The sequence below is a fragment of the Mesorhizobium sp. BH1-1-4 genome, assembly GCF_020165665.1.
In the GTDB taxonomy this organism is placed as follows: domain Bacteria; phylum Pseudomonadota; class Alphaproteobacteria; order Rhizobiales; family Rhizobiaceae; genus Mesorhizobium.
The window spans coordinates 1-111,114 of sequence record NZ_JAIUIN010000019.1 but is presented as its reverse complement, the minus strand read 5'-3'; the positions used below and the strand labels follow the sequence as shown (position 1 = coordinate 111,114).

Genomic DNA, 111,114 nt, shown 5'->3' with positions numbered 1-111,114 from the left:
ACACCTCGCTGACCGAGGCCGCTCCCGCTTCCGCCGACATCAAGCGTTTCGACAATTACAATTCGGTGATCCAGGCCTTCATCTCCGGCCAGACCCAGTTGATGGTGGTCGGCAACGATGTCGGCGCCCAGGTGCTGGCCAAGCAGGACGCGCTGAAGCCGGAGCAGAAGTTCCAGCTTCTGACCTCGCCCTCGCATATCGGCCTCAACAAGAATGAGGATGCCCTCAAAAAAGCGGTCAACGACGCCATCGCCAAGATGCTCGCCGACGGCAAGCTGGATGAAAGCTCGAAGGCCTGGCTGAAGACGCCGCTCAACCCCGACAATCTCAAGGATTGAGTTGCCGTGGCCTTCGGCTGGCTCCCGGGTGCCGTGGGCGACATCGCGCATGGCGCCGCCACGACGATCCTCTTGATCGCCGTGACCACGCTGGCGGGAACGCTGCTCAGCATCCTGGGCGCCGCCGGACGGCGAAACGGCCCCGCGCTGCTGCGCCGGGCCATCGCCTGGTATGTCGAGGTGATGCGCAACACGCCGTTCCTGGTGCAGCTGTTCTTCATCTTCTTCGGCCTGCCGAGCCTCGGCATCAGGCTCGATCCGATCCTGGCCGCCATGCTGGCGATGACGCTCAACATGGCGGCCTACACGATCGAGATCGTCGGTGCCGGGCTCGACGCCGTGCCGCACGGACAGACGGAAGCGGCCCTGGCGCTCGGGCTGCGGCCGCGTCAGGTGTTCATTAAGATCGTGCTGCCGCAGGCGCTCAAGATCATCTATCCGGCGCTGACCAGTCAGATCGTCATCATGATGCTGGAGTCGGCCGTTGTGTCGCAGATTGCGGTGCGCGAGCTGACCTATGAGGCCGACATGCTGCAGGCGCGCACTTTTCGCTCGTTCGAGACCTATTTCGTCGTCACGCTGGTCTATCTCGCTTTGTCGATGGCCCTGCGCCGGCTGCTGGTGACAGGCGGGCGCCGCGCGCTCGGAGCTGGTGTGTCATGATCGAGTTCACGCTCTGGGACATCATACGCAACCTTCTGCTCGCGGCCCGCTGGACGGTGCTTTTGTCCCTGGCCGCCTTCATCGGCGGCGCGCTGGTCGGAATGGCGGTGCTGTTCTTCAGGATCTCTGAGAATAAATGGAGCCGGCGCCTTGCCTCCGGCTACATCGCTTTGTTCCAGGGAACGCCGCTGTTGATGCAGCTCTTCTTGATGTTCTTCGGCCTGCCGATGCTCGGCCTGCGCATCGAGCCCTGGACGGCCGCCGTGCTCGGCCTGACCTTCTTCGCCAGCGCCTATCTGGCCGAAATCTGGCGTTCGGGGGTCGACGCGCTGCCGCTTGGCCAGTGGGATGCCGGCGCCAGCCTTGGTCTGCACTACCTCCAGGAACTGCGGCTGATCATCCTGCCACAGGCGTTCGCGATCACCCGCGCGCCGACAGTCGGCTTCCTGGTGCAGCTGATCAAGTCGACAGCGCTGACCTCGATCATCGGCTTCGAGGAACTGGTTCGGACCTCGAACGCCATCAACAACGCCACCTTCGAGCCGTTCAAGGTCTATGGGCTGGTGGCGCTGATCTTCTTCCTCATGTGCTTCCCGCTGACCCAATATGCGCGCCGGCTCGAACAGCGCGCGGCGCGACACTGAGTCGAAGGATTGAAGGCGCGAATGGCTACTTTGCGCCGCATCCCGGTCATTCGGCGAGTTGCCAGCCTTCCAAAAAGCGGACGTTAGTTCGTCCATGACCATGCGCCCATATAAGCAGCCGCCCCTTACCTCAGGGAGCCAGGCCGTGCTTCCTCAAGTAGTCGGTGATCGTGAGGCGTGCCTGATTGCCAATCGAGTAGACAAATTCGGTGCCGCGGATCTGGGCTGGGTGCTTTCGGCAATCAGTTCGGAAAGCAGACCATCAGGGTCTGGCCCCGTTCCAGCCGTCCAGGGGGCGGCCGGTAAGAGCGCCCACTAACTTGGTCGTCAAAGCCGCGTTCGCCGATCTGCTCTCCGCATCGAGCGAGCTCCGATTCCCGCGACGCTCGTAACTCGTCTTGCCGTGCCCGCCCTTTATCCTCGACTGGCCTGGTGCTCTGGTGCCGCGCCGAGCCGGAGCACTATCCGGCGGACAAGGACGCCAGGGGCGGTCACAGCCCCAGTGCCGTAGCGACCCGTTCCTGGAAATACTGCACTCCCCGCTCATGCCGCCCCGAAAGCGGGCCGGAGCTATAGGCCCCGGCGGCATAGTTGCGATGCGTATCGGCGCAGATGGTGTAGTCCTCGCGTACGACGGCCAGAGTGCCTTGCACGAATTTTGCCCTGCTCTCGGATGCTTCCGCAGAGGTGTCGGCAAAGAAGAAATGGTAGTGCTGGTCTGTATGATGCGGTGAGGTTGGGTTGATCCGGCTAACGTTCATGCCGCCATCGAAAAGCGACAGCGTCCAGTTCGGCCACATCCAAAGCCATTTGCCGCGATAGAACAGACCGTCTTTCGGCGGTGCGGTCATCCGGACATAACCGGGATGGGCGGTGGTCTGGAAAGCTTCGAAGTCGATGGCAGCGTAGAACGAGGGGTGCGTGCCAGGGATGTGGTAGCCTTCGACGAAATTGTCGGTGTAGATCTTCCAGTTCGCCGCAAAGCTGACGGTGGCCTGATCGGTGGCGGCATAGGTCTCCAACGGCTCGTCCGCCAGTTCGGCGGGCAGAGAGCCAAGTTGATCCAGAAGACTTTCTTTCGGGTCGAGTGCCGCGAAGAGCAGCCCGCGCCATTCGGACAACTGCACCGTCTCCAGCGGCCAGTCCTCGGCGATGATCGCGGGATCCTTGCCATACCACGGGGCCTGCACCAGCCGTCCGGTGTCGGCAAAGGACCATTTGTGATAGGGACAAACGATCAGCCCACATTTGCCCGCGCCATCGGCCAGAAGTTTCGCCCCCCGGTGGCGGCAGACATTCTTGAACCCGCGCAAGGTCCCGTCCCGGCCCCGGATGGCGAAGACCGGCGTGCCGGCGATGTCGATGGCAAGGTATTGACCTGATGTCGCGACTGAGGCGACAGGCCCCATGAACTGCCAGGTGTGCGCGAAAATGCTGCCCCGTTCCTGCTGCCAGATGTCATCGCGGACATAAAGCGAAGGGTCCAGGTTCAGGTATTGCAGGGGCGGATTGTCGAGTGGCAGGTGGTCGGGCCGCAAAGTGTCTGGCGTCATAGGCTAACCTCGAGTTGCTGCCATCCTGTCGTAAGCGGGGCGACATCGCAAGGGATGGGCTCTGCTGCGCACAGCCTGTAAGCCGGTGTGCATTTTTCTTTAGCGCAGATTTGCTGGAATTGCGGTTCCAATTTCGCCGACCTGGTAGTCGACCGCGATCATCACGTCGGATGCCTTAACCTCAGCACAGGTTCCAGCCCGACTTCGAGCACAGTTCGTCGTCCGCTTGATGAGCGCCCGTATCAGTGTGGTGCGGTTCGCTCGCGAACCACGAGGATGGGGTCGTCAGCTGACGAGGCAAAGTTTGCCCGATGACTGTGAACTCGAACGGCAGCTTACCGACGAGCGCTTCCTAGAAGCAGACCGTCCGGATACGGCCCTATTGAGATGTCCCTGCCGCCGCACCGGCGACCCCCTTTGCCTTCAGCGCCCAAACGCCAGCGACGGGGCGATGCGGTCGCGGCGCAGCCAGCGCGCCAGAAGCAGCGCCGCCACCACCGCCAGCCCTGTCGACAGGCCGATCCAGATGCCGACGCCGTGGAAGCCGAAATGGAAGGCGAGGAGCACGCCGAGCGGCAGGCCGACGCCCCAATAGCCGATCGCGGCGTAGATCATCGGCACCTTGGTGTCGTGCAGGCCGCGCAGCATGCCGGCGGCAACCGCCTGCGCGCCGTCGAAGACCTGGAACAGGGCGGCGAACACCAGGAACGACACGGCAAGCGCGATCACCCTGGCATTGGCGGGATTGCCAAGGTCGATGAAGGCGCTGATCAGCAGATGCGGCCAAAGCACCATCACCAGGCCCATCAGCGCCATGAACGAGACGCTTATGACGAAGGCGGTCCAGCCGGCGCGCGACACGCCCTCGGGATTGCCGGCGCCATGTGCCAGCCCGACCCGCACCGTCACCGCCTGGTTGAGACCAAGCGGGACCATGAAGGAGATCGAGGCGATCTGGATGGCGATGGCGTGCGCGGCCAGCGAATCGGCGTCGATCAGGCCCATCAGCAGGGCCGCCGCGTTGAAGATCGTCACCTCGAAGGCAAGGATACCGGCGATAGGCAGGCCGAGCCGCAACAAGCCCTTGAAGCGCGGCCAGTCGGACCGCCAGAAGCGGCCGAACAGATGGTAGCGCCGGAACTTCTTCTCCCACATCACCACGACGGCCATGCCGACGAACATCAGCGTGCTGGACAGCGAGGTGGCAAGGCCGGAGCCGGCGATGCCCATGGCCGGAAAGCCGAGATTGCCGAACATGAACACCCAGTTGGCAAACACGTTGAAAGCCACGGCGACGAAGACGATGACCAGGGCCCAGCCGGGCCGCTCCAGCGCCGAGATGAACGATCGCAGCACGATGTAGCCGTAGAAGGGCAGTACCGCCCATTCGAGCCAGCGCAGATAGATGCCGGCCTGGTGCGCCAGCGCGGGCTCCTGGCCCATGGCCAGGAGGATGGCCTCGCCATGCCACAGCACGAGCCAGATAGGGATCGAGATCAGGATCGCCAACCACAGGCCCTGGCGCACGGTGCGGCGCAGGTCACGCACCGAATGGCGGCGGCGGCCAAGTTCGGTGGCGATCATCGGCGAGGTCGCCAGCATCAGCCCGAGGCCGAAGATCAGCGGCATGAAATAGAGGTTGGCGCCAAGCGCGCCGCTGGCCAGCGTGTCCGCCCCGAGCCGCCCCATCATCATGACGTCGGTGGCGGTCATCGCCGTCTGGCCGAGATTGGTCAGCACCATCGGCCAGGCCAGCGCCAGCGTCGCCCTGATTTCCTGACGCCAAAGATTTTCCGGCGCGCGGGCGCCGGCTTCGATCGCGGACATTGTTCCGTCTTTCAGAACACGGCGCATCGGGACCAGGCCCGGAAGCCGCACAGCAACGGCACAAAATGGCGCCGTTTGCGCCGTCTATTGAACGAGATGCGACATGAAGGCAAGAGAGGAGGCGCGGGAACAGATTGAGCCAGCGCCGTTGCCGGGAACCGCCGCCTCGTTCCCTTGCCGGCCCCGGACTGCTACGGATCAGATATCGGCAACCGGCGAATGTGGGAGGCAGGATGGCGTTCAGGCGCAGAAAGAACACGGCCGCGATCCCGCGCACGGCGCCTTCCTTCGAGCATATCGTCACCGAGGCGAGCGAGAGTTTCCTGTGGCGCCTGGATGACTATCCCTGGGAGCGCAATGTCTGGAATTTTCATCCGGAATACGAGATACACCTGCTCAGGAAATCCTCCGGCGTGGTGCTGGTCGGCGACCATATCGGCGAGTTTGGGCCGGGCTACCTTACCATCGTCGGTGGCGGCCTGCCGCATGACTGGGTCACCGCGGTGCAGCCGGGCGAGTTGATCGAGGGCCGCGACATCGTGCTGCAATTCGATCCCGAGCGGCTGCGCGGGTCGGCCGATATGCTGCCAGAACTGCGCGAACTGGAACCGTTCCTGGAACGGTCGCTGCGCGGCATGGTTTTTCACGGGCAGACGGCGCTCGACGGCGCCGAGCTAATGGAGCGGATGGGCGAGGTGCACGGGCTGACAAGATTTCGCCTGTTCCTCCAGCTTCTGGACCTTCTGGCCACGACCGACGAATACGCGCTCTTGTCATCGCCGGATTTTTCGCCGCTTCTCGATGCGGAGTCGCTCGATATCATCCAGCGCTCGCTGACCTATCTGTTCCAGCATTTCGCCGAGGACCTGAAGCTGCCGGACGTGGCCGAACTGGCCGGGATGAGCGAAAGTACATTCTCGCGCTTCTTCCAGAAGAACACCGGCAACTCGTTCAGCGACCACGTCGCCAAGCTCCGGCTCTGGCAGGCCTGCAAGCTGCTGGCCGACACCGACATCCCAATCACCGATATCTGCTTCCAGGTCGGCTACATGAACATTTCCAACTTCAACCGTGCCTTCATGCGCAAGCACAAGATGACGCCTTCGTCCTATCGCCGCCTGTCGCGGCAGAGGCTGATGCTGCGCGCATAAGCGCGCCCAAAATAATAATTGTTAGACAGATTCACCCAGTTTTTGCTGCGGCCTAGATTGGTAAGCGGCACCATAACCAGCGGGCTCGGGGCACGTTGGTTCAACGAATCGGGAAAAAGGCATCCCAACCAATTAGGCAAATGAAAATGATTGGCTCGTTTAAGACTGTAACTGCAAATATCAAAACGAGCGGCATTCGCACCTTAATGGCAAATGGAACAAATATGAAAGCAAGCAAAATGTAGTCGATAATTATCGAGAATAGCACCAATTCAAGATCGCCGATGGGCCCCGGACTCTCGTCAGGATCAAGATGGTAAAAGAATAAGCCCGGGTAATTATTGTCAACAAATTGTATAATCCTTGGTCCGACAAGCGCTGCAAACAATACGTAGGCAGCGTACAGAAAAGTGTAAAGCGCCAGTCGCTTCGGCCAACCGAACTCAGCAATTTTCGAACGAAGTCCAAGCGTCATAGTTCCCCTCGTCCCGTCCGCATAACTAGCGCCGACAAGGATAGCCCACCGCGAGCGCCGAATGTCGGCACCCGGCGCTCTCTTCAAGATCGGTCTCGAAAAAGGGTAACCTCAATTCTGTTCCCGGCATCGACCCTTGGCGACAGCATCGTGCTTTTCGCGATATCTCGAAAGCCCCTCCATTTCAAATATCAAAGGCTTAGGCGGGATTGATACTTGTGTGACGCAACCTGCTGGCGGTCGCGTCATTTTGCGCTGCACAATGCATAAAAGTACAGGTCTGGTGCAACGGGGCTTCTAGCTTGACCCGTCGCAACCCCGCATTTTGGCGATGGGTGGCATGTCGCTCGGGCGATGGTGAGGATCGCGAGACCCGAGGATTTGCGTTTCCTGCGACATATTCCTGGAGGAGAAAAGATCATGAAACCAGTTCGGCTCGCTGCCAGCCTTGGCGCAGCTTTCGTGCTTTCCGCTACCGTTTCAACCCTAGCCCTGGCGCAGGCGCCGGTCTGCTCGGCGCCGGTCAAGGTGCTGGCGCAGCCACGCGACGGCCTGACGCTTCTGGAGGACTCCAAGGCCGAGTTCGAGAAGCTCTCCGGCGCGAGCTTCAAGATCGATTATCTCAACGAGAACGACCGCCGCGCCAAGTCGCGCGCGGACGCGTCCACCGTCGGCAATTACAACGTCTATTATGTCGATGAAGCGAATGTGGCGCTGTTCGCCTCGTCGAAATGGATCGTGCCTCTGACCGATTATTATCCGGCTGACTATGACTATGCCGACTTCGATCCCGGCCGCCAGAAGGTCGCCACCTATGACGGCAAGGTCTGGTTCGCGCCGCTGACCGGCGGCGGCGACCTGATGGTCTACCGCAAGGATGTGCTGGAAGCCGCCGGCATCCAGCCGCCGAAAACGCTGGACGAACTGATCGCCGACGTGCCGAAGCTGACCAACGCCGACAAGGGCATGTACGGCATCGCGCTACGCGGCGCGCGCGGCTCGGGCGCCAATGTCTGGCGCTGGATGCCCTTCTTCAAGGCCTATGGCGGCAAATGGTTCGACGGCGACAAGCCGGCCTTCAACTCGGAAGCAGCCGTCAAGGCGACCGAGACCTATCTGAAGCTGTTCAAGGATTCGGCACCGGGAACGCAGACCGGCAGCTGGGACGAATCGACCGGCGCCTTCCTGTCGGGCCAGGTCGCCATCCTGGTCGAATCGACGCCGCTTTCGGGCATGGCTGTCGACCCGAAGACCTCTCAGGTGGTCGGCAAGATCGGCTTCCTGCCGCCGCCCTCGCCGCTTCCCGGCGGCGGTTACGGCCACGGCCTCGCCATCGCGGCAAAAGCCAATGCCGATGACGCTTCGAAGAAATGCGCCGGCCTGTTCATCGCCTGGGCAACATCGAAGGAAAACGAGAAGCGCCGGCTCGACGCTCACCAGTTCGGCGAGTTGAACCGCACCAGCATCCTGTCCAGCAAGGAATTCGCCGATATCTACGGCGCCGATCTCGGCCAGGCACTTGCCGAAACCGGCAAGGTGACGGCGGTGAACTTCTGGCAGGACCCGCGCTGGCCCGATCTCGGCGACCGCTGGGGCATCATCCTCGAAGAGCTGATCGCCGGCACACGCACCGACGTCAAGGGCAGCCTCAACGAGCTCGAGGCCTATGCCAATGAGTTGGTGAAGAAATAGGCCCCTCCCTCTTGCGGCGCACGGTCCACGGCATTCCCGGGAATGCCGGACCTGTGTGTCGCAGGAGGGCCTGCCTTCCCCCCGAGCGCGCGACGGTTCCTCCACGCCCGGACATTCGAGACACAGCAAGGCCTGAGACCAATGCCTCGACGTTCATCCCTGCCGGTCACCTTTGTCGTGCCGACGCTGGTCATTCTGCTGATCCTGTCGATGGTGCCGACGCTTTACGCGATCATCATCGCCTTGCAGAACCGCGAGCTGAGTTCAACGGCCTATTCCTGGGTCTGGTTCTCGAACTTTTTCGACCTGTTCTCCGACCGCCGCTTCCTCAACGCCGTCTGGGTGTCGGTGAAGTGGGAGGTGGTCACAGTCGTCGCGACGATGGCCGTCGCGATCGGGCTCGGCGTGCTGATGTTCGAGGTCGCGTCGCAGCGCCTGCGCAATGTCTACTGCCTGCTGTTCATCATCCCGGTGCTGCTGCCGCGCGTCTCGGCCGCCTTCGTGTGGAAATTCGCCTACCATCCGCTCTACGGCATCGCCACCTACCCCTACCGGCTGCTGACCGGCGGGCTGATCTTCGACCCGCTCTCCAAGCCTTCGACTGCCCTGTTCGCCGTCGCTTCGGTCGATGTCTGGCAGTGGGGCCTGTTCTTCGCCGTCATCGTGCTGAAGCTCCTGGAAACCCTGCCTCCGCAGCCGATCGAGGCGGCACGTCTCGACCACGCCAAACGCTGGCAGATCCACGCCTATGTCACCTTGCCGATGCTGAAGGCGCCGCTGGTCAGCCTGATGTTCGTCAAGATGATCGAGTCGCTGCGCTCCTTCGACCTGATCTATGTGATGACCCGCGGCGGGCCCGGCGTGGCGACCGAAACGCTCGACATGTATGCCTTCTCGCAAGGCTTCATCGAATCCGGCAAGGTCTCCTATGCCTCGGCCATGGCGGTGCTGATGATGATCGCCACCGTCATCACCTTCACCATGCTGTGGAAGCGGGTGCAGGCATGAAGCCCGGCCGCATCATCGCCAAGGCCGTCCTGGCCTTGGCCGGTTTTCTCGCCGTGTTCCCGCTGCTGTGGACGGCGCTGAACTCACTGAAGAACAGCGTCGACATCATCACCCGCGTGCCACGCCTGGCGTTTACGCCGACGCTTGCCAATATCAGCTACATCCTTGGCCGCGACAGCGTCATCACCGGCCTCTACAATTCGGTCGTCGCCTGCGGCTCGGCCGTGCTGATCGGCGTCGTGCTTGGCCTGCCGGCGGCTTACGCGGTGGCGCGCTATCCCAACCGCTGGGCCGGCGACATCCAGTTCTTCGTCCTGTCGCTGCGTTTCCTGCCGCCGGTGGCGGTGGCGATCCCGCTGATGGTGATCTGGCTGCAACTCGGTCTCTACGACACTTTGCCGGCTTTGATCGTCACCTACTCGCTGCTGACCATCTCAGTCATCATGTGGCTCGCGATCCCCGCTTTCCAGGCCGTGCCGAAGGAGGTCGAGGAAGCGGCCTTCGTCGACGGCTACGGCGCCTATTCGGTGTTCTGGCGCATCGCACTGCCGGTCGCGGCGCGCTCGCTGATCGGCGCGGTCGCCTTCAGCTTCGTGCTGGTCTGGAACGAGTTCCTGATCGCGCTGATGCTGTCCAGTTCCAACGCCAAGACCTTGCCGATCGTCGCCTCCGAACTCTCCCAGCAAGGCATGAACGTGCCGTGGGGCATTCTCAACGCGTCGGTCGTGCTCCTGTCGCTGCCGCCGCTGTTGTTCCTCGGCGTGCTCAGCGGCTTCCTGAATTCCGTTTTCCGTCAAAAAAAGAGTTGAAGTGAGGACGACCCGATGCGGGCTTTGGTACTTGAGAAAAAAGGCGAACTGTCGCTGCGCGAGATCGCGTTGCCGCTCGATGTCGGAGCCGACGACGTGAAGATCGCCATCCACACGGTCGGTGTCTGCGGCAGCGACGTGCACTATTACACGCATGGCGCCATCGGCAGCTATGTCGTGCGCGCGCCGATGGTGCTCGGCCACGAGGCCGCAGGCACGGTCGTCGAGGTCGGCGCCAATGTCAGGAGTCTGAAGGTCGGCGACCGCGTCTGCATGGAGCCTGGCGTGCCGAACCTGTCGTCGCGCGCGACAAAGCTCGGCATCTACAATGTCGATCCGGATGTCACTTTCTGGGCGACCCCGCCGGTACACGGCATTCTTGCGCCCTATGCCGTGCACCCGGCTGCTTTCACCTACAGGCTGCCGGACAATGTCTCCTTCGCTGAGGGCGCGATGGTCGAGCCCTTCGCCATCGGCATGCAGGCGGCAAGCCGCGCCCGCATCGTCCCGGGCGATGTCGCCGTCGTCGTCGGCTGCGGCCCTATCGGTATCATGATCGCGCTTGCCGCCCTTGCCGGCGGCTGTTCGAAAGTGCTGATCTCCGACTTTTCCGCGCCCAAACTGAAGATCGCCTCGCAATATGCCGGCATCGTGCCGGTCAATATCGGCGAGCAATCGCTGGCCGATGCCGTCGTCGCCGCGACCGGCAATTGGGGCGCCGACATCGTCTTCGAGGCGAGCGGCAGCCCCAAGGCGTTCACCAACCTGTTCGACATTGTGCGCCCCGGCGGCGCGGTGGTCCTGGTCGGGCTTCCGGTCGAGCCGGTAAGTCTGAACGTGCCGGCGGCGATCTCGAAGGAAGTGCGCATCGAAACAGTGTTCCGCTACGCCAACATCTTCGACCGCGCCCTGCAGCTCATCGCCTCCGGCAAGGTCGACCTCAAGCCGCTGATCACTGGCACCTACGCTTTCTCCGACAGCATCAAGGCCTTCGAACGGGCCGCCGAAGGCAACCCGCAGGACGTCAAGCTGCAAATCCTGCTGACCGACGAAAAGGGCTGACCATGTCCGCGATCCTTTGCTCCCATGTCGACAAGGCGTATGGCGCCACCACGGTGATCCGCGATCTCAACCTCTCGATCGAGGAACACGAATTCGTCGTCTTCCTCGGCCCGTCCGGCTGCGGTAAGTCGACCTTGCTGCGCATGCTGGCCGGGCTGGAGGACATCAGCGGCGGCGAGGTCTCGATAGGCGGCAAGGTGGTCAACGACCTCGATCCTGGCGATCGCGGCATCGCCATGGTGTTCCAGAACTACGCGCTCTATCCGCACATGACGATCTTCGACAACATCGCCTTCGGTTTGCGGCGGCAGAAAGTGCCGGCGCCCGAGATCGACAAGCGGGTCCGGGCGGTGGCGGCGACGCTGGGGCTCGACCCCTATCTCGGCCGCAAGCCGGCCGAGCTTTCCGGCGGCCAGCAGCAGCGCGTGGCGATCGCACGCGCCATGATCAAGACGCCCAAGGTTTTCCTGTTCGACGAGCCATTGTCCAATCTGGACGCCAAATTGCGCAACCATATGCGCGTCGAGATAGCGCGGCTGCATCAGTCGCTGAAGACGACCACTGTCTATGTCACGCACGATCAGTTGGAGGCGATGACGCTCGCCGACCGTATCGTGCTGCTCAAGGATGGCATCATCGAGCAGATCGGCTCACCGGCGGAAATCTACGGGCGGCCGGCCAATATTTTTCGTGGCCGGCTTCATCGGCACGCCGAACATGAATTTCATCGAGGTGACTGTCGCCCGAAGCGGGAACGGCTGGACGCTGACCGGCGCCGGAACGGCGCTGTCGATAGACGGGGCTGGTTTCCATCTCCAGCCGGGCGGTCGCGCCGTGCTGGGCATCCGGCCCCCGGACCTGAAGACAGCGAGTGACGGCGCCGCCGGCATATTGCAAGGCACCGCCGATCTCATCGAATTCCACGGCAATGATGCGCTGGTGACATTCGGCTCCGGCGGCAAGGAGATCAGCGCCCTGGTTCCGGCCCGCGAATGCCCGGTGCTGCGTGCCCCTGTGCGATATACGTTCGAGGAGGCAAGCATCCACCTGTTCGATGCCACATCGGGCGCATCCCTGCGCCAGCAATAGCGCGAAAGTCTAACGGATCGCGTCAAGCACCTGCCGCTGCCGATGCATTTCCAGGAAAATCCGGTAGTCGCGATCGAAGCGGGCGCCGGCGGCCGGGTTGGCGGCGCGTGTCTTGCCGCCCTGCTGCATGGCAAGGCAGGCGGCGTTGAGATCGGGGAAAAGCCCGGCGGCGGTCGCCGCCACCATGCCCGTGCCGAGCAGCACCGCCTCATCGGCCAGCGGCTCGACCACCGTGCAGCCGGTTGCGTCGGCATAGAGTTCCATCAACAGCGGGTTCTTGGTGTGGCCACCGGTGACATGCAGCGTGTCGATCAGATAGCCGTTCTCGTTCAGCGCCTCCAGCACGTGGCGCACGCCAAGCGCGATGCCGACGGCGGTGCGCCAGTAGAGCTTGCACAGGCTGTCGAAGGACGAATCCAGCGTCAGACCGCTGACCACGCCGACCGCGTGCGGATCGGCGAGCGGCGAGCGGTTGCCATGGAAATCCGGCAGCACGTGCAGCCTCGCGGCAAGGCTCTCGCCCTCTGCGGCGCGCAGTTCGGCGACGCGCGCGGCGATCCTGGCATGCATGGCGGCGTTCGGCTCTCCGCCGGCGCCATGCCAGCGGATGATGTGGTCGAGCAGCGCCCCGGTCGCCGACTGGCCACCCTCCGACAGCCACAGCTGCGGCAGCGCGGCGCCGTAATAGGGACCCCAGACCCCGGCGAAAGGCTGCGGATCCGGCGACATTGCCATGACGCAGCTCGATGTGCCGGCGATCAGCGCCAGATGGCGGCCGATATTCTCTTCGTCGCCAGCGAAGCCGCCGAGCACGCCAAGCGCTCCGGCATAGGCATCGATGACGCCGGCGCCGACGCGGCAGTTTTCGGTCAGGCCGAGTTCCGCCGCCGCCTGCGCCGTCAACGGGCCGATATCGGCGCCAACCGGGCTTGCTCTTTGGGGTAGACTGCCATGGTCAAAAAGATCGTCGAGGCCGACGAGATCGAAGAAGTCTCGCTGCCATGCGATTTCCTGGTGCGCCAGATAGGTCCATTTGGCGGTCAGCGTGCATTGCGAGCGCGCCAGCGAGCCGGTCGCCTGCCAGGTCAGGAAATCGGCAAGGTCGAATAGAGTGCCGGCCTGCGCCCACGTTCCCGGCAGGTTGCGTTTCAGCCACATCAGCTTCGGTGTCGCCATCTCGGGCGACATGACGCCGCCGATATAATTCAGCACCTCATGGCCGCTCGCCGTGCATTCGTCGGCCTCGGCGATAGCGCGATGGTCGAGCCAGACGATGGTGTCCCAGCGCTTGTCGCCGGTGGTCGAGACACTGAGCTGGCCGCCTTGGCTGTCACGCACGACCAGCGAACAGGTGGCATCGAAGGAGATGCCAGCAATATCTCCGGCGGCGACGCCGGCCTTTTCGCGTGCGGCGCGCACTGCGGCGCAGACGGCGGACCAGATATCGCGTGAATCATGCTCGGCATGATCGGGCTTTGGCTGGTTCATGGCGATCGGCCGCTCGGCGCGGCCAAGCAAGGTGCCACTGGTATCGAGAATGCCCGCGCGAGCGCTCCCGGTGCCGACATCGACCGCGCAGACAAACTGTTTCGTCAAGATGCTTTAACTCTCGCTCCCAGGCCTGCAATCAGATCGGGCAATTGCAGCATGTCAGCGAATATAAAGTCCGGTTCGGTCGACGCAAGCCGCGCTTTCAGTGCCGGGTTGCCGGCGTGGGCGCCACCGGTGAAGGCAAAGACGCGCATACCGGCCGCGCGCGCGGCCGCGACGCCGGCCGGACTGTCCTCGATGACCAGGCAATTGCGCGGATGCGCCCGCATACTGGCGGCGGCGTGGAGGAAAAGATCGGGCGCCGGCTTTCCCTTGGCCACCATGGCGGCGCTGAACAGATGCGGCTCCATCAGCGTGAGCAGGCCGGTGACGTCGAGCGCGTAGCGAATCCGTTCCAGCGTGCCGGAAGAGGCGACGCAGAACGGCAGGCCGAGCTTCGGCAGCATTTCCTTGACGCCGACGATCGGCATCAACTCCTCGCGGAACTTGCGCATGAGGTCGACGCGCATGGCGGTGAGATGCTGGTCACTGATCTCCAGGCCGAAGTCACGGCCGAGGATCTCGCGCACGCTCTTCATGCTCTTGCCGAGGAAATGCTCGTAAGCGGCGTCCTCGCTGAGACTGCCGCCGGCAAGTTCGATCATGCCGAGCAGCGCCGATACGGAAAGCGCCTCGCTGTCGACCAGCACGCCGTCACAGTCGAAGATGACCAGTTCAGGCGCCACGATGTCGACTGGCTCTCAGAGCTTGCCGGCGAGGTAGCGCATCAGCGTGGCGCGCGTGCCATTGGCCCACAACACGCTGAGCGCATGGCTGAAGGCCTCGACGAAGGCGGTGGCGCGGCCGACATCGCCATAGATGTCGTCCATGGCAAGCCAGGCCGCGGGCGCGTCCTTTGCCGCCTTGGCCGTCGCCTGCAGCCGGTCCCAGCTCGGATCGTTGGGTTCGATGACGGCGCCGCTGTCCGTCGTGCCGAAGCAGTAGCGGCACCACAGCGCCGATTCCAGCGCCAGACCGGCGACGCCTTTGCCCGCCTTCAGCCGGTCGGCGATGGTCGGGATGATGAATTTCGGTTGGCGGTTGGAACCATCGAGGCAGAGCCGGCGCACGGTGTCGCCGATCTTGGGGTTGGAGAAGCGCTTCTCGATGAGTTGGTAATAATCCTCGAGCACCGTGTCCGGCACCGGCGGCACGGTCGGGATGATCTCGTCATGCTCGAGCTTGTCGAGGAAACCGCGCACCAGCGGCTCCTGCATCGCCTCATGGACGAAGTGGATGTCCATCAGCCCGGCCGGATAGGCGATGGTGGCATGGCCGCCATTGAGGATGCGGATCTTCATCAGCTCGTAAGGGGCGACGTCTTTGACGAACTGCACGCCGACCTTTTCCAGCGGCGGGCGGCCGTCGGTGAAATGGTCTTCCAGCACCCATTGCCGGAACGGCTCGCAGAACACCGGCCAATTGTCCTCGAGGCCGAAATCGTCGGCGAGGATCTTGCGCTCGCGATCGCTGGTTGCCGGCGTGATGCGGTCGACCATGGCGTTTGGAAAGGCCACCTTCTCGCTGACCCAGTTCGCCAGATCCTCGTCGATCAGGCGGGCAAGGCCGATCACGCCATCCGACGTGACATGGCCGTTATGGGGGATGTTGTCGCAGGACATCACGGTGAATGGCACGATGCCGTCCTGGCGGCGGCGCACCAGCCCGGCCAGGATGATGCCGAACACAGTCTTTGGTGTCGCGCCCGGCTGCGCATCGGCGACGATGTCGGGATGGGTCGGGTTGAACACGCCGGAGGCCGGATCGATGAAGTAGCCGCCTTCGGTGATGGTCAGCGAAACGATCCTGATCGCCGGGTCGGCCAGCCGCTCGATGATGGCGGCGGCATCGCCCGGCATCAGGAAATCGATCATCGCGCCAGTGACGCGGGCGTTCATATGGCCTTCATCCTGCTCGACCACCGATGTCAGCCAGTCCTGCTCTTCGAGCTTGCCTCGACCGACCTTCTCGCCGTCGAATACGCCGGCGCCGACCAGCGCCCAATCATGGCCGATGCCCTGACCGAACAGATCGTCGAGATAGACGGCCTGATGCGAGCGGTGGAAATTGCCGACGCCGAAATGCACGATGCCGGCTTTCAGCGCCGACCGGTCATAGTTCGGACCCGCGACCTTGGACGGCAGCCTGGCGAGGTTCGAGGAAGAGAGTTTCACGGTCATCTGCTTTACCCTTTGGCCGATTTGCAGCCCGACTGTTTCGCCTCCTTCGGGAGGGCGAGGATGAGGGGCCGCACCTGATGTTCCAGCATGCGGCCCCTCACCCGCCCCCGCGGCGCCTTCTCCGGAGGAAAAAAGAGAAGCGCCTTCGCCCTCAACCCATCCTTTTCAACTCATCCATTGGCCGCCATCGACATTGTAGGTCTGGGCGACGATGTATTCGGCCTCGTCGCTGGCGAGGAACACGGCCATGCCGGCGAGATCTTGCGGCTTGCCCATGCGGCCATACGGCACGCCCTCGCCGACCAGCCGCTTCTTCTCGCCCTTCGGCCGGTTCTCGTATTTGGCGAACAGGGCGTCGACCTCGTCCCACATGTCGCTGTCGACGACGCCCGGCGCGATGCCGTTGACGTTGATACGGTGCTTGATCAGGTCGAGTCCGGCCGATTGGGTGAGCGAGATGACCGCGGCCTTGGTGGCGCAATAGACCGCGACCAGGGGTTCGCCGCGACGCCCGGCCTGGCTCGCCATGTTGATGATCCTGCCGCCCTTGCCCCGCGCGATCATCGAGCGGGCGGCGGCCTGCAGCATGAACAGCGTGCCGGCGACATTGACGGAAAACAGTTTTTCGTAGCTCGCCCGGGATATCTCCACGATCGGCGCCAGGTCGAACAGCGCGGCGTTGTTGATCAGGATGTCGAGGCCGCCGGTCTTGTCCTCCACCGCCTTCACCGCCGCGTCGATGGAGGCCTGGTCGGTGACGTCAAGCTTCAGCGCATAGGCCTTGTCGCCGATTTCGGCCACCGTCTTTCGCGCCGCCTCCAGGTTGATATCGGCAATCGCCACGGTGGCGCCTTCGCGCACATAGGCTTCGGCGAAGGCCCTGCCGATGCCGCGTGCCGATCCGGTGATCAGCGCCGATTTGCCTTTCAGCCTCACTGTCCCATCCCTCACTGGGCCATCGCTTTTCCGTCGGGGCCGAAGCGATGCAGCTTGGCCTTGTCGGGGGTGAGATAAATGCTGTCGCCGTGATGGACGCTGAGTTCGCCGTCGGCTCGCACCGTCAGCGGACCGACGCCATCGGCCTGGACGTGCAGGAAGGTGTCGGAGCCGAGATGCTCGGCCACGCCTACAGTGGCCTTCCATTCTCCCGCCGTGGTCGAGATCTGCATATGCTCGGGCCGGATGCCGATGGTCTTGGCGCCGTATTTGGCCGCGGGCGCGCCCTCGATCAGGTTCATCTTCGGCGACCCGATGAAGCCGGCGACGAACAGGTTCTTCGGCGTCTTGTAGAGCTCCATGGGCGAGCCGACCTGCTCGATATTGCCGGCGTTCAAGACGACGATCTTGTCGGCCATGGTCATGGCTTCGACCTGGTCGTGGGTGACGTAGATCATGGTCGTCTTCAGTTGATGGTGCAGCTCGCTGATCTCGAGCCGCATCGTGCCGCGCAGTGCGGCATCGAGGTTGGACAGCGGCTCGTCGAACAGGAAAGCGGTCGGCTGACGCACAATGGCGCGACCGATGGCGACGCGCTGGCGCTGGCCGCCGGAAAGCTGGCCGGGACGGCGTTCGAGGTAATTGGTGAGGTTCAAGACGCGCGCCGCGTCTCCCACCTTCCTGTCGATGGTGGCCTTGTCTTCGCCGGCCATCTTCAGCGGGAAGCCGATGTTCTTGGCTACCGTCATATGCGGGTAGAGCGCGTAGGACTGGAACACCATGGCGAGCTTGCGCTTGGCCGGCGCCTCGCCGGTGACGTCACGGCCATCGATGTTGATGCTGCCGCCGCTGGTGTCCTCCAGCCCGGCGATGAGCCTGAGCAGCGTGGACTTGCCGCAGCCCGACGGGCCGACGAAGACGACGAACTCGCCATTCTCGATCACCAGGTCGAGGCCGGGGATGATGGACGTCGATCCAAAGGATTTGGAGACGTTCTTGAGCGTGATGTTTCCCATGGTTTCCTCCCCGAGGGTTCTTTTTCGCCGATTGCTTCAGGCAAACGTCTTACTTCACCGCGCCAAAGGTCAGGCCGCGCACCAGCTGCTTCTGGCTGAACCAACCCATGATCAGGATCGGCGCGATGGCCAGCGTCGAGGCCGCCGAAAGCTTGGCCCAGAACAGGCCTTGCGGGCTGGAGAAGGAGCTGATGAAGGCGGTGAGCGGCGCGGCGTCCGTGGTCGTCAGCCGGATCGTCCAGAACGCCTCGTTCCAGGCCAGGATGATGTTCAAGAGCATGGTCGAGGCGATGCCCGGCACCGCCATGGGCGTCAGCACATAAATGATCTCGTTCCACAGCGATGCGCCGTCCATGCGCGCCGCTTCGAGGATCTCGCCGGGGATTTCGCGGAAGTAGGTGTAGAGCATCCACACCACGATCGGCAGGTTGATCAGCATCAGCATGACCATCAGGCCGATGCGCGAGTCGAGCAGGCCGGCGTCGCGGAAGATCAGGTAAATCGGGAACAGCACGGCAACCGCCGGCATCATCTTGGTGGACAGCATCCACATCAGGATGTCCTTGGTCCGCTTGGTCGGCGAGAATGCCATCGACCATGCCGCCGGGATGGCGACCAGCAGGGCCAGGATGGTCGAACCGACCGACAGCAGCACCGAGTTCAGGAAGAACTTGAAGTAGCCGCTCTGCGCCTGGACCTCGGCATAGCTTTCGAAGGTTCCCGACGGGATCAGGTTGAAGCCCTGGATCGCCTCCTGCTCCGACTTGAAGGAGGTGATGATCGTATAGAGGATCGGGAAGAAGATCAGCAGCGCGACGATCCAGGCGGCAATTGTCGCGATTGTCTTGTGCTGGGTGGTGACTGAGCGTGCCATCTTGACCTCCCTTACTTGTCCAGGTTCTTGCCGACGGCGCGCATGGCGAAGAAGGCGACGATGTTGGCGAGAATGACGGCGATCACGCCACCGGCGGATGCCTGGCCGATTTTGAACTCCAGCAACGCCTTCTGGTAGACGAGGAAGGGCAGGTTGGTGGAGGCGTAGCCGGGGCCGCCATTGGTGGTCACCAGGATCTCGGCATAGACCGAGAGCAGGAAGATCGTCTGGATCAGGATGACCACGGTGATGGCGCGCGACATGTGCGGCAGCGTCAGGTAGATGAAGCGGCTGATGAAGCCGGCGCCGTCCATCTCGGCGGCTTCCTTCTGCTCGCCGTCGAGAGACTGCAGCGCGGTGAGCAGGATCAGTGTCGCGAAAGGCAGCCACTGCCAGGCGACGATGATGATGATCGCCGTCATCGGATGCTGCCCGAACCAGTCGATCGGCTGGGCCCCGAAGAAGCGCGCTATATCCGCGAAGACACCATATTGCGGGTGCATGATCATGTTCTTCCAGACCAGTGCGGCGACCGGCGGCATGACGAAGAACGGCGAGATGACGAGGATGCGCACGATCCCCTGACCCCACATCGGCTGGTCGATGAGCAGCGCCAGCAGGATGCCGCCGATTACCGTGATCAGAAGCACGCTGACCACCAGGACAAGCGTGTTGAGGATCGACTGCAGGAAGGCAGGGTTGGAATAGAACAACGCGTAGTTCGAGAGGCCAACGAAGCCATCGCGGACGGGGTTGAGCGGATTGTACTGCTGGAAGGAGAACCACAGCGTGAGCGCCAGCGGCACGATCATCCAGACGAACAGCAGCACCACGGAAGGCGCCATCATGAAACGGGCAAGCGAACGGGTCTGCTGAGTAGCCATGACGGTCACCCTTCAAGGATCAGACTGAATTTTCACAGGCGTTGGAAAGGCGGCCGCCCGAACTGGGTTTCGGGCGGCCGTTGCCGGTCGAGGAGGTGACCGGCATTCGGCACCGGGAGGAGCCTACTTGATGTAGCCGCCCTCGGTCATCGCCGCGGTCGCGGCGTCCTGGGCCTGCTTCAGTGCGTCGTCGACGCTCGACTGGCCGGCAAGGGCCGCCGAGAACAACTGGCCGACGGTGGTGCCGAGGCCCTGGAACTCAGGGATGGCGACGAACTGCACGCCGACATAAGGCACCGGCTTGACGGTCGGATGCGTCGGGTCGGCGGCGTTGATGGAGTCCAGCGTCATCTTGGCGAACGGAGCCGCCTTCTGGTACTCGGCGTTCGCATAAAGCGAGGAGCGGGTGCCCGGAGGTACGTTGGCCCAGCCTTCCTTCGACGCGACGAGCTCAGCGTAATGCTTGCTGGTCGCCCAGGAGACGAACTTCTCGGCTGCATCGGCCTTCTGCGTACCGGCGGGGATCGCCAGCGACCACGCCCACAGCCAGTTGCCGCGCTTGCCCAGGCCGTTGTCGGGCGCCAAGGCATAGCCGACCTTGTCGGCGACGGTGGAGTTCTTCGGATCTGAGACGAAGGAAGCGGCGACGGTGGCGTCGATCCACATGCCGCACTTGCCCTGCTGGAACAGCGCCAGGTTCTCGTTGAAGCCGTTGGACGAAGCGCCTTCCGGACCGTCGGCCTTCATCAGGTCGACATAGAACTGCAGCGTCTTCTTCCATTCCGGCTGGTCGAACTGCGGCTTCCAGTTCTCGTCGAACCAGCGGGCGCCGAACGAATTCGACATGGCGGTCAGGAAGGCCATGTTCTCGCCCCAGCCGGCCTTGCCGCGCAGGCAGACGCCGTTCACGCCATTGGCGCGGTCGGTCATCTTGTCGGCGGCCTGCTTGATGAAGTCCCAGGTCGGCGCGTCGGGCATCTTGAGGCCGGCCTTCTCCATCAGGTCCTTGCGGTACATGACGAAGGAGCTCTCGCCGTAGAAGGGCGCGGCGTAGAGCTTGCCGTCGACCGAGAGGCCGCCAGCGATGGCCGGGATGATGTCCTTGGCGTCGTAGTCGTCGCCGAGCTTGTCGAGCGGCAGGAGCCAGCTCTGCTTGGCCCAGATCGGAACCTCGTAGGTGCCGATGGTCATCACGTCATACTGGCCACCCTTGGTGGCGATGTCGGTGGTGACGCGCTCGCGCAGCACGTTCTCTTCGAGCGTGACCCAGTTGAGCTGGATATCGGGGTTGGCCTTGGTGAAGTCGTCGGTCAGCTTCTGCATGCGGACCATATCGCCATTGTTGACGGTGGCGATGGTGATGGATTCGGCATGTGCGGCGAACGCCAGCGCGCTGGCCGAGCACAAGCCCAGGATGAGCGTACGAAGTTTCATCAAATTCCTCCCATGGACCAAGATGAGCATTTGCCTTGGCTGTGGGCAATTACTCACTAAGTGTGAATTATGTCAAGCCGGATTCGATGCTGCAGCGCAGCAGCGGGCTTTGCCGATGGACAACCGACGGATGAAAATGGAGGCGGCGAGCCGCGCGCGCCGGACATCAGGCAACGGGACAGCAAGGAGTCCAGTATTGAAGCGGGCGCGACGGACCGGTCAGCAGGCGATCTCGGCCAGCAGCCAATCGCGGAAGGCGCGGATCTTGGGCACGTTGCGGCGGGCTTCCGGATAGACCAGCCAATAGGCGTGGCCGTCGTCGCCGACCAGGTCGAATGGCTGGACCAGGCGACCGTCGGCGAGTTCGGCCTTGAACAGAGCCCGGGTCAGGATCGCCACGCCATGGCCCGATATGGCCGCGTTGGCTTCATAGGCTTGCGCGCCCATGCTGCTGCCCGGCCGCTTGGCAAGGTCATGGCTGTGCACGCCGGCGGCCTCGAACCATTGCGTCCACCAGATATCGCTGGGATCGAGGATCGGCAGCTTGAGCAGATCGGCCGGTTCGTTGATGCCGCCGATGCTTGCCGCAAGCTTCGGGCTCAGCATCGGGGTGAAATCGGCATCCAGCAGCTTATGGGCTTCCAGCCCCGGCCATTTGCCGCCGCCCGAGCGGATGGCGAGGTCGACGTCCTCGCGGGCGAAATCCGTCAGCCGGCTCGACGTTTCGAGCCGCACGGCAAGCGCGGGATGCGCGATCTGGAACGCGCCCAGATGATGCGCCAGCCAATTCGAGGCGAAGGTCAGCACCGTGGTGACACATAGCAGCCCGTCCGCGCCGCCGCGCGCGGCGGCATAGGCCTGGCTGAGGATGGCAAAGGCCTCGCTGACCGCCGGCGCCAGTCGCTGGCCCGCTTCGGTCAGTTCGATCTGCCGCGGCCGGCGCAGGAACAACGGCGCGCCGACGCGCTCCTCCAGCACCTTGATCTGATAGCTGACCGCTGCCTGCGTCATGGCGAGTTCGCCGGCAGCCTTGGTGAAGGAAAGATGCCGGGCCACCGCCTCGAACACCCGGATCGCCTGCAATGGAGGCAGCTGCGAAACCTGCGACGTGCTGAGGTCAGGCATAAGGCGTCCTTATGGGTCGTTATCGACGTTCGATTGGCAAAGGCGGCCGGCAAGGCCGACATTCATCCTCAACCCGTCATTCGGGTCTCAGGATAGCGAAGGTTGACGATCATGACCATGACGCAGCAAAAATGCACTCCCGCCCCCGATCATCGCTGGATTTCGTGGCTTGTGGACGGTTTCGGCTGGTTCGGGACCAGGAAAAAGGCGCATCTCGATATCAGGGACCTGTCGCCGCATCTGCAGCGCGACCTCGGTTTCCTCGATGGCAACGACCCTTTCGGCCGTCACCAATAGCCTTGGTGGCTTTATCGCAAAACAGTCAGATGCCGCCCAGCAGGGCGGCGGCCGTGCGCTCGTCGGTGATGAGCCCGTTGACCAGCCGGCGGTTCACGGCGGCCAGGATGCCGGGCAGCTTGCGCTCGCCCATGGCGAGCGCGATGACCAGGGACTTCTCGCGCGACGGCAGCGCCGCCGACGACACCCGATCGTTGGTGATGCCTTCGATCATGCGGCCCTCGCGATCGAACACCCAGCCGACGATTTCTGCGACGCCACCCGCCTTCTGCAGCGCTTTCAGTTCGCTTTCGGAAATGAAGCCGTCCTCGTAGAGCGGCGCCTTCGGGCCGAGGTCGCCGATGCCGATGAAGGTGACGTCGGCTTCCGCCGCAAGCGCCAGCGTCGGCTGGATCATCGGCTGGTTGAGCAGCATTTCGCGCTCCTGCGGTGAGGAGGCGATGACCGGCAGCGGCATCGGGAAGGACCGCGCCTTGACCCTGTCGGCCATGGTGAAGATGACGTTGTAGAAGGCGGCCGAACCGTCCGGCGAGATGTTGCCGGTCAAGGACACCACCTTATGCTGCGGACATTCCATCGGCGGCAGCTGTTCGATCGCCGCTTTCAGCGTGCGCCCGGTGCCGATGCCCATGACGATTGGTGTCGGCGATCGCAGCCGCCGTTCGATCTCGGCGGCGGCGGCTTCGGCGATACCGATGGTGGTGGAGGATGAATTGGGATCGCTCGGCACCACCTCGACAAGGTCGAGCGCGAAGCGCGATTTCAGCCGCGCCGCGAGGTCCAGGCAATTGGCGATCGGATGATCGACGCGGACCTTGATCAGGCCTTCCGACACCGCCAGCGACACCAGCCGCTGCGCCGTCTGGCGTGAGATGCCGAGCGTGGCGGCGATCTGGTCCTGTGTGTTGCCGGCAACATAATAGAGCCATCCGGCGCGCGCCGCGTCGTCCAGCCTGTTGCTGCCGCCATCCTGCCGGGTATTCACGTGCTGCCTCCCCGAAACCCGCCGATCAGGCGGTCCCTATCAGTTTCGCAGGGAATGACCGACTGCGCAATTGTCAATCTCAGGAGCAAATGCTTGCCCTGCACACAATGAAAATTCTCCGCCAACATCTGTTCGGAGCAAGCGCGACGGGGTTCCCTTTCCGTCAGCGGCCATGTTCTATCGCCGTCAAAGGTTTATCTCCCGGCGCAAACCCTTTAAGGGATCGCAAAAAGGAGCGCTGCATGACACCGAAGGCGGTTTTCTGGGACATGGACGGCACGCTGGTCGACAGCGAACCGCTGCACGAGGCGGCCCTCATCGCGGCGATGCGCAATGTCGGCCTGACGCCGCCCGACGACCTGCATGAGCGCGTGCTGGGCGTTGCCGCCTGGCCGGTCTACGAAATGATGCGCGACGAGTTCGGGCTGCAACTGCCCTTCGACGAGTGGATCGTTCATAAGTATGAGCATTACATGCCGCTGGTCGAAGGGCTGAAGCCACGCCCGGGCGCGATCGAGGTCTTCAATGAATTGCGCGCGCTCGGCGTGCAGCAGGCGGTGGTCTCCAACTCGGACCGGATGATCGTCGACGCCAATCTGCGCATGGTCGGTCTCACCTATCCCGGCATGAAGACGATCAGCCGCAACGACGTGCGCGAAGGCAAGCCGCATGCCGAGCCTTTCCTGCGCGCCGCCTATCTGGCCGATGTCGATCCCGCGTACGCCGTGGCGGTCGACGACAGCTGGCCGGGCGCCATGGCGGGGCTGGCGGCGGGAATGAAGACCATCTTCTGGCCGGAAGCGCCGATGGAAGGACCGCCCGGCGCCGTCGTCATCAACAGCGCCGAGGAATTGCGCAGAGAATTGGGGTTGAGCTAAACAGGGCGTCTGCCGCGCTGGTCGACCCCCACTCCGTCGAGCTTCGCCGAGCCACCTTGCCGGGGCGAGCCACGGGTCTCGCCCGTCCTTCGGACCCCCCGATCGACGGGGTAGAGGAAAGCGCCAGGACTTTGCCGTTAACGCTTGTCAAGTAAGACTCCCTTCCTTTCCCTCCGGAGGGGGGAAAGGTGGCGCTGCGAAGCAGCGACGGATTGGGGGAACCACGTGGCAATCAAGCGTCGCGCCGATTAGTCACGCAAGTCACAGAAGATATGTACATGGCGTAGCGTAAACGGCGAGAGGGAAGAGTCCGGTATCAGTTCCTGTACACCGGCTCCTGCTCGTCGAGGATCGCCTTCAGCTCGGCGAGATGGCGTTCAGCCTGGCCGGGATAGTCGTCCATCTCGCTCGCCGCCTTCTCGGCGATGGCGTCGGAGAGCGTCCGCAGCGGCCGGCCGGTCCACAGCGCCTTGATGTAGGTTTCGGCGGCGCGCTCGAAATAGAACATGCGGTTGAAGGCGTCGGCGACGGTGTCGCCGATGACCAGCACGCCATGGTTGCCCATCACCATCACCTTGACCTTGGGGTCGGTGAGAAGCTGTGAGCAGCGCTCGCCCTCCTCCTCGAAGGCCAGTCCGCCATAATGGGCGTCGACCACGTGACGATTGAAGAACATCGCCGAATTCTGGTCGATCGGCGGCAGCGTCGAGTCGGCGAGCGAGGCCAGCACGGTGGCGTGGATCGAGTGGACGTGCATGACGCAGCGCGCGTGCGGCACATTGCGATGGATGGCGCCATGCAGGCCCCATGCCGTCGGGTCGGGCGCATTCGGCCCGGAAAGCGTTTCGGGGTCGTTGGCGTCGATTTCGATCAGGTCGCTCGCCTTGATGCGCGAGAAATGCACCTGGTTCGGGTTCATCAGGAACCTTGTGCCGTCCTCGTTGACGGCCAGCGAGAAATGGTTGGCCACCGCTTCGTGCATGTTGAGCCGCGCCGTCCAACGGAAGGCGCAGGCGAGATCGACGCGCTCTTGGTAGAAGGGCAGGTTGGTCAGCGTTTCCTTCTGCAGGCGGGCAATGCTCATCGTAAGAAATCCTCCGGTTTCGGCAAGAATGCCGCGCCGCGCTGGTGCCCGCAACCGCTTTCGCTTGGTGCAGGAGACCAGCTATGCCGCCGTGCTCGCGGCGCCAATGGTTCGCAGCCCGCCACGCTCGACGATGAAATCGATGACCTCCCGCAGGCCCTTGCCGCGCGAAAGATCGGTGAAGCCGAACGGACGCTTGCCGCGCATGCGGCCGGCGTCGCTCTCCATGACATCGAGATTGACGTTCACATAGGGCGCCAGGTCGCTCTTGTTGATGACGAGGAAATCGGAGCGGGTGATCGCCGGGCCGCCCTTCCTCGGGATCTCCTCGCCCTGGCAGACGGAGATGACGTAGAGCGTGAGATCGGCAAGGTCCGGCGAGAAGGTGGCGGCCAGATTGTCGCCGCCGGATTCGATGAAGATGATGTCGAGATCAGGGAATTTGCGGTTCAGCTCAGCGATGGCCTGCAAATTGATCGAGGCGTCCTCGCGGATGGCGGTGTGCGGGCAGCCGCCCGTCTCGACGCCGACGATGCGGTCCTCCGGCAGCGCCTGCAGCCGGGCCAGCATCATCGCGTCCTCCCTGGTGTAGATGTCGTTGGTGACGACGGCGATGGAAAACTCGTCACGCAGCGCCTTGCAGAGTTTTTCGGTGAGCGTCGTCTTGCCGGAGCCGACGGGGCCGCCAATGCCGATGCGAAGAGGACCGTTGGGTTGTGTCATGCCGGAAACTCCATGATGGCGAGGACCGCGAAGCCGAGCCCGATCAACAGGCACAGCGGCGAATAGAGACTGGTATCGAGCCGGGCGAAAGGCTGTTGCGGCGCCAGCCGTCGCCACCAGGGCGTGAACCCGGCAATGCCGCGTCCCAGGAACACCAGGCCGATCAGCATGGCCGTGGCGGCAAGCCCCTCCCTTGGAAAGGGCGAGGCAAAGAACCCGATGAGGGCGAGAGGCCACAGCGTTGCCAGGCCAAGGCAAGCGGCAACGGCGAAACTGGCTGATGGCGTCGGCATTTCGTCGACGCCGCGAAAGCCGACGACGGCATGGGCGCAGGACGCCGCGTCGCTGCCCGGCCAGATGCCGCCGATGCCCCAATAGACATGCAGCGCCGTGATCAGCAGCAGGACGAAGGAGAGGACGAAGGCGAGCAGGATCATGAACGGAACAATCTTGAATACTGTGTTTCATGTTTCATCGCGATGATGTCGGAGACGAAGGCGCAGCCGCCGAGGTCGTCGGGCGAGGACCTCGCGGCGCGATCGGCGGTCGCAATGGCCAGTCCTTCAAAGCCGGCTAATAATGCGATCGCATCGTTCTGTCCGATGACGCCGAGCCGGATCGCGGCCTGGACGAGGTTGGAGAAGAAGGCTTGCAGGAAGGCGGACAGCGCGTCCCGTAGCGCAATGCCGTTGCCGCCGGCGACAGCGCCGACAGCGATGCAATAGGCGCATTCGGCCGGCAAGCGCTCCAGCACGGAATTGGGCCAGGCGCCGGCCGCTTTCAGGAAGGCCGCTCCCTGCAGCATGGTCTCGGCGTGGCGTTCGCGCGAGCCGGCCAGTGCCTCCGCCAGCGCGGCGACCTCGGCCAGATCGCCGCCTTCGTGGGCGCGGCGCCAGCTCTCGGCGAACAGCACGGCATCGTTCCAGCCCGATCCCATCTCGACCAGCGTCTCCAGCCAGGACGCGAGGCTGCCGCCGTCGCTCACCAGCCCGTCATGCACGGCGCGCTCGAGGCCATGGCTGTAGGAGAAGCCGCCAACCGGAAAGGCCGGCGACAGCCACGCCATCAATCGCAGCAGGGCGATGCCGGACGGCTGATCAGTCATGGTCGTGGTGGTGGTCATCATGTGAATGGGAATGACTGTGCGACTCGCCGTGCGCGTGGGAATGGGCTTCAGCATGGCTGTGGGCATGGCCGTGGTCGTGCCCTCCCCCATGGCCGGAATAGGCGCCGCGCACCGGCTTGAACGGCTCCAAGGCGTCGCGCACCGTGGCGCCGAGCCCCTCCAGCATCGCCTTGATGACGTGGTCGCGCAGGATGAGGATACGGTGCGCCTCGATGCTCGCGGCGAGATGGCGATTGCCGATATGCCAGGCGATTTCGGTCAGATGCACCGCGTCGCGGGCGCGGATGTCATAGACCTCCTCGGGCGCCGCGACGATCTCGATTTGGCCGCCATCCTCCAGCACCAGCCGGTCGCCATCGTTCAGGGCAACAGGCTCGGGCAGGTCGACCAGCACCTTACCGCCATCGGCAAGTTCGATGGCGCGGCGGCGCAGATGCCGCTCGTCATGGGCGAGAACCGCACGGCCCGATGGCGCGGTGGTCGTGGCCGTGCCGGCTGACAGCACCGAGACGGCGCGCGGAAATTTGGTGAAGTCGGTGTTGAGATTGAGCTTCATTTCATGGAGCCTCCGTTAGCCTGTGCCCGCGCCCGGGCGGGGCGCGAAAGCACGCGATCGAAATAGGCGTTGACGCGATCGGATTCGATCGGGAAGCGGCCGGCGCGGGCCCAACCGCCCATGTCGCCGAGCATCACGTCGACAGCGGAAAACCGGTCTCCGAGTGCGAACGGCTTGTCGCCGAGCCGTCGATCCAGCGCCTTGACTTCCGTGGCGAAGTCATAGGCTGCCGCGGGGCCGACATCCACCCGCACTTCCCTGGGCAGGAGGAAACGATGACGCAGCTTGTTCCACAGCGGCGCTTCGAACTCCGACTGGGCAAAATGCATCCAGGAATCCATTTCGGCGCGGCCAGCGAGGCCCGGATTGGCGCCCAGGCCTCTGTCGGCGTGTTTGTCGGCGAGATAGACGCAGATCGCCGCCGAATCCGTCACCGTCAGTTCACCGTCGATGAGGATCGGCACCTTGCCCGACGGGTTGAGTTCGTAGGCTTCCGGCGAGCGGAACTTGACCTCGACGAATTCATAGGGCTGCCCGAGTTCCTCGAGCATCCAGAGGACGCGGCTGACCCGGGATCCGCGCGATCCGACGGCCTTGTACATGGTTGAACCCTGCATTCGCGGGAACTTTAGACCATCCCGCGCGGTCATACGATGGTGTCGAACAGCCGCAGGATGAACGATATCTGATAGATCAGCGCCGCCGTGACGAAGGCGATGTGGAAACGGCGTTCGCGCACCAGGATCGCGGCGATGCAGAGCGCGACGAAGATCGGCGTTCGGAACAGATATTCATTGCCGAAGCGGGCGAAATGCTCCGGCCCTTTCAACAGCGTGTCGATGACATCGAGCAGATAGGTCGCGCCCAACAGGCCGAAAAACCAGCCTCGGCGCGAATAGAAATAATCCTCGTAGCTGGTGTAATCGAGCATCGAATCCGGGAACAGCAGCGCGCAGAGCAGGAACAGCGTGATGGCGTAGAAGATGATGAAGAGGTATTTGCCGAAGGTCCAGGTTTCGATGGTGTAGAGGCCGAACTCCCACCACCAGAAATGCACCAGCATCAACAGCACCGAGGCGACCCAGGCCAGGTGCACGGGATAGAGCCGGTACTGGCCTGGATGCTGGACGATGCGCGCCACCCCCGACAGCAGGCGTGCGACGCCAAGCCCGATCACCATGCCCATGACGATGCGGATATGCGGGAAGATGTCGTGGGGAGAGGCTATTTCGGTGGCCATGCCTGGTCGCGAATGAGTTGATCCGGCAACCAAGGGACGCCAGGGAAAAATTCCTGATCGAGCACGTCGGCGATTTGATAAGGACAATCGATAGGAAGATTCCTTCCAGGCATGCCCGTTTCGTCAATTGCTTTCAGCCTGGCAAACTCGAACTCGCTGGAAAGCTGCTTTCCAGGATAGGCCTTCAAGCTTGGGCTTTCATCTATGAGCTTCTTGATCTGATACCGCTGCTCCCGAATGGTGAGCAACCAACCTGCCTTGCGTCGCTCTGCTTGGAACTGCCACTTCAGCAAATGCAAAAGCAGCGTTCCAAGTCGGTTCGCAATCTCCCTCTTGTCGCTCCGCCCCAAGCTCTCGATCTCCTCGGCAAGATTCTCGCGATCGAGGTCGGAAAGACGACCTTGGCGCAGCAGCGCGCCCTGCTCGGCGCACCACTGAGCATAGTCGGCCTCAATGGGTGTAGACTTATGCCGCTGCTGTATCTGGACCTTGTTCATGGTCGCATAATGCGCCGTTTTAGGCCCCAAGCCAATCGCCGTCCGCCAATCACTGTTCGCGTCAAAACAGAAAATACCGCTGTGCCATCGGCAGCACGGTCGCAGGCTCGCAGGTCAGCAATTCGCCGTCGGCACGCACCTCGTAGGTTTCGGGATCGACCTCGACATGCGGCGTGGCGTCGTTGAGCACCATCGAATGCTTGCCGATGCCGCCGCGGGTGTTTTCGACAGCCATGAACTGCTTGTCGACGCCAAGCCGGCCATGCAGCCCTGACTCCAGCGCGGCTTTCGAGACGAAGGTCACGGACGAGTTGGTCCGGGCTTTGCCATAAGCGCCGAACATCGGCCTGTAGTGCATCGGCTGCGGCGTCGGGATCGAGGCGTTGGGATCGCCCATCGGGGCGGCGGCGATCATGCCGCCGATCAGCACCATGTCGGGCTTGACGCCGAAGAAGGCCGGGTTCCACAGCACCAGGTCGGCGCGCTTGCCGACCGCGACCGAACCGATCTCCTTCGACAGGCCATGCGCGATCGCCGGATTGATGGTGTATTTGGCGATGTAGCGGCGGACGCGGAAATTGTCGTTGTCGCCCGTCTCCTGCGGCAGCGAGCCGCGCTGGCGCTTCATCTTGTCGGCGGTCTGCCAGGTGCGGATCGCCACCTCGCCGACGCGGCCCATGGCCTGGCTGTCGGACGAGATGATCGAGAAGGCGCCGATGTCGTGCAAAATGTCTTCCGCCGCGATGGTCTCCTTGCGGATGCGGCTCTCGGCGAAGGCGATGTCCTCGGGGATCGACGGCGACAGGTGATGGCAGACCATCAGCATGTCGAGATGCTCGGCCAGCGTGTTGACCGTGTAGGGCCGCGTCGGGTTGGTCGAGGAAGGGATGACGTTGGGCAGGCCGCAGACCTTGATGATGTCGGGCGCGTGGCCGCCGCCGGCCCCCTCGGTGTGGAAGGCATGGATGGTGCGGCCCTTGATGGCCGCTACCGTGTTCTCAACGAAGCCGGATTCGTTGAGCGTATCGGTGTGGATCATCACCTGCACGTCGTGGTCGTCGGCGACCGACAGGCAGCAATCGATCGCCGCCGGCGTGGTACCCCAATCCTCGTGCAGCTTCAGCGAACAGGCGCCGCCCAGAACCATCTCCTCGAGCGCCGCCGGCAGCGAGGCATTGCCCTTGCCGGACAGGCCGATGTTCATCGGGAAGGCGTCGAAGGACTGGATCATGCGCGCCATGTGCCATGGCCCCGGCGTGCAGGTGGTGGCCAGCGTGCCATGCGCCGGGCCGGTGCCGCCGCCGAGCATGGTGGTGATGCCCGACATCAGCGCCTCCTCGATCTGCTGCGGGCAGATGAAATGGATATGCGCGTCGAAGCCGCCCGCGGTAAGGATCTTGCCTTCGCCGGCGATGATCTCGGTGCCGGGGCCGATGATGATGGTGACGCCATCCTGTGTGTCCGGGTTGCCGGCCTTGCCGATTGCCGCGATGCGGCCGTCCCCGAGGCCGATATCGGCCTTGAAGATGCCGGCGCTGGCATCGATGACCAGCGCGTTGGTGATGACGGTGTCGACCGCGCCGCCAGCGCGGGAGACCTGGCTCTGGCCCATGCCGTCGCGAATGACCTTGCCGCCGCCGAATTTCACCTCCTCACCGTGGATGGTGAAATCCTTTTCGACCTCGATGAAGAGTTCGGTGTCGGCGAGCCGTACTCTGTCGCCGACCGTCGGGCCGTACATCTGGGCGTAAGCGGCACGGGTTAGTCTGGCCATCAGCGATTGCTCCCGAAATGCGGTGTTGGTGAAGCCGGGCTGCACATTGCCGCCGTCCAATGGTCACGCAATGACCCGCTGGACGACACCTTCCGGACCCATTTCGCGGTTGAGGTTGACAGGTCACCCCCCAACGACCGTTTGCCCAATCGATGGAAGGAAAATCCATGCGCAAAACGATAGTTCTTGCAGCCGCCGCCAGCCTGATGCTGGCGGGCGCCGCCAGTGCCCAGCAGCAGCCCGCGCAACAGCCCGCTCCGATTGCCCCCGCTCCGGCCGCCCCTGGCGGTCAGCAAGCCGCGCCGGCAATCCAGAGCGTCAACGTCATCGACATCAGCGAGCTGCCGAAGGACACCCAGACGCAGGTCAACCAGGTGATCGCCCAGCGTGGCGATGCCGGCCTGCAGAAACTGCGCAGTTCGATCGACGCCACGCCCAAGGTTAAGTCCGCCCTCCAGGCCAAGGGCATGACCTCGGCTCAGGTGGTCGCGGCCAGCATGGAGCCGAACGGCGCGCTGACCCTGATCACCAAGAAAGCCAGCTGACGAACCGGCGCGGCGGGCCGGCATCCGGTCCGCCGCCCGGGTCGCGGAGGGAACCCTGACAGGGCCGGGGGCGTTTCGTTTTCCAGGTCTTGAAGCAAACCGCGAGAGCCAACGATGACGGTCACCACCCTGCCCGATATGAGATGGCTGCATGCCCTTGCGGCGGCTGCCTTTCTGGTGGCGAGCGCTCCCCATGCGGCGCTGAACGCGCAGGGTCTTGAAAGTCCCGAGACCGTCGACCGCATCGTCGGCTCGCAGGTCAATCAGGAAGAGGCCAAGGCAACGGCGGAAATCGGCAAGGTCAGTTCCGCGATCGACCGCACGCGCGAAAACATCAGCACGGTGCGCAAAACGTCCAAGCTCGACAAGGTCGATATCGTATTCCTGACCGACGCGGCCCGCAGCGAAGGCGGCCCGCCGCCGGCAATCGAGAACAAGGTTCGGCAGCATCAGGACGATGTCGCCGAACTGCGCAAGGAGATCGAGGCCAACGCGCTGCTTTTCAACGCCATCGATTCGCGGCGTGTGCTTGCCCAGGATGTTCTGGCCGTGGAGTTCGACGATCCCGGAAAGATCGTCATCTACGCGGCCGCCAAGCCCTCGGACTGAGCGACGCGCAACGCTCGTGCCTGCGCTGAAGCCACTCCTCGCGCGCCACGCAGTAGACGCCCTCACAGCTTGCCCATCACCTTCTGCTGGAATCCGTAGACCTCGCGCTTGCCGCCAAGCGGCACCAGCGTAACGTCCCGCTCCTGCCCCGGTTCGAAGCGCGTGGCGGTCCCGGCGGCGATGTCGAGGCGCATGCCGCGCGCCCGTTCGCGATCGAATTTCAGCGCCTCATTGGTTTCGAAGAAATGGTAGTGGCTGCCGACCTGGACCGGCCGGTCGCCACTGTTGGCGACTTTCAGGGTGAGGGTCGGCAGATCCTTGTTGAGTTCGATGTCGCCTTGGGCGGGGATGATTTCGCCGGGGATCATGGAGCCTCACACGACGCCGAATGCGAGGCCGACGCCGATTGCCGTGCAGGCGGCACCGGCGATGCGGGCCACGCGGCGAAACCCCGTGCCGAGGCCAAGCCCGGCGGCGATGCCGATGGCATGGAGCAACATGGTGGCGATGGCAAAGCCGGCCATATAGTCGAGCCCACCGGCATTTTCGGGCACTTCCGTGCCATGGGCGTGGCCGTGGAACAGCGCGAACAGGCCGAGGATGGCGACACCGGCAGAGACAGGCAGATCGACCGCCAGCGCCACCAGCAGACCGAGCGCCACGACCGAGGCCAAAATGCCCGGTTCGACGAAGGGCACCGGCACATGGGCCATGCCAAGGGCCGCGCCGGCGAGCATCACGCCGACAAAGGCCGCCGGCCAGGCCCAGATCGCCTTGCCGCCCTTGAGCGCCGCCCACAGCCCGACCGCGATCATCACGGTCATATGATCAAGGCCGGACAAAGGATGCATGAAGCCGGCGGTGAAGGAGGAGGTCGGGCCGATGCCGACATGGGCGTAGGCAGGCATGGCCGCCGCCACGAGCAGGAGCGCCGAGAGGCACAGGCGTTTGACAGGGATCATTTACTTGCCTTTCGTTTTGCGATGTCAGGCGGCCTTGGCCGGCCCGCAGCCCTCAGCCTTGAGCACGCGTTTGGTCGAAGCCGGATATTTCTTCAGCATCGCGGCGGGGCGGATCGGCCGGGCCGTAAAATTGCCGCCGCAGTTGGGGCAGACGCCGCCAAGCACGGTTTCGGCACAGCCGGCGCAGAAGGTGCACTCAAAGGTGCAGATCCGCGCATCCCTGGCTTCCGGCGGCAGATCCTTGTCGCAGCATTCACAGTTCGGGCGCAGCTCCAGCATTTTTCTCTCCTCACCGGATCGGTTCGTGCACGGTCACCAGCTTGGTGCCATCGGGGAATGTCGCTTCCACCTGCACGTCATGGATCATCTCGGCGATGCCTTGCATCACCTGCGCGCGGCTGACGATATGGGCGCCGGCCTCCATCAGTTCGGCCACCGGGCGGCCGTCGCGGGCGCCTTCGACGACGAAATCGGTGATCAGCGCGATGGCTTCCGGATGGTTGAGCTTGACGCCGCGCTCCAGCCGCTTGCGCGCCACCACCGCCGCCATGGCGATCAGCAGCTTGTCCTTTTCCCTTGGCGTCAGGTTCATGCGGCTTCCTGAAATGATACGGAGACAGTCACAGTGACCATAATTTGGGCAGCCCGGCCTTTCCTTTGAGCAATCCGACCAGCGGGACCAGCCGCTGGCGCAGCTGGTAGCCGTCCTCGGCGCAGAGCCTCGCAAGAAGCTTGCCAGATGTCTTCACGCTCCAGACGCTGGCGCCGCCCTGGTCGCCGATGATCTCGCGAACCGGGTCGAGCAAGGCTTCCGCCCGCGGCGACACCAGCAGCAGCGTTGCCACGGCGATCGCGCCGCCTGTTATCGCCGCGCGGCACAGGGTGTCGGCGATGCCAGGTCCGATGCGAAAATCCTCGGCATGGATGAGGGTTCCTTCCCTGCGGACACGCCAGCGGTCGTGAAAAATGCCCTGTGCGGCGCGTTCGCCCATGGCCAGGCGACCGAAGACGGCCGCTTCCAGCACCAGCGCCTCGGCGCCGGCCGCAAGCTCGACATCAAGCGTACGGGCAAAGGCGGCGCGGTCGAAGACGATGGTTTCCTGCGGCAGCCAGGCAACACTGCCGTTCTCGCCGACGGTCAGCTTCACGCTGGTTTCGGCATGGTCCGACGCGGCGCGATAGACTTTTTCACAGGCCTGGGTTGTGACCGTGGCGCTGGCATCGGCGCCGACATCGACCTCCCAGCCGAGACGGTCGCCGCCGGTCAGCCCGCCGGCGGTGTTGATCAGGACGGCCTCCAGCGGACCGGCCGAAACGGCCGGCAGCCTTATCTTGGCGGAGCCGTCCTGATAGAGGCGCCGCAGCCGCGTGCGGCCGTCGCTGCTGGCGCAGCAAAGCTGCGCCTTGCCCGCCGCGCGCTGGGCCAGCTGACCTGAAAACTTCGTATTCTCGATCGTATCCACGCCGCCAAGTTAAACACTGTGGCGCTTTTGTCGACATATAGCTTGTTGCTTGATGGCGTTTCCGTTTCTATAGAGGGAACCACCTTGGTACGGTCAGGCGACGCTTGGCGGAGGTATAAGGCGAAGATCGCGGCCTGATATCGAGGAAAAGAAGGCGCCGTTCAGTTGGCGTCGGGAAACGACACAGTGGGGAAGAAACCGAATGGCTGACCAGCTGGCAACGGACATCATCGAGAAGATCAAGGCCCATGCCGAGCCGGGCGGCGAGGAAATCACCACAACAACCGAACTGACGGCGCTCGGCATCCATTCGCTGGAGCTGACCGAGATCATCTTCGACCTCGAGGAGCAGTATGGCATCGAGATCGAGATGAACACGGTCGATGCCTGGAGCAATCTGAAGAATGTCGGCGACATGGTCGAGGCCGTTCGCGCGCTGATCGCGAAAAAAGCCTGACCGAATGCAAAAACGCGTCGTCATCACCGGCCTTGGCGGGATATGCGGGCTCGGCACCAATATGCCAGCAATCTGGGGCGAGATGCGTGCCGGGCGTTCGGCGATCGGCCCTATCGGCAGCGATTTCCAGAGTGAACTGAAGGTCAAGACCGGCTGCGAGATCAAGGAACTGCCCGACCACGGCATCGAGCGCAAGCAACTGGTGTCGATGGATCGCTTCAGCCTGCTGGCGGTGATCGCGGCGAAAGAAGCCATGCTGCAGTCCGGATTGGTCCCGCATGCGGACAATACCTATCGGATGGGGACCATTATCGGTGTTGGCGTCTGCGGCTTCGAGACGGTCGAGGAGAATTATCGCGCCATCCTGATCGAGGGCAAGAATCGCGCCGGTATCTTCACCGTTCCCAGGGTCATGCCGGGCGCCGCCGCCGGCCAGGTCAGCATGCATCTTGGCTTGCGCGGACCGGTGTTCGGCGTCACTTCGGCCTGTTCGTCGGCCAACCATGCCATCGCCTCGGCGGTCGACCAGATCAGGCTCGGCCGCGCCGATGTCATGGTGGCCGGGGGCACCGATGCGCCGCTGGTGTGGGGCGTGCTGAAGGGCTGGGAGGCGCTGCGCGTGCTGGCGCCCGACACATGCAGGCCGTTCTCCGCCGACCGCCAGGGCTTGGTGCTGGGCGAAGGCGCCGGCATGGCGGTTCTGGAAAGCTACGACCATGCGATGGCGCGCGGCGCCACCATCCTCGCCGAAATCGCCGGCGCCGGCCTTTCGGCCGACGCCTCCGATATCGTCGCGCCGACTGTTGAGGGGCCGGAGGCCGCGATGCGCTTCTGCCTCGCCGATGCCGGGCTCAATCCCGAGGATATCGATTACCTCAACGCGCATGGCACCGGCACCAAGGCCAACGACCAGATCGAAACCCTCGCGATCAAGCGCGTCTTCGGCGAGCATGCGCGCGCGCTCTCGGTCTCTTCGACCAAGTCGATGCACGCCCATTGCCTTGGCGCATCGGGCGGACTGGAGATGATCGCCTGCGTCATGGCGATCCGCGAAGGCGTCGTGCCGCCGACCGCGAATTACCGCGAGCCCGATCCCGATTGCGATCTCGACGTGACGCCGAATGTCGCGCGCGAGCGCAAGGTGCGCGCCGCCATCAGCAATGGATTTGCCTTCGGCGGCACCAATGCGGTGCTGGCCTTCAAGGCCATCTGATCCGGGACGGTTGCCATTTGCTCCGGCAGTCACCACCTGCGCCGGCGGTTGCTATCCGCCCAGGCGGTCCGATCGGTTGACCATCCGTGCATGGTTAAAGCGTCGCCGCCATATTGATCCGGCCCGACCGCAGCTCTAATTCTTGGCCGACCCGCCAACACCGCGCCCTTGGCGCGCATCCCCGCCCAGGAGTTCCCGATGGCCGACCTGTCCGCCTTTCCGATCGCAACCCGTTGGCCGGCCCAGCATCCCGACCAGATCCAGCTCTATTCGGCGACGACGCCGAACGGGGTGAAGATATCGATCGCGCTGGAGGAACTGGGCCTGCCCTATGAGCCGCATCTCATCAACATCGGCAAGAACGAGAGCTGGACTCCGGAATTCCTGTCGCTCAACCCCAATGGCAAGATCCCGGCGATCATCGATCCCGACGGTCCGGACGGCAAGCCGATCGGCTTGTTCGAATCCGGCGCCATCCTGCTTTATCTCGCGGAAAAGACCGGCCTGCTGATGCCCGTTGACGCCGCGCGGCGCTACGAAACGATCCAATGGGTCTTCTTCCAGATGGCGGCGGTCGGGCCGATGTTCGGCCAGGTCGGCTTCTTCCACAAATTCGCCGGCCGCGAGATCGCCGACAAGCGGCCGCTGGAGCGCTACCGCGACGAATCGCGACGCCTGCTCGGCGTCCTCGATGTCAGGCTGAAGGGCCGCAAGTGGATCATGGACAATGACTACACCATCGCCGACATCTCGTTGCTGGGCTGGGTGCGCAACCTGATCGGCTTCTACGAGGCGCGCGATCTGGTCGGTTTCGACGATTTCGCCAATCTGGCGAAATGGCTGGAGCGCGGACTGGCGCGGCCGGCGGTGCAGAAGGGCCTGACCATCCCGGCCCGGCCCTGAACCCCGCCAGAACGGGGAAGGCGGGGTTCTACTTCGCTTTCGCCTTGGATCCGCCCCTGCCGACCACCGAGGCGGCAAGGGACGCCACGCCACGCGCCGTGGCCACGACCGCTCCGGCGGCGACATTGGCTGCCGTGCGAACCTTGGAGCCGGCGCCCGCCGCCGGTTTGCTCGCCCGGGGGGTCTTCGCCGCCGATTTAGGCGCGGCCGCTTTCGCCGTGCTACCCGACACGACTTTTTTAGGCGCCGCCTTGCCGAAGGCCTTCGCATCCTTGGAGCGCTGGGCGATCGCGGGGCCGGCCCCAGCAGTCGATTGCGGCGCTTTCGGTTGAGCTGACTTGCCCCTGGCGGGCTTTTTTGCCTTGGTTGCCATCGGACGGAATCCCTCTTCTGGCATGATTGCCTGACCGGGATAACGCCTTGTAAGTCTTAAGGTTCCCGTCGAAAAATACTGAAGATTGATCGGGTTAACCAATGACCAGGTCGGCCGCCCGGCGCCGGGCCAGCACGCGTTCGATGTTGGGCATGTCGTTGGAGGCGATCCAGGCGCGTGCATCCGCCTCGGAGCGGCCATGCTCGTGCCAGCGTTCCATCAGGCGGCGCTCGAGTTCGTTGCGCGGCACGTCGACGAAAATCGAGAAATCAAACAGCGGCGCCAGCCGCGACCACGGCTCCTCGTCGAGCAGCAGGTAATTGCCTTCGACCAGGATGAACTTGGTCTCGGAGCCGACGATCGCGGCCGCGGCGCGCGACAATTCCATGCTTCGGTCGAAGACGGGAATGGCGATCTCGGCCTCGCCGGCCCGGATGCGCCTCAAAAGTGCCTCGAAGCCGGCAAAGTCGAAGGTTTCCGGCGCGCCTTTTCGCGCGCGCAATCCGCGCGCGTCGAGCACGATGTCGTCGTAGTGAAAGCCGTCCATCGGCACGACTTCCACCGCGCCTTCCGGCAAGAGGTCATGCAGGCTTACCGACAGTGTCGACTTGCCGGCACCCGGCGGGCCCGCGATGGCGACGATGAAGCGCTTTGCCTTGCCGGCGCGCTTGAAGATGGTGGCGGCGAGGTGGGCGATTTCGGACATTTGGCTCTTCCCGCACGATTTCGGACGCATCTTGTCGGCAGTTGGCGGAAATTTCAAACCCTGCCGTCAGGCAATTTGCCTTATGCGGCCGCCGGCCGGCCGATGCGCAGGAATTCGCTGTCGAACAGGATCTCCAACGCGGTGGCGCCGGCCAACCGCAGGCGGCCATCCGCCGTGGTAACCTCCCGCGGCGGCTCTCCGCCCGGCAGCGGCAAGGCACCGATGACGTGCCGGAACGAGACGGCGCGGCCCTCACCAAGATCGAATGCCGTGGCCACGCCCTCGCGCTTCAGCCAATTGTCGCCGAGCGAGGCGGCGTGGCCGATCGCCGTGCGCCCATCCTCGATGCCGAGCACGCCGAGGTGGCGGCCGCTCCACGGCGCGTAGTCACGCCCGCCATTCGAGAACCACAGCATGGTGACCGGCAGTTCGGCCGGGTTCTTCAGCACCAGCACCAGATCGTCCTCTGCCTGACGCGCCAGCGCGGTCCAGCCCGGCCCGCCATGGTCGGCCTCGACCAAGGTGAGGAAATCCTCGCGCCGATCCTCCATGCGATAGTCCGTGAGATCAAGCGTACCGCCGCCGGCGGCGGGAAAATGCCCGAGGTCCGACGACCGACCGGGATACGCCAGCATGAAGCGGCCGCGCGCGGGGTCCGGCTCCAGCGGATCGGCCGGCGTGGCGGCAAAACGCTTCGGCGAGAAGGCCAGCCTGCCGCCGCCTCTCATCGCCGTCATCGGGTGATGAGCGACCGAGATTGCGCCACGGCCGCCGGAGAAAACATGTTCCTGGTAGAGGAAGGGATGATCGTCGATGAGCGTGAGGATCTTGTCGACGCTGGCGCCCATCACCTTGTGGCGCAGGCGGAAGACCGCGCGCCAGCCGCCCTGCGTGGCGCCGTTTTCCACCACATCCCAGGCGCTGTTGGCCGGCCAGCCATGCAGCGGCGCCTCCTCGACATCGCTGCGCGAAAACGGCGCGCAGAGAAAATCGCCGGAGAGCCGGACGGTGCCTTGCGGCAGGTCTGGAGGCAGCGTCTCGCTTGCGTCCACCCAGGGCGCGCGATGCAGCGGCCGCAGCCGGCGCCCACCGCTGTCGACGGTCATGTCGGCGATGTGGCCGACGGTGAGGTCGAGCGAAACCGAAATGCCCTTGGCGTTGATCGTGACCATATCCACCCTGCGATTCTGGAGCCGCCCACCAAACCCGCTTGGCGCACCTTGCGCAAGCGCGGCGACAGGCATTTCGCATCAAGGCAACGCCGCCGCCCCTCACCCAGCCTCCTCGCCCTGCCAAGGGCGGGGAGAGGAAATCAGGCCGTACCGCACTCGACAATCCCTGCTCCAACCGCCATTAACCAAATGGACGCATCCGCCGCGTTACGTTAGCTTCGCCTCATCTCAGCAACAGCATCGCCAGAACAGTCCAGCCCTTGTCCTTTCCGCGTCTCTTTCCGCTCCTCCAGAAAATCCTGGCCGCGCTCGCCCTGGTGGCCTTGGTGGCCGGCTGTTCGACCACAGCCCCGCCGGACTCGGTCCTGGCCGTGCCGGCGGCGCCGCAGAAATACGCGGCCATCGTCGTCGACGGAAAGAGCGGCAAGCAGCTGTTCGAGGTCAATTCGACGGCGCAGCGCTATCCGGCCTCGCTGACCAAGATGATGACGCTCTATCTGCTGTTCGAGGCGATGGACACCGGCCGCGTCACTAAGGAGACGCAGATCCCGGTTTCCGACCACGCCGCCTCGCAGCCGCCGACCAAGATGCGCTTCCGGCGCGGCGAGACGATCGACGTCGATTCCGCCATCCGCGCCATCGTCGTCAAATCCGCCAACGACGTGGCGGTGGCGGTGGGCGAATATCTCGGCGGCTCGGAGGACCAGTTCGCCGCCATGATGACTTCCAAGGCGCGATCGCTCGGCATGACCAGCACCACTTTCCGCAACGCATCCGGCTTGCCCGACGATGGCCAGATGACCACGGCGCGCGACATGGCGGTGCTCGGCATGTCGCTGCAGCGGCGCTTTCCGCAGCATTTCCACTATTTCTCCGAAAGCGACTTCATGTTTCGCGGCCGGCTGGTGCGCGGCCACAACGACATGCTCGGCCGCGTGCGCGGCGTGAATGGCATCAAGACCGGCTATATCAGGGCGTCGGGCTTCAACATCGTCACCTCCTACGACGCCGACGGCCGCCAGTTGATCGTGGTGGTGATGGGCGCCGACTCGGCCCGCCAGCGCAACGACCATGTCGAAGCGCTGATCCAGCGCAGCCTGTCGCCCAGCATGGACGCCACCAAGACGCGGCTGATGTTCGCCGAACAGCAGTAGGTGAGGAGTGGTCCGCGCAGCGGACGAAAAGCCAATTGCTTGGCGTTTCGAATGACGAACGCCCTGAGCCTGCGACGGGCGCCCCTCAGCAGGCGAGGACCGTCGGCCGGCCACCGACCGTGTGAGCGCTCCCTGAAAACCCTCAGCCGGCTATTGTCTTGCGACTGTCACGCAATCGTGCGGAAGACGTGGCATAGGCTGCGAAATCCGACGGTGGCTATGCCCCGTCACCTCGGCGTATCCTAATTTGTAGCGCAGGAGCCCATGATGAGCACCGTTCCCAAGACATCCGAGCAGAAGGCGGCGGACAATGAGAACGACAGCGGCGGCGAATATTTCGAGGCGCCGACCACGCAGGAGGATTTGAGCGAGGTTTCGGACGAGCATTTCGACATACCCGAAGTGCCGGATTCCGAACCGACAACCTCCGGCGCGTCGCGCATAAAGCCGAAGAAGAAACCGTCGGCGATCTCGGGCCGCAAATTCCGCAAGCGCGACCTGGTGCGCATCGACACGCTGCGCCCGAGCCTCGCCGATCGCATTCATTCGGACCACCCCGACCTGCCCAAGGGCGCCCGCATCAGCCGCGAGGAGCTTGGCCGCTACCGCATGCGTTACATGGAGGAGCTCCTGCAGCAGGAGCACGGCGAATTCTCCGAGCTCGACCGCCAGGTGGTGGAATCGATCGCCCGGCAGGATACGATTTCGGAAAACAGCGAAGAAGAATTCGAGGAGCACCGGACGTTCGCCGACCGCGTCTCCGACGGCATGGCCGCCTTTGGCGGCAGCTGGTGGTTCCTGATCTCGTTCGGCAGCGTGCTGCTGGTGTGGATCGGCATCAACCTGTTCGAGGGCACGACCGGCGCCTTCGATCCCTATCCCTTCATCCTGCTCAACCTGCTGCTCTCCTGCATCGCCGCCATCCAGGCGCCGATCATCATGATGAGCCAGAAGCGCCAGGAGGTGAAAGACCGCCTGCGCTCCTTCAACGACTACCGCGTCAACCTCAAGGCCGAGCTCGAAGTGCGCCATTTGCACGAAAAGCTCGACTATTTGATCTCACGCCAATGGACGCGGCTGGCCGAAATGCAGCAGATGCAGCTCGATGCCATGCATGAGCTGGCGAGCGCGAAGAAGGCGAAACGGACGGTGCGCGGGCGAAGCGCGGTGAAGAGCGGGGTGGGGCAATAGTGAGGGATGGTGACGCGCAGCGGACGAAGCCTTACCGCCAAGCCAAGTTCGCAGCGCCGCCAATTGCCCGTTGAAGCCCGCGCCCGCTTCCGCTAAGAAGCCGTGACTTGCCGGTTCGCCGGCTGGTTCGTTTCCGGACCCCTTGTCCTGAAAGCACCCGTAGCTCAGCTGGATAGAGCGCTGCCCTCCGAAGGCAGAGGTCACAGGTTCGAATCCTGTCGGGTGCGCCAGTTCCGGACGGTCCGTTCCGGGCACATGGGTAACACTTTTGGCTCGAACGGGTTTTGGAGCCTGACTTGCCCACAACCACTCCCAAAACCAGGCGTGTCCTGATCACCGGCGCCGGCGCTGTCGACGGCATCGGCTTTGCCATTGCCCGCCAGTTTGGGCAGGCCGGGCATGCGGTTTTCCTGACCGGCGCCAGTGCGCGGGTGCTGGAGCGCGCTGGCGAGCTTCGCGGCGAGGGCATCGATGCCATGGCCGCGGTCGCCAATCTCACCATTGCCGCGGAGGTGGAACGGCTTCGGGCCGAAGTCGGCGCTGTCGACATCCTGGTCAACAATGCCGGCATGGGATCGCTGACGACGCCGTCCGTCGACAAGGCATTCCTGGCGATGAGCGAGGCCGAGTGGGACCAGGGCATCGAAACCAGCCTGAAGACCGCCTTTCTCGTCACCAGGACGTTTCTGCCGGCGATGGTCGAAGCGGGGTATGGGCGCATCGTCAATGTCGCGTCGGTGACCGGGCCGCTGGTCTCCTACCACGGCACCGCCGCCTATTCCGCGGCGAAGGCCGGGATGGTCGGCCTGACCCGCACATTGGCGCTGGAGGTGGCGCGCCACGGCGTCACCGCCAATGCCGTGGCGCCTGGCTGGATCGAGACGGGTGCGTCAAGCGAGGCGGAGCGGATAGCGGCCCTGCATGCGCCGCCGGGCCGCGCCGGCCGGCCCGATGAGGTCGCGGCGGCAGTCGTGTTCCTGGCCTCCGAAAGCGCCAGCTATATCAACGGCGCCTTGCTGGTGGTCGACGGCGGCAACAGCCTTGAAGAACGCAAGGGATAGACCCCTTGGAGTAGCCCTTTGCCTGGGTGGATTTCGACCTTCTGGCGCAACTCCTTCCACCCGAAATGAACTTGGTCCGTCGGAAGAAATTTCCACGCAGTCGGACTAAACCTGCGAGACGCCTCCAGGCTTGACTCTATCATCAGTCCATACTAATAATAAGTCATGACTGTTGATAGCGCACAGCTCGCCGCCTTGGGCGATCCGACCCGAAGGCAGATTTTCGAACTTATCGCGGAGCGGCCGCGCTCGGTGGCGGATGTCACGCGGCAAGTCAGTGTGTCGCAGTCCGCGGTGTCGCAGCACCTGAAGGTCCTCAGGGATTCGCGGCTGGTGCGCGCGGAGCCGAAGGGTGCCAGCAACGTCTACCACATCGATCCGCACGGGCTTGGCGAAATGCGCGCCTGGCTCGACCGGTTCTGGAGCAAGACGCTCGCGGCCTACAAGCTGGCCGTCGAGACCCCACCAGAGGAGTGACCATGAACACCCAGATCCCCATCGCCTCCGTAAAACAGTCCGTCGTGGTCGAGGCGCCGATCGAGCGCGCCTTCAAGGTTTTCACCGAGGATTTCGGCAATTTCAAACCGCCAGAGCACAACCTGCTTAAAACCGAGATCGCCGAGACGGTGTTCGAGCCTCGGGTCGGCGGCCACGTCTATGACCGCGGCGTCGACGGCAGCGAGTGCCGCTGGGCGCGTGTGCTGGCCTATGAGCCACCCAACCGCGTGCTCCTGAGTTGGGACATCAGCCCGCAATGGCGCATCGAGACCGACCCGGCCAAAACCAGCGAGTGGGAAGTGCGGTTCACCGCCGAAACGGCTGAGCGTACCCGCGTCGAGATCGAGCATCGCAACCTGGAGCGCCATGGCCAGGGCTGGGAGGGCGTGCGCGACGGCGTCGCCGGCGATCAGGGCTGGCCGCTCTACCTGCAGCGTTATGCTGATTTGGTTGCTCGGCAGGCCTGAGCGCAGTTTCGATGGCGCTTCGCCGCCTATGCGGTCAGGGCACCACGCCCCTGCACGCCCAAGCGACATTGGCGAACGACCTCGGCCCGTCCGGTCGTCCGGCCTGATAGGCATCGCGGACGGCAGTTTCAGTGCGCTCGCGCTCGGCTGCCTCCAGCGTGGTCATGTATTTGCCGAGCGGGCCTTCGCCCGCTGATATCGGCGCCCAATAATCGGCGAAGTCCTGGTAATCCATACGGATCATCAGCTCGGTTTCGGTCACGTCGGCCAGTCCCTGCTCGATGAAAGTCCGCTTCATCTCGCCGGGCTGCATCATCGGCTGAAAGCAATAGCGGCTGCGCATCTGGCGCCCGCTTTCGCTGAGCGCCGCCACCGTGTCGATCATCATGCGCATGCCCGCCATGCCGCCGAGATGATCCCACACCACGGCTGCGACCACGCCGCCCGGCCGCGTAACACGGCGCATTTCGGCAACCGCCTTGCCGGCTTCGGGCACGAAATGAAGCACCAGCAGGGCCAGTGCACGGTCGAATGTGCTGTCCGCGAACGGCAAGGCGGTGGCGTCAGCCTGCTGGATCTCGATGCGCGGATCGCTGTTACGCCGCTTTGCCGCCTCTACGAAAACAGGCGAAAAGTCGATTGCCGCGATCGCCGCGAGTTCGGCGGATTTCGCAAGCTCGAACGTCAGGCTGCCGGTGCCGCAACCGACGTCGAGTATCTTTTCGCCAGGGGCGAGTCCGGCGAAGCCGATGAATTTGGGCGCGAGCTTTCGGCTCCATCGGCCCATGAGTTGCTCATAGCCGGACGCGTCATGAACGGTGAAACTCGATGTCATATGGCCCTCCCCTGCTGCAGGAGCAGGCTAGACCTCTATAGGGATGAAGCCAAGACGCGGGGAGTGCGGTCAATGCTTGCATCCGGGACGGGACAAGAGGACCGGCGGTTTATGCGACGCCCTTGAACGTCGCCACACTCTCCCGCTCCACCAGCGGGCACTCCAGCTTGGTGATGGGATAGCGCCCCCGTCCCGCCACCGCCGGCGCTTCCAGTTGCTCGATCGCCCATTGCCCCATGGCCATGTGCGGCAGGATCGAGGTGGTCAGTGGCGGGAACAGATGGCGGGCGATTTCCTCGTCGTCGTAGCCGACGACGGAGATGTCGGCGGGGATGTGCAGGCCGGCTTCCTTCAGGGCTTCGTAGCAGCCGATGGCGGTGCGGTCGTTCTGGCAGAAGATGGCGGTGGGGCGGTCCTTGAGCGCCAGCAGTTTTACCGTCGCGGCGTAGCCGGCGCTGGCCGACCAGTCGCCCTCGACCACCAATTCGCCGTCGAAAGGGATGTCGGCGGTGGCGAGCGCGCGGCGGTAGCCCTTGAGGCGGTCCTGTGCCGCCTGCATCCAGGGTTCGCCCGTGATGGTGGCGATGCGGCGGTGGCCATGGCTGATCAGGTGGCGCGTCGAGCTCTGGCCGCCCGCGATCTCGGAGGGAACCACGGCTGGGAAAGCGTAATCCGACGTGTAGCAGTTGAGCAGGATGACCGGGATGTCTAGGCCATAGAGAAAATCGGGCGCGGTGATCTCGCGGGTGAAGATGGTCATATAGATCAGCGCCGAGATGCCGCGCCGGGTCAGCGCCGAGATGGCGCGCGGCTCCATCACGGCGTCGCCCATGGTCTGCGCCACCAGAAGCACGTTGCCGGCATTCCACGAGGCCTGGCGCGCGCCCTCGATGGCGACCACGGCTTCCGGGCTGGTGGCGAGCTGGTCGACGGCAAAACCGATCACGCCGTCGAGCCCGTCGAAGGCTGGCCCATAAAAACCGGGTCCACCGAAGGCGGCAGGCGGCTTCTCCAGCGCCGAGAAGGCGGGGGCGCTGTAGCCGAGCGCGCGGGCCGCCTCGATCACCCGCTCGCGGGTCTGCTGCGACAGGCGGATACCCGGCGAATTGTTGAGCACGAAGGAGACCGTCGCCTGCGAGCAACCGGCGGCGCGCGCGATGTCGGTCATGGTGACGCGGCCCTTGGGCTTCGCCGGCGCCTTGCGGCGCTTGGCGGTCGCGATGGCCGGATCCGTCGTCTCGCTCATGCGGCAGATGTTCCCCAATCCCAGGCCTGTCTAGCGGCGGCCCGCCGGGCCGACAAGATGGCGCGACGCTGCCGATCCCTGAGAACGTCGACTTTGTTTATAGTTATTATCACGCACGCATTCCAACAGTCATGGCAGGCTCAAGGCACCTTTCAAATCCCGGGATTGCAGGTCTCTGGACTCGGCACATAGGGATCGCGGCATCGGCAGAGCCGTGCAGCCATGGCACTTGCCGACCGCGATGTCGAGCCTTTGCTAATAGTGTTTACTAATACAAGAATGCGCTGTACCGTCAATCCATCGCATCCGGCCCGGCCGGGTCCGGGGCGCGGTGGAAATGTCCGTGAACGGTCCGATGGCGAGCGGATATTGCCTGCGCGAGCCATGTCTCGGATATGTGATATGTCAGACAAATCGGACTATTTACGAACGAAGAATGGTTGTCTAAAGTCCGTGGCCGTGGCTGCAAACGACGCCATTCTTCAGTGCCGGGAACCCTTGAGGAGGAGGGGCGTCCAAGCCACGAACGGCAATTCAGGTGAGCAAGGCAATTTTAGTGAGCAAGATGGGTCAGCCCGATGGCTGGACCAAAACGGGAGGTTGAACATGAAATCCTTGATACGCAATGCATCCGTGGCCGCCGCGGCCCTGGTTGTCGGCCTGACGGCGACGGCTATCGCGCGTGCCGACGACAAGCCGACGCTGGCCTTCGTCGTCAACGGCGCTTCGGACTTCTGGAAAGCGGCCGAAGCCGGCGTCAAGAAGGCGCAGGGCGAACTGCCCGACTACACGCTCGAACTCAAATATCCCGAACAATCCTCGGTCGCCATCCAGCAGCGGCTGATGGACGACCTGGTCACCGCCGGCGTCAAGGGCATCATGGTCTCGGCCGTCGATCCCAAGACCTCGACCGACGGGCTGAACAAGATCGCCTCGGAGACGGCGCTGTTCACCACCGACTCGGATGCCCCGCAGACCAAGCGCGTCGCCTATATCGGCTCGTCCAATGTCGACGCCGGCAAGCAGGCCGCCGAAATCGCCAAGAAGGCGATGCCGAACGGCGGCAAATGCCTGGGCTTCGTCGGCCTGCTCGGCGCCGACAACGCCAAGGAGCGCATCCAGGGCATGAAGGACGGCCTGGCCGGCACCAAGATCGAACTCGTCGACGTGCGCGGCGACGACATCGACCAGGCGCGCGCCAAGAAGAATGTCGAGGACGCGCTGGTCGCCAGCCCCGACGTCACCTGCATGGTCGGCTTCTACTCCTACAACACGCCGCGCATCTATGAAGCGCTGCGCGACGCCGGCAAACTCGGCTCGATCACCGTCGTCGGCTTCGACGACGATCCGATCACGCTGGGCGGCGTCAAGGAAGGCACCATTGCCGCCACCGTCGTGCAGCAGCCCTTCGAATGGGCCTATCAGGGCATGAAGTTGATGGCCGCCTATCTCAAGGGCGACAAGTCGGGCATCCCGGCCGGCAATCTGATCATCATCCCGACCAAGATCATCGGCAAGGACGACGTCGACGCCTATGCCGCCAATCTCAAGGCGATGGCAGGAAACTAAGACCACAGGCAGTTCAGCCGGCTCATCTCACTTGAGCCGGCTGTTCGCATTGACGAACCCTGCCGGGGTCGTCAGTCTGCAGAACGGGCCGTTTTGGCCCACCGGCTGCTGTCAGGCATGATGAATTATTCCGACACCTCCATCGCCGCGACCACTCCGTTCCTCAGTCTCGAGAACGTGCGCAAGACCTATCCGGGCGTCGTGGCGCTGGACGGGTTTTCCATGGAGGTCCGGCCGGGCGAGGTCATCGGCCTGGTCGGCGAGAATGGCGCCGGCAAATCGACGCTGATGAAGATCCTCGGCGGCGTCACCACGCCCGATACCGGCACCATCACGGTCGACGGCACCGCCCATAACAGCCTGAGCGTGGAGGGCAGCCTGGGTTCGGGCATCGCCTTCGTCCACCAGGAACTCAATCTGTTCGAGAACCTCGATGTCGCCGCCAACATCTTCTTTGGCCGCGAGCCGCTGCGCGCCGGGCCGCTGAAGCTGGTCGACCGGGCGAAGCTGCGCGACATGGTGGCGCCGCTATTGAAGCGCGTCGGCGCCAATTTCTCCGCCGACACGCAGGTCGCCGATCTGTCGCTGGCGCAGCAGCAGATGGTCGAGATCGCCAAGGCGCTGTCGATCAAGGCCAGGCTGGTCATCCTCGACGAGCCGACATCGAGCCTGCCGCTCGCCGAGACCGACAAGCTGCTCGACGTCATCAAGGCGCTGAAGGCCGACGGCATCTCGGTCATCTTCATCTCGCACCGGCTGCACGAGATCGAGCGCGTCGCCGACCGCGTCGTGGTGCTGCGCGACGGCATGCTGGCCGGCACGCTCGGCAAGCGTGACATCAACCACGACCAGATGGTCAAGCTGATGATCGGCCGCATGCTGAAGGAGCGCGAAAAGGCCTCCGAGGCGGCGCGGGCGCCGGGCGCCGTGGCGCTGTCGGCCAAGGCAATCCGCACCCCAACCTATCCCGGCCGGCCGGTCGATCTCGATGTCAGGCGCGGCGAAATCCTGGGGCTCGCCGGCCTCGTCGGCTCCGGACGCACCGAATTGGCGCGCGTGTTCTTCGGCATCGACGCCAGCCTTGGCGGCGCGCTGGAGCTCAACGGCAAGCCGCTTACCCTCGGTTCAGCGGCGGACGCCGTCGCGCAAGGCATTTTCCTGGTGCCGGAAGACCGCAAGCTGACCGGCATCCTGCTCGACCTCTCGATCGCGCAGAACATTTCGCTGCCCAACCTGCCGGCGCATGCGAAGCGGTCCCTGGTTTCCGCGAGTGCCGAGACCGTGACCGCCGAGAAGCAGAAGAAGGACCTCGGTATCAAGGCGCCTTCGGTGCAGACGCGCACCGGCACGCTGTCGGGCGGCAACCAGCAAAAGGTCGTGCTCGGCAAATGGCTAGCCATGAACCCGAAGGTGATGATCCTCGACGAGCCGACGCGCGGCATCGACATCGGCGCCAAGGCGGAGATCTACGGGCTGATGCGGGCGCTGGCCGATGCCGGCGTCGCCGTGCTGATGATCTCCTCCGACATGGAAGAGGTGATCGGCGTTTCCGACCGCATCGCCGTCATGCATGAGGGCCAGATCTCGGGCATTCTCGACAAGGACCAGTTCAGCCAGGAAAACGTGCTTTTGCTCGCGGTGGGCAAGCAGCCGAAATAATTTGCCTGGGTCGCGCCAACGCGATCCGTCCAGGCCGGCATTGGGGAGAAGACGATGACAAAGAAAGATCTCGGCCTGCTGATCCTGATCCTGGTGGTCGGCGCGATCGTTGCCATCATCAATCCGCGCTTCCTGTTGCCGATCAATCTCGCCAACACCTCGAACCTGATCGGCCTGTTCGGCATCCTGTCGATCGGCCAGGCTTTCGTCATCATCACCGGCGGCATCGAACTCTCCGTCGGCTCCGTCGTCGCGCTGCTGGGCACGCTGTTCATCGACTTCATCGCCGTGCGCGGCATGGGATGGCCCGTTGCCTTCGTGCTCATCCTGGTGCTCGGCGCCATCATCGGGCTGGCGCATGGCTGGCTGATCACTAGGCTGAAATTGCAGCCCTTCGTGGTGACCTTGTGCGGTCTGTTGATCTATCGCGGCGTCGCGCGCTTCTATACCGCCGACGGCACGGCGGGTTTTGCCTTCGGCCAGAATTTTCCCGATCTCGAATTCCTCACCGCCGGCCGCTCCTGGGGCGTGCCGAACTCCTTCTTCGCGCTGATCGTCATTTCCATCGTCATGTGGGTGGTGCTGCACCGCTCGGTGTTCGGGCGCTATCTCTACGCCATCGGCAAGAACGAGGAGGCGGCGAAATATTCGGGCATCCGCACCGGGCGTGTCGTCATGGCGGCCTATGTCATCTGCGGCGTGCTCACCGCGCTGTCGGCGATCTATTTCGCCATGTATACGCGCTCGATCTCGCCGGCCAGCCATGGCCAGTTCTACGAGCTCTACGCCATCGCGGCGGCGGTGCTCGGCGGTTTCTCGCTGCGCGGCGGCGAGGGCTCGCTGATCGGCGTCCTCCTGGGCACGGTGCTGCTGCAGGAATTGCAGAACCTGGTCAATCTGCTCGGCATCCCCTCCTCGCTCAACTTCGCGGTGATGGGCGGCGTCATCCTCATCGGCGTGCTGGTCGACCAGCAATGGGGCGTGTTCCGGGCACGCCGGCGGATGGTCGATGCCGCCCGCAAGGGCGCGGTCGGCGCGGCCGCGGAATAAGTCCCGCGCCCGTGTAACTGCTTGTCCCTGCCGGCAGATTATTATAATAGCATAACCGGTGCTGGCGGGGGAGCTGACGGGACATGCGCTGCGATTTGCGAGGCAAGGTAGCGTTGGTCACGGGAGCCGCCGGGGCGATCGGCGGCTCGATCGCCAAACGCCTGTCGGACAATGGCGCGGCGGTCGTCGTGGCCGACATCAATGGCGAAGGCGCAAAAGAAGTCGCGGCCGGCTTGGGCGATGCGATGGCCTGCGCCACCGATATCCGCGACCCGGCCTCGGTGGACGCCGCGATCGCCGTGCTCATGCAACGCTATGGCCGCCTCGATATCCTGATCAACAATGCCGGCGTCAACACGCTGGCGCACCGCGTCACCTTGGAGGAATTCCCGACCGAGGAATGGGACCGCATCACCGGCATCGACCTCGACGGCCTCTACATCACGAGCCGCGCGGCACTGGCCCCGATGCTCGCCGCCGGCAAGGGGGGGCGCATCGTCAACATCGCCTCGGTGGTCGGGCTTGCCGCGATGCGGCTGCAAAGCCCGTTCGTCGCCGCCAAGGCCGGCATCATCCATCTGACACGCTCGATGGCGATAGAACTCGGCGGCAGGGGCATTCTCACCAACGCCATCGCTCCGGGTTCGGTGATGACGGCGCTGACCGCCAAGCTGTTCTACGGCGAGGACGGCAAGTTCGCCGGCCGCACGCAGGAATTCCTCGCCCATGTGCCGCTGGCCCGGCCGGCCCAGCCGGAAGAGATCGCCGAGGCGGTGCTGTTCCTGGCCTCGCCGGCGGCCAGCTATGTCAATGGCCAGGTGCTGGCGGTCGATGGCGGCTGGACGGCGGGATACATGATGTGAGCGGGGCTATGGAAATCGATCTCGCCGGCGCGACGATAGAACTGGAAGGCGCCAGCAATCCGGTCGCCGAGGCCGCACTCGCCGCCTTGCGCGCCAATGGCGGCCGCATCATCGAAGGCACGCGGCCCGCCGGCGTGCCGCCTCCCGACATCGTTCTGGTGTCATGCCCTTTGCGTCCGGGCACCACGGCGGAAAATCCCGGCACCTTGTATGCGGCCGCGCGCAAGGCGGCGGTGGCCATGACCGAGCGCGGCGGCGGACGCATCGTCTTCCTGCTTTCGGTGGCCGCCGGCATGCCGATGCGTCGCCATCCGCGCTTTTCCATGGAGAACGCCTCGATCCTGGCCGGCATGCGCACGATGGCCATGGAGTTCGGCCCCAAAATCCTGGTCAATGCCGTCGGTGTCGGCTTGGTTGAGGACGAGGCCATGGTTTCGGGCGACAAGGCTATGCTCAGCCACGTCCCGGTCGACCGCGCCGGCAATATCGAGGAAGCGGTTGCGGCCGTGCTGTTCTTCTGCGATCCACTCAACACCTATACGACGGGCCAGATGCTGGGCGTCGACGGTGGATGGATGGCGGGCTATGGGCGTAATTTCTGAACCGCTGACACTGAAGGCCGGCGCGCTCGAGGTCGGGCTTGTGCCTGACATCGGCGGCTCCGTCAGTTCACTGCGCTGGCGCGGCGTCGATCTGATGCGCCGGCTTTCGGAGGATGATCGCAAAGCCGGCAATGTGCTCGGCGTTGCCATGTTTCCGATGACGCCCTATGCCAACCGGATCGCCGGAAATGTCTTCGATTTCGCCAGGAAACGCTGGCAGGTCGCGCCCAACAACCCGCCGGAAAAATACAACGTGCATGGCAGCGGCTGGCAACAAGCCTGGACCGTGGTGGAGGCAGGAACAGCCAGCGCGATCCTGACACTGGATATCGCCGCCGGAGCCGACCCTTATTTCTATCGCGCGACGCAAGCTTTCGTCGTTTCCGGTGGAGGGCTTGGTGTGACCATGACACTGACCAACACCGGGCCGGTTGCCCTGCCGTTCGGCTTCGGCCTGCATCCCTGGTTCGACCGCGATCCGGATGTGACGCTGCAATTCAAGGCCAGGCGTTTCTATCTCGAAGAGCCCGACGGCGTTTCCGGCGATCCCATCGGCTTGCCACCCGAACTCGACTTCGCCGAAGGCCGGCCGCTGCCGGCGGGCTGGCGCAACAATGATTATGGCGGCTGGAACGGCGAGGCGATCATCCGCTTTCCCTCGCGCGGTGCTGGGCTGCGGATCACGGCCGATCCGATCTTCAGGCATCTGATGCTCTATGCCGATCCGACCAAGCCATATTTCTGCGTCGAGCCACAGACCAACGCATCCGGGGCCTTCAATCGGGGCCAATGGGATGATCCGGAAGAGGGCGTCATCGTGCTTGGCCCGGGGGAAAGTGCAGCCGGCGCTGTTTCGTTCATGCCCTTCGCGCTTCAATCCTAAAGCAGCCGCGCCAGCAGACCGCCATCCACTTGCATGGCGCTGCCGGTGACGAAGGACGCGGCGTCCGAGATCAGAAAGCCTATCGCCGTGGCGATCTCCGAGGGATTGGCGATGCGGGCGATCCGGTTGGGCTCGAAGGAGAGGCCCAGCGCTTCCGCGCCGCCGGCGGCCTCCAGGCCGTCGAGCGTCATTCTCGTGGCGACCGAGCCGACCAGCACGGCGTTGACGCGGATGCGGTCGACGGCATAGTCGAGCGCCATCTGCCTGGACAGGCCGACGACCGCTGCCTTGGTCGCCGCATACGCCGGCACGCCTGGAACCGTGGCGTCGGCATGCACGGAGGCGATGTTGACGATCGAGCCGCCGCCCGTCGCGCGCAGCAGCGGCAGGGTTGCCCGGCAGACCCGGAAGATCGCGGTCAAATTGACGGCGATCGTCCTGTCCCAATCCTCGTCGGAAAGCTCTTCCAGTCGCTTGCCGGTCGGATAGATGCCGGCGCAATTGACGACCGCGTCGAGCCCGCCAAACCGCTCTTGCGCCGCCACCACGGCGGCCTGGACGTCCGCTTCGCGGGTGAGGTCGCTCTCGCGGAAGATCAGCCGGCTTTCGCCATAGCGGCTTGCGAGTGCCTTGCCGTCATCGCCGTCCAGCCCGGCGCCAAGGACCTTGGCGCCCTCGGCGACAAGATAGTCCGCCGTCGCCCGGCCGATCCCCGTCGCCGCGCCAGTGACGAAAACGCGTTTGCCGGCAAATGTCATGCCGTAACCTGTGCCTGGCGCTCGGCCTGCGCCTTGGTCACCGAACGCAAGACGCGGCCCTCGCCGCCTTCGCCACGGCCGAATTCGTCGACGATGCGGCCATCGGCGACAACGAGGCAGCGGTCACAGAGGCCGATCAGTTCCTCAAGTTCCGAGGCGACGATCAGCAGCGCGACGCCCTTGTCGGCCAGCTCGACCACCAGCCTATAGATCTCGTGGCGGGTTGCGGCGTCGACGCCCTTGGTCGGCTCGTCGAGCAGCAGCACCTTCGGCGCCCGCATCAACACGCGGGCAAACAGCAGTTTCTGCTGGTTGCCGCCCGACAGATGGGTGACGGCGGCCTGCGGCGACGAGGCCTTGACGTTGAGAGCGCGCATGGCTGTAACGATGGCGCCGCGCTCCAGCCCGCCGCGCACCACGCCGTGCCGCGACAGGGGCGCGAGATTTCCGATGGTGATGTTGGCGCCGACCGGCAGGTTGAACAGCAGGCCGTCGCGCTTGCGATCCTCGGTCAGCAGCGCGATGCCGGCGGCACGGGCATCCCTGGGCGATTTGATCGATACGGCTTGCCCGCCGACATGGATCTCGCCCTCGGCCGGCACCCGGCCGTAGATGCCGTGCAGGATCTCGCTGCGTCCGGAGCCGAGCAGACCCGCCAGCCCGACGATCTCGCCGGCCGCGACGGACAGGTCGATATCCTTCGCGCCATGGACGGCACCGCCATGGCCGGCGACGGTGAGATGGCGAACCTCTAGCGCGGCCGGCGCGCCCACAGGCGCGGCGTGCTCGGGGAACAGCCGCTGCAACCTTTGGCCGGACATCGAGAAGATGAAGGTCTCGGCGTCGAAATCCTCGCGGGCAATGCGCACCGCCACCTGCCCGTCGCGCAGCACGGTGGCGCGGTCGCAGATGGCGAGCACCTCCGGCAGGCGATGGGTGATATAGATCATCGCCACGCCTTGCGCCTTGAGCCGGCGCAGCACGGAAAACAGCGCATCGACTTCGGTGCCAGAGAGCGAGGCGGTCGGCTCGTCCAGCATCAACACGCGCGGCTTCAGTACGATGGCACGCGCGATCATCACCAGATGGCGCTGCGCCGAGGTCAGCGACGCGACATAGGCCCTGGGGTCGATATCGATGCCAAGATCGGCGAAGATCTCGGCCGCCCGTTGCTCGAGCTTCCGCTGGTGAACCAGCACGCCGTCGCCGAGGCCCGTGCGACCGGCAAAGACATTTTCGGCGACGGAGAGCTGTTCGAGCACCTCGATTTCCTGTGGAACGTAACCGACGCCGTTCGACCGCGTGTCGGCCGGCGAGGCAAAGCTGACGGGCCGGCCGTCGAGCTGGACGGTGCCGGTGTAGGAGCCGGCCGGATGTACGCCGTTGAGAATCTTGACCAGCGTCGACTTGCCGGCGCCGTTCTGGCCTAGCAGAGCGTGGATTTCACCAGGGACCACGTCGAAATCGACCCCGCGCAACGCCTGCACGCCGCCGAAATTCTTGGTGATCGCGGTGGCTGAAAACAGCGGCGCTTGGGTGGTGTTGGGCACGGCGTTTCCTCGGAAGGCGCCGAGTCCGAGCAAGCGCGGATCCGGCGGCAGGTGTTACTGACCGGCGCTGTCCAGCATCTTGTAGTAGGGGTCGAGGTCGGCCGCGGTGATCACCTTGGCCGGCAGCGGATTGCTGTAGGGAACCGTCTTGCCCTGGGCGAGGTCGCCGAGCAGTTCGGCAACCTTGGCGCTCTCCTCATAGAGCGGCTGCGCGACGATGCCGTAGGCGGCGCCCGATTTCACCAGGTCGAGGTTCTGCCTGATGTAGTCCATGCCGATGATGACGACGTCGCGTCCGGCCTTGCGGGCGGCACCCGACCAGGTCTGGATGCTGTTGCCGGTGGTGCCGAAGGCGGCGGTCACGTCGGGATTGCCCTGCAGGATGGCCACCGCCTTGGCTTCGGCCGCCGAGGGCTCGAAGCCTTCCATCTGCGTGTCGAGCACCTTGATGCCGGGATACTTTGCCGCGATGGTCTTGCGGAAGGCGTCCGACATGGCGTTTTCGGTGTCGTTGGAGGCGCCTTGCGTCAGCGCCACCGTGCCCTTGCCGCCAAGCTTTTCGCCGATGGCGATGGCCGCATTGGCGCCGACCTCGCCGATGTCCTCGCCGGTCGCCGCCTTGAGGCCGTTGACGGTGCCTTCGGGCGGCAGGACGTGCCAGGTGACGATCGGGAAGCCCTCCTTGGCAAGCTTGGTGATGTAGGAATAGATCGCCGGGTCCACCCCGTAGACCCCGATGGCGTCATATTTGGTGCGGGCGAGTGCTGCCTCGGCAAGCGGCAAGGTCGCGGGAATGTCCCAGTTGGTGGCGCTCGGGTCGCCGACGACCTCGCAGGTATAACCGAGTTCCTTGCACTTGTTGAGGAAGCCCGCCTGCATCAGCCTGTGCACGGGGTGATCCTTCATCGCCTGCACCCAGAGCAGGTGAACGTCGGCCGCGCGGGCTAGGCCCGCCGAGCCCAGTGCGGTGGCGACCGTCGCCGCCAGCAGCGCGGCGCGGATCAAGCTTTTCTTCAAGTGAATTCCCATGCCTTACCTCCCTTGGTTTGCCGGCATGTTCGCCGGCGCAATATCCCGGCCGGCTCAGGCGCCGGCAATGAAGTAGCGGCGGCGCACGATGTCGAGGCCGACGGCCATGACCATGATCACGCCGACCGCGATCTGCTGCCAGTTGGAGTTGACGCCGATGACGACGAGGCCGCTCTGCACCACCTTCAGCATCAGGATGCCGACGACACCGCCGGCGACCGTGCCGGCGCCGCCGAACAGGCTGACGCCGCCGACCACGACACCGGCAATGACGGTCAGTTCCCAGCCGCTGCCGATCGAGGTGCCGCCGCTGCCGAGATCGGCCATGACGAACATGCCAGCGATCGCCGACAGCGCGCCGACGGTGATGAAGGCGCCGATCTTGTAGGCACTGGTGTTGATGCCGACGAGATGCGCTACTTCCTTGTTGCCGCCGGTGGCGTACATGTTGCGGCCGAGCACGGTGCGCCGCAGGACAAAATCGGCGACCACGGCGGCGATGATGAAGAAGGCGAAGCTCCAGCCGAGGCCAAAGGCGAGATCGGTGCCGCCGATCGTATTGATCGCCTCCGGAAGCGGATAGACGGGATAGCCGCCGGTCACCACCTGGATCAGGCCCTGGCCGATGAACAGCATGCCGAGCGTCTGGATGAAGGCCGGAATGCCGAGCCTGACGACGATCAGGCCGTTGAGAAGACCGATCAGGGCGCCGACGCCGATGCCGCCGAGGATGCCGACGCTCACCGGCAAAGCGGCCGCGGTCATCAGCTTGGCGGCAACCACCGCCGACAGTCCCGCGACCGAGCCGACCGACAGGTCGAACTCGCCGGCTACCAGCAGAATCGTCTGGCCGATGGCGATGATGCCGACGAACGACACGACGTTGAGAATGGCGCGGATGTTGCGTTCCGACAGGAAGGCAGGTTCGAGCAACCAGAAGAAGGCGACCAGCAGCGCCATCGCCGCCAAAACGCCAACTTCGCCGACGGCAATGAAGCCGATCAATCGCCGCCGGAACGACTGCGCATCCCGGGGCGGCGAGCTCACCTCAGCCGCACTGTTCATTCCTGACCTCCCTGGCGGCGCCTTTCGGCGGCCTCGGGCCGCCGATCGCACCCACGCCGATCCGGCGCGCTCCTCTTCGGCATTAAGATTATAATATTATAACTTGTCAACGGCGAAATGTTCAGGCGGTGCATTAGCCGGTCCATCGCTGGAAAGCATCGGCGGCAAACGCTATGAATGGGCGTTGCAGCGCGATCCCCGGCCCATTGCCATGGTGGATCGTCGGCGCTTTGGAGCCATTCGAGATGACCGATCGGCCAGGGGACGGCCCAGGTGGAAAGAAACCGCCGCGACGCCTCGGCGTGCGCGAGATCGCAAAGCGCGTCGGCGTCGCGCCGATGACGGTGTCGCGCGCGCTGTCCAATCCCGACATGGTCTCGCCGGAGACGCGCGCCAAGGTGCTCGAGGCGATCGAACAGGCCGGCTTCGTGCCGAACCGGCTGGCCTCGAGCATGCGCGGCAACGGCCGCATGATCGGCACGGTGGTGCCGCCGCTGATCAATTCGGGCATTGCCGAACAGGTGCAAGGCATGTCCGACGAATGCCACGAGAGCGGCTATTCGATGCTTTTGGTGCAAGGTGAATTCACGCAGGAGGCCGAGGACAAGGCGATCCGGGCTCTGCTCGGCTGGCGTCCGGTCGGCATGATCCTGCAGAGCTTCGTGCAAAGCGAGACCGCGCGGGCCTTGCTGAAGAACAGTGGCGCGCCGGTGGTGGAAATATCAGAGATCAAGGGTCGCAAACCGATCGACATGGTGGTCGGCGTCTCCAATTTCGAGACCGCCTATGCCATGACCATGCATCTGGCCGCCAAGGGCTACAAGCGGATCGGCTTCGTCTCGACGCCGATCCATGGCAATGACCGTCTGCGGCAGCGCCGCACCGGCTACCACGCGGCATTGACCGAACTCGGCTTCAAGAACCATGCCGACCTGGAGGTCGAGGTACCGATCACCGCGCAGGGCGGTGCGGAGGCGCTGGTGACGCTGACCTCCCGCCACAAGGATATCGACGCGATCTTCTTCTCCAGCGATACGCTGGCCGTCGGCGCCGTGCAGGAATGCCACCGGCGCGGCTGGGCGGTGCCGGGAAAGATCGCCATTGCCGGCTATGGCGACATGGATCTGGCCGCGCAGCTTCATCCGCCGCTGACCACGGTGAAGGTCAACCGCTACGAGATGGGCCGGCGCGCCGTGCGGCAATTGCTGGCAAGGCTCGGCGGCGACACCAAGGTGCCGACCATCACCAGCCTCGGCTTCGAGATCGTCGACCGGGAGAGTGCTTGACGTCTTGATGTTAGCCGAGACGCGCTCTCCAGCTTCGTCATCCTAGGGCGGAGCAGCCGCAAAGCGGCGTCGCGGAGACCCTAGGATCCATTCCGTGACCTCAATCGAGGGCGCGGCGGAGCAGAAATCTTCACCGTTTTCAACGGTTTAGCGTTACGGTATGGATCCTATGGTCTGCGCCGCGTCGCTGCGCTCCTTGCTCCGCCATAGGATGACGAAGGCAGTGAGGATTCGGTCATCTCGAAGACTCGCGATTTGCTTTCCAACGGTCATCACTATCCGAGATACCTAACCACGCATCTCCGTCTCTTCCCGCCGCCCCAACCGCTTCTCCCAACCCTGCGCGTGAACATTGAGATAGGCGTTGGGGTCGTAGGGATGATCCTTGATCGCATCGATGTCGAGGTCGATGCCGAGCCCCGGCGCATCGGGCAGGGACAGGTGGCCATTGTCGGGATTGACGGTCGGATGCCAGCTGACAAGCTCGCGCGTCCAGGGGTCGTTGAAGGCGTCGAAATGCTCCTGGATGAGGAAGTTCGGCACTGCCGCCGCCAGTTGCAGGCACACCGCCGTCGCCACCGGTCCGCCGCTCTGATGCGGCGCGATGTAACTGCCGTGGGCAAGCGCCAGATTGGCAACCTGCATGGATGGCGCAATGCCGCCGAGCGACATCGGCTCGGGCTGGAAGATGTTGACGCCGCCGCCCGCGGCCAGCGTATAGAACTGACCGACCGTGTCGTACATCTCGCCCGTCGCCACCGGGATCGGCGAGCGGTGCGCCACTTCGTGGACCGTCTCCTGGCGGTCGCGCGAGGTCGGCTCTTCCCACCAGTAGATGTCGAGGTCGGCGAACTTTTGTGCGGCCTGCAGCGCCGCGATCTCGGTGAAGCGGGCGTGCACGTCGATCAGGATCAGCGTGTCCTTGGGCAGGTGATCGCGCAATGTCCGGCAGATCGCATAGGAGAGATCCAGTTCCTCGCGCGAAACAAAGCCTTGCGCGGTGCCGAACGGGTCGAGCTTGAACGCCTTGAAGCCCTTGGCCAGCACAGCCTTCGCGGCTTCGAGAAAGGCTTCGGGCGTGCGCTCGGTGCGGTACCAGCCATTGGCATAGCCGAGCACGCTGTCGCGCACCTGGCCGCCGAGAAGCTGATGGATCGGCACGCCAAGGCTCTTGCCCAGTATGTCCCAGCAGGCGACCTCGATGGCCGCGATCACCGTGCGATGGATATGGCCACCGTCGAGCGATACGCTGTCCAGCATGCGCTTGGCCAGCGCGTTGATGCGGAGCGGGTCCTGGCCGATGGCGAGATGCTTGAGCTCGTGCACGCCGGCTTCGGTGGTCTTGATGAAGCCGTTCAGCGTGCCCTCGCCGATCCCGTGGATGCCCTTGTCGGTATGCACTTTGACGAACAGCCAGTTCTTCCAGCCGGCGCCGACGGCAAAGGTCTCGATTTCAGTGATCTTCATGCGAGAATCCTAACTCAATGCGGCAATGGTCGCGATGACGGCCTCGGTCGTCAGGCCGTATTTCGCCTGCAAGGTCGGCACCGCGCCGCATTCGATATAGCGGTCCGGCAGGCCGATGCGCGTCACTGTCTTCGCAATGCCGGCGTCGAACAAGGTCTCGACCACAAGGCTGGCAAGGCCGCCGACGACGACATGGTTTTCCACTGTCACGATACGGTCAGCCGACGCGGCGAATTCGGCCACCGCCCCGGTGTCGAATGGCTTTATGGTCGGCACATGCAGCACGCCGGCGGCAATACCCCGTTTTTGTAAGGCATCGGCTGCATCCAATGCCCTTTCGGTCATCAGGCCGGTCGAGATGATGCCGACATCGCTGCCCTCGCGCAGGCGGCGTGCCTTGCCGATCTCGAAGACATAGCCGGGCTCGAGCACGATGGGCACGCTGCCGCGCAGCAGGCGCATATAGACCGGACCCCGATAGTCGGCGATCGCCTCGGTCGCGGCCTCGATCTCGGTCGCGTCGCAGGGATCGATGATGGTCAGGCCCGGGACCATGCGCATCAGCGCCAGATCCTCGATCGCCTGGTGCGTGCCGCCATAGCCGGTCGTCAACCCCGGCAGACCGGCGACGATCTTGACGTCGAGGTTGGAGTGGGCGAGCGCGATGGCGACGAAATCATAGGCACGCCGGGTCGCGAACACGCCATAGGTGGTGGCGAACGGCACCTTGCCGGTACGCGCCAGACCGGCGGCGACGGCCACCAGATTCTGCTCGGCCATGCCGACATTGAAGAAGCGGTCCGGGAAGGCATCGCGGAACGGCAGGATGTCGGTATATTTGCCGAGATCGGCGGTCAGCCCGACAATGTCGGGGCGGCTCTCGCCGAGCCTTGCCAATGCCCGGCCGAAAGGTGCCTCAACGCTGCGCCGTCCGCCGCCTACGGCCTCGTCCTGGCCCATGGCCAGCGTGCGGCCGGCCTCCATCGCCGCGCCGCTCATTGGCTCGCCCCCACGGTTTTCTCGAACTCGGCGATGATGCCATCCCATTGCGCCACGTCGATGCGGAAGAAGTGCGACTTCTCGGAGGTTTCGATGCGCGGCACGCCCTTGCCGGGCAGTGTGCGCAGCACGATCGCCTTCGGCTTGCCGTTGCGGTTTCTCGCATCCGCCAGCGCGCCAACCACCGCTGCCATGTCGTTGCCGTCGATCTCCGATGTCTGCCAGCCGAAGGCGCGCCATTTGTCGGCGACCGGCTCCATGTCGAGCACGACAGGCCCATCGGCCTGGATGCCGTTGCAGTCGATCAGCGCCACCAGCCCGTCGAGCTTGAAGTGGCTGGCCGACATGGCTGCTTCCCAGGTCGAGCCCTCCTGCATCTCGCCATCGGACAGCTCGACGAAAACGCGTGCGTCGGAACGGTCGATACGCAAGCCGAGCGCCTGGCCGACGCCTTGCCCGAGGCCGTGACCGAGCGAGCCGCCGATCATTTCGACGCCGGGCGTGGTGTCGAGCGTCGACATTTCCAGCCGGCTGTCGTCGGCGCCATAGGTGACGAGTTCATCGACCGGAAGGATGCCGGCTTCGGCCAGCGCTGCCCACAGCGCGATGGAATAGTGCCCGGTCGACAAAAGGAAACGGTCGCGGTCCGGCCACGCCAGATTGGCGGGATCGTAACGCAGTTCGTGAAAGTACAACGCCGCCAGGACATCGGCGATGCCGAGGCCCTGGCCGATATAGCCCTGGCCCTGGCCGCGCGCCATGGTCAGCATATGGCGGCGCAGCAGCATTGCCTTGCGTTCGAGCGCGCCGATATCGGCGCTGCCGGGGGGAGAGTTTCGCGGCATCTGGATCAGTCCTTGTCGAGCCCGCCCGACATGTTCAGCCGCTCGGCGGTCATGTATTTTGGCGCGTCGAGGCAGAGCCACACCACGGCCTCGGCCACCTCGGAAATTTCGGCGCGACGCCCGATCGGGATCCTTCGCGTGCGTTCGTCGAGGAAGGCCTGCAGGTCGTTGCGGCCATTGGCACGGGCCAGATCGATTTCGGTAGAGCGCTGCATTTCGGTGTCCATCATGCCTGGCGCCAAGCTGTTGACCAGTACGCCATAGGGCGCGAGCGCGACCGCCGCAGCGCGGGTGATGGAATCGACGCCGGCCTTGCTCGCGGTGTAGGCGGTGTAGTCGGGCAGCGCCATGCGCGAACCCGGCGAGGTGATGTTGATGATGCGCCCCGAGCGCTGCTCGCGCATCACCCGGCCCGCCGCCTTGCAGGCCATGGCAAGCGCAGTGACATTGAGCGCCAGCGTGCGCGTCCAGGCCTTGAAGGTGGCGTCGAGGAAGGGTTCGATGACGCCATAGCCGGCATTGTTGACCAGAATGTCGATGCCGCCCCAGCGCGCGACGACTTTTTCGACCGCCGCTTCCGGCGCGCCTTCCCCGGTGAAGTCGCTGACGATGCTTTCGGCTTCCGTGCCGGTTTCGCCGATCTGCCTGGCGGTCTCGGCAAGCCCACCGCTGTTGATATCGGTCACCGCGACGAAACAACCGCGACGCGCTAGCTGGATCGCCACCTCGCGGCCGAGGCCGCCGGCGGCGCCGGTGACCAGGGCTCGCTTTAACGTCGTGTTTTGATTTTCGGCAGGCAAGCGAACACCCTCCCCGGTGGCCATCTTGACGTAATTGATACCGGTACCATAAATGCCTGTCAACGAGGATATGCTATTGTCCTGTCGACCGATCGGTCCGTTGGAGTGGGGAGAGAAAGATGAAAGTCGTCGCGCTCGAAACGCTGCAACTGGCGGAATTCCCGTTCCTGTTCTGGTTGCGCGCCCACACCGACGCTGGCTTCGTGGGCACCGGCGAGACCTTTTGGGCGCCAGGTCCGGTCGCCGCCTATATACATGACAATGTCGCGTCCTATCTCCTGGGCAAGGACCCGCGCGACATCGAGCTGCATGACCGTACGCTCGGCAGCGTCTATGTCGGCGCGCGCGATTCCGGCGCCGAGGTGCGCGGAAATTCCGCCGTCAACATCGCGCTGTGGGACATTTATGGCCAGGTGCTTGGCGAGCCGGTCTGGCGGCTGCTTGGCGGGCGCACCCACGGAAGCGTGCCTATCTACAACACTTGCGCCGGCTACAAACATGTCCGTGCCACCAGGAAGAACGCGCTGTTCGAACGGGGCGAGGACTGGTCGCTCAAATCTGGCGATTCGAATGAAGGTCCGTATGAAGACCTGCTCGCCTGGCGCTACAATGCCGGCGATCTCGCCAGGAGCCTGAAGTCGGAAGGCATCGGCGCCATGAAGATCTGGCCGTTCGACATCGCCGCCGAGGCCTCGAACGGCACCCGCATCTCGCTTGTCGATCTCGACAAGGCGCTGGAGCCCTTCCAGAAGATCCGCGACGCCGTCGGCCGCGACATGGAGATCATGGTAGAGCTGCACGGGCTGTGGACCTTGCCGCCTCTGCTGCGTATCGCCGAGGCGCTGAAACCCTACGACGTCGCCTGGCTGGAGGAGCCGATCCGCTACAATGAACTTGACGCCATGGCCGAGCTCGCCCGCCACACCTCCATCCCGATCGCCGCCAGCGAAAGGCTGGCATCGCGGCAGATGTTCAAACAACTGATCGACAAGCGCGCCGCCAGCGTCATCATGATCGACCTCGCCTGGTGCGGCGGCATCTCCGAGGCGCGCAAGATCGCCAACATAGCCGAAGCCAGCGAACTGCCCGTCACCTTGCACGACTGCACCGGGCCGATCGTCTATGCCGCGAGTTGCGCCTTGTCGGCGACCTTGCCCAACGTCAACTACCAGGAAGCGGTACGCGCCTATTTCACCGGCTGGTACAAGGAAATCGTCGCCGACATCCCGCCGGTCAGGGATGGGCAGGTCGCGCCGCTCGAAGGGCCGGGGCTTGGTCTCAGCCTGCGGCCGGAGCTGTTCCAGCGGCCGGACGCCACCGTGCGGATCACCAGAATCTAGCTTCTTACGCGGCTCTTTCGGAGCCAGTAGACATTATGCTATTATAATCTATGATGCATCGAAGCGGGCGATCAACAAGCCCGCCGCCGGCGCTCTGCCGCCCGGTGCCAGACGCATTCAGGGAGGCTTTGGTGGCAATGTCTGCGGCGCGCGCACGCGAGGATTCCAGAGGTGCGTCAAATCTGCCCGACCGGAAAATCCTGCTCGACCTGTTCGAACGCATGGTGCTGCTGCGCCGCTTCGAAAGCATCGCCCAGATCGCCTGCCGCAAGGGCGAAACGCCCGGTTTCCTGCACCTCTATATAGGCGAGGAGGCGACCGGCGTTGGCGTCTGCGCGCATCTCAGGCCAACCGACTGGGTGACGTCGACCCATCGCGGTCACGGCCATGCACTGGCCAAGGGCGCGGACCCGGGACGGGTCATGGCCGAACTGTTCGGCAAGGTCGACGGCATCTGCGGCGGGCGTGGCGGCACCATGCATCTCTACGACCGCTCGGTCGGCCTGTTCGGCACCAACGGCATCGTTGCCGCCGGCATCGGCCATGCCGTCGGCATCGGCATGAGCGCGCGCCAGCAGGGCCGCGACGACATCGGCGTCGCCTTCTTCGGTGACGGCGCCGCCAACCATGGAGGCTTCCACGAGGCGCTCAATTTCGCCGCCGTGCAGCGGGCGCCGGCGGTCTTCGTCTGCGAGAACAATCTCTACGCCACCGCCACGCCGCTCAAATCCGTCACGCTCAATCCCGAGATCGCCAGCAAGGCAGCGTCTTATGGCATGCCCGGCGTGGCGGTCGACGGCAACGACGTGTTCGCCGTCTGGCTGGCGATGAAGGAAGCCACCGAACGCGCCCGCGCCGGCAAGGGCCCGACGCTGATCGAGGCCAAGACCTACCGCACCGTCGGCCACCATGAGGGCGACCCCGTCATCGGCACCTACCGCACGCAGGAGGAACTCGACGCCTGGATCAAGCGCGATCCGATCGACATGTTCCGCAAGAAGCTGATCGAGGATTACGGCATTGCCGACGCCGAAGCCCTCGCCGCCATCGAAGCCCGCGTCGAGAAGGTGGTTGAAGAAGCGCTGACCTTCGCGCGCAATTCGCCGGAGCCTGATCCGGCAACGGTGCGCCTGCATGTTTTCGCCGATCCGATCAATCCGCCCGCCGCCCTGCAGCCACGCGCGGTCGGCGAGACGCGCATGCAAGGCTGGCTCGAAGCCGTGCGCGACGGCATCGCCGAGGAAATGCGTGCCAACAAGGCGATCCTCTATTTCGGCGAGGGCACCGGCGAGCGCGGCGGCAGTTTCGCGCACACCAAGAACCTGTGGCAGGAATTCGGCGCCGAACGGATGGTCGATACCCCGATCTCCGAACAGGGTTTTACCGCCGCCGCCGTCGGCGCCTCGGCGACCGGCGCGCGAACCGTTTCGGACCTGATGTTCGCCGACTTCGCTTTCGAGACCGCCGGCCAGATTTTCCTGCAGGCCGCCAAGCTGCGCTACATGACCAGCGGCCTGATGAGCGCGCCTATGGTGGTGCGCGTCGGCGCCGGCGCGCTGCGCAGCTCTGGCCCGCATCACAGCGGCATCTACCATCCGGTCTTCGCCCACATGCCCGGCCTCATCGTCTGCGTGCCTTCGACCCCGGCCGATGCCAAGGGGTTGATGAAGACGGCGCTGAGGGCCGGCGATCCCGTCATCATGCTGGAGCCCAAGGCGCTGTTCGCGTCCAAGGGCGAGGTGCCTGTCGGCGAACATTATGTCCCGTTCGGCGTCGCGCGCATCGCCCGGGCCGGCACCGACATCACCATCGTCGCCGCCGGCCAGATGGTGCAGCGAGCGCTGGAGGCCGCGGAAACGCTGGCCGGCGAAGGCGTCGAGGCGGAGGTGATCGACCCGCGCACCATCATGCCGCTCGACATCGACAGCATCGTCGCCAGCGTGCGCAAGACGCATCGCCTGCTCGTCGTCGACGAGGCCTGGGCGATGTGCGGCCTTGGCGGCGAGATCGCCCAGGCGATCAACGAATTGGCCTTCGACGAGCTCGACGCGCCACCCGGACGATTGCACACGGCGCCGACCTCGCACCCTTTCGCCCCGGTGCTGGAGCGCGCCATGCTGGTCGACACGGCCCGGATCTCACAAGGTGCGCGCGACGTCATATCGGGCAAGCCGCCGGTCCCGGATCACTGGTACACGGTCGGTCTGAAGAGTGCTGCGCCGGCTAAGCCAGCCCCCGCCCCCGTCAAGGTGGTGCCACCCGCGCCGTCGGCCCAGATGCCTGTCGCCGCCAGCGACGACGAGCCGATAACGATGCCGTTCGGCGACCTCACTGTCAGCGAAGGAACGGTCGTCAAATGGCTGAAGGCGGTCGGCGACTCTGTCAAGGAAGGCGAGCTGATCGCCGAGATCGAAACCGACAAGGCCGTGGTCGAGATCGAAGCGCCGGTCGGCGGAACGCTTGCCGCCATCGATCAGCCGGTCGGTGCTGTCGTGCCGATGGGCGGCCGCATTGGTGGCATCAAGAAATAGATCGTTTTCGACCACGAGATCCGAAGGACTGGCATGAAAATCCTGTGCGCCAACTGGCAAGCCGCCGACGAGGCCGAACTCGAGCGCGAGCATTATCCCCACATCGAGTTCATCCTTGCCCGCTCGACCAATGACAGGGCCGCCGCGCTCGATCCGGCAGCCTGCGAGACGGTCGATGCCGTCATCAACTATTCGCCGACCCATAATGTCGCCGCCGCTCCAACAGCCTTTCCCAAGGCGCGCATCGCGGTGCGCTCAGGCGTCGGCTTCGACAATATCGACACGGCTGGCTGGGGCGCGCGCAAGATCCCGGCCTGCAACGTGCCCGACTACGGCACGACCGAGGTGGCCGACCACGCCATCGGCCTGATGCTGGCACTGACGCGCGGCACGTCAGCCTATGGCGCGGAACTCCGCGGCCATGGCGCCGAAGGCTGGCATTTCTCCAAGGCGCCGCTGGTGCGCCGGCATAAAGGCGCCACCTTTGGCATTGTCGGGCTTGGCCGCATCGGACTCGCCACCGCGCGCCGTGCCGCAGCCTTCGACATGAAGGTGGTGTTCCATGATCCACACCTTCTGTCCGGCGTCGACCTGTCGACCGGCTACGAACGCGTCCATTCGCTGGCCGAACTGATGGGACGGGCCGATGTGGTGAGTGTCCATACGCCGCTCAGTGAGGAAACCCGTCAGCTGCTCGGCGCGGCGGCCCTCGCCGCCGCCAAGCCAGGCCTCGTGCTCATCAATACCGCGCGCGGCCCGATCGTCGACCTCGATGCGCTGGAGACGGCGATGCGCGACGGCATCGTCGGGGGAGCAGGGCTCGACGTGCTGCCGAACGAACCCGGCGATCTCGACCATCCGCTACTGGCGGCATGGCGCCGGCGCGAGCCGTGGATCGTCGATCGGCTGATCGTCACCCCACATGCCGCCTTCTACAGCCCGGCATCGATGCGCGACCTCCGGCTGAAGTCGATCGAGGTGGTGCATGCCTATCTCGCCGAGGGCCGGCTCACCAATTGCGTCAACGCTGAGTTCCTGAAATGAACATGGCCGTTGCGCCGACCCGGCGGCTGGCCGTTTCGCCCTATGCGCGGCGTCTGGCGCGTGAGCGTTCGCTGCAGCTCGAAGCGCTCAGCGGCAGCGGCCCCGGCGGGCGCATCCTGGCCGCCGACGTGATGGGCTTTGTCCCGGCCGCCGTAGCGGCCGTTTCGCCCGAACTCGCCCTTCCCGCAGCGACGTCTTCGATTGCCGCGCCCCGCATCGCGGCCTTCGCGACTTCCGTCGCGCTGGCCGCGCTGAAGGAGCTTCTGGCGGCGCTCGAGAATTCGGGGCGCGCATTCGATATCGATGATGTCCTGCTACGCGCCGCCGGCCGCGCATTTGCCGAGGTGCCGGACGCCGTGGTTGGCGAGGCGGCGGTGGCCCTTGAACTGGCAGGAAGGCAGGTTGTGTTCTCGATGATCCCGGAGGTGCCGCTGACATCGCTGCGCGCGATGCGGCTTTCGGCCTTGGCCGACAGCCGTGACGCGGCGGAAAAGCCGGCGGTGCTGTCCCTGCGGATGCTGCCCGCAAGCGGCATCCGGCCGGTGATGATGCCGCTTCCGCCGGGCCGGGCCATGCGTCTGGCCGTCTCGAGCGGCACGCCAGGCGACCATGCCGAATGCCTGTTGACGGTGGATGCCGCAAGCATCGATGAAGCGACAGCAGCCTTATGGCTTTCGGCGCTGAAATCGACCATCGAACATCCGCTCAGGCTCTTCGTTTGAGACGGTTGACGATCGTCGGCCTTGCCTAGCCTCGGGCGAAGGAAGCTATTATAAAAGCTTCGACACAGGCGCGACGAGGCACATGGACCATTCCGTTCCCACCATCGAAAGTCTTCCCAAGCGCACGCTCGGCCGCGCCAACGGGCCACTTTACCGGCAGCTCGCCGATATCCTGCGCGAGCCGATCGGCAACGGCACCTTCCCGGTCGGCGGCGAGTTGCCGAAGGAGGCGACCATCGCCGAGCATTTCGGCGTCAGCCTGATCACCGTGCGCCAGGCGCTGCGCGATCTCGAGGCCGACGGCCTGATCAGGAAGCGCTCGGCCAAGCCGGCGGTGGTCGCGGCGCGCAGCCCCTCGGTCAATCTGAGCTGGAAGTTCAAGAATTTCGCCGACATGGCGGCCTTCACCAAGGACGCCAAACTGGCGGTGAAATCCTACCGCAAGGAGGTTTCGCCCGTGCTCCAGCGCCATTTCGGCATGGGCAAGGACGAGGCCGGCTATTGCCTGCGCAGCGTGCTGTCGATCGGCGAACAGCGCAAGGCGCAGATCACCACCTATTTTCCGCCCGATGTCGGCGCCCGGTTGAGGCGGGAGGACTTTTCCGACGTGCTGATCTTCCGCTCGGTGCAAAAGCATCTCGGCCTGCGGCTCGACGTGGCGCATGTGACGGTGCGCGCCGAGATCGCCGACGAGGCGGTTGCCGCCGACCTCGGTATTTCCCTTGGGGCCGCCGTGCTGACGGTGGAGATGCTCTACCAGTCGGCGGACCAGCGCAGCATCGAATTCTCCGTCGCGCGTCACCCCGCTGACATTTTCAGCATCACCTACGATGCGCCGAACGACCTGTCCTGAAGCCGCCCGAGGCGGTATTTTCTGATGCTGTCCGCATAGACAGAACCATAAAATTATAATAGCATGATAGCTAGGCTGAGATGCCTGCTTTTCGGGAGACGTCGCGGGGAGGAAATCCGGCGAAATCTTGCCTGCAGGCGCAGTCTTGGGAAGCCCCGGTCAAATTGACATCTGTAATTGGTACCGGTATCATATAAACACCTTCTCAACTGATCAAGATGGCGCAGTCCGTCACCGGCTGGGTAGGGAACACAGGGAGGAGACCATGAAATTGAGGAGCTTGAGCGCCTGCTTCGTGGCGTTTGCCGGGTTGGCGGTGTCTATGTCCGCCACGCCTGGCCATAGCGAAGACAAGAAGCCCTACACTATCTATCTCTCGAACAATTTCGTCGGCAATGACTGGCGCCAGCAGATGGAGCGCGTCGCCAATGTCGCGACCACCAAGGGGCCGCTGAAAGGCCGTGTCGACCTCAAGATCGAGAACGCCGAAAACACCGTCCAGGCGCAGATCAATTCGCTGAACAACATCATCCGCCAGAAGCCCGCCGCCATCCTGATCGATGCGTCGTCGGCCGAGGCGCTCAATCCGACCATCAAGAAGGCCTGCGACGCCGGCATCATCGTCGTCAGCTTCGACCAGACCGTGTCGGCCGAATGCGCTTACAAGATGCATTCCGATTTCGACATCATGGCCAACAACCAGGCCGAATGGATGGCCTCCATCCTCGGCGGCAAGGGCAAGGTGCTGATGGACCGCGGCCTTGCCGGCGCGCCGATCTCGGAACAGTTCGAGAAGAATTTCGGTGCCGTGCTGAAGAAATACCCAGGCATCGAGATCGTCGGCTATTTCAACGGCAATTACGCCGCCGGCCCCGAACAGGAAGGCGTTGCCAGCCTGCTTGCGGCGCACCCGCAAGTCGACGGTATCTTCTCGCAGGGTTATGGCACCGGCGCCATCAAGGCGCTGCAGAATGCCGACCGGCCGCTGGTGCCGATCGTCGCCGCGGCCTTCAACGGTACCGGCGTGACGTGCGCGCAGACCAAGGGCGCCAAATGCTGGCTCGGCGCCAATCCGCCGTCGCTGTCGGCCGAGGCCATCAAGCTCGCGGTCGACATACTCGACACCGGCAAGAAGCCGGCCGACACCACCGTGCTGTTCAATTCACCCGGCCTGACGACGGATATGGTCGACGCCAAATATGCCGCGAATTCCTCGGCGGTGAAGATCGAACTCGGCAAGACCGTATTTCCCGATCTGGCGCCGGGTCTGTCCTTGCCGGTGTCGCCGAACTGGGTTGAAATCACGCCCAAGGAAGCCTCGGGAACCTGACTTTACGGATGCAATGCGCCACTGTCCGGCGGCGCTGTTTCGAAACGAAAACGGGAGGAGAAAATCATGAGAACATTGAGCCGTAACATCGGCCTTGCGGCACTTGCCGTCGCCATGACGGCGATCGGCATGCAGGCCGGTCACGCCGAGGACAAGAAACCCTACACCATCTATCTCTCCAACAATTTCGTCGGCAATGACTGGCGCCAGCAGATGGAGCGCGTCGCCACCGTCTCGGTCAACAAGGGGCCGCTGAAAGGCCGCGTCGACCTCAAGATCGAGAATGTCGAGAACACCGTCCAGGCGCAGATCAATTCGTTGAACAACATCATCCGCCAGAAGCCGGACGCCATCCTGGTCGACGCCGGCTCGGATTCGGCGCTCAACCCGACCATCAAGAAGGCCTGCGACGCCGGCATCGTCGTCATCAGCTTCGACCAGGTGGTGACCGAACCCTGCGCCTTCGCCGTCGCTTCCGACTGGGACCGCATCCCCTCCGTGATGGCCGAATGGATGGCCACGCAGCTTGACGGCAAGGGCAACATCATCCTCGACCGCGGCCTGGCCGGTGCGCCGATCTCGGCGCAACTGCAGGGCGGCTATGAAAAGGTGCTGGCCAAATATCCGGACATCAAGGTGGTCGGCTATTACAACGGCAACTACGCGCTCGGGCCGGAACAGTCCGGCGTGGCGGCGCTGCTGGCCGCCAACCCTAAGATCGACGGCATCATGACGCAAGGCTACGGCTCCGGCGCCATCCAGGCGCTGAAGGATGCCGGCCGGCCGATCGTCCCGGTTGTCGGCTTCTCCTACAATGTCGCCGCCGTCACCTGCGCGCAGACGCAAGGCGCCAAGTGCATCCTTGGTTCGAATCCTGCCTATCTCTCCTCGGAAGCGATCAAGCTGGCGGTCGACATCCTCGACACCGGCAAGAAGCCGGCGGAACGCTCTGTCTCGGTCAAGGGTGATTTCGTCACCACCGATCCCTTCGAGTCGAAACTCTATCCCGGCACCAAGATGATCAAGATCGCGGTCGGCGAAAACGCCTTCCCCGACCAGGCGCCAGGCCTGACGCTGCCGATCACGCCCGACTGGGTCGAGATCACCGCTGCGGAAGCGGCCGGCTCGAAGTAACATCGCGAGACCACGACCCTGTCTCCCGGCATCGCAAGATGTCGGGAGAGCTTTTCGAAGGCGCTTCCATGGACCTCGTTACCGTCACAGGCCTGTCCAAACGCTATGGCGGCATCGTTGCGCTGAGCGATGCGACATTCAGCGCCCGCGCCGGCGAGGTGCATGCGCTGCTCGGCGAGAACGGCGCCGGCAAAAGCACCTTCATCCAGATCCTGTCGGGTGCCGTACAGCACGATGGCGGCTCGATCCTGGTCGACGGGCAGGATTATCGCCCGGTCAATCCCGACGCGGCGCAGGCGCGCGGCATCGCCGCCGTCTTTCAGGAACTGTCGCTGGTCCCCGACCTCAGCGTCGAACAGAACATCTGGTTCCGCCACGAGCCAAGGACGTGGCTTGGCACCGTCAACCGCGCCGAGATGCGCCGCAAGACACTTGCCTTGCTCGAAAAGTACAATTTTCCGGCCCTGCGCCCCGACCAGGAGTTGCGGCGGCTGACGCTGGCCGAACGCCAGATCGTCGAGATCGCCAAGGGGCTGGCCAAGGATCCCCGCATCCTCATCCTCGACGAGGCCACTTCGGCGCTGCCCGCGCGTGAAGCCGAATGGCTGCTGAAACTCACCCGGCAATTGGCCGCGGAAGGCAGGCTGGTCATCTTCATCTCGCACCGCATGGCCGAGGTGCGCGCCATCGCCGACCGGCTGACCATCTTCCGCAATGGCGCCACAGTCGCCGCGCACGAGGCCAACGCCGTGTCCGACACCGAGATCGTCACCCAGATGATCGGCCGGCATCTCGACCGACTGTATCCGGAGCGCGTGGCCACGGCCATGGATCGCGTCGCGCTAAGGGTCGAGGGCCTGTCGAGCGGCAGCCGGCTCTCCGGTGTCGACTTTGCCTTGCGCGAAGGCGAGGTGCTGGGCGTCGGCGGCCTGCAGGGCCATGGCCAGCGCGAACTGTTCCAGGCGCTGTTCGGCGCCAGCAGGGCGAGCGGCGCCGTTGAACTCTGGGGCAAGCCGGTCTCGATCAACAATCCACGCCAGGCCTTGACCGGCAGGGATGGTATCGCCCTGGTGCCGGAGGACCGGCGCGGGCAAGGTCTGCTGCTGACCAAGAGCGTGCGCGAGAACCTGACGCTGTCGGTGATCAGGCGCTTCACCGAAAACGGCTTGCTCAGCCGGCAAAAGGAAGCGGCGCTGGTCAAGGAAATGGTCGATTTCCTGCGCATCAAGGCCGGCACGCCCGAACAGCTCGCCGGTACCCTGTCGGGCGGTAACCAGCAGAAGGTGATCTTCGGCAAGATGCTGCTGACGCAGGCGCGCGTGCTGTTGCTCTACGACCCGACGCGCGGCGTCGATGTCGGCACCAAGGGCGAGATCTTCCAGCTGATGCGCGACCTCGCCGCGAAGGGTTATGCGATCCTGTTCCATTCCAGCGACATGCCGGAACTCGTCCACGTCGCCGACCGCGTGATGGTGATGCGTGACGGGCGTGTCGCCGCGACGCTGGAAGGCGATCGCATCTCGGAAGCCGGTATCTTGCGCGCCGCCATGCTTGAACGCGAGGCGGCCTGAGGCATGGTGATGGCGAGCGCGGAGCAGACTGGCGAGATGATGCAAAGGCCGGCCGATATGAAATCAACCACGCCGGCCATCGGCTGGCGCGGCCGCGCGCTCGACCGTGCGCCGTTCCTGGTTGCCTGCCTGATGCTGGCGTTGATTGTCGGTATCTATGGCAGCCTGCAATCCGGCGTCTTCACGCTGGACGAACTCAATCTCGACACCGCGGCGGCGATGACGCTGATGCTGGCGGCGACGGGCCAGACCATTGTGCTTTTGCGCGGCGGCATCGACCTGTCGATCGGCGGCATGATCAGCCTCGGCACGGTGATCGCCGCGACGCGGTTCACCGATGATCCGTCGACCACCGCGCTCTGGGCGTTGGCTATCCTTGCACTCGGTTTTGTCATCGGTGCGCTCAACGGCCTGCTGATCTCGCTGCTCAAGCTGCAGCCCTTTCTCGTCACGCTCGCAACGTGGTCGATCCTCAACGGCGTCGCCATGATCATCCTGCCGACGGACGGCGGCAGCGTGCCTTCCTGGTGGGTTGGCTTTGCCTCCACGCAGCTCTTCGGCCTCACAAGCCCGGTCTGGATGTTGCTGGTCTTGCTGCTGTTCTGGTGGTGGTTCCGCGCCACTCGGGTCGGCATTTCGATCCAGGCGACCGGATCGAACGAAAAATCGGCCTTCCTGTCGGGTGTCTCCATCACCCGCGTCAATCTCGTCACCTACGGCCTGTCCGGTCTGTTCGCGGCGGGCGCGGCGCTGTTTTTGGTGACACAGACCGGTGCCGGTTCGCCGACCATCGGCAAGGACTACATCCTGCCCTCGGTGGCGGCGGCGGTCATTGGCGGCGTCAGCCTGTTCGGCGGTCGTGGTCACCTCGCCGGCACGCTGATCGGCGCCTTCGTCCTCACCCTCATCGGCAACCTCGTCTTCGTGCTGCATGTGTCGAGCTACTGGCAGCCGGTCGCGTCGGGTGTCATCCTGCTGCTCTCGGTGCTCGCCAGTTCCGTCGCCGAAAAGGCCGCAAGGGGCCGCGTCCAATGAGCGCTTTCCTCGCCCGCAACCGGCTCATCGTGCTCGCCTATGCCGGCATGGTCGTGCTGCTCCTGGTCACGGCGCTGTTCTCGCCGGGCTTCCTCTCCGTCTCCAACATGCGCTCCACCGTCGTGCTGGCGGCCTTTGTCGGCATGGTCGCGCTCGGACAAACCTTCGTCATCATCGGCGGCGGCATCGATCTCTCCGTGCCCTGGGTGCTGAATTCGGCGGCGATCATCATGGCGCTGCTGTGCGGCGGGCAGGACCTGCCGCTCACCTGGGTGATGCCGCTGCTGCTTGCCGGCGGCGCCTTCATCGGGCTGGTCAACGGTGTCGGCGTCGCCCGGTTCGGTGTACCGCCGATCATCATGACGCTGGCAACCAACGTCATCCTGCAAGGCCTGATCCTGGTGCTGACCGGCGGTTCGCCGACCCCCTCGGCGCCGGCCCTGATCCAGTTCCTGTCGGTCGGCCGCATCGGCGGCTTCCCGGTCATCGCGCTGATCTGGCTCGCGCTGACGCTGGCGGCGACCGTGCTGCTCTCCAAGGCAGCCTTCGGCCGCCATCTCTATGCGCTCGGCACCAGCGCCACCGTGGCCGAATTCTCAGGCGTCCCGACGGCACGCACCACCATCCTCACCTATGTGATTTCGGGCCTCACCGCCGCCTTCGCCGGCATGCTTTTGACCGGCTATTCCGGCCAGGCCTATCTCGGCATGGGCGACGCCTATCTGTTCACCTCGATCGCCGCGGTCGCCATTGGCGGCGCCTCGATCCTCGGCGGCAGCGGGCATTATCTCGGCACCGTCGCCGGCGCCATGGTGCTGACCATCCTCACCGGTCTTTTGCCGGCGCTCAACCTGTCGAGCGGCGCGCTGCTCATCGTCTATGGCGCGGTGATCCTGCTCACTGTCTCGATCGGCAGCGAGGCCTTTGCTGGCCTCGGCGGCAGGCTGCGCAGGAACTGAACGGAGGGGGAAGAATGGTCGAGATCACATGTGTCATCGATGCCAGGGCCGAGCTTGGCGAAGGCACGCTCTGGGACCCCAGAGCCGGCGTACTTTGGTGGATCGACATCTGGAAGAAGCTGATCCATCGCTACGATCCCGCGACCGGCAAGGACGAGGTCTTCGAGACGCCGGAGTATCTCGGCTGCCTTGGCCTGCGCGAGAAGGGCGGGCTGGTGCTGACCATGACCGACGGCTTCCATTTCTTCGACCCGGCGACCGGCCGGTTCGAGGCCATCGTCGATCCGGAATCGCATATGCCGAAGACCCGCTTCAACGACGGCAAGCCGGACCGCCAGGGCCGCTTCTGGTCGGGCTCGATGTTCGAGGTGCCGGGCCAGCCGATCGAATTCATCGGCGCGCTCTACCGGCTCGATGCCGATCTCTCCGTGCACAAGATGATCGACGGCATCGGCTGCTCGAACGGGCTGGCCTGGAGCCCGGACTCGAAGACCATGTACTTCTCCGACAGCCATGCCGGCGCGGTCTGGGCCTATGATTTCGACCCGACCAGCGGGGACATCGAGAACCGCCGCACCTTCATCGACATGACCGTGACGGGGGGCGTGGCCGACGGTGCCACCGTCGACGCCGAGGGCTGCTACTGGGTGACCATCCCTGTGACCGGCAAGGTCTGCCGCTACGATCCCCAAGGCAGGCTGATGCAAACCGTGCTGCTGCCAACCGACCTGCCGACCTGCTGCGAATTCGGCGGCAAGGACCTCGACATCCTTTATGTCACCTCGGCGGTGCTGAAGCGCCCGGCCAGCCATTTCATCGGCCAGAAGAACCCAGGCGGGCTGTTCGCGCTCGACGTCGGCGTCAAGGGGCTGACCTTGCCGGCGTTCAAGGGATAGGCAGCTTCGCTCAGACCGCCGACATCACCAGTGATGTCTCGAGCTTGCGCGTCATTGCGGTAGCGAAACGACGCTCGAGATTGCCGGCGTAAAGCGACGGCGGCCAGCACAGCACCAAGTATATCAGCGACACCGTGCCGAACACCATCACCGGCTGGTCAGCGGCTTCTCTATGAGTTATAACGGTATGCTATTATAATGTTATTCGCCTGTTCATGAGCGTCCTGGCGTGATGGTTCCTTGTGATTTGATACTGGTACCATAATTTTTCATTTCGGCCCTGACGTCAAGGCGTCGGGGCGTGGCGCGACGGCCTGCCTTTTCGGCGCGCGCGCTCATGGGCGCTGCCGGGTAATCATTGAAAGATGCGGTGGGAGCCTGTTGACGAGCGCTACCGACGGGTCTGGCGTGCCGCGCGACGAACGCTTTGCAAAAGGATGGCCAGACAGCCGACCAGCAGCAGCGCACCGCCAAGCAGCGGCGGCAGTGCCAGGAGCTTCACCCCCGCGGTAACGGCGCCCACCAGGACCAGCGCCAGCAGCGCCAGACTGCCGTCGTCGACGAACATGCCGAGGAATTCCCTGGCGACAAGACGAAGGAGGTTCATCGGGCGAGCCCTCCGGCGGCTGTGGGATTGGTGCCGCGCAGCCAGCGCACCATGGCGAAGGATGCCAGCGCGACGATGGCGAAGATGGCGAGCAGAGCAAGATCGTCGCCAGGCCAGTTGGCGCCGATGCCTTCGCCGGTCCAGAAGATGCCGAAGCTGGTCAGCATCAGACCGACCACGAATTTGAGCGCGTTTTCCGGCACGCGCGCCAGCGGCCGGTGGACAGCGAGACCGACGAGCATCACCAGGACGAAGGCGGCCAGCGCGCCCATGCCGGCGTAGAATGTCTGCCCATGCGCGGCGCCGACGGCGATGACGATGAACACCACCTCCACACCTTCGAGCAGCACCGCCTTGAACGAGGCCAGCCCGGCGAGGTAGTCGGCGCGGCGGTCGTTGGCCTGCCGGTTCAGGGCGGCGGTTTCCTTGGCGAAGGCCGCCTCTTCGTCATGCAGGGCGATGACGCCGACGCTGCGCAGAATGGCTTTCCGCAGCCAGCGCATGCCGAACAGGATCAGCAGCACCCCGACGACGAACTGCAACGTGGTGATCGGGACAAGCGCCAGCAGCGGCCCGAACGCCAGAACCAAAGCCGCTAGGACCGCCAGCGCCAACGCGGCGCCCGTCAGTGCCGCACGCCAGCTGCGTGTCACGCCGACCGCGAGCACGATGGTGAAAGCTTCGACGACCTCGACCAGGGAGGCGAGAAATGCCGCCGTGACTGTCGAGAGGATGGGTGTCAGTGTCTGCATGAAGCTTCCTGTCTGGCTCGACCTTATTTCGAGTTCGCGGATCGTAATCCAGAATCACCCTGTGCCGCCAGCAGCCGGAGCGTTTCGAGCGACAGCGCAAGCAGGCGGGTGAAACAGGCCCGGATCAGATCAGGCCAGACATATCGGAAAAGGCCATAGCCTTGCGCAGCACTTCGGCGAAGCGCTCGCCGGCCACCTCGCGCGGGCCGCTGTTGTCGATCGACGTCACGCCAGGACCGGTCAAGGTGACGTTGGCGCTGCGCGCCAGGCGGGCCAGCACTTCGCCGCGCGACTCGCGGCCGCGCATGGCCAACCGCTCGGCCAGCACCTCGGGCGAGGCGGTGATCTCGACAATCGCCAGATTGGCATAGCGTTCGCGCAAGGTGGGGATGATCGCGCGCGACACGTTGGCGACGGCCACGTGGCCATTGGAAACAGACCAGTCGACATCGGCGGGCAGGCCATAGCGCAGGCCATGCGCTTCCCAGGACACGGCGAAGGCGCCGTCGCCCTCGGCCTCGGCGAAGGCGGCGTCGGCCAGCGTGTCGTGGTCCTCGCTCGCCGCGTCGCTCGGCCTGGTGATGACGCGGCGCACGAACTCCAGCTGCGTCTCATCGGCGAAAAGCGCCTTGGCGTAGCCGATCACCGTGTCCTTGCCGGCACCGCTGGGTCCGACGACGGCGACGAAGACGCCGTGACGGATCGGAAAGGTCTCGGCGGACAGTTCGCGCTCGATCAAGGCCGACACCATCATGCCACCCGGCGTCCCTGCCGCCAGACGGTGCGCACGACCGGAACGTGATCGTCGACGCGCACCCGCACCAGATCGGCGCGACGGCCCTGCTCGATGATCCCGCGGTCATCAAGGCCGACGGCTTGCGCCGGATTCTTCGACACCATGGCGACGGCCTGCGGCAGCGAAATGCCCTCGACCATGTCGCCGAGGAAGAAGGCCGACTGGATCAGGCTGAAGGGGATGTAGTCGGACGACAGGATGTCGAGCAGGCCGTCGCTGGCCAAGGTGCGGGCCGAAACATTGCCCGAATGCGAGGCGCCGCGCATGACATTGGGCGCGCCCATCAGCACGCCGAGCCCGGCGGCCTTCGAGGCCCGCGCCGCTTCCTCGGTGGTGGGGAACTCGGCGACCCGCACGCCCTGCTCGATGGCCTCGTCGACATGAGCCGACGTGGCGTCGTCGTGGCTGGCGAGCACGATGCCGCGCTCCTGGCAGGCGGCGGCGATGAAGACCCGGTTCGGTCCGGAATTGCGTGCCGATTCGCCCATCCGCTTCTCGCAGAATTTCTTGAAATCCTGATCCGAGAGCTTCAGCTTGCGCTGGTAGTAGTAGGCATAGGTTTCAAGATTGACGAACTGGCGCTGGCCCGGCGCATGGTCCATCAGCGACGCCAGTTTCACCCTGTCGTCGGTCTCGAAATTAGCGAAGGCTCTCAGGCAATCCGGTGCCGAGACCTCGCAGCGCAGATGGATGAAATGGTCGGCCCGCAGCCGATCCTGCTGGACACTGTCCTCGATCGCGTCGGCGAGCTTGCGGATGTCGTCCGAAGTGAGGTCGGCGTCCTCGTCCATGCCGACGCGGAGCGCATCGAGCACCGTGGTGATGCCGGCGGTCGCCACCTGCGCGTCATGAGCAAGCACCGCGGCGATCGGATTCCAGCGCACCTTCGGCCGTGGCGCGTAGTGGCCCTCGAGATGGTCGGTGTGGAGTTCGACCAGCCCTGGAATGATGAAGTCGCCACCCATGTCCTCGCCGGCCCGGGAAGCACCGGCATCGATGCCGTCGATAAGGCCGTCACGCAGCACCAGCGACCCTTCGACGATCTCGTCGGCAAGAACGATGCGGGCGTTGGAAAGAACGGTCTCGGCGGTCATTGCGGGTAGTCCCTGGTTGTTGCAGTCGGGTTGGTTCAGGCGATTTTCCGGGCCGGGCGGCGTCCAAGCGCGTGCTGGGAAAGCACCATGAACGGCGCACCGGGTTCCGGTTCGACAAACAATGTCAGCGCATCCACCAGCACGGGCTGCCTCAAGACGTCGGCGAAAAGGCCATCGATCGCCGCGCGCAGACGCGGACTTTCCTGCGGCCCGGCCCGGCCCGACAGGGTCATGTGGAAGCGGAAGGTCTCGAAGACATACGGATAGCCCCACTGGCAGAGATTGCGGAACTCGGCCGGCTTCAGCGAATCCGGGCTGCGCCGCTCGATCTCGGCCTCGGACAGCGGCGCGCGAAACCGGTCGAAATCGCGCACGACATCGTCGGCGAAGCGGTTGAGAGGAGGCAGCGGCCCCTCCGGCACCAGCGCGAAGAAGCTGTCGATCTGGCTGACGACCAGGCGCGGGATCGTCACGACAGGCGTCGCCTCGGCAAAATGATCGAGCGCCGCGCGCAGCGAGGTTTCTGTCTCGTTGGCGGCCAGATGGAAGGGCGCTTTCAGCGTCGCGTGGAAGCCGTAGCGGCGCGCCGAGGCGGTGTGGAAGGCCACTTCCGCCGCCGACAGGTCGGCCACCGCCTCAACCGACCTGGTCGCGGCACCGAACGGGTCGCGGCCGAGCCAGTTGGCGGCGATACGCGCCAGCGGCTCGTCCTGCCTGGGGGTGAAATAGATGGCATAACGCATGGGACGTCCTCGTCAGAAACGTTGCCATAGGTGATTTCCATGACGAATTGACGAAGCTTTGACGGGTTTCCGAAGGCAAATCGACCCTCAGGGTCCTTAGCCGACGATTTTTTCCAAACTGGACCAATAGGTTCCGCCCGAAGCGCAGACCGGTCAGGCCTTCATCAACCATTCGTGCTCGGGCGCGTTGTGGAATTTCCACGTCCGCTTCGGTCCGGCCATGACGTTGAGGTAATAGAGGTCGTAGCCATGGCAGGCGGCACAGGGGTGATAGCCCCTGGGCACCAGCACGACATCGCCGTCCTCGATCGCCATGGCTTCATCCAGGGCGCGATGGCCATCCTTGCCGGCGTCGGTGTAGACGCGCTGGAAGGCAAAGCCCTGCGGCGGGTTGAGGCGGTGGTAGTAGGTTTCCTCGAGATAGGATTCGGCGGGCAGATCGTCCTGGTCGTGCTTGTGCGGCGGGTAGCTCGACGTGTGGCCGCCGGGCGTGATGACCTCGACCACCAGCAGCGAGTCGGCCGGCTGGCCCTCAGGCAGAATGTTGGTGACGTAGCGCGTGTTGGTGCCCTTGCCGCGCACCTCCCGGCCGAGATCGTCCGGTCCGATCACCCGGACCGGCAGGCCGCCGCCAAGGCCGGGTGCCGAGCAGACGGCAAGTTCCAGTTCGGTATCGGCCGTCACCGACCAGTCCGATCCCTGCGGCACGTAGACCGACCACGGCTTGCCCTCGAAGGGCGACATGCGCTCGCCGAGCAGGCCGAGCTCCTTGCCGCCCGCTTTCGCCGTGCCCTTGCCGGTGACGAACACCAGGCAGACTTCGCGGTCGTCTAACTGTCCCGAGGCGCTCTGGCCGGGTTTCAGCCGATGCAGATCGAAACCAACATAGGTCCAGCCAGCGCTTTGCGGCGTGACATGCGCGACGCGGCCATTGCCCTTGTCGGCCTTGACGAGCAGTTTCGACATTGTTGTTTCTCCTGTCCTTCGACACTGGCTTGATAGAGGTGCGGACCACCCAACTTCGTCATCCTAGGGGGAAGCAGGAGCGAAGCTCCGTCGCGGAGACCCTAGGATGACGAAGTGGGGAGCGTTCCGGCTAATCGCCGACGTATGCGATTCGCCAGCTGTCGAGTGTCCTACCCGAATGCATTTCCGCAGGGGTCGCTTCATTCCTTCGGTTCGGCGTCGACCTTGGGCTCGCCAACCTTCGATTCCGCAGGCATTGGCCCGCTCTCCTCCACGGGCCTATACAGATAAAAAAACTGCCAGACGGCATATCCGGCGAAGCCAAGCGCAATCACGCCCCAGAACGGCGTGCCGCTGGCGAACTCGATGATCGACCAGATGACGCAGACCGCGACGACGGCGATGCGCCGCCATAGCGGCCGGAAGAACGGGTGTTCATAATCTTTCATCGCGTCATCCGAGAGTTGCTGAACCAGTTCTCAGATAAGCCACCCGTGGCGACCAATCCAGCCTTCAGGCATTCCGGAAGCCCTGCGTCTCGACGGTGTAGCCGGCAGCCGTCATCACCCGCATCAACTCCTTGTGGCCGACCTGCGCCATCTTGAGCGGCGGGTTCTTCCTCGGATCCTGTTCGGCCTCGACCACGAACCAGCCTTCATAGCCATGGTCGGCGAAGCGCTGCACGATGGCGCCGAAATCGAGCGAACCGTCGCCCGGCACGGTGAAGGCGCCGAGCGCCACGGCGTCGAGGAAGGACTGTTTCGTACGATCAAGCTTGTCGATCACATCCATGCGCACATCCTTCACATGCACATGGCTGATGCGCTTGTGGTGGTTGTCGATGGCGCGCAGTACCTCGCCGCCGGCAAAGGCGAGGTGTCCGGCATCGAGCAGCAGTGGGATGCCTTCGCCGGAATGGCGCATGAAGGCATCGAGCTCCGGCTCGGTCTCGACCACAGCCGCCATGTGATGGTGATAGGACAGCGGCATGCCTTGCCCGGCGCACCATTCGCCGAATTCGGTCAGGCGCCGCGCGTAGGCCTTCATTTCGTCGCCCGACAGCTTCGGCTTGATGGCGAGCGGCTTGGAGCGGTCGCCCTGGATCGAGCGGCCGACCTCGCCATAGACGATGCAGGGCGCGTTGACCGCCTTGAACAGGTCGATCATCGGCTGGATGCGATCCTTGTTGGCGGCCATCTCCTCGTCGACCAGCGTGCCGGAAAACCAGCCGCCGCATAGGGTCACGTCGGCGGCCTTCAGGATCGGCAGCATCACCTTTGGGTCGTTGGGAAAGCGCCGGCCCATTTCCATGCCGGTAAAGCCGGCAGAGCGCGACTGGCGCAGGCACTCTTCCAGCGACACGTCATCGCTCAGTTCGGCAAGATCGTCGTTCCACCACGCGATGGGGGACATGCCCAGTTTGGCTTTCAAGTCGTCACTCCGGGTTAGAACTGCTTGTTACCGTTGGTTGGCGCTGCCCCTCATCCGCCTGCCGGCACCTTCTCCCCGTAGGGACGGGGAGAAGGCAGGAGCTTCAGCGCCGGTGTCAATCGCCGACGCTCTGCATTTGCCGCTTCTCGTCATAGGCCTTGCGCGCCGCGTTCACTTGGCTGCGCGCCGATACCTCGGGCACCGCCACGTCCCACCAATGGCCACCGGCATCGGTGGAAACCAGCGGGTCGGTGTCGATGACCAGCACTGTGGTGCGGTCGTTCTTTTTCGCCTGAGCCAGCGCCGTCTCCAGCCCGGCGATCGACGAAACCTTTTCGGATATCGCGCCCATGCTGGCGGCATGGGCGGCAAAGTCGACATCGGGCAGGATCTCGTGGCGCGTGTCCTTCAGGAGGTTGTTGAAGTTGGCGCCGCCGGTCGCCATCTGCAGCCGATTGATGCAGCCAAACCCCCTGTTGTCGAGCAGCACGATGGTCAGCTTCAGGCCGAGCATCACCGAGGTGGCGATCTCGGAATTCAGCATCAGGTAGGAGCCGTCGCCGATCATGACGACGACCTCCTCGCCGGGCTTGGCCATCTTGGTGCCGAGGCCGCCGGCGATTTCGTACCCCATGGTCGAGAAGCCGTATTCGGCATGGTAGGAGCCGGGCGCGCCCGCTTGCCAAAGCTTGTGCAATTCGCCGGGCAGGCCGCCGGCGGCATGCAGCAGCGTCACGCCTGATCCCATGGCGCGCTGCACGGCGCCAATCACCTGCGCGTCGGAGGGGAAAGCGGCGTTGGTCGATGCCGTCACCTTGGCGGCATCGGCCTGCCAGGCCGTCTTGCCGGTGGCCGCATTGTCGGTCCAGGCGGCAGGCGCCTTCCAGCCTTGCAGCGCGGCGCCGAGTTCGGCGAGCCCTTCCGCCGCGTCCGCGACCAGCGGCAGCGCCCGATGCTTGCCGGCATCGAAAGGCTGAACGTTGAGCCCGATGATGGTCTTGCCGGAATTCTTGAAAAGCGCCCACGAGCCGGTGGTGAAATCCTGCAGGCGCGTGCCGATGGCGAGCACGACGTCGGCCTCTTCCGCCAGCCGGTTGGCGGCCGAGGTGCCGGTGACGCCGACCGCCGCCATGTTGAGCTTGTGATCGTCCGGCAGCGAGGACTTGCCGCCTTGCGTCTCGCAAACCGGAATGCCAGCGCCTTGGGCGAACTTCGCCAGTTCGTCGGAGGCCCGCGAATAGAGTACGCCGCCGCCGGCGATCACCAGCGGCTTCCTGGCGCCCTTGAGCGCCGCGACGGCCGCCGCCAGTTCGCCACGGTCGGGACGCGGCCGGCGCTGGTGCCAGACCCGCTCGGCAAAGAAGCTCTCGGGATAGTCATAGGCCTCGGCCTGTACGTCCTGGCAGAGCGACAGCGTCACCGGGCCGCAATCGGCCGGATCGGTCAGCACCTGCATGGCACGGCTCAGCGCCGGAATGATCTGCTCCGGCCGGGTGATGCGGTCGAAATAGCGCGACACCGGGCGGAAACAGTCGTTAACCGTCGCCGTGCCATCGGAAAAATCCTCGGCCTGCTGCAGCACCGGATCGGGGATCCGGTTGGCGAAAACGTCGCCCGGCAAAAACAGGACGGGCAACCTGTTTACATGGGCAAGGGCCGCCGCCGTCACCATGTTGAGCGCGCCCGGGCCGATCGACGAGGTCGCGGCCATGAAGCGGCGACGGAAATTGGCCTTGCCATAGGCGATCGCCGCATGCGCCATCGCCTGTTCGTTGTGGGCGCGGAAGGTCGGCAGCTCGTCGCGCACCTGGTAGAGCGCCTCCCCGATGCCCGCGACATTGCCATGGCCGAAGATCGCCCAGACGCCGCCGAAGATCGGCACCTTGGCGCCGTCGATCTCGGTCATCTGGCGGGACAGGAAGCGGGTCAGCGCCTGCGCCATCGTCAGGCGGATTGTGTTGCTCATGGTTGTTTCCTCCGCAGTGCCTGTGTCGCGGCCTGTTATGCCGCCTTGCGGCCGCGCGCGGCAAGCCACGCTTCGGTCAACTGTTCGAAGCGCGAGGCCATGTCGGCGACAGCCTCGTCATCCGACATCTTGCCGGAAAGCCATTGTTCGGCGGCATGGACGAAGATGGTGCGGCCGACGGCAAAGCCCTTGACGATGGGCGCCTTGGCGGTGGCGGCAAAAGCCGCCTCCAGCTCGTCCTGCGGCGCCTCCAGCCCAAGCAGGACGATGCCGCGGCACCAGGGGTCGTGCTTCAGGATCACCGCCTCGATCTTCGCCCAGGCGCCGCTCGACGCCTGTGGTTCGAGTTTCCACCAGTCCGGCTTGATGCCGAGCGCGTAGAGTTCCTCCAGCGCGCGCGGGATCGTCGTGTCGTCGAGCTTGCCATGCTTGCCGGCGATGATCTCGATGAGAAGTTCCCGGCCGACCTTGCGCGCGGCCTCGAACAGCGCGCGCAGCTTCTGCTGCTGCTCTTCCTTCAAGGCCGCCGGATCGTCGGGATGGTAGAAGCACAGGCACTTGATGCAGTGATCGACCGGCCATTCAGTGAGCTGCGAGCCGATATCCTGCGAGAACTCGAACCGCAGCGGCCGCGAGCCCGGCAGTTCCACCGGCCGACCGAGCCAAGCGAAGGGATGCCTGGCGAATTCGAACATCGCTTCGCGGCCATGCTTCTCGTCGATCAGCATGCCATAGCCGTCGCGGCCGGCCGCGACCTTCGCCGCCGCCTTGACCGCCAGAACCTTGAAATCGCGGATGCGCGCCGGGTCGGCGCCGGCCTTGGCCGCGACGTCCTCGAGCTGCACACGGTGGTCGCAGGCGAGCGCCATCAGCGAAGGGATGTCGCTGCGGCGAGTGGTTGCCCAATGGATGTGGTTGATCGCCTCGTCCTTGCGCAGCGCGCGATGCTTGCTGCCGTTCCTGAGGAAGAACTGCAGCTCCTCGAAGGTCGGATATTCCGGCGCGCACAAGAGCCGGGACACGGCGAAGGCGCCGCAGGCATTGGCCCAGGTCGCCGCGGTCTTGAAATTTTCACCGCCGAGCCAGCCACGCAGCAGGCCGGACATGAAGGCATCCCCGGCGCCCAGCACATTGTAGATCTCGATCGGGAACCCCTCGCCGACGATGCCGTCCTCGAGATCGTCGCTGATCGGCCCGTCATAGACGATGCAGCCCATGGCGCCGCGCTTCAGGACGATGGTCGCCGAGGACAGGGCGCGGATCGTCTTCAACGCGCTCAGGCAGTCATCGGCGCCGGACGCGATCATGATCTCTTCCTCGGTGCCGACGATGAGGTCGCAATCGGGCAGCACCGTCTTCAACTGGGCCGAGACCCGGTCCGACTTGACATAGCGCTCGAAACCTTCGGCATGACCGGCGAGACCCCACAGGTTCGGCCGGTAGTCGATGTCGAAGACAACCTTGCCGCCCCTGGCCTTCATGATACGGATCGCCTTGCGCTGGGCGGCGTCGCTGTTGGGGCGGGAAAAATGCGTGCCGGTGACGACGATGGCGCGGGCCGAGGCGATGAAGGACTCGTCGATATCCTCCTCGGCCAGCGCCATGTCGGCGCAGTCGGAGCGGTAGAAGATCATCGGCGAGACGCCTTCGCTCTCGACCGAGAGCAGAACCAGCGCCGTCAGCCGTTCCTTGTCGGTCTTCAGCCCGTCGGTGCTGACGCCTTCGCGTTTGAGCTGCTCGCGGATGAAGCGGCCCATCTGCTCGTCGCCGACGCGCGTCAGCAGCGCCGAGCGCAGGCCGAGCCTAGCCGTGCCCACCGAGATGTTGGCCGGGCAGCCGCCGACCGATTTGGCGAAGGAGGTAATGTCCTCCAGCCGCGAGCCGATCTGCTGGCCATAGAGATCTACGGACGCGCGACCGATGGTGATGACATCGAGCGGCGCCTGTCTTGCGTCCACGGCTGCGCTCATTGGAACCTCCCGTCGGTCTTGTCGTCATGGACAACATTGTTGGGTAACACGCGCGAGCGGCAGCGTGGCGCCGGGAATATGAAATAATAATTCCAATCCATAGTCAATATGGAATGAGCGTTCCCTTGGCTAAAATTGCCTTTTTGGATGTCTGCTCAGGCCTTGCGCTTGCGGCCCACGTCGCGCCGCTTCTCGCCGACGCCGACGGTCAGCGCCATGGCCAGCGCCATGGTCGCCGACAGCGAGCGGAAACCGGCGAAATCCGCCTCGGCCACCTCGAACCAGACCCTGGCGAACTGGGCCAGCGGCGAGAATGAGCTGTCGGTGATGGCAACGATCGGCACGTCCTGCTCGGAAATGGCGCGCGCCTCCTCGATGGTGGCCGGCGCGTAGGGCGAGAAGCTGATGGCGATGACGGCGTCCGCCGGCGTGGCGAAGCCGATCATCTCGGCATTCAGGCCGGCGGCCGATTCGATCAGCTGGTTGCGGATCTTCAGCTTGCCCAGCGCGTAGGCAATATAGCTCGCCACCGGATAGGAGCGCCGCTTGGCCAGAACATAGATGGTCTGCGCCTTCGCCAGCAGCGAAATCGCCTCTTCCAGATGTGCGTCGTCCAGCGTGCGGGAAATGTCGTTGAGCGAGGTGCTGGCGGCGGCGATGAAACCGTCGAAGATCGCCCGGTGGCCGGCACCGCCCTCGGCCTTGGCGCGCAGCGCCTGCAGCCGCTCGTCATAGGAGGAGTTGCGCTCGCGCAGCCGCTCGCGGAACACCTGCTGCAGGCTGGTGAAGCCGTCGAAACCGAGTTGCTGGGCGAAGCGGATCAGGGTCGAGGGCTGCACGCCGGCCGAAGCGGCGATGCTGGCGGCGGTGCCGAAAGCGATATCGTCGGGATTGTCGAGCGCATAGGCGGCAATCTGGGCGATGCGCTTGGGCAGGCTCTCGCGCCGGTCCAGGATGGTGGCGCGCAGCGTCTCGAAGTCGCGAGGTACCTGTTCGTCCATCGTTCTCCGCCCAAGCCTGTCTGGAGGCCCTCTGTGCCCCATCATAGCGGGCCTGCGCAAGAACGCCATAAAAAATGAGACAGACATTCCATTCCAAAGAAAAATGGACTAATTCATCCACACAGCATTTACGGCAGCGGAGGAACGAAAAATGGTCGGCGTCGGTCTTATCGGCACGGGCTTCATGGGCAAATGCCACGCCATCGCGTGGAGCGCCGTCGGGGCCGTCTTCCCCGACGCGACCAAGCCACGGCTCGTCCATCTGGGCGAGGTCAACGAGGACCTTGCCAGGCGCAAGGCCGGCGAGTTCGGCTTCGCCAAGGCGTCCGGCGACTGGAGCGCCGTGGTCAACGATCCCGAAGTCGACGTCGTCTCGCTGACGACGCCCAACCAGTTTCATCCCGAAATGGCCATCGCCGTCCTCGAAGCCGGCAAGCATCTGTGGTGCGAAAAGCCGATGGCGCCGAGCTTCGCCGAGGCCGAGGCAATGGCGGCCGCGGCCAAGACTTCAGGCAAGATCGCGGCGCTCGGCTACAATTACATCCAGAGCCCGGCCATACGTCACATCGGCGCGCTGCTCGACGAGAAGATCATCGGCGAGGTCAACCATCTGCGCATCGAGATGGACGAGGACTTCATGGCCGACCCCGAGGCGCTGTTCTTCTGGAAACACGAGGCGACTTCCGGCTATGGCGCGCTCGACGATTTCGCCGTGCATCCGCTGTCGCTGGTCTCAGCACTGTTCGGCCGCGTCGCCAGCGTCATCTGCGACATGGCCAAGCCCTATGCCGACCGCAAGCTGGCGTCAGGCGGGCGCCGCGCGGTCGAGACCTACGATATCGCCAGCGTGCTGATGCACCTGGAAAACGGCATTGCCGGGACGCTGTTGGTCAACCGCTCGGCCTGGGGCCGCAAGGGCCGCATCGCCATCCAGATCTTCGGCTCCAAGGGCTCGATCCTGTTCGACCAGGAGCGGATGAACGAATTCCAGCTCTACCTCACTTCGGACCGGCCGACCGAACAGGGCTATCGCACCATCCTGGTGGCGCCGCAGCACAAGCCCTATGATTTTTTCGTGCCGGCGCCCGGCCACAGCCTCGGCTTCAACGATCTCAAGATCATCGAATGCCACGAATTGCTGACGCGGCTGGCCGGCAAGCCGGCCCGGCTCATCGAGTTCGCCGAAGGGCTGGAGATCGAGCGCACCGTGCACGCCATGGCACGTTCGTATGCGGAGAAGCGCTGGGTGGATGTAAGGTAACGATCGCGCTGTTGCCAATCCAGGCTTCCACCCATCAGATGTCGGCGGGAAGATCTGTCAACGTTGGCGCTGCCCCTCATCTGCCTGCCGGCATCTTCTCCCCGTATAGCGACCGGGAGAAGGGCGATGTCGGTCTTGGCGCCCGTTCTGCGACGCAGCCGATTGGCGAATCCCCGGCGAAGGCGCTTTTTCTCCCCGTCGCTATACGAGGAGAAATGCCCGGCAGGGCAATGAGGGGCGGCGCCGGCCTGTCTCCGTAATAGCCAGCCCTTCCTCAACCACCGGCAGCCGCGTTCGTTTCCCATCCATGGACCCACACCGTCCGCAACCTATCGCCTTCGCCCTTGAAGTTTAACCCGGTCGGCTGGCAGTCCTCGATGCGGTCGCTGCGGAAATTGCGGATCGCCTGGCGCAGCTCGCACCAGGCAACGATGTTGGCGGTCTCGGCGTAGTAGATCAGCGCGATCGGGCGGATGAGCCGCTCGGAGGCACGGCCTGCTTCGTCGCGGTAGGAAAGGTCGAGCTTCTCCTCGTCGCGGATGGCGCGGCGCACCAGCGCCAGGTCGATCGTGCCGGCGGCGGGCGCGGCAAAGCCCCAGGCGTGGAGCGCATTGGCGTCGAGCGTCTGGCGCAAGGGCGGCGGCACCGCGCCGGCGATCTTGGCGCCGACGCGCTTGGCCGCCTGCTTGAGCTCGTCGTCGCCGGTGCGTTCCAGCAGCGCCAGCGACAGCACGATCGCCTCCATCTCCTCGATCGAGAACATCAGCGGCGGCAGGTCGAAGCCGGGGCGCAGGATATAGCCTATGCCGCGGCCGCCCTCGATCGGGACACGCATGGCCTGAAGGGCGGCGATGTCGCGGTAGATCGAGCGGATCGTCACCTCCAACTGCCCGGCAATCATGGCCGCCGTCACCGGCTGCCTGGCCAGCCGCAGGATCTGGATGATCTCGAAGAGACGCGAGGCCTTACGCATTTTTCCCACCAGCTGCGATCACAACTGACACATCATCGGCAGTTGGGCCGATCTATAGGATCGCCCATCGGCTTGAAAATCAACAAATTCCTTGGCGGCGTGCCGACAAGAGGCGACAGGCAACTGACATGAGTTACGCGGAAAATCTCTGGCTTTTCTTTCTTCTCCTGTTCGGCATCATCGCCGTTCCGGGCATGGACATGCTGTTCGTGCTCGCCAATGCGCTGACCGGTGGACGCGACAGGGGCCTGGCCGCGACCGGCGGCATCATGGTCGGTGGCATGGTGCACACGCTGAACGGCGCTGTCGGCGTCGGCCTGCTCATGCATTTCGTGCCTGTTCTGTTCAAACCGCTGCTGGTCGCCGGTGCCGCCTACATGGCCTATATCGGCATCACGCTGATGCGCAGCTCCATCACCGTCGGTCATGAAGGGCCCGCCGGCAGCCGTTCCGCATGGAAAGCATTTCGCCAGGGTTTCGTGACCTGCCTGATCAACCCAAAGGCCTATCTCTTCGTCCTGGCCGTCTACCCGCAATTCCTGAAACCGCACTACGGTCCGATCTGGATGCAGGCGACGATCATGGGCCTGCTGACCGTGCTGACGCAAGCCGCGATCTATGGCGGGCTGGCCATTTCAGCCGGCCGCGGCCGCAGCCTTCTGATCGCCAATCCGCGGGCGACCGCTCTTGCCGGCCGCGCGGCCGGGTTGCTGCTGTTCGTGGTCTCGGTCTTCACCGCATGGGAGGGGCTGAGGGCGGCGTAATCCCAATCAGCGCCGCCCTTCCCGCATCGCCATAATATCAGGCGGCGCCCTGACGGCTGTCCAGCATGGCGCGCCGCGCCGAGCGGCGCCATTCGACGGCACCGGCAAGGCCATGCAGCACCGTTTCGGTGGTCGCCCAGTCGATGCAGCCATCGGTGATGCTCTGGCCGTAGGTGAGCGGCTGGCCGGGCACGACATCCTGCCGGCCGGCGACGAGATTGCTTTCGATCATGACGCCGATGATGCGCTCGTCGCCCGCCGCCACCTGGCTCGCCACGTCAGCCGCGACCTTGGGCTGGTTTTCCGGCTTCTTGGCCGAGTTGGCGTGGCTGACATCGATCATCAGGCGCGGCGCGATACCGATGCGGGCGAGCTCCACCGAGGCGGCCTCGACGCTTGCCGCGTCATAGTTCGGCTGAACACCGCCGCGCAGGATGACATGGCAATCCTCGTTTCCGGTCGTCGCCGCGATCGCGCTGCGTCCGCCCTTGGTCACCGCCATGAAATGGTGAGGCTGGGCGGCCGACTTCACCGCCTCGCCGGCGATCCTGAGATTGCCGTCGGTGCCGTTCTTGAAGCCGACCGGGCAGGACAGGCCCGAGGCCAGTTCGCGATGGATCTGGCTCTCGGTCGTGCGCGCGCCGATGGCGCCCCAGGCGACGAGGTCGGCAATGTATTGCGGCGTCGTCATGTCGAGGAATTCGGTCGCCGCCGGCAGGCCGAGATTGTTGACGGCCGAAAGCACGTTGCGCGCCATGCGCAGCCCCTTGTCGATGTTGAAGCTGCCGTCGAGGTCGGGATCGTTGATCAGGCCTTTCCAGCCGACCGTCGTGCGCGGCTTCTCGAAATAGACCCGCATGACGATCTCGAGCCGGTCGGACAGGGCCTCGCGCAGCGCCGCCAGACGGCTGGCATAGTCAACGGCCGCGACCGGATCGTGGATGGAACATGGGCCGACGATGACGACAAGTCGATCGTCGGCCCCCGTCAGGATGGAATGGATGGCGTTGCGCGAGGCGGCAACGGTGCGCGTCGCCGTGAGTGAGCGCGGTATCTCGCGCATCACCTCTTCCGGCGTGCTCAGCAGTCTGAGTTCCTTGACCCGAAGGTCGTCTGTGGTGGTCAACACGGCTTTCTGCTCCTGTTTGGGAACCTGCCGGCTGAAACAAAAAAGCCGCCAGGTCTGGCGGCTTGTCGGATTGTTTGCTGCAATCTTCAGATCGAGCGCAATCCTCCCGCCGCCAGCGAGCTGCTAAAGTACCAATAGGTGGCGGTCAGGTGGATCATGCCGTCCATATAGTCGAAGCGGCGGCGTTTGTCGATGGGGCGATGAGGGTCAGGTGGCGAAACCGTCGATGACAGCACCCCCTCTCCCCGTCCTATACGGGAGAGGATGCCGGCAGGCAGGTGAGGGGCGGCGCCTACGTCGGAGTGACAAGCGAGGTGGGCAGGGGTTGGACCGGTAACTGTCAAAGTTGGTGGTGCCCCTCATTGCCCTGCCGGGCATTTCTCCCCGTATAGTGACGGGGAGAAAGGGCCAGCCGCAACGTCGGCCGCTATTCCGGCGACGACCCCGCAACGCTCTGGTCGTAGTCGACCAGCGATCCGGTCATGACGCCCGATTGTGGGCTGACCATGTAGCTGATCAGCCGCGCCAGCTGGTCCGGCTTGACCAATTGGCCCATCGGCTGCGCCGCTTCGGCCTTCGCCAGCCAGTCGTCCGGTGCGTCGTGCCATTTCTTCTGCACGATGTCCTCGCCCTCGGTGTCCATCCAGCCGGGCAGCACGGCGTTGCAGCGGATGCGGTTGAAGCGATAGGCGTTGGCGACGTTCTTGGTCAGCGTCATCAGCGCGCCCTTGCTGGTCGAATAGGGCGTCAGGAAGGACTGGCCGGTATGCGCCGACATCGACAGCACGTTGACGATCGAGCCGGGTGCCTTTTTCTCCAAGAGATGCGCCACCACGCCCTGCATCAGGAAGAACGGGCCGCGCACATTGGTGTCGAAGATCTGGTCGAAAAGCTTTTCCGATGTATCGACAAGCGAGCCGCGCGCAGAGGTGGCGGCGGCGTTGACCAGCGCGTTGATCGTACCGAAATGCGAGAGCGCGGTGGCGACCGCGCGCTTGCAGTCGGCAACATCGGAAACGTCGGCGCTGATGAAGATGGCGTCGACGCCTGATTTCTTGAAATGGGCGACAGCCTTGTCGCCCTTCTCCTGGGAGCGGCCGATGAGCGCCAGCGCCCGGCAGCCCTCGTCGGCCAGCGCCTCGGCGACGGCGAAGCCGATGCCTTGCGCGCCGCCGGTGACGACGGCGCGTGTGTTCGAATTGCGATCGGCGGATGCGCTCATCGCTGTGCTCCTACCTTGGGTGCGAATTTCTGGTTCTTACTTGTCGAGACGTACGGTCTTGCCCGTGGTCGCCGACTTCAGCGCCGCATCCGCCAGCCTGAGCGCCACGAGGCCGTCCGCGCCGCTCGGCGCCGCTTTCTTGCCTGATGTCGCCGCCGTGATGAAGGCGGCGATCTCGAGGGCATAGGCGTCGAGATAGCGGGTCATGAAGAAGTCGTGTAGCGGCGGGCGGGTGTAGCCCTTCTCGTTGGCGAGTTCGATCGATACCGGGCGCTGGTTTTCGGCCGCGACCATACCCTTCGAACCATGCACCTCGATGCGCTGGTCGTAGCCATAGGTGGCGCGGCGCGAGTTGGAGATGACCGCCTGCTTGCCCGATGCGGTCTCGAGGATGACGCTGACCGAGTCGAAATCGCCGGCTTCGCCGATCTTCTTGTCGACCAGCACCGAGGCATGGGCGCTGACCGCGACGGGCTCTTCGCCGAGCAGGAAGCGCGCCATGTCGAAATCATGGATAGTCATATCGCGGAAAATGCCGCCGGAGCGCGCGATGTAGTCGAGCGGCGGGGCGCCGGGATCGCGCGAGGTGATGGTGACCATCTCGACCGTGCCGATGGCGCCGTCGTCGATCGCCTTGCGCACGGCGGCGAAATGCGGATCGAAGCGCCTGTTGAAGCCGACCATCAGCGTCGCCTTGGCCTTGTCGACCACATCAAGGCATTTTTCGACGCGCTTGACATCGAGATCGATCGGCTTCTCGCAGAAGATCGCCTTGCCGGCCTTGGCGAAGCGCTCGATCAGATCGGCATGCGTGTCGGTCGGCGTGCAGATGACGACGGCGTCGATGTCTTTCGATTTTTCGATAGCGTCGATGGTGCGCAACTCGGCGCCATAGGCGCTCGCCAGTTCGCTCGCCGCCTTCTCGAAGGCATCTGCGACGGCGACCAGTTTTGCCTGGGGGTTGGAACCCACGGCGCGGGCGTGGACCTTGCCGATGCGGCCGGCACCAAGGAGGGCGAAGCGAACAGTCATGGAGATCTTCCTCTAGGGGATGGGTTCGAAGCACGGCGCCGGTCATGGGCGCTGGATGATTTTCCGGTCAAGACAAATCGACGGGAAGGCGATGACCATCGCCTCCGCGCCCGGCCCTCAGGCCGCGAGTTCCGCCTCCCCGGTCTTGGCGCCGGTGATGTAGGATACGATGTCCTGCCCGTCGGTGTTCTCCTTGCGCAGATTGGCGACGATGCGGCCGCGCCGGAACACCACGATACGGTCGCAAAGGTCGAACACCTGGCGCATGTTGTGGCTGATCAGGATCAGCGGCTCGCCATTGTCCTTCAGCGTGCGGATGATGTTTTCGACCTGCGCCGTTTCCTGCACGCCAAGGGCCGCCGTCGGCTCGTCCATGATGATCAGCTTGGAGGCGAAGGTCGCCGTCCTGGCGATCGCCACGCACTGGCGCTGGCCACCCGACATATGGCGGATGGTGTTGGATAAATTGGGGATTTTCACCGCCGTCCGGACCAGCGCCGCCTCGGTCGCCTTGCGCATGTATTTACGGTCGAGGATCGAGAATGGCCCGAGATTGAACAGCACCTTTTCGCGGCCGAGGAACAGGTTCGACGGCACGTCGAGATCGTCGGCCAGGGCCAGGTTCTGGAACACCGTCTCGATGCCCGCCTCGCGCGCCTCGATCGGGCCGGCGAAGTTCACTTCCTTGCCGTCGAACCAGACCTGGCCGCTGGTCCGTTGCTCGACGGCGGTGATCTGGCGCACGAAGGTCGACTTGCCGGCGCCGTTGTCGCCCATGATGGCGACATGCTCGCCCTTGCGCAGCTCGAAATTGGCGCCTTCGAGCGCGTGCACGCCGCCATAGCGCTTGGTGAGGTTTTCCGTCTTCAGGACGATGTCTGACATGGTCAAGCCCTCAATGCCCGCATGCGCTGGCGCCACTGGTCGAGAACGACCGCGCCGACGATGATCACGCCCTTGACCATCTCCTGATAGTAGGCGTCGAGGCGCAGGAAGGTGAAGCCAGAGATGATGACGCCGAAGATCAGCGCGCCGATCACCGTGCCGATGATGGAGCCACGGCCGCCCGACAGCGAGACGCCGCCGATGACCGCCATGGCGATGGCGTCGAGTTCGTACATCACGCCCATGCCGGCCTGGGCGGTGAGGTTCTTGGAGGACAGCACCACGGCGGCGAGCGCGGCGAGAATGCCGGCGATGACATAGACGAGGATCTTGTGGTTGGCGATCTTGATGCCCGACATGCGCGCGGCATCCTCGTTGGAGCCGATCGCGTAACAATGCTTGCCATATCGGGTGTAGGTCATGATCAGCTGGAACAGCACGGCCAGCGACAGGAAGATGATGACCGGCATCAGGCCCTTGCCGATTGCCGCGAAACTGTCCGTGGGAAACGAGATCGGCTGCCCCTTCGACCACCATTTGGCAATGCCGCGCGCGGTGACCATCATGCCGAGCGTGGCGATGAAGGGCGGGATGCGCGTGTAGGCGATCAGCGCGCCGTTGACGAGGCCGGCGAGCAGGCCGCAGCCGATCGCCACCAGCACCGGCACGATGACGGGCAGGTCGGTCCAGCCCTGGGCCAGGAACATCGCCTTGGGGTTGGGATTGCCGTTGACGGTCGCGACCTGGGCGAAGCTCATGGCGATCATGGCTGTCGCACCGACGATCGAGCCCGAGGACAGATCGATGCCACCGGTAATGATCACCTGCGTGACGCCGATGGCGATGATGCCGACGATCGACACCTGCAGGATGATGATCTGCAGGCGCGCCTCGTTGAAGATGCCGGCGACGTCGGCGCGGGTGTTGAACAGGAAGGAGTCGCCGAGGAAGACCCGGCCGATCAGTTCGAAGATGACGACGAGGATGACGAGCGCCAGTAAGACGTTGAATTCGGCCGGCCATGTGCGCTTCCTGGCGTCATAACCGACCCCGCCGACGCCGTGAGATGTTTGTGCCAATCTTCTATCCTCCGTCAGCCGCGGTCGTTCCTCGGGCACCGGTCGGCGTCGAGGGAAAGGGAGCGGCGCTGTCTGCGCGAGAGCGCCGCTCCGTATGTCCGCGGCTCAGTTCTTCTTCAGGAACTTGTCGATGTTGGCCGGTGTGACCAGCTGGAACGGAACATAGACCTTGTGTTCGACCTTCTCGCCCTTGGCGAGTTTCAGCGCTGCATCCAGCGCGCCGGCGCCCTGGCCGGCGGCGTCCTGGAACACGGTGGCGTCGAGGTCGCCCGCCTGCATGGCGGCAAGCGCGTCCTGGGTGGCGTCGACGCCGCCGACGACAACCGACTTCATGTCGATGTTGGCGGCCTTCATAGCCTGGATGGCGCCGATGGCGCTTTCGTCATTGTTGGCGATGACTCCGTCGAACTTCTTGCCGGTCGACAGCCAGTTGGTCATCAGGTTCTGGGCCTGGTCGCGGTCCCAGTTCGAGGTCTGCTTGTCGATGATCTTGATGAAGCTGCAGTCCGGCGTGGCTATCACCTCTTCGATGTCCTTGGTGCGCTGCACGGCCGCCTGGTTGGAAAGCTCGCCCATGATGACATAGACATTGGCTTCCTTCTTGCCGGCTTCCTTGAACAGGCGGCAGACTTCCTTGGTCTCGAGCGTGCCGGAATCGGCTTCGTTCGAGGCGACGAAGGCCTGGTTGTCGGGCAGCGTGTCGACATTGACCGGCTGGCGGTTGACGTAGACCAGCGGGATCTTGGCCGCGGCCGCCGCATCCGACATCGCCTGCGTGGCCGAGGTGTCGACCGGGTTGACGATGATGGCGTCGACGCCGGAAGCGGCGAAATTCTTGATCTGGTCAAGCTGCTTGGCGACGTCGTTCTGCGCGTCCTCGACCTGCAGCTCGACGCCGCTCATGCCCTTGGCTTGCTCGATCATGCCGTTGCGCAGCACGGTGAGGAAGTTGTCGTCGAACTTGGCCATCGAGACGCCGATCTTGGCGGCCATGGCCGATGAACTCATCAGCGCCGCGAAGGCGACGCCCAAAAGCAGTTTCTTCATTTTAATCTCTCCTCCACTTTGGTGTCCGGTTGCACCGATCTCTCCGGAATCCCCGATCTCCCCGGGGAATCTCTCCCTGCCGTCTCTCTCCCGGGGATGGCGCCTGCCGTTTGCTGCAACGCCAAAGCCTCTGTTTGAAACAGATGTTACGGAACGAAAGAACCAAAATGCATGACTGGTGAAATATTTATTCCATTTCGTCGGAAGGCGTCAAGGGCGATTCCAAACTCGGGCTCGCGATTTTCGGCCGGCTCTGATGGATTCTATCATTTCAGCGGGCCGGTTCATGACGGCGGATCGCTGAAGCGTCCTGTCGCTTCGTCGAAACGCCCTGTCTCTCGTCCTGGCGCGTCCCGGACCCGCTGCGCATTTCCCGAAATGGCGTCAGATGTTTTCCGGCAAATAGATGTCGAAGGGCAGGAAGGTCTGACCCGGCGCATTGGCCGCGCCGGCTTCGATGGCATGCGCCATCCGATCGACGAGCTCACGACAGAGCGCGGCAAGCGGCGTCGAGATCACCATGGTAAGGATGTTGTCGGCGAGCGCCGCGCGCGATTCGGCGTTGATCTCGTTGCAGACGACCACTGGCGTGTTGACGGGCTTCGCTGCCCGCAATGCCGAGACGGCGCCTTCCATGCCGCCGCCGGCGACGTAGCAGCCAACGAGATCCGGATATCGCGCCAGAAGATCGATCATCGCATCATGGGTTACCTGGTTGGCCTCCAGATTGACCAACGTCTCCAGCACGGCGAAATCCGGCGCATGCTCGCGGAAGAAGGAACGGAAGCCGATCTCACGCAGCTCATGGCCATGGAAGCGATGGCTGCCGACGAAGAGGGCGACCTTGCCAGGCGTCCTCGCCGCCCTGGCGATCATCCAGGCCGCGGTGCGGCCGACCTTGCGGTTGTCGAGGCCGACATAACCCTCGCGGACGCCAGCAGCGAAGTCGGACAGCAGGGAGAAGACCGGCAGCCCCCTGGCCTTTAGCGCCTCCACGACCGCGGTCAGCGTCGGATGGTCGGGACCGACCACGGCGATGGCCCGTGATTTCACCGCCAGCCCGCGCATCTGGGCGGCGATTTCGTCCGGGGCCAGGGAACTGGCGAAATCGACGGTCGCGACGCCGCGGAAGCGCTGCGATTGCGCGACCGCCAGTTCGAGTTCCCGCGCGAAATCGCCATAGAAAACGTCATTGCCTCGAAGCAGCAGGAAGCCCAGCCGATACTCGGGCAGTTCCTGGCGCATCCGCTGCTTGATCAGGCCGGCCGCGTGATAGCCGATCTCGGTCGCCGTCTCGTAGACGCGGCGCGCGGTTTCCTCGCGCACCGGCAGCCGATTGTTGAGCACCCGGTCCACCGTGGCGACGCTGACGCCGGAGACGCGCGCCAGATCTGATATCGTCGGCCGTTTCGCCATGATCGCCCTCGTTCGATTGCCCGACAGGCATACATCAACTTGATAGGAAATGATAGAAACTATCTTTGTGATGTTGAGTCTATCATGGCTCGGCGTTATTTCTGAGCATGGAGCCAGTTGTGATAGGCATTCGCATGGCGAATGCCCCTGCCTTGGGAGGCAATCATGTCCATAGCGCCGTCCCGGCGTGACTACAGCCTGATCGGCCGCGACGCCCGGCTTGCCGTCGAAAACGGCTTGTCGGCGGCGCAGTGGTATCACACCGACATTCCCCGCAAGCAGATGAAGGAGCTGATGCAGCGCTCCGATGGGCCGGCGATCCGCGACACCGCGATCTGGCTCGCCGCCCTCATCATCAGCGGCGCCGGCGGCGCCTGGTTCTGGGGCACGTGGTGGTGCGTGCCGTTCTTCTTCGTCTATGGCGTGCTCTACGGCTCGTCCACCGATTCGCGCTGGCACGAATGCGGCCACGGCACGGCGTTCCGCACGCAGTGGATGAATGACGCGGTCTATCAGATCGCCTGCTTCATGATCATGCGCAATCCGGTGACCTGGCGCTGGAGCCACACACGCCATCACACCGATACCATCATCGTCGGCCGCGATCCCGAAATTTCGGTCATGCGGCCGCCGGATCTGGTGCGCCTCGTCCTCGGCTTTGTCGGCGTGCTCGATGCGTGGCATGCGATGTCGGATATGCTGCGCAACGCCGCCGGCAATATCAGCGCGGCGGAAAAAACCTTCATTCCAGAGCAGGAGCAGAAGAAGGCGATCCGCATTGCCCGCATCTGGACGGCGATCTACGCCGCGACAATCGCGCTGGCGCTCTATACCGGATCGTTCCTGCCCTTGATGCTGGTCGGCCTGCCCAGGCTCTACGGCGCCTGGCATCACGTGATGGTCGGCCTGCTGCAGCATGGCGGTCTCGCCGACAACGTCACCGATCATCGGCTGAACAGCCGCACCGTCTACATGAACCCGATCAGCCGCTTCATCTACTGGAACATGAACTACCATGTCGAACATCACATGTTCCCGATGGTGCCCTACCATGCGCTGCCGAAGCTGCACGCGTTGATCAAGCACGATTTGCCGGCGCCGACGCCGTCGATCCTGGCCGGCTACCGCGAGATGATCCCGGCCTTCCGCCGCCAGCTGCGCAACGAGGATTACTTCCTCAAGCGCGAGCTGCCGCCGACCGCCAGGCCATACCGCGAGGACTTCCACAACGACGCCGTCGCCGCGGCGGCGGAATGACATCCACGACCGCAGGGGAGGACTGAATGAGCGATTGGGTCGAGGCGTGCTCCGCCGGTGACATCGATGAAGAGGACGTGATGCGCTTCGATCATGGCGGGCGCACCTTCGCCATCTATCGTAGCCCGGACGACGAATATTTCGCCACCGACGGCTTGTGCACGCATGAGAAGGTGCATCTCGCCGACGGGCTGGTGATGGACGACATCATCGAATGCCCCAAGCACAATGGCCGTTTCAACTACAAGACGGGCGCGGCCAAAGGCGCGCCGGTCTGCGTCAACCTCAGGACCTATCCGGTCAAGGTCGATGGCGGCAAAGTGCTGGTTCGGATCGGATGACCGGCATGGCACGCGGAATGGTGATCATCGGGGCCGGCGAATGCGGCGGACGGGCAGCACTCACGCTGCGCGATCTCGGCTATGACGGGCCGGTGACGCTGGTCGGCGACGAGCCGCATGTGCCCTATGAACGGCCGCCTTTGTCCAAGGATGCGATGGTCAGCGACGCGCCCGCGATCAAGGCAATCGCCAGCGACGAGGTCCTGGCCGAAAAATCGATCCGTCACGTCCATTCCGTCCAGGTCGTGGCGATCGATCGCGCGGCACATGCGGTGCGCCTGTCCGACGGTTCGGTGCTGCCTTACGACAAACTGCTGCTCGCCACCGGCTCGACGCCGCGCAAGCTGCCTATGCCTGGCCTTGGCGGGCGCTGCGTCTATCTCAGGACATTCACCGACGCGCTGGCCATTCGCACCCACCTCAGCGCCGGCAACCGCATCGCCATCATCGGCGGCGGCTTCATCGGCCTCGAGCTTGCGGCAGCCGCGCGCAAGCTCGGCGCTTCGGTCACCGTCATCGAGGCGCAGCCGCGCATCCTGATGCGCGGCGTGCCGGCCGAGATCGCCGAAATCGTCCACGCCGCGCATGTCGCCGAAGGCGTCGACATCCTGTGCGGCGACGGCATCGGATCCATCGCAGACGACGGCAGAGAGGTGCGCGTGACGCTTGCCGGCGGGCGCGAGATAGCGGCCGATCTCGCCGTGATCGGCATCGGCGCCGTGCCGGTGACCGCGCTCGCCGCCGAGGCGGGCCTTGCCATCGACAACGGCATTGCCGTCGACGCCGAGCTGCGCAGCAGCGATCCCGATATTTATGCCGCCGGCGATTGCTGCTCGTTCCCGCTCGCCGTCTATGGCGGCCGCCGCGTGCGGCTGGAAGCCTGGCGCAATGCGCAGGAACAAGGCGCGCTGGCGGCCAGGAACATGCTTGGCGCCGGCGAGGCGCATGCGGCGGTGCCGTGGTTCTGGTCGGATCAGTATGGCCTCTCCCTGCAGATCGCGGGATTGTCCGACGAAGGCAAAAGCACCGTGCGCCGCGACCTCGGCGACGGCGCCTTCATCCTGTTTCATCTGGCCGAGGACGGCAGGCTGGTGGCGGCGAGCGGCATTGGCCCGGACAATGCGGTGGCCCGCGACATAAGGCTCGCCGAAATGCTGATCGGCAAGCGGGCCAAGCCGGCGCCGGAGGCACTGGGATCGCAGGCGGTCAAGCTGAAGTCGTTGCTGGCGGCTTGAGCTGTCGCGCCAATTGTCGAAGTTGGCGCTGCGCCAACGCTGCGACGTCCGCTGCTCGCGCAGTCTGAAACCCAGGATTCGCGTCTAAAACAGTGCCTTCAGCTCCGGCAGCTTGTCGTTGACCAACCAGCCGTAATAGTTCTCCTCCGGCAACTTCACCGGCTCGCCGGCGGCGCGGCGCCTGTCGTTTTCCGCTTTCAGCGCATAGGCGCGCTGCTCGGGATTGCCGACATTGTAGAGCGTGGCGGTCAGCCCCGGATTGCCCGAAATGTCGAAGCCGGCGATGGACTTGTAAGCGTCGATCGACTTCCTGATCGTGGCGGCGACGTAAGGCAGCGTGAGGTCCGGATCCATGATCGTCTTGTAGACCGAGTTGGGATCGGAGACGTCGAGTTCCGGCAGCCCGGACACCTTGTGCACGAGATCGCTCATCTGCAGGGCGGTCAGCGGATTGAGCTGGCCAAGGCCGAAGGTCTGGCCGGCATAGTAGGGCTGGAAGAAGGTGGCGCCGAAACGGTTGTCGGGGAAATCCTCGCCGCCGACGGTCTTGCCGCGAAATGAACGGTTCCAGACCTGTTCGCGGCATTCCCACAGATCGTAGCTGTCCGAAATGGGGGCGCATTTCTTGAATTCAGGCCGCCGGACGAAATCGGTGATGTCCTCGCCGTCATAGGCGAAGGACAGTTTGCTCGAGAGGTAGGAGATCGCCTTGACGTAATAGGTCTGCAGCCGGTCATAGGCGTCGACATTATAGGTGTGCTCGCCGACGATGGCGCCGACGATGTGCATGGGATCGATGCCATAGGCGCTTGCCGCCTTCTTGATCTTGGCGCGGAGATCGGCGTCGTTCTGCAGCAGCGCGTAGACCTTGCGGTACTTCGCCTGGAAGGTGGTGTTGGTTGCCTGCGTGCGACGGCTGGAGGCGCCGGGAATGTCGGGCTGCTCGGCATTGCGGTTTCCCGCCGGCACCAATGTCGCCGCGTCGGCGGCGAACAGCGTCGCCACCAGCGTCAAGCCGAGAATGACTGGGAGGAGTTTCTTCATGCGCCGCCGCCTGCAAATGTTGCGGGCAAACTAGGTAAAGCTCAGGGTTGAGTCGAGAGCGGCCCTTCAGCGGGCAAGACGAAAGGTGGCCAGATGGTACCATCTGGCCACACATGATCCGGCCGCGGGAGAATCTCGCTCAACCCGTGCCGAAAGGATCCAGCGCCGTTCCTTACAGAATGAAGCGCGACAGATCCGTGTTTCGGGAGAGGTCGCCGACATGCTTCTTGACGTAGGCGGCGTCGATGGTGACGGCCGTGCCGTTGCGGTCGGGTGCGTCGTAGGAAATCTCGTCCAGCACCCGCTCCATCACCGTCTGCAGCCGCCGCGCGCCGATGTTCTCGATGCTGGCGTTGAGGTCGACGGCGACGCCGGCCAGCGAATCGATGGCATCGTCGGTGAAGGTGAGCTCGACGCCCTCGGTCTTCATCAGCGCGATATACTGCTTGATGAGGCTCGCCTCGGTCTCGGTCAGGATGCGGACAAAGTCGTCCTTTTCCAGCGCGCGCAGTTCGACGCGGATCGGCAGGCGGCCCTGCAGTTCCGGCAACAGGTCGGACGGCTTCGAGACATGGAACGCGCCCGAGGCGATGAAGAGGATGTGATCCGTCTTCAACGGCCCGTATTTGGTCGCCACCGTGGTGCCCTCGACCAGCGGCAGCAGGTCGCGCTGCACGCCTTCGCGCGACGGGCCGCCGGAAATATCCGACCGCGCCGCGATCTTGTCGATCTCGTCGAGAAAGACGATGCCGTCATTTTCCGCGGCGTCCAGCGCCCGGCGCACGACCTCGTCCTGGTCGAGCAGCTTGTCGGATTCGTCGGCCACCAGCAGGTCGTAGGATTCCTTCACCGTGGTCTTGCGCAGCTTGGTCTTCTTGCCGCCCATCGCCTTCGACAGCATGTCGTTGATGTTGAGCACGCCGATATTGGCGCCCGGCATGCCGGGAATCTCGAAGCCGGGCATGCCGCCATTGCCGGTGTCGGCCACCTCGATCTCGATTTCCTTGTCGTCGAGTTCGCCGTCGCGCAGCTTCTTGCGGAAACTGTCGCGCGTCGCCGGGCTCGCCGTCTTGCCGACCAGCGCTTCCAGCACGCGTTCCTCGGCATTGACATGGGCGCGCGCCTTGACGTCCTCGCGCATCTTTTCGCGCACCAGGCCGATGGCGATCTCGACCAGGTCGCGGATGATCTGCTCGACGTCGCGGCCGACATAGCCGACCTCGGTGAACTTGGTGGCCTCGACCTTGACGAACGGCGCACCGGCGAGCCGCGCCAGGCGGCGCGAGATCTCGGTCTTGCCGACGCCGGTCGGGCCGATCATCAGGATGTTCTTCGGCATCACCTCTTCGCGCATCTGGCCTTCCAGCTGCTGGCGGCGCCAGCGGTTGCGCAAGGCAATGGCCACGGCGCGCTTGGCGTCCTTCTGGCCGATGATGAAGCGGTCGAGTTCGGAAACGATTTCGCGGGGAGAAAATGTGCTCATATCACTAAATTCCACTTTGCCACTGCTTGATGGCCTCGAACGGATGCAGCAGCATGATCACGTTGAGTGTAAGATTGTCCCGGATGAGGTAGCCGGTACCCAGTTCGAAGAGGATGGCGAGGCTGATGATCACCCATATAGGTAGCCTTCGCGCCATCACAAATCCCAGCACCATGGCCAGTGTGTCGGACACCGAATTGACGATCGAGTCGCCGTAATAATCGAGCGAAATGGTGCCGGCGCGGTAGCGCTCGATGATGAACGGGCTGTTTTCGAGGATCTCCCAGCCACCCTCGACGAGGACGGCGAATGCCAGCCGCAAGCCGATCGGCGAGCGCGGGAACAGAAACCGGGCCAGCGCATAGAACAGGAAGCCGTGGATGATGTGCGAGAAGGTGTACCAGTCGGAAATGTGCTGGGAATTCTCCGAACTGTTGACCACGCCATGCCACAGCTTGACATAGCCGCAGGTGCAGATCGGCGGATGGCCCATCAGGTAGAGGGTGAGAGCCTGGGCGACGAGCAGGCCGGCGACGATCAGCAGCCCCATCCGCCAGCTGTCCTCGTAGGCCGAAAGGCCCTTGTCCTCGTTGGATGTGACCATGCCCTGGATTACCCCTCTTCCCCGTCTTCGGCATCGATCGCCATCAGCACGACGTCGCCATAGACCGATTGCCTGCGATCAATGGCCCGGAATCCGGCTTTTTCATAGGCGCGTATGGCCCTGGTGTTGGCGGGATCGGGATCGATGATGACGCGCGGCACGCCTTCCTCGAAAAGGTCCTCCACGAACTGACGTACGATGGCCGAGCCATGGCCGATGCCGATCAGTTCCGGCCGGCCGATCGAGACATCGATGCCCAGCGTGCCGAACGGCTGATCGGCATAGGGATGGCCGTCTTCCATATGCGGGTCATAGCTCTGCAGATAGGCGATCGGCTTTCCGTCGAGCTCGACGATCAGCGGCTCGACGGAGATCGAGTCTATGTGATCGGCAATCTCGGCGATTTCCGTCTCGGGATCGTCCCACCACTCCGCGACATGCGGCTGGGCGAGCCAGCCTGCGATCATCGGCAGGTCCTTCTTGGTGACCGGTCGAAAATCGTAGAGCACCACCCTCTCAGGCGGCATCGAGCGTTTCGACGACGAAATTGTTGTTGGTGTAGACGCAGATGTCGGACGCGATCTGCATCGCCTTGCGGGCGATCTCCTCGGCATCCTTGTCGGAATCCATCAGCGCGCGGGCGGCGGCGAGCGCGTAATTGCCGCCCGAGCCGATGGCCATGACGCCATGTTCGGGCTCCAGCACGTCGCCATTGCCGGTCAGCGCCAGCGAGACCGACTTGTCGGCGACCAGCATCATCGCTTCCAGCCGGCGCAGATAGCGGTCGGTGCGCCAATCCTTGGCGAGCTCGACGCAGGCGCGCGTCAGCTGGTCGGGATATTGTTCGAGCTTGGCTTCGAGCCGTTCCAGCAGCGTGAAGGCGTCGGCGGTGGCGCCGGCGAAACCGGCAATCACATTGCCGCCCTTGCCGATGCGGCGCACTTTGCGGGCATTGCCCTTCATGATGGTCTGGCCAAGGCTGACCTGGCCGTCGCCGGCGATCACCACCTTGTTGCCCTTGCGCACGGTCACGATGGTCGTGGCGTGCATGGTCAGATTATCAGACATTTCCTGGCTCCGATTCGCGCGATCCCAAAAAGGCGATTGGCGCGGTACGAGTAACTTCGATCGGCCATATGTATGCATGAGGCCAATGATTGCAAACGGCTCGATAGCGACCGGGATCGTAACTGGCAATCGCCGGATCATGCTGCTAGAAGGCTCTCGTTTTCAAGCCAGCGAGCGCTTGAGGCTCGTGAACCGGTCACGATCTGGACCACTGCACAAGGATAGAGCGATGGCGCCCCGTTCCGCCGATGCAAGCCGCAAGACCAAGGAAACCGACATCTCCGTGTCGGTCCATGTCGACGGCTCCGGCAAATCGGACATCAGCACGGGCGTCGGCTTCTTCGACCACATGCTGGACCAGCTGTCGCGCCATTCGCTGATCGATATCACGGTCAAGGCCAAGGGCGACCTGCACATTGACGATCACCATACGGTCGAGGACACCGGCATCGCGCTCGGCCAGGCCTTGACCAAGGCGCTCGGCGAGCGGCGCGGCATCATGCGCTATGCCTCGATCGACCTTGCCATGGACGAGACGCTGACGCGCGCGGCGATCGACGTCTCGGGCCGCCCCTTCCTGGTCTGGAACGTTGCGTTTTCGTCGCCCAAGATCGGCACGTTCGACACCGAACTGGTGCGTGAATTCTTCCAGGCGCTGGCGCAGAACGCCGGCATCACGCTGCATGTCACCAACCATTATGGCGCCAACAACCATCATATCGCCGAGACCTGCTTCAAGGCGGTGGCGCGCGCTCTGCGCGCCGCGCTCGAGCGCGACCCGCGCCAGCCAGACGCGGTTCCCTCCACCAAGGGTTCTTTGAAGGGATAGATTGATGGCCGCCTATGTCGTGATGGAGCCGCCCGGCCGCAGCGAGAAGGTCGAGACAACGGCCTTTGTCCGCGACGGCTTCGCCTGGCTCGGCCTCCTGGTGCCGCCGCTGTGGCTTGCCTGGCACCGGCTGTGGATCGAAGCGGCACTTGCCTTTGTCGTCATGGGCGTTCTTTCGATGCTTGGCCAGAAGCTTGGCCTCGGCGTCGCCGGCTCGCTTTTGTCCCTGCTCGTCTCGCTCTATGTCGGGCTGGAGGGCCAAGGCCTGCGCATCGCGGCACTGCGCCGCCGCGGCTGGCATGAATGGGGCGTCGTCGAGGCCGGCCGGCTCGGGGACGCCGACATGCGCTACGCCCTGGAGGCCGAGGGGCTTTCGGATGAAGCAGCACCCCCGCCGCCGCGCATCGTTCCGGATGCCGCCCTGGCGCGCCCGGCGCAGCCCGGCATGGCGCTGGGGCTGACCCACATTCCGGGCCGGCGCTGAGATGCGGGTTGCGATCATCGATTACGGTTCGGGCAATCTGCGCTCGGCCACCAAGGCCTTCGAGCGCGCCGCGCGCGAGGCCGGCATCGCGGCCGAGATCGATCTGACGGCGGATGCCGAGCGCGTGCGCACCGCGGACCGCATCGTCCTGCCAGGCGTCGGCGCTTACGCCGACTGCGCGGCCGGCCTGCGCGCCGTCGAGGGCATGTGGGAAGCGGTCGAGGAGGTCGCCATCACCAAAGGGCGGCCGTTCCTTGGCATTTGCGTCGGCATGCAGCTGATGTCGCAGCGCGGCCTCGAAAAGACCATCACCAAGGGTTTCGGCTGGATCTCGGGCGACGTCAAGGAGATCCAGCCTTCCGATCCGGCGCTGAAGATCCCGCAGATCGGCTGGAACACGATCGAGCTCACGCGCCAGCACCCGCTGTTTGCCGGCATCCCGACCGGGACCGACGGACTGCACGCCTATTTCGTCCATTCCTACCATCTCGATGCAAGAAACCCGGACGAGGTGCTTGCGGTTGCCGACTATGGCGGCCCGGTGACGGCCACCGTCGCCCGCGACAATCTCGCCGGCACGCAGTTCCACCCCGAAAAGAGCCAGGCGCTGGGCCTGGCGCTAATCACCAATTTCCTGCGCTGGAGGCCCTGAACATGATGAGCAAGAAGGGCGCTTGAACCGATGATCCTGTTTCCCGCCATCGATCTCAAGGACGGCCAGTGCGTGCGCCTCAGGCTCGGCGATATGGCGACCGCGACGATCTACAATGATGATCCCGCCGCGCAGGCAAAAGCCTTCGAGGAGCAGGGCTTCGAGTGGCTGCACGTCGTCGACCTCAACGGCGCCTTCAAGGGCCAGAGCGTCAACAGCGCGGCGGTCGGCGCCATCCTCAAGGCGACGAAGAATCCGGTGCAGCTTGGCGGCGGCATCCGCACGCTGGCGCAGATCGAGGACTGGCTCGACCGCGGACTGGCCCGCGTCATCCTCGGCACGGTGGCGGTGCGCAATCCCGACCTGGTCAGGCAGGCCTGCAAGGCGTTTCCGGGCAAGGTCGCCGTCGGCATCGACGCCAAGGGCGGCAAGGTGGCGGTCGAGGGCTGGGCCGAGGCCTCGAGCCTGGGCGTGGTCGAGCTGGCCAGGAAATTCGAGGGCGCCGGCGTGGCCGCCATCATCTACACCGACATCGACCGTGACGGCGTGCTGAGCGGCATCAACTGGGACGCCACCATCGACCTTGCCGATGCGGTGTCGATCCCGGTCATCGCATCGGGCGGTCTGGCTTCGATCGCCGACATCGTGCGCATGACCATGCCCGACGCGCAAAAACTCGAAGGCGCCATTTCGGGCCGCGCGCTCTATGACGGCCGCATCGACCCGGCCGAGGCGCTGGCGATCCTGCAGGGCCGTCCGGCGATGGAGGCGCGGTCGTGAAGGTTTCGCTCATCCTGGCCTCCTATGACAGCGGCCACTATCATGGTGGCATGGGCCAGGGACCCGACGCCCTGATCTCGGGCGGGCTCGTCGATGCCCTGACCCTTGCCGGCCATGACGTCACGGTCGAGGATATCGGCCGGGTCGGCGACGACCAGGAGCGCGAGATCGCCACGGGCTTTGCCGTCTGCAACGCCGTCTCGGGCGAGGTCCGCATTGCCCGCGACAGGGGGCGGTTTCCCATCGTGCTGGCCGGAAACTGCCTGACGTCAGCCGGTGCCGTTGCCGGCGAAGGCGCCGACGCCATCATCTGGGCCGACCAGCATGGCGACCTCAACACGCCCGAGACGTCCGTATACGGCTTTCTCGACGGCATGGCGCTGTCGACAGTGCTCGGCCTGTGCTGGCGCCCGATGGCGGCGGCCATTCCCGGCTTCAAGCCGATCGATCCTTCGCGTTGCGTGCTTGTCAACGCCAGGGATCTCGATCCGGCGGAGGAAAAACTTCTCGAAACATTGCCGGTCATCCGGACGGAATGTCCCGGCGTGGGGCAAGCGACGGAAAGGCTGAAGGCCGCCGGCGCCAACAGCGTGCACATGCATCTCGATCTCGACGTGCACGATCCCCAGGCGCTGCAGGCCAACCGCTACGTCACATCAGGCGGACCGAACCCGGAGCAACTGCGCGACGCGGCCTGCGCCATGGCGCTCGCGGTGCCGATCGTCGGCATCACCGTTTCCGCCTACGATCCGGCCTTCGATGCCCAGGCCGACGTGCCGCCGCTGGTCGGCCAGCTGCTCAACGACCTGCTTGCCACGATAGAGGGCCGCTGATGCTGAAAGCCCGCGTCATCCCTTGCCTCGACGTCAAGGACGGCCGCGTCGTCAAGGGCGTCAATTTCGTCGATCTCATCGACGCCGGCGATCCGGTGGAGGCCGCCAAGGCCTATGATGCCGCGGGCGCCGACGAACTCTGCTTTCTCGACATCACCGCTTCGTCGGACAATCGCGAGACCATATTCGACGTCATCGCCCGCACCGCCGAACAATGCTTCATGCCGCTGACCGTCGGTGGCGGCGTGCGCCAGGTCGCCGACATCAGGAAATTGCTTTTGGCCGGCGCCGACAAGGTGTCGATCAACACAGCGGCGGTGAAAAACCCGGATTTCGTCGCCGAGGCCGCCGACAAGTTCGGCAACCAGTGCATCGTCGTCGCCATCGATGCCAAGAAAGTGTCCGGCCCCGGCGAGGCCGGCCGCTGGGAGATCTTCACCCATGGCGGACGCGAAAAGACCGGCATCGACGCCGTCGAATTCGCGCGCAAAATGGTCGATCGCGGCGCCGGCGAGATCCTGCTGACCTCGATGGACCGCGACGGCACCAAGGCCGGCTACGACATCGCATTGACCCGCGCGGTGTCGGACGCGGTGCGCGCGCCGGTCATCGCTTCGGGTGGCGTCGGCACTCTCGACCACATGGTCGAAGGCATTCGCGACGGCCATGCGGGCGCCGTGCTGGCGGCGTCCATCTTCCATTTCGGCACCTACACCATCGCGCAAGCCAAGGCGCATATGGCCCAGGCCGGCCTGCCGATGCGGCTGGACTCGCTCGGGGTTCGGCCCTAGAGGCTTCCGGCTAAGAGAAAGGCTCCTTTGGCCATGGCTGAATTTTCGTTCTCCGAACTGGAGGCAATCATCGGGGAACGCGCCCGTTCCGGCGACCCCGACTCGTGGACGGCCAAATTGTTCGCGCGCGGCATGGACAAGGCGGCACAGAAGCTCGGCGAAGAGGCGGTCGAGACCGTCATCGCCGCCGTCAAGGGCGACAAACAGGGCCTCGTTTCGGAAAGCGCCGATCTTATATATCATTGGCTCGTCGTTCTCAGCATCGCGGGCGTTCCGCTGAACGACGTGCTCAGGGAGCTCGAAAGCCGCACCGGGCGTTCGGGCATCGCCGAGAAGGCGTCACGGCCCAAGGGCTGACCGCGAGGGAGGGCAGGTATCTCGATGGATCAGCTCGCGCCAACCGAGAAATATTCCCCGTTTCGCTTTTTCTCGGCCGAGCAATGGTCGCGATTCCGCGCCGACACCCCGCTGACGCTGAGCGAGGACGAATTCCGCCGCCTGCGTTCGCTCAACGACCCGGTCGACCTCGCCGAGGTCACGCGCATCTATCTGTCGCTGTCGCGGCTCTTGTCGGCGCATGTCGAGGCGAGCCAGCTTCTGTTCCGGCAGCGCCAGGCCTTTTTCAATGCCGTCGACGTCGCCAAGACGCCGTTCATCATTGGCATTGCCGGTTCGGTCGCGGTCGGCAAATCGACCACCGCGCGCGTGCTGAAGGAACTTCTGGCGCGCTGGCCGTCGAGCCCCAAGGTCGATCTCATCACCACGGACGGCTTCCTGCTGCCCAACGACGTGTTGCGCCGCGAAAACCTGATGGAGCGCAAGGGTTTCCCCGACAGCTACGATGTCGGCGCGCTGCTGCGTTTCCTGTCGGGCATCAAGTCGGCGTTGCCCGATGTGCGCGCGCCGGTCTATTCGCACCTCACCTATGACGTCATCCCGGGCGAGTTCGTCACCATCGACCGGCCCGACATCCTGATCTTCGAAGGCATCAACGTGCTGCAGCCGGGCAAGCTGCCGCAGGACGGCAAGATCGTGCCCTTCCTGTCGGACTTCTTCGACTTCGCCATCTATATCGATGCCGACGAGAAGCTGATCCACAATTGGTATATTTCCCGCTTCATGCGGCTGCGCGAGACCGCCTTCCGCAACCCGGACTCCTTCTTCCACCGCTATTCGCAGCTGTCGGAGGATGCGGCCAAGGCAATCGCCGAGGGCCTGTGGACCAACATCAACCTGAAGAACCTGCGCGAAAACATCCTGCCGACGCGCGCCCGCGCCGACCTGATCCTGCGCAAGGGCGCCGACCACCTGATCGAGGAAGTGGCGCTGCGCAAATTATAGCCGATAGAACCGGGGGGGGGGGGGGGGGGCCCC

The 111,114-nt window shown here is 64.4% G+C and carries 117 protein-coding genes, 1 tRNA gene and 1 pseudogene (1 of these 119 only partly in view); 53 read left to right on the top strand and 66 right to left on the bottom strand.

Annotation, left to right across the window (positions count from 1 at the left end; all coding sequences use genetic code 11):
• The 3 genes in view from LB569_RS25045 to LB569_RS25035 are tightly spaced (at most 6 nt apart) and all read left to right on the top strand, a layout consistent with a single transcriptional unit that may run on beyond the window.
• A protein-coding gene (locus tag LB569_RS25045; protein ID WP_140703104.1) for a transporter substrate-binding domain-containing protein crosses the window boundary here: on the top strand, positions 1–338 show its 3' end. It extends 472 nt beyond the left edge of the window; the window shows 338 of its 810 coding nt (coding positions 473–810); its start codon lies off the left edge, out of view; its stop codon occupies positions 336–338.
• A 6-nt stretch (positions 339–344) separates the two neighbouring features.
• Entirely contained in the window at positions 345–1,001 is a 657-nt protein-coding gene (locus LB569_RS25040) for an amino acid ABC transporter permease (protein WP_224694485.1), read from the top strand.
• Positions 998–1,645: an amino acid ABC transporter permease gene (locus tag LB569_RS25035; protein ID WP_140703106.1), complete on the top strand. Its 648-nt coding sequence runs from the start codon at positions 998–1,000 to the stop codon at positions 1,643–1,645. The genes LB569_RS25040 and LB569_RS25035 overlap by 4 nt, the downstream gene beginning before the upstream one ends.
• Before the next feature lie 491 nt (positions 1,646–2,136).
• On the opposite strand, the gene LB569_RS25030 is transcribed toward LB569_RS25035, so the two are convergent.
• Together LB569_RS25030 and LB569_RS25025 are read right to left on the bottom strand one after the other, a co-directional pair.
• Positions 2,137–3,198: an aromatic ring-hydroxylating oxygenase subunit alpha gene (locus LB569_RS25030; protein ID WP_224694484.1), complete on the bottom strand. Its 1,062-nt coding sequence runs from the start codon at positions 3,196–3,198 to the stop codon at positions 2,137–2,139.
• Between the two features lie 423 nt (positions 3,199–3,621).
• The gene (locus tag LB569_RS25025) at positions 3,622–5,025 is read right to left on the bottom strand and encodes an MATE family efflux transporter (protein ID WP_224694483.1); all 1,404 of its coding nucleotides are present in this window, start codon (positions 5,023–5,025) and stop codon (positions 3,622–3,624) included.
• Between the two features lie 233 nt (positions 5,026–5,258).
• Here LB569_RS25025 and LB569_RS25020 point away from each other — a divergent pair, with 233 nt between their 5' ends.
• Complete coding sequence (locus tag LB569_RS25020; RefSeq protein WP_224694482.1) at positions 5,259–6,176, top strand: AraC family transcriptional regulator; 918 nt, start codon at positions 5,259–5,261, stop codon at positions 6,174–6,176.
• A gap of 100 nt (positions 6,177–6,276) precedes the next feature.
• Here the strand turns inward: LB569_RS25020 and LB569_RS25015 are convergent, their stop codons facing one another.
• A complete protein-coding gene (locus LB569_RS25015) occupies positions 6,277–6,651 on the bottom strand; it encodes a hypothetical protein (protein WP_224694481.1) in 375 nt (124 codons plus the stop codon).
• Positions 6,652–7,071: 420 nt separating this feature from the next.
• Between LB569_RS25015 and LB569_RS25010 the strand changes: the two genes are divergently transcribed.
• From LB569_RS25010 to LB569_RS24990, 5 genes and pseudogenes are all read left to right on the top strand, one after another.
• Positions 7,072–8,343 carry an ABC transporter substrate-binding protein gene (locus tag LB569_RS25010; protein WP_224694480.1) on the top strand — a complete coding sequence of 424 codons (1,272 nt, stop codon included), beginning with the start codon at positions 7,072–7,074 and terminating at the stop codon, positions 8,341–8,343.
• A gap of 141 nt (positions 8,344–8,484) precedes the next feature.
• Positions 8,485–9,351 (top strand): carbohydrate ABC transporter permease, encoded by an 867-nt coding sequence (locus LB569_RS25005; protein ID WP_224694479.1) that lies wholly within the window; start codon positions 8,485–8,487, stop codon positions 9,349–9,351.
• The gene (locus LB569_RS25000) at positions 9,348–10,160 is read left to right on the top strand and encodes a carbohydrate ABC transporter permease (protein WP_224694478.1); all 813 of its coding nucleotides are present in this window, start codon (positions 9,348–9,350) and stop codon (positions 10,158–10,160) included. The genes LB569_RS25005 and LB569_RS25000 overlap by 4 nt, the downstream gene beginning before the upstream one ends.
• A 15-nt stretch (positions 10,161–10,175) precedes the next feature.
• Positions 10,176–11,222 (top strand): NAD(P)-dependent alcohol dehydrogenase, encoded by a 1,047-nt coding sequence (locus LB569_RS24995; protein ID WP_224694477.1) that lies wholly within the window; start codon positions 10,176–10,178, stop codon positions 11,220–11,222.
• Positions 11,223–11,224: 2 nt separating this feature from the next.
• Positions 11,225–12,311 (top strand): annotated as a pseudogene (locus tag LB569_RS24990) (ABC transporter ATP-binding protein).
• Between the two features lie 9 nt (positions 12,312–12,320).
• Here the strand turns inward: LB569_RS24990 and LB569_RS24985 are convergent.
• The 9 genes from LB569_RS24985 to gcvA all read right to left on the bottom strand — a co-directional run bounded on the left by LB569_RS24985 (position 12,321) and on the right by gcvA (position 22,350).
• Positions 12,321–13,907, bottom strand: a complete 1,587-nt coding sequence (locus tag LB569_RS24985) for an FGGY-family carbohydrate kinase (protein ID WP_224694476.1) — start codon at positions 13,905–13,907, stop codon at positions 12,321–12,323.
• Positions 13,904–14,587, bottom strand: a complete 684-nt coding sequence (locus LB569_RS24980; protein WP_224694475.1) for an HAD-IA family hydrolase — start codon at positions 14,585–14,587, stop codon at positions 13,904–13,906. The genes LB569_RS24985 and LB569_RS24980 overlap by 4 nt, the downstream gene beginning before the upstream one ends.
• Before the next feature lie 15 nt (positions 14,588–14,602).
• Complete coding sequence (locus LB569_RS24975) at positions 14,603–16,081, bottom strand: mannitol dehydrogenase family protein (RefSeq protein WP_224694474.1); 1,479 nt, start codon at positions 16,079–16,081, stop codon at positions 14,603–14,605.
• A gap of 165 nt (positions 16,082–16,246) precedes the next feature.
• A complete protein-coding gene (locus tag LB569_RS24970; RefSeq protein ID WP_224694472.1) occupies positions 16,247–17,017 on the bottom strand; it encodes an L-iditol 2-dehydrogenase in 771 nt (256 codons plus the stop codon).
• 11 nt (positions 17,018–17,028) lie between these two features.
• Positions 17,029–18,033, bottom strand: coding sequence for an ABC transporter ATP-binding protein (locus tag LB569_RS24965; RefSeq protein ID WP_224694471.1), 1,005 nt, complete (start codon positions 18,031–18,033; stop codon positions 17,029–17,031).
• Positions 18,034–18,082: 49 nt separating this feature from the next.
• Complete coding sequence (locus LB569_RS24960) at positions 18,083–18,907, bottom strand: carbohydrate ABC transporter permease (RefSeq protein WP_224542314.1); 825 nt, start codon at positions 18,905–18,907, stop codon at positions 18,083–18,085.
• An 11-nt stretch (positions 18,908–18,918) separates the two neighbouring features.
• A complete protein-coding gene (locus tag LB569_RS24955; protein ID WP_224542313.1) occupies positions 18,919–19,791 on the bottom strand; it encodes a carbohydrate ABC transporter permease in 873 nt (290 codons plus the stop codon).
• A 123-nt stretch (positions 19,792–19,914) separates the two neighbouring features.
• On the bottom strand, positions 19,915–21,225 hold the full coding sequence (locus tag LB569_RS24950; RefSeq protein ID WP_127871260.1) for an ABC transporter substrate-binding protein: 1,311 nt from the start codon (positions 21,223–21,225) through the stop codon (positions 19,915–19,917).
• A gap of 219 nt (positions 21,226–21,444) precedes the next feature.
• Complete coding sequence (gene gcvA / locus LB569_RS24945; RefSeq protein WP_140703133.1) at positions 21,445–22,350, bottom strand: transcriptional regulator GcvA; 906 nt, start codon at positions 22,348–22,350, stop codon at positions 21,445–21,447.
• 111 nt (positions 22,351–22,461) lie between these two features.
• Here gcvA and LB569_RS24940 point away from each other — a divergent pair, with 111 nt between their 5' ends.
• Positions 22,462–22,647 carry a hypothetical protein gene (locus LB569_RS24940; protein WP_224694497.1) on the top strand — a complete coding sequence of 62 codons (186 nt, stop codon included), beginning with the start codon at positions 22,462–22,464 and terminating at the stop codon, positions 22,645–22,647.
• Between the two features lie 25 nt (positions 22,648–22,672).
• Here LB569_RS24940 and LB569_RS24935 read toward each other — a convergent pair whose 3' ends face one another.
• Entirely contained in the window at positions 22,673–23,632 is a 960-nt protein-coding gene (locus LB569_RS24935) for a sugar-binding transcriptional regulator (RefSeq protein ID WP_140703135.1), read from the bottom strand.
• A 242-nt stretch (positions 23,633–23,874) separates the two neighbouring features.
• Here LB569_RS24935 and LB569_RS24930 point away from each other — a divergent pair, with 242 nt between their 5' ends.
• The gene (locus LB569_RS24930) at positions 23,875–24,510 is read left to right on the top strand and encodes an HAD family hydrolase (protein ID WP_224694470.1); all 636 of its coding nucleotides are present in this window, start codon (positions 23,875–23,877) and stop codon (positions 24,508–24,510) included.
• Between the two features lie 316 nt (positions 24,511–24,826).
• Here the strand turns inward: LB569_RS24930 and LB569_RS24925 are convergent, their stop codons facing one another.
• From LB569_RS24925 to ureC, 9 genes are all read right to left on the bottom strand, one after another.
• The gene (locus LB569_RS24925; RefSeq protein WP_224694469.1) at positions 24,827–25,594 is read right to left on the bottom strand and encodes a class II aldolase and adducin N-terminal domain-containing protein; all 768 of its coding nucleotides are present in this window, start codon (positions 25,592–25,594) and stop codon (positions 24,827–24,829) included.
• An 81-nt stretch (positions 25,595–25,675) separates the two neighbouring features.
• Complete coding sequence (gene ureG / locus LB569_RS24920) at positions 25,676–26,317, bottom strand: urease accessory protein UreG (RefSeq protein WP_224694468.1); 642 nt, start codon at positions 26,315–26,317, stop codon at positions 25,676–25,678.
• Positions 26,314–26,754 carry a DUF3995 domain-containing protein gene (locus LB569_RS24915; protein WP_224542308.1) on the bottom strand — a complete coding sequence of 147 codons (441 nt, stop codon included), beginning with the start codon at positions 26,752–26,754 and terminating at the stop codon, positions 26,314–26,316. The genes ureG and LB569_RS24915 overlap by 4 nt, the downstream gene beginning before the upstream one ends.
• On the bottom strand, positions 26,751–27,440 hold the full coding sequence (locus tag LB569_RS24910; protein WP_224694496.1) for an urease accessory protein UreF: 690 nt from the start codon (positions 27,438–27,440) through the stop codon (positions 26,751–26,753). Before LB569_RS24910 ends, LB569_RS24915 begins: the two co-directional genes overlap by 4 nt.
• Positions 27,415–27,999 (bottom strand): urease accessory protein UreE, encoded by a 585-nt coding sequence (ureE, locus tag LB569_RS24905; protein ID WP_224694467.1) that lies wholly within the window; start codon positions 27,997–27,999, stop codon positions 27,415–27,417. The genes LB569_RS24910 and ureE overlap by 26 nt, the downstream gene beginning before the upstream one ends.
• Complete coding sequence (locus LB569_RS24900; protein ID WP_224694466.1) at positions 27,996–28,601, bottom strand: glutathione S-transferase family protein; 606 nt, start codon at positions 28,599–28,601, stop codon at positions 27,996–27,998. Before LB569_RS24900 ends, ureE begins: the two co-directional genes overlap by 4 nt.
• A gap of 44 nt (positions 28,602–28,645) precedes the next feature.
• A complete protein-coding gene (locus tag LB569_RS24895; protein ID WP_140703148.1) occupies positions 28,646–29,239 on the bottom strand; it encodes a hypothetical protein in 594 nt (197 codons plus the stop codon).
• On the bottom strand, positions 29,224–29,736 hold the full coding sequence (locus tag LB569_RS24890; protein WP_224694465.1) for a DUF29 domain-containing protein: 513 nt from the start codon (positions 29,734–29,736) through the stop codon (positions 29,224–29,226). The genes LB569_RS24895 and LB569_RS24890 overlap by 16 nt, the downstream gene beginning before the upstream one ends.
• A 61-nt stretch (positions 29,737–29,797) precedes the next feature.
• Positions 29,798–31,510, bottom strand: coding sequence for an urease subunit alpha (gene ureC, locus LB569_RS24885; protein ID WP_411970253.1), 1,713 nt, complete (start codon positions 31,508–31,510; stop codon positions 29,798–29,800).
• A 167-nt stretch (positions 31,511–31,677) separates the two neighbouring features.
• Between ureC and LB569_RS24880 the strand changes: the two genes are divergently transcribed.
• Together LB569_RS24880 and LB569_RS24875 are read left to right on the top strand one after the other, a co-directional pair.
• Positions 31,678–32,055 carry a hypothetical protein gene (locus LB569_RS24880; protein WP_224694464.1) on the top strand — a complete coding sequence of 126 codons (378 nt, stop codon included), beginning with the start codon at positions 31,678–31,680 and terminating at the stop codon, positions 32,053–32,055.
• Between the two features lie 114 nt (positions 32,056–32,169).
• Complete coding sequence (locus LB569_RS24875; protein WP_224694463.1) at positions 32,170–32,664, top strand: hypothetical protein; 495 nt, start codon at positions 32,170–32,172, stop codon at positions 32,662–32,664.
• Between the two features lie 62 nt (positions 32,665–32,726).
• On the opposite strand, the gene LB569_RS24870 is transcribed toward LB569_RS24875, so the two are convergent.
• The 5 genes from LB569_RS24870 to LB569_RS24850 are packed head-to-tail and all read right to left on the bottom strand — an operon-like array spanning position 32,727 to position 35,089.
• The gene (locus tag LB569_RS24870; RefSeq protein ID WP_224694462.1) at positions 32,727–33,032 is read right to left on the bottom strand and encodes an urease subunit beta; all 306 of its coding nucleotides are present in this window, start codon (positions 33,030–33,032) and stop codon (positions 32,727–32,729) included.
• 6 nt (positions 33,033–33,038) lie between these two features.
• Entirely contained in the window at positions 33,039–33,626 is a 588-nt protein-coding gene (locus tag LB569_RS24865; protein ID WP_224694461.1) for a HupE/UreJ family protein, read from the bottom strand.
• Positions 33,627–33,650: 24 nt separating this feature from the next.
• A complete protein-coding gene (locus LB569_RS24860) occupies positions 33,651–33,905 on the bottom strand; it encodes a DUF1272 domain-containing protein (protein WP_140703159.1) in 255 nt (84 codons plus the stop codon).
• Positions 33,906–33,915: 10 nt separating this feature from the next.
• Positions 33,916–34,218, bottom strand: coding sequence for an urease subunit gamma (locus tag LB569_RS24855; RefSeq protein WP_140703161.1), 303 nt, complete (start codon positions 34,216–34,218; stop codon positions 33,916–33,918).
• A gap of 28 nt (positions 34,219–34,246) precedes the next feature.
• Positions 34,247–35,089: an urease accessory protein UreD gene (locus tag LB569_RS24850; RefSeq protein WP_224694460.1), complete on the bottom strand. Its 843-nt coding sequence runs from the start codon at positions 35,087–35,089 to the stop codon at positions 34,247–34,249.
• Between the two features lie 202 nt (positions 35,090–35,291).
• Between LB569_RS24850 and LB569_RS24845 the strand changes: the two genes are divergently transcribed.
• The 3 genes from LB569_RS24845 to LB569_RS24835 all read left to right on the top strand — a co-directional run bounded on the left by LB569_RS24845 (position 35,292) and on the right by LB569_RS24835 (position 37,662).
• Entirely contained in the window at positions 35,292–35,546 is a 255-nt protein-coding gene (locus LB569_RS24845; RefSeq protein ID WP_027145432.1) for an acyl carrier protein, read from the top strand.
• A 4-nt stretch (positions 35,547–35,550) separates the two neighbouring features.
• Positions 35,551–36,759, top strand: coding sequence for a beta-ketoacyl-[acyl-carrier-protein] synthase family protein (locus tag LB569_RS24840; RefSeq protein WP_224694459.1), 1,209 nt, complete (start codon positions 35,551–35,553; stop codon positions 36,757–36,759).
• A gap of 198 nt (positions 36,760–36,957) precedes the next feature.
• Positions 36,958–37,662: a glutathione S-transferase family protein gene (locus LB569_RS24835; protein WP_224539255.1), complete on the top strand. Its 705-nt coding sequence runs from the start codon at positions 36,958–36,960 to the stop codon at positions 37,660–37,662.
• Between the two features lie 28 nt (positions 37,663–37,690).
• Here the strand turns inward: LB569_RS24835 and LB569_RS24830 are convergent, their stop codons facing one another.
• The 3 genes from LB569_RS24830 to LB569_RS24820 all read right to left on the bottom strand — a co-directional run bounded on the left by LB569_RS24830 (position 37,691) and on the right by LB569_RS24820 (position 39,919).
• Positions 37,691–38,035 carry a hypothetical protein gene (locus LB569_RS24830; protein ID WP_224694458.1) on the bottom strand — a complete coding sequence of 115 codons (345 nt, stop codon included), beginning with the start codon at positions 38,033–38,035 and terminating at the stop codon, positions 37,691–37,693.
• A 94-nt stretch (positions 38,036–38,129) separates the two neighbouring features.
• The gene (locus LB569_RS24825) at positions 38,130–38,741 is read right to left on the bottom strand and encodes a nucleoside triphosphate hydrolase (RefSeq protein WP_224694457.1); all 612 of its coding nucleotides are present in this window, start codon (positions 38,739–38,741) and stop codon (positions 38,130–38,132) included.
• Between the two features lie 80 nt (positions 38,742–38,821).
• Entirely contained in the window at positions 38,822–39,919 is a 1,098-nt protein-coding gene (locus LB569_RS24820) for a hypothetical protein (protein ID WP_224694456.1), read from the bottom strand.
• A gap of 254 nt (positions 39,920–40,173) precedes the next feature.
• Between LB569_RS24820 and LB569_RS24815 the strand changes: the two genes are divergently transcribed.
• The 6 genes from LB569_RS24815 (at position 40,174) to LB569_RS24790 (ending at position 44,284) form a co-directional block, all read left to right on the top strand.
• Positions 40,174–41,067: a D-alanyl-D-alanine carboxypeptidase family protein gene (locus LB569_RS24815; protein WP_224694455.1), complete on the top strand. Its 894-nt coding sequence runs from the start codon at positions 40,174–40,176 to the stop codon at positions 41,065–41,067.
• Positions 41,068–41,334: 267 nt separating this feature from the next.
• Positions 41,335–42,258: a DUF1003 domain-containing protein gene (locus tag LB569_RS24810; RefSeq protein WP_224694493.1), complete on the top strand. Its 924-nt coding sequence runs from the start codon at positions 41,335–41,337 to the stop codon at positions 42,256–42,258.
• A gap of 153 nt (positions 42,259–42,411) precedes the next feature.
• Positions 42,412–42,488, top strand: a tRNA-Arg gene (locus LB569_RS24805).
• A gap of 66 nt (positions 42,489–42,554) precedes the next feature.
• Positions 42,555–43,319 carry an SDR family oxidoreductase gene (locus LB569_RS24800; RefSeq protein ID WP_224694454.1) on the top strand — a complete coding sequence of 255 codons (765 nt, stop codon included), beginning with the start codon at positions 42,555–42,557 and terminating at the stop codon, positions 43,317–43,319.
• A gap of 165 nt (positions 43,320–43,484) precedes the next feature.
• Positions 43,485–43,796, top strand: coding sequence for an ArsR/SmtB family transcription factor (locus tag LB569_RS24795; protein ID WP_224539442.1), 312 nt, complete (start codon positions 43,485–43,487; stop codon positions 43,794–43,796).
• Between the two features lie 2 nt (positions 43,797–43,798).
• Positions 43,799–44,284: an SRPBCC family protein gene (locus LB569_RS24790; protein ID WP_224694453.1), complete on the top strand. Its 486-nt coding sequence runs from the start codon at positions 43,799–43,801 to the stop codon at positions 44,282–44,284.
• Positions 44,285–44,318: 34 nt separating this feature from the next.
• Here the strand turns inward: LB569_RS24790 and LB569_RS24785 are convergent, their stop codons facing one another.
• Positions 44,319–45,119, bottom strand: a complete 801-nt coding sequence (locus tag LB569_RS24785; protein WP_224694452.1) for a class I SAM-dependent methyltransferase — start codon at positions 45,117–45,119, stop codon at positions 44,319–44,321.
• Positions 45,120–45,228: 109 nt separating this feature from the next.
• Positions 45,229–46,365, bottom strand: coding sequence for a LacI family DNA-binding transcriptional regulator (locus LB569_RS24780; protein WP_224694451.1), 1,137 nt, complete (start codon positions 46,363–46,365; stop codon positions 45,229–45,231).
• 606 nt (positions 46,366–46,971) lie between these two features.
• Between LB569_RS24780 and LB569_RS24775 the strand changes: the two genes are divergently transcribed.
• The 6 genes from LB569_RS24775 to LB569_RS24750 all read left to right on the top strand — a co-directional run bounded on the left by LB569_RS24775 (position 46,972) and on the right by LB569_RS24750 (position 52,991).
• Positions 46,972–47,934, top strand: a complete 963-nt coding sequence (locus LB569_RS24775; RefSeq protein WP_140703191.1) for a sugar-binding protein — start codon at positions 46,972–46,974, stop codon at positions 47,932–47,934.
• A gap of 120 nt (positions 47,935–48,054) precedes the next feature.
• The gene (locus tag LB569_RS24770) at positions 48,055–49,593 is read left to right on the top strand and encodes a sugar ABC transporter ATP-binding protein (protein ID WP_224694492.1); all 1,539 of its coding nucleotides are present in this window, start codon (positions 48,055–48,057) and stop codon (positions 49,591–49,593) included.
• A gap of 54 nt (positions 49,594–49,647) precedes the next feature.
• Positions 49,648–50,643, top strand: a complete 996-nt coding sequence (locus tag LB569_RS24765; protein WP_140703193.1) for an ABC transporter permease — start codon at positions 49,648–49,650, stop codon at positions 50,641–50,643.
• A gap of 83 nt (positions 50,644–50,726) precedes the next feature.
• Positions 50,727–51,506 carry an SDR family NAD(P)-dependent oxidoreductase gene (locus LB569_RS24760; protein ID WP_224694450.1) on the top strand — a complete coding sequence of 260 codons (780 nt, stop codon included), beginning with the start codon at positions 50,727–50,729 and terminating at the stop codon, positions 51,504–51,506.
• Positions 51,503–52,108: an SDR family NAD(P)-dependent oxidoreductase gene (locus tag LB569_RS24755; RefSeq protein WP_224694449.1), complete on the top strand. Its 606-nt coding sequence runs from the start codon at positions 51,503–51,505 to the stop codon at positions 52,106–52,108. Before LB569_RS24760 ends, LB569_RS24755 begins: the two co-directional genes overlap by 4 nt.
• Positions 52,092–52,991 carry an aldose 1-epimerase gene (locus LB569_RS24750; protein ID WP_140703199.1) on the top strand — a complete coding sequence of 300 codons (900 nt, stop codon included), beginning with the start codon at positions 52,092–52,094 and terminating at the stop codon, positions 52,989–52,991. The genes LB569_RS24755 and LB569_RS24750 overlap by 17 nt, the downstream gene beginning before the upstream one ends.
• Here LB569_RS24750 and LB569_RS24745 read toward each other — a convergent pair.
• The 4 genes from LB569_RS24745 to LB569_RS24730 form a co-directional block, all read right to left on the bottom strand.
• Positions 52,988–53,749 carry an SDR family NAD(P)-dependent oxidoreductase gene (locus LB569_RS24745; RefSeq protein WP_140703201.1) on the bottom strand — a complete coding sequence of 254 codons (762 nt, stop codon included), beginning with the start codon at positions 53,747–53,749 and terminating at the stop codon, positions 52,988–52,990. The genes LB569_RS24750 and LB569_RS24745 overlap by 4 nt on opposite strands.
• Positions 53,746–55,299: a sugar ABC transporter ATP-binding protein gene (locus LB569_RS24740; RefSeq protein WP_224694448.1), complete on the bottom strand. Its 1,554-nt coding sequence runs from the start codon at positions 55,297–55,299 to the stop codon at positions 53,746–53,748. Before LB569_RS24740 ends, LB569_RS24745 begins: the two co-directional genes overlap by 4 nt.
• Positions 55,300–55,353: 54 nt before the next feature.
• On the bottom strand, positions 55,354–56,316 hold the full coding sequence (locus LB569_RS24735) for a sugar ABC transporter substrate-binding protein (protein WP_224694447.1): 963 nt from the start codon (positions 56,314–56,316) through the stop codon (positions 55,354–55,356).
• Positions 56,317–56,382: 66 nt separating this feature from the next.
• Positions 56,383–57,393, bottom strand: coding sequence for an ABC transporter permease (locus LB569_RS24730; RefSeq protein WP_224694446.1), 1,011 nt, complete (start codon positions 57,391–57,393; stop codon positions 56,383–56,385).
• Between the two features lie 245 nt (positions 57,394–57,638).
• On the opposite strand from LB569_RS24730, the gene LB569_RS24725 reads away from it, so the two are divergent.
• On the top strand, positions 57,639–58,679 hold the full coding sequence (locus LB569_RS24725) for a LacI family DNA-binding transcriptional regulator (protein ID WP_140703209.1): 1,041 nt from the start codon (positions 57,639–57,641) through the stop codon (positions 58,677–58,679).
• Positions 58,680–58,967: 288 nt separating this feature from the next.
• Here the strand turns inward: LB569_RS24725 and LB569_RS24720 are convergent, their stop codons facing one another.
• The 4 genes from LB569_RS24720 to LB569_RS24705 are packed head-to-tail and all read right to left on the bottom strand — an operon-like array spanning position 58,968 to position 62,790.
• Complete coding sequence (locus LB569_RS24720; RefSeq protein ID WP_224694445.1) at positions 58,968–60,146, bottom strand: mandelate racemase/muconate lactonizing enzyme family protein; 1,179 nt, start codon at positions 60,144–60,146, stop codon at positions 58,968–58,970.
• A 9-nt stretch (positions 60,147–60,155) separates the two neighbouring features.
• Positions 60,156–61,145, bottom strand: coding sequence for a transketolase family protein (locus LB569_RS24715; protein WP_224694444.1), 990 nt, complete (start codon positions 61,143–61,145; stop codon positions 60,156–60,158).
• Entirely contained in the window at positions 61,142–61,990 is an 849-nt protein-coding gene (locus LB569_RS24710) for a transketolase (RefSeq protein ID WP_140703215.1), read from the bottom strand. The genes LB569_RS24715 and LB569_RS24710 overlap by 4 nt, the downstream gene beginning before the upstream one ends.
• A gap of 5 nt (positions 61,991–61,995) precedes the next feature.
• On the bottom strand, positions 61,996–62,790 hold the full coding sequence (locus tag LB569_RS24705; protein ID WP_224694443.1) for an SDR family NAD(P)-dependent oxidoreductase: 795 nt from the start codon (positions 62,788–62,790) through the stop codon (positions 61,996–61,998).
• Positions 62,791–62,909: 119 nt separating this feature from the next.
• On the opposite strand from LB569_RS24705, the gene LB569_RS24700 reads away from it, so the two are divergent.
• The 11 genes from LB569_RS24700 to LB569_RS24650 all read left to right on the top strand — a co-directional run bounded on the left by LB569_RS24700 (position 62,910) and on the right by LB569_RS24650 (position 76,205).
• A complete protein-coding gene (locus LB569_RS24700; protein WP_224694442.1) occupies positions 62,910–64,130 on the top strand; it encodes a mandelate racemase/muconate lactonizing enzyme family protein in 1,221 nt (406 codons plus the stop codon).
• 137 nt (positions 64,131–64,267) lie between these two features.
• The gene (locus LB569_RS24695; RefSeq protein WP_224694491.1) at positions 64,268–66,661 is read left to right on the top strand and encodes a thiamine pyrophosphate-dependent enzyme; all 2,394 of its coding nucleotides are present in this window, start codon (positions 64,268–64,270) and stop codon (positions 66,659–66,661) included.
• Positions 66,662–66,694: 33 nt separating this feature from the next.
• Positions 66,695–67,705: a C-terminal binding protein gene (locus LB569_RS24690; protein ID WP_224694441.1), complete on the top strand. Its 1,011-nt coding sequence runs from the start codon at positions 66,695–66,697 to the stop codon at positions 67,703–67,705.
• Positions 67,702–68,427 carry an E3 binding domain-containing protein gene (locus LB569_RS24685; RefSeq protein WP_224694440.1) on the top strand — a complete coding sequence of 242 codons (726 nt, stop codon included), beginning with the start codon at positions 67,702–67,704 and terminating at the stop codon, positions 68,425–68,427. Before LB569_RS24690 ends, LB569_RS24685 begins: the two co-directional genes overlap by 4 nt.
• Before the next feature lie 82 nt (positions 68,428–68,509).
• Positions 68,510–69,280, top strand: coding sequence for a GntR family transcriptional regulator (locus LB569_RS24680; RefSeq protein WP_224694439.1), 771 nt, complete (start codon positions 68,510–68,512; stop codon positions 69,278–69,280).
• Between the two features lie 265 nt (positions 69,281–69,545).
• A complete protein-coding gene (locus LB569_RS24675) occupies positions 69,546–70,610 on the top strand; it encodes a substrate-binding domain-containing protein (protein ID WP_224694438.1) in 1,065 nt (354 codons plus the stop codon).
• 66 nt (positions 70,611–70,676) lie between these two features.
• Positions 70,677–71,744: a substrate-binding domain-containing protein gene (locus tag LB569_RS24670; RefSeq protein ID WP_224694437.1), complete on the top strand. Its 1,068-nt coding sequence runs from the start codon at positions 70,677–70,679 to the stop codon at positions 71,742–71,744.
• 68 nt (positions 71,745–71,812) lie between these two features.
• Entirely contained in the window at positions 71,813–73,315 is a 1,503-nt protein-coding gene (locus LB569_RS24665; RefSeq protein ID WP_224694436.1) for a sugar ABC transporter ATP-binding protein, read from the top strand.
• 57 nt (positions 73,316–73,372) lie between these two features.
• The gene (locus tag LB569_RS24660; RefSeq protein WP_224694435.1) at positions 73,373–74,350 is read left to right on the top strand and encodes an ABC transporter permease; all 978 of its coding nucleotides are present in this window, start codon (positions 73,373–73,375) and stop codon (positions 74,348–74,350) included.
• Positions 74,347–75,309 carry an ABC transporter permease gene (locus LB569_RS24655; protein ID WP_224694434.1) on the top strand — a complete coding sequence of 321 codons (963 nt, stop codon included), beginning with the start codon at positions 74,347–74,349 and terminating at the stop codon, positions 75,307–75,309. Before LB569_RS24660 ends, LB569_RS24655 begins: the two co-directional genes overlap by 4 nt.
• Before the next feature lie 14 nt (positions 75,310–75,323).
• Entirely contained in the window at positions 75,324–76,205 is an 882-nt protein-coding gene (locus LB569_RS24650; RefSeq protein WP_224694433.1) for an SMP-30/gluconolactonase/LRE family protein, read from the top strand.
• Positions 76,206–76,215: 10 nt separating this feature from the next.
• Here LB569_RS24650 and LB569_RS31870 read toward each other — a convergent pair whose 3' ends face one another.
• From LB569_RS31870 to LB569_RS24595, 12 genes are all read right to left on the bottom strand, one after another.
• The gene (locus tag LB569_RS31870) at positions 76,216–76,338 is read right to left on the bottom strand and encodes a hypothetical protein (RefSeq protein ID WP_263495143.1); all 123 of its coding nucleotides are present in this window, start codon (positions 76,336–76,338) and stop codon (positions 76,216–76,218) included.
• 258 nt (positions 76,339–76,596) lie between these two features.
• Positions 76,597–76,812, bottom strand: coding sequence for a hypothetical protein (locus LB569_RS24645; protein ID WP_224694432.1), 216 nt, complete (start codon positions 76,810–76,812; stop codon positions 76,597–76,599).
• Positions 76,809–77,564: a COG4280 domain-containing protein gene (locus LB569_RS24640; RefSeq protein WP_224694431.1), complete on the bottom strand. Its 756-nt coding sequence runs from the start codon at positions 77,562–77,564 to the stop codon at positions 76,809–76,811. The genes LB569_RS24645 and LB569_RS24640 overlap by 4 nt, the downstream gene beginning before the upstream one ends.
• Before the next feature lie 124 nt (positions 77,565–77,688).
• Positions 77,689–78,318: a phosphonate metabolism protein/1,5-bisphosphokinase (PRPP-forming) PhnN gene (phnN, locus tag LB569_RS24635; RefSeq protein ID WP_224694430.1), complete on the bottom strand. Its 630-nt coding sequence runs from the start codon at positions 78,316–78,318 to the stop codon at positions 77,689–77,691.
• A complete protein-coding gene (locus tag LB569_RS24630) occupies positions 78,315–79,454 on the bottom strand; it encodes an alpha-D-ribose 1-methylphosphonate 5-triphosphate diphosphatase (protein WP_224694429.1) in 1,140 nt (379 codons plus the stop codon). Before LB569_RS24630 ends, phnN begins: the two co-directional genes overlap by 4 nt.
• Positions 79,455–79,489: 35 nt before the next feature.
• On the bottom strand, positions 79,490–80,197 hold the full coding sequence (locus LB569_RS24625; RefSeq protein ID WP_224694428.1) for a DUF1045 domain-containing protein: 708 nt from the start codon (positions 80,195–80,197) through the stop codon (positions 79,490–79,492).
• A 153-nt stretch (positions 80,198–80,350) separates the two neighbouring features.
• The gene (gene iolB, locus LB569_RS24620) at positions 80,351–81,163 is read right to left on the bottom strand and encodes a 5-deoxy-glucuronate isomerase (protein ID WP_224694427.1); all 813 of its coding nucleotides are present in this window, start codon (positions 81,161–81,163) and stop codon (positions 80,351–80,353) included.
• 200 nt (positions 81,164–81,363) lie between these two features.
• Positions 81,364–81,612 (bottom strand): DUF3329 domain-containing protein, encoded by a 249-nt coding sequence (locus tag LB569_RS24615; RefSeq protein WP_224694426.1) that lies wholly within the window; start codon positions 81,610–81,612, stop codon positions 81,364–81,366.
• Between the two features lie 64 nt (positions 81,613–81,676).
• Positions 81,677–82,594, bottom strand: coding sequence for a myo-inosose-2 dehydratase (gene iolE, locus LB569_RS24610; protein WP_224694425.1), 918 nt, complete (start codon positions 82,592–82,594; stop codon positions 81,677–81,679).
• Between the two features lie 115 nt (positions 82,595–82,709).
• Positions 82,710–84,560 carry a 3D-(3,5/4)-trihydroxycyclohexane-1,2-dione acylhydrolase (decyclizing) gene (gene iolD / locus LB569_RS24605; protein ID WP_224694424.1) on the bottom strand — a complete coding sequence of 617 codons (1,851 nt, stop codon included), beginning with the start codon at positions 84,558–84,560 and terminating at the stop codon, positions 82,710–82,712.
• 35 nt (positions 84,561–84,595) lie between these two features.
• Positions 84,596–86,530: a bifunctional 5-dehydro-2-deoxygluconokinase/5-dehydro-2-deoxyphosphogluconate aldolase gene (locus LB569_RS24600; RefSeq protein WP_224694423.1), complete on the bottom strand. Its 1,935-nt coding sequence runs from the start codon at positions 86,528–86,530 to the stop codon at positions 84,596–84,598.
• Positions 86,531–86,685: 155 nt separating this feature from the next.
• A complete protein-coding gene (locus LB569_RS24595; protein ID WP_224694422.1) occupies positions 86,686–87,531 on the bottom strand; it encodes a MurR/RpiR family transcriptional regulator in 846 nt (281 codons plus the stop codon).
• Between the two features lie 151 nt (positions 87,532–87,682).
• Here LB569_RS24595 and LB569_RS24590 point away from each other — a divergent pair, with 151 nt between their 5' ends.
• Complete coding sequence (locus tag LB569_RS24590; RefSeq protein WP_224694421.1) at positions 87,683–88,792, top strand: Gfo/Idh/MocA family protein; 1,110 nt, start codon at positions 87,683–87,685, stop codon at positions 88,790–88,792.
• A 274-nt stretch (positions 88,793–89,066) separates the two neighbouring features.
• Here the strand turns inward: LB569_RS24590 and LB569_RS24585 are convergent, their stop codons facing one another.
• Positions 89,067–89,765 carry a helix-turn-helix transcriptional regulator gene (locus LB569_RS24585; protein ID WP_224694420.1) on the bottom strand — a complete coding sequence of 233 codons (699 nt, stop codon included), beginning with the start codon at positions 89,763–89,765 and terminating at the stop codon, positions 89,067–89,069.
• 128 nt (positions 89,766–89,893) lie between these two features.
• On the opposite strand from LB569_RS24585, the gene LB569_RS24580 reads away from it, so the two are divergent.
• A complete protein-coding gene (locus LB569_RS24580; protein WP_224694419.1) occupies positions 89,894–90,529 on the top strand; it encodes a LysE family translocator in 636 nt (211 codons plus the stop codon).
• A 37-nt stretch (positions 90,530–90,566) separates the two neighbouring features.
• Here LB569_RS24580 and LB569_RS24575 read toward each other — a convergent pair whose 3' ends face one another.
• The 8 genes from LB569_RS24575 to LB569_RS24540 form a co-directional block, all read right to left on the bottom strand.
• Positions 90,567–91,658 (bottom strand): 3-deoxy-7-phosphoheptulonate synthase, encoded by a 1,092-nt coding sequence (locus tag LB569_RS24575; protein WP_224539515.1) that lies wholly within the window; start codon positions 91,656–91,658, stop codon positions 90,567–90,569.
• An 86-nt stretch (positions 91,659–91,744) separates the two neighbouring features.
• The gene (locus LB569_RS24570; RefSeq protein WP_224694418.1) at positions 91,745–91,894 is read right to left on the bottom strand and encodes a hypothetical protein; all 150 of its coding nucleotides are present in this window, start codon (positions 91,892–91,894) and stop codon (positions 91,745–91,747) included.
• A gap of 191 nt (positions 91,895–92,085) precedes the next feature.
• Entirely contained in the window at positions 92,086–92,880 is a 795-nt protein-coding gene (locus LB569_RS24565) for an SDR family oxidoreductase (protein WP_224694417.1), read from the bottom strand.
• A 36-nt stretch (positions 92,881–92,916) separates the two neighbouring features.
• A complete protein-coding gene (gene iolG / locus LB569_RS24560) occupies positions 92,917–93,912 on the bottom strand; it encodes an inositol 2-dehydrogenase (RefSeq protein ID WP_224694416.1) in 996 nt (331 codons plus the stop codon).
• 117 nt (positions 93,913–94,029) lie between these two features.
• Positions 94,030–94,797, bottom strand: coding sequence for an ATP-binding cassette domain-containing protein (locus LB569_RS24555; protein WP_023772158.1), 768 nt, complete (start codon positions 94,795–94,797; stop codon positions 94,030–94,032).
• Positions 94,798–94,799: 2 nt separating this feature from the next.
• Entirely contained in the window at positions 94,800–95,876 is a 1,077-nt protein-coding gene (locus LB569_RS24550; protein WP_224694415.1) for an ABC transporter permease, read from the bottom strand.
• A gap of 105 nt (positions 95,877–95,981) precedes the next feature.
• Positions 95,982–96,923, bottom strand: a complete 942-nt coding sequence (locus LB569_RS24545; RefSeq protein ID WP_140703260.1) for a sugar ABC transporter substrate-binding protein — start codon at positions 96,921–96,923, stop codon at positions 95,982–95,984.
• A gap of 384 nt (positions 96,924–97,307) precedes the next feature.
• Positions 97,308–98,339 (bottom strand): LacI family DNA-binding transcriptional regulator, encoded by a 1,032-nt coding sequence (locus tag LB569_RS24540; RefSeq protein WP_224694414.1) that lies wholly within the window; start codon positions 98,337–98,339, stop codon positions 97,308–97,310.
• A 165-nt stretch (positions 98,340–98,504) separates the two neighbouring features.
• On the opposite strand from LB569_RS24540, the gene LB569_RS24535 reads away from it, so the two are divergent.
• Genes LB569_RS24535 through LB569_RS24525 form a run of 3 tightly spaced genes read left to right on the top strand, consistent with a single transcriptional unit; the run spans position 98,505 to position 101,172 of the window.
• Entirely contained in the window at positions 98,505–99,596 is a 1,092-nt protein-coding gene (locus LB569_RS24535) for a fatty acid desaturase family protein (RefSeq protein WP_224694413.1), read from the top strand.
• 26 nt (positions 99,597–99,622) lie between these two features.
• On the top strand, positions 99,623–99,937 hold the full coding sequence (locus LB569_RS24530) for a MocE family 2Fe-2S type ferredoxin (RefSeq protein ID WP_224539529.1): 315 nt from the start codon (positions 99,623–99,625) through the stop codon (positions 99,935–99,937).
• Entirely contained in the window at positions 99,934–101,172 is a 1,239-nt protein-coding gene (locus LB569_RS24525; protein WP_224694412.1) for an NAD(P)/FAD-dependent oxidoreductase, read from the top strand. Before LB569_RS24530 ends, LB569_RS24525 begins: the two co-directional genes overlap by 4 nt.
• Before the next feature lie 84 nt (positions 101,173–101,256).
• Here LB569_RS24525 and LB569_RS24520 read toward each other — a convergent pair whose 3' ends face one another.
• The 5 genes from LB569_RS24520 to hslV all read right to left on the bottom strand — a co-directional run bounded on the left by LB569_RS24520 (position 101,257) and on the right by hslV (position 105,371).
• Positions 101,257–102,216 carry a DUF1402 family protein gene (locus tag LB569_RS24520; RefSeq protein ID WP_224694411.1) on the bottom strand — a complete coding sequence of 320 codons (960 nt, stop codon included), beginning with the start codon at positions 102,214–102,216 and terminating at the stop codon, positions 101,257–101,259.
• A 172-nt stretch (positions 102,217–102,388) separates the two neighbouring features.
• The gene (hslU, locus tag LB569_RS24515) at positions 102,389–103,699 is read right to left on the bottom strand and encodes an ATP-dependent protease ATPase subunit HslU (RefSeq protein ID WP_224539535.1); all 1,311 of its coding nucleotides are present in this window, start codon (positions 103,697–103,699) and stop codon (positions 102,389–102,391) included.
• Positions 103,700–103,703: 4 nt separating this feature from the next.
• The gene (locus LB569_RS24510; protein ID WP_224694410.1) at positions 103,704–104,303 is read right to left on the bottom strand and encodes a DUF2585 domain-containing protein; all 600 of its coding nucleotides are present in this window, start codon (positions 104,301–104,303) and stop codon (positions 103,704–103,706) included.
• Between the two features lie 8 nt (positions 104,304–104,311).
• Complete coding sequence (locus LB569_RS24505; protein WP_140703276.1) at positions 104,312–104,830, bottom strand: GNAT family N-acetyltransferase; 519 nt, start codon at positions 104,828–104,830, stop codon at positions 104,312–104,314.
• Positions 104,820–105,371, bottom strand: coding sequence for an ATP-dependent protease subunit HslV (gene hslV / locus LB569_RS24500; RefSeq protein WP_027142430.1), 552 nt, complete (start codon positions 105,369–105,371; stop codon positions 104,820–104,822). Before hslV ends, LB569_RS24505 begins: the two co-directional genes overlap by 11 nt.
• Before the next feature lie 229 nt (positions 105,372–105,600).
• Here hslV and hisB point away from each other — a divergent pair, with 229 nt between their 5' ends.
• The 8 genes from hisB to coaA are packed head-to-tail and all read left to right on the top strand — an operon-like array spanning position 105,601 to position 111,081.
• A complete protein-coding gene (hisB, locus tag LB569_RS24495) occupies positions 105,601–106,200 on the top strand; it encodes an imidazoleglycerol-phosphate dehydratase HisB (protein WP_140703278.1) in 600 nt (199 codons plus the stop codon).
• Positions 106,201–106,204: 4 nt separating this feature from the next.
• Positions 106,205–106,684: a DUF2628 domain-containing protein gene (locus LB569_RS24490; RefSeq protein WP_140703280.1), complete on the top strand. Its 480-nt coding sequence runs from the start codon at positions 106,205–106,207 to the stop codon at positions 106,682–106,684.
• A 1-nt stretch (position 106,685) separates the two neighbouring features.
• Positions 106,686–107,336, top strand: coding sequence for an imidazole glycerol phosphate synthase subunit HisH (gene hisH / locus LB569_RS24485; protein WP_224694409.1), 651 nt, complete (start codon positions 106,686–106,688; stop codon positions 107,334–107,336).
• A 30-nt stretch (positions 107,337–107,366) separates the two neighbouring features.
• On the top strand, positions 107,367–108,116 hold the full coding sequence (hisA, locus tag LB569_RS24480; protein ID WP_224694408.1) for a 1-(5-phosphoribosyl)-5-[(5-phosphoribosylamino)methylideneamino]imidazole-4-carboxamide isomerase: 750 nt from the start codon (positions 107,367–107,369) through the stop codon (positions 108,114–108,116).
• A complete protein-coding gene (locus LB569_RS24475; RefSeq protein ID WP_224539547.1) occupies positions 108,113–108,949 on the top strand; it encodes an arginase family protein in 837 nt (278 codons plus the stop codon). The genes hisA and LB569_RS24475 overlap by 4 nt, the downstream gene beginning before the upstream one ends.
• A complete protein-coding gene (gene hisF / locus LB569_RS24470) occupies positions 108,946–109,740 on the top strand; it encodes an imidazole glycerol phosphate synthase subunit HisF (protein WP_224694490.1) in 795 nt (264 codons plus the stop codon). The genes LB569_RS24475 and hisF overlap by 4 nt, the downstream gene beginning before the upstream one ends.
• Positions 109,741–109,773: 33 nt before the next feature.
• The gene (locus tag LB569_RS24465) at positions 109,774–110,097 is read left to right on the top strand and encodes a phosphoribosyl-ATP diphosphatase (protein ID WP_140703288.1); all 324 of its coding nucleotides are present in this window, start codon (positions 109,774–109,776) and stop codon (positions 110,095–110,097) included.
• Between the two features lie 24 nt (positions 110,098–110,121).
• Complete coding sequence (gene coaA / locus LB569_RS24460; RefSeq protein ID WP_140703290.1) at positions 110,122–111,081, top strand: type I pantothenate kinase; 960 nt, start codon at positions 110,122–110,124, stop codon at positions 111,079–111,081.
• Positions 111,082–111,114 lie beyond the last annotated feature (33 nt).

Bases quoted from the DNA above. Each gene is read 5' to 3' on its own strand.
- LB569_RS24895 (WP_140703148.1), bottom strand. From the start codon at position 29,239: ATGGCCACCGAAATAGCCTCTCCCCACGACATCTTCCCGCATATCCGC.
- LB569_RS24675 (WP_224694438.1), top strand. From the start codon at position 69,546: ATGAAATTGAGGAGCTTGAGCGCCTGCTTCGTGGCGTTTGCCGGGTTG.
- LB569_RS24975 (WP_224694474.1), bottom strand. From the start codon at position 16,081: ATGACCGTGAAACTCTCTTCCTCGAACCTCGCCAGGCTGCCGTCCAAG.
- LB569_RS24870 (WP_224694462.1), bottom strand. From the start codon at position 33,032: ATGATCCCCGGCGAAATCATCCCCGCCCAAGGCGACATCGAACTCAAC.
- hslV (WP_027142430.1), bottom strand. From the start codon at position 105,371: ATGTCTGATAATCTGACCATGCACGCCACGACCATCGTGACCGTGCGC.
- LB569_RS24615 (WP_224694426.1), bottom strand. From the start codon at position 81,612: ATGAAAGATTATGAACACCCGTTCTTCCGGCCGCTATGGCGGCGCATC.
- LB569_RS24840 (WP_224694459.1), top strand. From the start codon at position 35,551: ATGCAAAAACGCGTCGTCATCACCGGCCTTGGCGGGATATGCGGGCTC.
- LB569_RS24645 (WP_224694432.1), bottom strand. From the start codon at position 76,812: ATGAACCTCCTTCGTCTTGTCGCCAGGGAATTCCTCGGCATGTTCGTC.
- phnN (WP_224694430.1), bottom strand. From the start codon at position 78,318: ATGATGGTGTCGGCCTTGATCGAGCGCGAACTGTCCGCCGAGACCTTT.
- LB569_RS24690 (WP_224694441.1), top strand. From the start codon at position 66,695: ATGAAAATCCTGTGCGCCAACTGGCAAGCCGCCGACGAGGCCGAACTC.
- LB569_RS24775 (WP_140703191.1), top strand. From the start codon at position 46,972: ATGAAATCCTTGATACGCAATGCATCCGTGGCCGCCGCGGCCCTGGTT.
- LB569_RS25000 (WP_224694478.1), top strand. From the start codon at position 9,348: ATGAAGCCCGGCCGCATCATCGCCAAGGCCGTCCTGGCCTTGGCCGGT.
- LB569_RS24540 (WP_224694414.1), bottom strand. From the start codon at position 98,339: ATGGCGAAACGGCCGACGATATCAGATCTGGCGCGCGTCTCCGGCGTC.
- LB569_RS24505 (WP_140703276.1), bottom strand. From the start codon at position 104,830: ATGCCGCCTGAGAGGGTGGTGCTCTACGATTTTCGACCGGTCACCAAG.
- LB569_RS24710 (WP_140703215.1), bottom strand. From the start codon at position 61,990: ATGCCGCGAAACTCTCCCCCCGGCAGCGCCGATATCGGCGCGCTCGAA.
- LB569_RS24650 (WP_224694433.1), top strand. From the start codon at position 75,324: ATGGTCGAGATCACATGTGTCATCGATGCCAGGGCCGAGCTTGGCGAA.
- LB569_RS24910 (WP_224694496.1), bottom strand. From the start codon at position 27,440: ATGACCACCACCACGACCATGACTGATCAGCCGTCCGGCATCGCCCTG.
- LB569_RS24700 (WP_224694442.1), top strand. From the start codon at position 62,910: ATGAAAGTCGTCGCGCTCGAAACGCTGCAACTGGCGGAATTCCCGTTC.
- LB569_RS24940 (WP_224694497.1), top strand. From the start codon at position 22,462: ATGACCATGACGCAGCAAAAATGCACTCCCGCCCCCGATCATCGCTGG.
- hisH (WP_224694409.1), top strand. From the start codon at position 106,686: ATGCGGGTTGCGATCATCGATTACGGTTCGGGCAATCTGCGCTCGGCC.
- coaA (WP_140703290.1), top strand. From the start codon at position 110,122: ATGGATCAGCTCGCGCCAACCGAGAAATATTCCCCGTTTCGCTTTTTC.
- LB569_RS24720 (WP_224694445.1), bottom strand. From the start codon at position 60,146: ATGAAGATCACTGAAATCGAGACCTTTGCCGTCGGCGCCGGCTGGAAG.
- LB569_RS24695 (WP_224694491.1), top strand. From the start codon at position 64,268: ATGTCTGCGGCGCGCGCACGCGAGGATTCCAGAGGTGCGTCAAATCTG.
- LB569_RS24795 (WP_224539442.1), top strand. From the start codon at position 43,485: ATGACTGTTGATAGCGCACAGCTCGCCGCCTTGGGCGATCCGACCCGA.
- LB569_RS24600 (WP_224694423.1), bottom strand. From the start codon at position 86,530: ATGAGCGCAGCCGTGGACGCAAGACAGGCGCCGCTCGATGTCATCACC.
- LB569_RS24765 (WP_140703193.1), top strand. From the start codon at position 49,648: ATGACAAAGAAAGATCTCGGCCTGCTGATCCTGATCCTGGTGGTCGGC.
- LB569_RS24760 (WP_224694450.1), top strand. From the start codon at position 50,727: ATGCGCTGCGATTTGCGAGGCAAGGTAGCGTTGGTCACGGGAGCCGCC.
- LB569_RS25030 (WP_224694484.1), bottom strand. From the start codon at position 3,198: ATGACGCCAGACACTTTGCGGCCCGACCACCTGCCACTCGACAATCCG.
- LB569_RS24960 (WP_224542314.1), bottom strand. From the start codon at position 18,907: ATGGCACGCTCAGTCACCACCCAGCACAAGACAATCGCGACAATTGCC.
- LB569_RS24915 (WP_224542308.1), bottom strand. From the start codon at position 26,754: ATGATCCTGCTCGCCTTCGTCCTCTCCTTCGTCCTGCTGCTGATCACG.
- LB569_RS25035 (WP_140703106.1), top strand. From the start codon at position 998: ATGATCGAGTTCACGCTCTGGGACATCATACGCAACCTTCTGCTCGCG.
- LB569_RS24680 (WP_224694439.1), top strand. From the start codon at position 68,510: ATGGACCATTCCGTTCCCACCATCGAAAGTCTTCCCAAGCGCACGCTC.
- ureE (WP_224694467.1), bottom strand. From the start codon at position 27,999: ATGAAGCTCAATCTCAACACCGACTTCACCAAATTTCCGCGCGCCGTC.
- LB569_RS24630 (WP_224694429.1), bottom strand. From the start codon at position 79,454: ATGACCGCCGAGACCGTTCTTTCCAACGCCCGCATCGTTCTTGCCGAC.
- iolB (WP_224694427.1), bottom strand. From the start codon at position 81,163: ATGTCGAAACTGCTCGTCAAGGCCGACAAGGGCAATGGCCGCGTCGCG.
- LB569_RS24730 (WP_224694446.1), bottom strand. From the start codon at position 57,393: ATGAACAGTGCGGCTGAGGTGAGCTCGCCGCCCCGGGATGCGCAGTCG.
- LB569_RS25010 (WP_224694480.1), top strand. From the start codon at position 7,072: ATGAAACCAGTTCGGCTCGCTGCCAGCCTTGGCGCAGCTTTCGTGCTT.
- LB569_RS24510 (WP_224694410.1), bottom strand. From the start codon at position 104,303: ATGGTCACATCCAACGAGGACAAGGGCCTTTCGGCCTACGAGGACAGC.
- ureC (WP_411970253.1), bottom strand. From the start codon at position 31,510: ATGGCCAGACTAACCCGTGCCGCTTACGCCCAGATGTACGGCCCGACG.
- LB569_RS24950 (WP_127871260.1), bottom strand. From the start codon at position 21,225: ATGAAACTTCGTACGCTCATCCTGGGCTTGTGCTCGGCCAGCGCGCTG.
- iolD (WP_224694424.1), bottom strand. From the start codon at position 84,560: ATGAGCAACACAATCCGCCTGACGATGGCGCAGGCGCTGACCCGCTTC.
- LB569_RS25020 (WP_224694482.1), top strand. From the start codon at position 5,259: ATGGCGTTCAGGCGCAGAAAGAACACGGCCGCGATCCCGCGCACGGCG.
- LB569_RS24995 (WP_224694477.1), top strand. From the start codon at position 10,176: ATGCGGGCTTTGGTACTTGAGAAAAAAGGCGAACTGTCGCTGCGCGAG.
- LB569_RS24665 (WP_224694436.1), top strand. From the start codon at position 71,813: ATGGACCTCGTTACCGTCACAGGCCTGTCCAAACGCTATGGCGGCATC.
- LB569_RS24825 (WP_224694457.1), bottom strand. From the start codon at position 38,741: ATGTCCGAAATCGCCCACCTCGCCGCCACCATCTTCAAGCGCGCCGGC.
- LB569_RS24490 (WP_140703280.1), top strand. From the start codon at position 106,205: ATGGCCGCCTATGTCGTGATGGAGCCGCCCGGCCGCAGCGAGAAGGTC.
- LB569_RS24890 (WP_224694465.1), bottom strand. From the start codon at position 29,736: ATGAACAAGGTCCAGATACAGCAGCGGCATAAGTCTACACCCATTGAG.
- LB569_RS24835 (WP_224539255.1), top strand. From the start codon at position 36,958: ATGGCCGACCTGTCCGCCTTTCCGATCGCAACCCGTTGGCCGGCCCAG.
- LB569_RS24855 (WP_140703161.1), bottom strand. From the start codon at position 34,218: ATGAACCTGACGCCAAGGGAAAAGGACAAGCTGCTGATCGCCATGGCG.
- ureG (WP_224694468.1), bottom strand. From the start codon at position 26,317: ATGACACAACCCAACGGTCCTCTTCGCATCGGCATTGGCGGCCCCGTC.
- LB569_RS24780 (WP_224694451.1), bottom strand. From the start codon at position 46,365: ATGAGCGAGACGACGGATCCGGCCATCGCGACCGCCAAGCGCCGCAAG.
- LB569_RS24900 (WP_224694466.1), bottom strand. From the start codon at position 28,601: ATGTACAAGGCCGTCGGATCGCGCGGATCCCGGGTCAGCCGCGTCCTC.
- LB569_RS24955 (WP_224542313.1), bottom strand. From the start codon at position 19,791: ATGGCTACTCAGCAGACCCGTTCGCTTGCCCGTTTCATGATGGCGCCT.
- LB569_RS24520 (WP_224694411.1), bottom strand. From the start codon at position 102,216: ATGAAGAAACTCCTCCCAGTCATTCTCGGCTTGACGCTGGTGGCGACG.
- LB569_RS24930 (WP_224694470.1), top strand. From the start codon at position 23,875: ATGACACCGAAGGCGGTTTTCTGGGACATGGACGGCACGCTGGTCGAC.
- LB569_RS24590 (WP_224694421.1), top strand. From the start codon at position 87,683: ATGGTCGGCGTCGGTCTTATCGGCACGGGCTTCATGGGCAAATGCCAC.
- LB569_RS24585 (WP_224694420.1), bottom strand. From the start codon at position 89,765: ATGCGTAAGGCCTCGCGTCTCTTCGAGATCATCCAGATCCTGCGGCTG.
- LB569_RS25005 (WP_224694479.1), top strand. From the start codon at position 8,485: ATGCCTCGACGTTCATCCCTGCCGGTCACCTTTGTCGTGCCGACGCTG.
- LB569_RS24750 (WP_140703199.1), top strand. From the start codon at position 52,092: ATGGGCGTAATTTCTGAACCGCTGACACTGAAGGCCGGCGCGCTCGAG.
- iolG (WP_224694416.1), bottom strand. From the start codon at position 93,912: ATGACTGTTCGCTTCGCCCTCCTTGGTGCCGGCCGCATCGGCAAGGTC.
- LB569_RS24640 (WP_224694431.1), bottom strand. From the start codon at position 77,564: ATGCAGACACTGACACCCATCCTCTCGACAGTCACGGCGGCATTTCTC.
- LB569_RS24525 (WP_224694412.1), top strand. From the start codon at position 99,934: ATGACCGGCATGGCACGCGGAATGGTGATCATCGGGGCCGGCGAATGC.
- hslU (WP_224539535.1), bottom strand. From the start codon at position 103,699: ATGAGCACATTTTCTCCCCGCGAAATCGTTTCCGAACTCGACCGCTTC.
- LB569_RS24670 (WP_224694437.1), top strand. From the start codon at position 70,677: ATGAGAACATTGAGCCGTAACATCGGCCTTGCGGCACTTGCCGTCGCC.
- LB569_RS24725 (WP_140703209.1), top strand. From the start codon at position 57,639: ATGACCGATCGGCCAGGGGACGGCCCAGGTGGAAAGAAACCGCCGCGA.
- LB569_RS24925 (WP_224694469.1), bottom strand. From the start codon at position 25,594: ATGAGCATTGCCCGCCTGCAGAAGGAAACGCTGACCAACCTGCCCTTC.
- LB569_RS24655 (WP_224694434.1), top strand. From the start codon at position 74,347: ATGAGCGCTTTCCTCGCCCGCAACCGGCTCATCGTGCTCGCCTATGCC.
- LB569_RS24565 (WP_224694417.1), bottom strand. From the start codon at position 92,880: ATGAGCGCATCCGCCGATCGCAATTCGAACACACGCGCCGTCGTCACC.
- LB569_RS24545 (WP_140703260.1), bottom strand. From the start codon at position 96,923: ATGAAGAAACTGCTTTTGGGCGTCGCCTTCGCGGCGCTGATGAGTTCA.
- LB569_RS24875 (WP_224694463.1), top strand. From the start codon at position 32,170: ATGACGGTCACCACCCTGCCCGATATGAGATGGCTGCATGCCCTTGCG.
- LB569_RS24965 (WP_224694471.1), bottom strand. From the start codon at position 18,033: ATGGGAAACATCACGCTCAAGAACGTCTCCAAATCCTTTGGATCGACG.
- LB569_RS25025 (WP_224694483.1), bottom strand. From the start codon at position 5,025: ATGTCCGCGATCGAAGCCGGCGCCCGCGCGCCGGAAAATCTTTGGCGT.
- LB569_RS25015 (WP_224694481.1), bottom strand. From the start codon at position 6,651: ATGACGCTTGGACTTCGTTCGAAAATTGCTGAGTTCGGTTGGCCGAAG.
- LB569_RS24555 (WP_023772158.1), bottom strand. From the start codon at position 94,797: ATGTCAGACATCGTCCTGAAGACGGAAAACCTCACCAAGCGCTATGGC.
- LB569_RS24790 (WP_224694453.1), top strand. From the start codon at position 43,799: ATGAACACCCAGATCCCCATCGCCTCCGTAAAACAGTCCGTCGTGGTC.
- hisA (WP_224694408.1), top strand. From the start codon at position 107,367: ATGATCCTGTTTCCCGCCATCGATCTCAAGGACGGCCAGTGCGTGCGC.
- LB569_RS24685 (WP_224694440.1), top strand. From the start codon at position 67,702: ATGAACATGGCCGTTGCGCCGACCCGGCGGCTGGCCGTTTCGCCCTAT.
- LB569_RS24860 (WP_140703159.1), bottom strand. From the start codon at position 33,905: ATGCTGGAGCTGCGCCCGAACTGTGAATGCTGCGACAAGGATCTGCCG.
- LB569_RS24770 (WP_224694492.1), top strand. From the start codon at position 48,055: ATGAATTATTCCGACACCTCCATCGCCGCGACCACTCCGTTCCTCAGT.
- LB569_RS24845 (WP_027145432.1), top strand. From the start codon at position 35,292: ATGGCTGACCAGCTGGCAACGGACATCATCGAGAAGATCAAGGCCCAT.
- LB569_RS24785 (WP_224694452.1), bottom strand. From the start codon at position 45,119: ATGACATCGAGTTTCACCGTTCATGACGCGTCCGGCTATGAGCAACTC.
- LB569_RS24745 (WP_140703201.1), bottom strand. From the start codon at position 53,749: ATGACATTTGCCGGCAAACGCGTTTTCGTCACTGGCGCGGCGACGGGG.
- LB569_RS24865 (WP_224694461.1), bottom strand. From the start codon at position 33,626: ATGATCCCTGTCAAACGCCTGTGCCTCTCGGCGCTCCTGCTCGTGGCG.
- LB569_RS24465 (WP_140703288.1), top strand. From the start codon at position 109,774: ATGGCTGAATTTTCGTTCTCCGAACTGGAGGCAATCATCGGGGAACGC.
- LB569_RS24810 (WP_224694493.1), top strand. From the start codon at position 41,335: ATGAGCACCGTTCCCAAGACATCCGAGCAGAAGGCGGCGGACAATGAG.
- LB569_RS24580 (WP_224694419.1), top strand. From the start codon at position 89,894: ATGAGTTACGCGGAAAATCTCTGGCTTTTCTTTCTTCTCCTGTTCGGC.
- LB569_RS24880 (WP_224694464.1), top strand. From the start codon at position 31,678: ATGCGCAAAACGATAGTTCTTGCAGCCGCCGCCAGCCTGATGCTGGCG.
- gcvA (WP_140703133.1), bottom strand. From the start codon at position 22,350: ATGCCTGACCTCAGCACGTCGCAGGTTTCGCAGCTGCCTCCATTGCAG.
- LB569_RS24625 (WP_224694428.1), bottom strand. From the start codon at position 80,197: ATGCGTTATGCCATCTATTTCACCCCCAGGCAGGACGAGCCGCTGGCG.
- LB569_RS24530 (WP_224539529.1), top strand. From the start codon at position 99,623: ATGAGCGATTGGGTCGAGGCGTGCTCCGCCGGTGACATCGATGAAGAG.
- LB569_RS24715 (WP_224694444.1), bottom strand. From the start codon at position 61,145: ATGAGCGGCGCGGCGATGGAGGCCGGCCGCACGCTGGCCATGGGCCAG.
- LB569_RS24830 (WP_224694458.1), bottom strand. From the start codon at position 38,035: ATGGCAACCAAGGCAAAAAAGCCCGCCAGGGGCAAGTCAGCTCAACCG.
- LB569_RS24660 (WP_224694435.1), top strand. From the start codon at position 73,373: ATGAAATCAACCACGCCGGCCATCGGCTGGCGCGGCCGCGCGCTCGAC.
- LB569_RS24595 (WP_224694422.1), bottom strand. From the start codon at position 87,531: ATGGACGAACAGGTACCTCGCGACTTCGAGACGCTGCGCGCCACCATC.
- LB569_RS24535 (WP_224694413.1), top strand. From the start codon at position 98,505: ATGTCCATAGCGCCGTCCCGGCGTGACTACAGCCTGATCGGCCGCGAC.
- hisB (WP_140703278.1), top strand. From the start codon at position 105,601: ATGGCGCCCCGTTCCGCCGATGCAAGCCGCAAGACCAAGGAAACCGAC.